Below are 115343 nucleotides of genomic sequence, written 5' to 3'. Positions count from 1 at the left end.
AGCCGGCGCCTTTGTGCGGCGGTCTGCCCGCCGTGACGCCCGGCGCCTGGGGCGGTGGGGGCGCATTAGGGTGGATCGGTGAGCGTTCGGGGCGGGACATCGGCCGACGGGCTGGCGGGGCTGCTGGCCGCGGAGGTGGGGGGACGGCCCGGAGGCGTGGAGACGGCCGTGCTCAAGGACACGCGGGTGACCGTGGTGCGGGTGGGGGACGCCGTCATCAAGGCTCTTCCGCCCGGTACGGATCCGGACGGTCTGGAGGCCCGGCTGGTGGCCGCGGCGTCGCTGCCCGGGGTGCTGCTTCCTCCGCTGTCGGAGCGGGTGCGGCACGTCGCGGGGCGGCTGGTGACGTTGTGGCCCGCCGGGGAGCCCGTCGACCCTGCCGACCCCGAGGGCGCTCCCTGGGAGGAAGGGGCCACCCTCCTCGCCCGCCTGCATGCCGCCCCGGTCCGTCCGGCCTCACTGCCCGCGCACGGGGGGCCGGCGCGGGTGACGCGCGCGGTGGCCGGGCTCGCCGAAGCGGCCGGGGACGCACGGTACGCCGCCGCGGTCCGCACGATCAACGCCGCCTGTGAGCCGCTGGACCTCGGTGACGGCCACGCGGGAACGGCGGCGCTGGTGCACGGGGACTGGCATCTCGGGCAGGTGGTGCGGTACCGCGGTGAGTGGCTGCTCATCGACGTGGACGACCTCGGCGTGGGGAACCCGGCGTGGGACCTGGCGCGGCCCGCGGCGTGGTACGCCTCGGGGCTGCTGGCGCCGGAGCTGTGGGGCCGGTTCCTCGGCGCCTACCTGGCCGCGGGTGGTGCGGCGGTGCGGCCGGAGGATCCGTGGCGGGAACTCGACGAGCCGGCCCGCGCGTTGACCGTGCAGTTGGCGGCCACCGCGGTGGCGGCGGCGTGCGGGGAGGGTCGTCCGCTGGACGAGGTGGAAGACGCCCTGGTTTCCTCCTGCGGGAGGATCGTGCGCGCCGCCTCATCACGGTAAGGTCGCCGCAAGCCCGTCAAAGGAGACCGACTTCGATGCAGTGCCCCAAGTGCCACGGGTCCATGCGGACCTACAACCGCAACGGTGTCCAGATCGAGCAGTGCGAGAACTGCCGCGGCATCTTCCTGGACTACGGAGAGCTGGAGACGCTGTCCCGGGTGGAGAACCAGTGGGCCCAGCAGCAGTACGCCCCGCCGCCGGCCCCGCCCGCCCCGGCCTGGGGCGCCCCGCACGGCGGCGGCTACCACCACGGACACCACCGCAACCGCAGCTGGGTGGGCATGCTCTTCTCGAGCTGACCCACGACTTTCCCCGAGCGGCGCGGCGCCTCACGGCCCGCGCCGCTGTTGTTTCCCGGGCGGCGGCAAGGACCCTGCCCGGAGACGCACCGGTCCCCCGATCAGGCCGGGGCAGCACCGGTCCCCCGGTCACGTGGCGAGGCGCCCGGTCCCCCTTCACGTGGGCAGACTGCCGGTCCCCCGGTCAGGTCAGGAGACGCCAGGGCCCTCGGTCAGGCCGAGAAGTCGTCGGGTCCCCCGTCAGATCGGGAGACGCCCGGCCCCGGTCAGGCCGGGGGACGTCCAGCCCCGGTCAGACGGGAAGTCGTCGGGACGCCTGTCAGGACGGGAAGTCGTCGGGGTCGACGTCGTTGGTGCGGGCGTTGCCGCCCACGACCGAGTTGAGGGTCACGGTCCAGGTGGTGTACTGGGTGGACGTGGTGCGGAAGCGGATGGGCCTCTCGAAACGCCTGAAGGCGCAGTCGCGGGTGAAGGCGCGGCGGCCGCGGTCCCAGTCGGTGCCGACGGTGTAGTACACGTTGTAGGTGCCGTCGGGGATGCTGCGGATGGTGGCCTTGCGGTTCTTGCGGATGTAGAAGCTCGTGCCCTTGGTCTTGCCGCGGACCAGCGTGACCACGGCGTCCTGGGAGTTGCCGTTGTCGACGGTGAAACGGCCGAGGCCGCCGCGGCCGCCTGAGCGCACCAGCGCGCCGTTGGACAACCGCCGCTTCTCCTCCTTGGGGATCTTGACGTCCACGACGTCCGCCGGGTAGTCGCCCTTGGCGGCGAGGTCGCCGCCCGCGGTCCTCACCGCGCCGAGCCCCTCGCCCTTCCCGAGCCGCGCCAGCACGGCCGGGGCGGTGCACAGGGAGCGGCCGCTCACCGAGTCGCGCAGGCCGTCCAGATCGCCCTCAAGGCCGCGCAGGGCCGCGATGAGATCGGAGTGCTCGGCGGTGACGTCGGGCGGCGGGGTGACCGCGGCGAGGCGGTCCACCGCGTCGCCGGTGACGCCGCGGGCGCGCTCCACCCGGCCGCCGAGCGACTTCAGCGACCGCGACTTGGCGATGTCGTCGAGGGAGGAGCCCACCGGCCCGACGGCGGCCTCCAGCGCCGCGCCGTACTCGGCGGGGGTGACGCCGGCGGGGGTCTGGGCGGCCGTGCCGCCGCCCGCGTTGCCCCCGCCCCCCACGCGACCGGTGGCGGGCCCGCCTTCTCCGGTGACCGGCGGGGCACCGCCTCCTGTGCTGCACGCGGCCAGGGCCAGCGTCAGGGCGAGGGCGGTCGACAAGGTCCGGGGGGCATTCACTTGGCCGATGATCGGCGAGTGCACTCCCGCCTGTCAAGGCGGCCGGGGGCCGGCCGGCGTCAGGTCACACAGTTCACACCGCCACGGTCAGCCCGCCGGGTCGTCCCGGTGGCCGAGACGTGGCCAGAAGCGGGCGGTCAGCAGGGCGGCGACGACGCCGAGGGACGCGCCGACGATGACGTCCCCCGGGTAGTGGACGCCGGTGTAGACGCGGGAGAAGCACACCGCGCCCGCGGCGGCGGCCACCGGGACGGCCACGGCGGGCGGGGCCTCCATCGCCACCCCCGCGGCGAACGCCGCCGCGGAGGCCGAGTGGCCGGAGGGGAAGGAATGGGAGGACGGCACCCGGCCGAGTCGCGAGAGCGGGAAGTCGGCGATGGAGGGCCGGTTGCGCGCGAACGCCTGTTTGCCGAGCAGGTTCACCACCGGGCTGGCCAGGCCGATGGCCAGCAGGCCGCGGGTGGCGGCGCGCCGCAGCCGGGTGCGGCCGGTGGACGCCAGCGCCGCGGCGATCCCCGCCCACAACACCGAGTTGTCCGCCGCGCGCGACAGCGGCGGCAGCACCCCTTCAAGACCCGGCAGGTGGGCGTCGGCCACCTGCCGGAACAGCCGTTTGTCCATCGCGTTGAGCCGCCGCTTCACGCGTTTGCGCAGCGAGGGCCGGAACGCCAGCATCCGGTCCGCCAGTTCCCCGCCGAGCGGGCTCCGCCCCGCCGCCACCGGCCCGGCGGCCCCCGCGGCCCGTCCCGCCCGTGTGGCCCGTGCCGTCCGTGCCGTGCGTGCCGTCCCCGGAGCCGTCGTTCCCCGCTCCTCCGCGGCACCCGTGAGCCGCGCCTCGTGTCTCGTGCCCTTCCGCATGACCGGTTCATTGCCCGTCGGCGGCCCCGCCAGTCACTCCGGCCCCCGGTCAGTGCGCCAGGCGGGACAGGTAGACCCGGCGGGCCTCGTCGACGTACGAGAGGTGGTCGTCGAGCTGGGTGAGCATGGGCAGGCGGGCGTGGTCGCGGATGAGCTTCTCCAGGCGGTCCAGCCAGTCCAGGCACCAGCGCACGTCCTCGGTCCGGGCGACGCGGCGGCGCCGCACGTCCACGTAGACAGGGCTGGTGTGGGCGTGGACGCCGGTGAACAGGGACCTCGGGTGGGGGCCGCCGTCGGCCACGGCCACGATGTAGGTGGGGGCGCGCACCACCAGCTCGGCGGTCAGCTCGCCGGGGGGGCCTTCGGCGAGCACCCCGTCGGCGGTGCGCACGACGAGGCGTTCCACCTCGGGGCCGACGGAGTGGACGGTGATCCGCACCCGGTCCCCGGGCTGGGGCTCGATGGTGTCGCCGGGCTCGGCGCCGTCCACGGTGAGCCGCAGGAACGGCCCGGTGGTGGCGAAGGTGCGCCCGCGCCGGACGGCCTCGGCGTACGCGGCGGCGGTGAGCGGGCCGTGGACGCGGGCGTAGGTGCGTTCCCAGCCGAGCGGGCTGGACACCATCTCCATGCGCTGCCGGGTGAACGACAACATGGAGTCGGTGCCCGCGACGGCGGCCAGGCGGTTGCCGCCGCCGAGCAGCCGCCGGTACACGGCCGAGGAGCCCTCCGCGGAGGCGTAGTGGAGCACCTCCATGCCGTCCACCAGCCCGAGCGCGGCGTCCACCACGGCCATGCGGGCGGTGCACTGCCGCGCCCCGTTCCCGATGATCTGCTCGGGGGTCTCGACGGGGGTCTTGAACGCGTGCGCGTACCCGATGACGGCGCCGTGCCGCCGCAGCTCCTCGCAGACCGTGCCGCTCGGCGGCCAGTCCGGCGCCCCGGCGAACCCGCTATGGTACCGGCTCGGCGGCGCGGACGCCCCGAACGCGTGCAGGTGGCCGAGCAGGTCGTTGCGGTACTCGAACCCCATGCGCGCCACGTGCGTGCCGTCCGACCACGGCAGGTCCTCCCCCGCCCAGTGCTCCAGCGCCTCGCGGTCGAACACCCGGTCACCCGCGACGTTGGCCGCGAGCAGGTTGAGCACGTGCAGGTCCTCGCCGTGCTGCATGGCGGCGGCCATCGCGGGCGTCGCCACGACGTCCCCGGCGAAGTTGAGGTGGACGTGCAGGTCGGCGCCGTACCACCCGGCGGACGCCGCGTCGTACAGCCTCTCGGGGGTCAGCTCGACGAGGGTCTCCCCGTCCCCGGCCGGGGTCCCCCCCGGCGCCCACGGGCCGGGTGCCTCCCCGGCCGGGGTCGCCCCCCCGGCCTCGGCGCCGTCGCGGGGGACGGGCGTGACGGTGGTCTCGGCGATGCCGTACTCCATGCCACGGGTCACCCGCACGGTGAGCGGCCGGGCGGGCACGTCGAGGAGCAGGTCGTCGCCGTGGAAGTAGGGGGTGCCGTGGTGGTCGCGGCGCGGCGGGGCGCCGGGCGGGTACCAGCCCTGGCCGTCCTCGCTCCACACGCTCCACCGGCAGGGGAACCCGGCGCGCAGCCGCAGCCGGGCGGACGGCGCGTGGCGGGTGAGCGCGCCGAGGCCGACGCGCACGCCGTCCGCGGTGACCTCGGTGGCGGTGTCCACGTCCAGCAGCCGGGCGCCCCCGGGCCGCAGCCGCACCGTGCGCCCGGCGACGCGCACCTCGGTGTCGCCGGGGCCGGTGTTGTCCAGCAGCAGCGCCAGCGGCACCGGCCACCCGTCGAGCACGGTGACCGGGCTGCCCGTCAGCTCGGGCCCGGACGGCGTGAGGCGCAGCACCGCGAGGCCGCCCGGCGGGTCGCCGCCGAGGGCGTCGCGCAGCACCTCGTCGAAGTCGAGGTCCAGCACGCGCGTGCCGTGCTCGGCCGGCGGGACGTCCGGCAGCTCCGACCGCACCCGGGTGAACGCCGCGCGGAAGAACGCCTCCTCGGTGACGAACCTGGACAGGCTCATCAGCCGGACGTAAGGGATCGGCGGCTCGCCCCAGCTCATGCCGTGCTCGGCCAGCGAGGCGCGGTAACCGCCGAGCGCCTGCGCCACCGGCTCCGGAAGCATCGGATCCTCGCCCATGCGCACCTCCCGTGACCGGACGTGTCGTAATGGTGACACCACCGGGGTGCACGGAGGGTGAGGATGCCTCCGGCGGGAAATGGAATCCTTCTACTCGGGTGGCGCTCTATGCCGATCGGGAGGGATCTTTGACACCGGAGGCGCACTCGCGTCCCCGGCGTGAGTGAAGGCGGCGAGCACGCGGTCGGCCGCGAGTGCGGGGGTCAGCGTGCCCTCCAGCACCTCGCGCTCCACGTCCGCCGCGACGGCCGCGACGGCGGGGTCCTCGGCGAGCCGGGCGAGCAGCCGGTCGCGCACCAGGGTGCGGGTCCAGCCGACCTGCTGGCGGCGGCGCTTGGCGGCCAGCTCGCCGGACGACTCCAGCAGGTCCTGGTGCCTGATGACCTGCCGCCACAGATCGTCCAGCCCGGTGCCCTCCATGCCGCTGCAGGTCAGCACCGGGGTGTCCCAGCCGCCCGCGGCGCCGCGCAGCAGGCGCAGGGCGCCGGCCAGCTCGCGGGCGGCGCGGCGGGCGTCCGTCTCGTGCGGCCCGTCGGCCTTGTTGACCGCGATGACGTCGGCGAGCTCCAGCACGCCCTTCTTGATGCCCTGGAGCTGGTCGCCGGTCCTCGCGAGGGTGAGCAGCAGGAACGTGTCCACCATCTCGGCGACGGCGGTCTCCGACTGCCCGACGCCGACGGTCTCGACCAGCACGACGTCGAACCCGGCGGCCTCGACCACCACCATGGCCTCGCGGGTGGCCTTGGTGACGCCGCCGAGGGTGCCTGAGGTCGGGGACGGCCGGATGAACGCGGCGGGGTCGGCGGCGAGGCGGGCCATGCGGGTCTTGTCGCCGAGGATGCTGCCGCCGGTGCGGGTGGAGGAGGGGTCCACGGCGAGCACCGCGACCCGGTGCCCCTGCCCGGTCAGGTGCACGCCGAGCGCGTCGATGAACGTCGACTTGCCGACGCCGGGCACGCCGGTGACGCCGACCCGCCGCGCCTTGCCCGACAGCGGGGTCAGCTCGACCAGCAGCCGCTGCGCCAGCTCGCGGTGGTCGGCGCGGGTGGACTCCACGAGCGTGACGGCCCGGGCGATCCAGCCGAGCGAGCCGGACCGCACGCCGTGGAGGTACTCCTCAAGACCCGGCATGTCCGAGCCGGGCGGACAGGTCGCGCAGCAGGCCGAGCGCGGCGTCGGCGATGACCGTGCCGGGCCCGAAGACGGCGGCGGCGCCGGCCGCGCGCAGGGCGGGCACGTCGTCCGGCGGGATCACCCCGCCGACGACGATCATGATGTCGTCGCGGCCCAGCTCGGCGAGCCGGTCGCGCAGCTCGGGCACCAGCGCCATGTGCCCGGCCGCGAGGGACGACACCCCGACGATGTGCACGTCGGCCTCGACGGCCTGGCGGGCCACCTCGGCCGGGGTCTGGAACAGCGGGCCCACGTCCACGTCGAACCCGAGGTCGGCGAAGGCCGTCGCGATGACCTTCTGCCCGCGGTCGTGCCCGTCCTGGCCCACCTTGGCGACCAGGATGCGGGGCCGGCGGCCCTCGCCGCGCTCGAACGCGGCGCTCGCCGCCCTGACCTTCTCGATGGCGGCGGAGTCGCCCGCCTCGTCGCGGTACACCCCCGTGATGGTACGGATCTGCCCGGCGTGCCGCCCGAAGACCTTCTCCAGTGCGTCGGAGATCTCGCCGACGGTGGCCTTGGCCCGCGCGGCGTCCACCGCGAGGGCCAGCAGGTTGCCGTCCCCCTCGGCGCCCCGGGTGAGGGCCTCCAGGGCGGCGTCGCAGGCGGCCTGGTCGCGCTCGGCGCGCAGGCGGCGCAGGCCCTCGATCTGCCCGGCGCGCACCGCGGTGTTGTCGACGCGCAGCACCTCGATGGGTTCGTCGGCCGCGGGGCGGTACTTGTTGACCCCGATCACCGGCTGCCTGCCGGAGTCGATGCGGGCCTGGGTGCGGGCGGCGGCCTCCTCGATGCGCAGCTTGGGCAGCCCGGCGTCGATGGCCTTGGCCATGCCGCCGGCCCGCTCCACCTCCTCGATGTGCTCGAGTGCCCGCGCGGCCAGCTCGGCGGTGAGCCGCTCGACGTACGCGCTGCCGCCCCAGGGGTCGATCACGCGGCAGGTGCCGGACTCCTGCTGGAGCAGGAGCTGGGTGTTGCGGGCGATGCGGGCGGAGAAGTCGGTGGGCAGGGCCAGCGCCTCGTCCAGGGCGTTGGTGTGCAGCGACTGGGTGTGGCCCTGCGTGGCGGCCATGGCCTCCACGCAGGTGCGCACGACGTTGTTGAAGACGTCCTGCGCGGTGAGCGACCAGCCGGACGTCTGGCTGTGGGTGCGCAGCGACAACGACTTGGGGTCGGCGGCGCCGAAGCCGCGCACCAGGCGGGCCCACAGCAGGCGGGCGGCGCGGAGCTTGGCGACCTCCATGAAGAAGTTCATGCCGATGCACCAGAAGAACGACAGCCGCGGCGCGAACCTGTCGATGTCGAGGCCCGCGCCGACACCGGCGCGCAGGTACTCCACGCCGTCGGCGAGGGTGTAGGCGAGCTCCAGGTCGCAGGTGGCCCCGGCCTCCTGGATGTGGTAGCCGGAGATCGAGATGGAGTTGAACTTCGGCATCCGCTGGGAGGTGTAGGCGAAGATGTCGGAGATGATGCGCATCGACGGCCCGGGCGGGTAGATGTAGGTGTTGCGGACCATGAACTCCTTGAGGATGTCGTTCTGGATGGTCCCCGCCAGCTTCTCCGGCGGCACCCCCTGCTCCTCGGCGGCCACGATGTACAGCGCCAGCACCGGCAGCACCGCGCCGTTCATGGTCATCGACACGCTCATGCGGTCCAGCGGGATGCCGTCGAACAGCACCCGCATGTCGTAGATCGAGTCGATCGCCACCCCGGCCATGCCGACGTCGCCCCCGACGCGGGGGTGGTCGGAGTCGTAGCCGCGGTGGGTGGCGAGGTCGAACGCCACCGACAGGCCCTTCTGCCCGGAGGCGAGGTTGCGGCGGTAGAAGGCGTTGGAGTCGCGCGCGGTGGAGAACCCGGCGTACTGGCGGATCGTCCACGGCTGGTTGACGTACATCGTGGGGTAGGGGCCGCGCAGGTACGGCGCGACGCCGGGGTAGCCGGGCAGGTGGTCGAGGCCCGCGAGGTCCCCGGCGGTGTAGAGCTGCTTGACGGGGATGCCCTCGGGGGTGTCCCAGACGGCGGGCCCCGCGCCGGTCAGCTCACGGACGGCCGCCTCCCAGCGCTCCGGCGTCGCGTCCGGCGCCCCGCCGTCGAGGGCGACCGCGGTGAAGTCGGGGATCATGGGGCCACTCCCAGGTCGTCGAACGTGGTGCCCAGCACGGCGAGGGCGTCGCATCCGGCGTGCACGGTGGCGTCCACGCCGTCGTGGCGGCCCCGCCCGGCCAGCCAGACGCGTTTGGCCCCGGCGCGGCGCAGCGCGGCGGCCACGGCGGAGGCGTGCTCGCCGTACAGCTCGTCGCTCGAGCACAGGCAGGCGACGGTGGTGCCGCTCGCGCGGAACGCCGCGGCGATCTCCTCGGGGTCGGTGAGGGGGCCGCCGGTGACGGTGGCGAGGCCGCCCGCCTGGAACAGGTTGGCGGCGAACGACGCCCGCGCGGTGTGCGCGGCGACCGGGCCGATGGTGGCGAGGAAGACCACGGGACGGCCGGGTGCGCGGTCGGCGCGGTCCCGCAGGGCCTCGAAGGCTTGGGCGTAGTGCACGCGGGGCAGGCCGCCGCGGGCGGGCTCGGGGGCCGGCTCGCGGACGGGCAGGCGCTCGGCGAGGTCCGGGTACTCGCTGACCCCGGTGAGGGGGGCGGCGCGGTGGGCGATGTCGCGGGACCTGCGCTCCCACGTGGCGGCGAGGCGGGCGGGGATCAACCGCTCCAGGGCCGCCTCGGCGCCGCCCGCGCGCTCGATCTCCTGGAACCACTCCCAGGCCCGCGCGGCGAGGTCGGCGGTGAGCCGCTCGACGTACCAGGACCCGCCGGCCGGGTCGGTCACCCGGGCCACTCCGGCCTCCTCGACCAGCAGGGCGTGGGTGTTGCGGGCGATGCGCCGGGCGAAGGCGTCGGGCAGGCCGAGTCGCGCGTCGAACGGCTGGACGGTGACGGCGTCCGCGCCGCCGACGCCCGCCGCGAAGCAGGCCAGCGTGGTGCGCAGCATGTTCACCCAGGGGTCGCGCGCGGTCATCATGGCCGAGGACGTGACGGCGTGCTGCACCTGGCCCGCCCCCTCGGTCACGCCGCAGACCTCGGCGACGCGGGCCCACAGCCGCCGGGCGGCGCGGAACTTGGCGATGGTGAGGAACTGGTCGGCCGTCGCGGCGTAGCGGAAGTCGATCTGCCCGAACGCCTCCCGCGCGGTCAGGCCGGCGTCGGTGAGGACGCGCAGGTAGGCCACGCCGGTGGCGACGGAGCAGCCGAGCTCCTCGGCGTCGGCGCCGCCGGCGTCGTGGTACGGCGTGGCGTCCACGGTGATCGCGCGCAGGCCGTGGGCGGCGGCGAGCCGGGCCAGCGCGGGCAGGTCCAGCGGCGCCGCGGCGCCCGTCCTCGCCCGCAGGCCGATGGGGTCGGCGCCGAGGCCGCCGCCGGGCGCGGCGCCCTTGGCCTCCGCCAGCCGCAGGTACGTCTCGGCGGCCTCGGCGGTGTGCGGCCCGGCGTCCAGCGCGACGGGCGCGAGGTCGAGGTACACGCCGTCCAGCACCCGGGGCAGGGCGGCCACGTCCAGGGCGCCGTCCCCGAGGACCAGCCACAGGGAGGTGACGCCGTTCTCCAGGTCGGCGAGCACCGCCTCGTGGGAGGTCGCGGGGTCGGGGTGGGCGTGCCGCTGGCGTACGTCCCAGCCCTGCGCCGCGCCTCGCACCGGGCGCCCGCCGCGGACGTAGGGGGCGAAGCCCGGCAGGCCGGGATCGGGGGGCAGGTCGCCGGGGTCGTAGAGCGGCGCGATCGTGACGCCGTCGTAGGTGGTGGAGGCGAGGGCCTCCTCAGGGGAGCCGGCCTCGGCCCCGGACCGGCGGAGCACGGCGGCGGCCAGCCGCCGCCACTCGTCCCGCGTCGCGGCGGGGAAACCGGGATCCGGCCCTGGCCGGTCAGGCTGCACCGTCATGTCCTGGATGCTAAGCGTTGCGCGGCCCTGTGGAGCCGCCGGGGCGCCCGTGACACGAAGATCGCCGCGAACCCGCCGTTCTCTGGCGGAAAGCGCACCGGACGCGCCCGCACACCCACGGTATCGCCTGCCCCGGGCACGCGCCCGCACAGGATCAGCCGGCCGCCCGCCACCACGGGGCCGCCCGCCCGGACACGCCGGGGCCCACGGCCTCCCTCCGGCGCCGGACACGCGGACGCCGCCGTCCCCATGGGCGGGGCGGCGGCGGGCGGGGGGTCTCAGGCGATCAGGTGATGGGGGCCTCGAAGGCGGCGTCCCAGGTGAGGCGGCCGACGATGCCGTCGTCGTCGAGGCCCTGCTGCTGCTGGAAGCCGACGCACACGTCACGGGACTGCTCGCCGTAGGCGCCGTCCACGTCGATGGTCCAGCCGCGCTTGTCCATCTGGGCCTGCCAGGTGCGCACGTCCTCGCCGTGCATCACCGGCGGGTACTTCAGCAGCCGGCCGGGCCACTTCGGGTGCTGCTCGCCCGGGGGCTCGGGGTCGGGGTCGCCGCCGGGCCGCGGGGCGCCCTTCTTCACCCAGGCGTACAGCGCCGCGCCGGGGCACTCGGTGGCGTACCCGTCGCGGTGGCCCTTGATCTCGCGGCCGGCGCCGCCCTCGGCGCGCAGGTACTCGATCGCGTCGACGATGCCGTGCAGCATGGCGTCCGGCGGCTTGACCAGGCCGCTGTTGCCGACCAGGCCGAGCACGGCGTAGTGCCCCGAGTTGAGGCCGGGCCCGTTGGCGGCGGGCAGGCGGCGCGGGCCCCTGCCGACGAACACCTTGCGGTGCGGGCAGGCCACCATCGAGTAGCCGATGTCCATCCAGCCGTTCCCGTTCATGTGCTGGTTCTGGATGGACTTCACCATGGCGACGCACTTGGCGTGGTCGTTCACGATGGCGGGGTCGACCCGGCCGCCGGTGTAATGCACCTTGACGCCCTTGGTGGACGTGAGAGTGGAATAGGAGCCGCGCGGGGCCCGGGCACCCCAGGCGCTGCGCGATACGAGGTCGATGGCCACGAAGGTTCTCCAGGGGGAAACGGATATTTCAGACTTATAACCCACCGTCCCGGGCCGGGACCCGCAGACCGCATATAACGGCAAGCAGTGGGCCGAATCCGAATGACTACCCTAGCCATTGCCACTTACCCCTTTGCACGCCTTGACCGATGTACAGAGGCGATATGCCGATATCGTCGGTGACGGGCGGCGCGGCCGGACGGCCCCCTGGCGCGGCCGGCGGCGGCGCGGGGTCGTGCTCCTCGCCCCAGAACGGGCCGGACAGCCCGAGGCTCCGGAACAGCGCCCGCGCCTCGTCCGGGGTGCGCCTGCGGTACTCGCGGGTCAGCCGCCCGGCGTACCAGCGGGTGGCGAGCAGCCACAGCGTGCGCATGTCCAGCAGCACCCCGCGCGGGTACCGCGTCTCACGCAGCCACCGGCCCACGTGCTCCTCCGAGCAGAACAGCGACTGGTTCGCGCAGGCGAACACCACGTCGTCCCACATGCGCGGGATGGGGACCAGGAAGTGAGCCGCCAGGGGCAGGGCGGGCGGCGTGTCGGGGCACACGTCCAGCGCCAGCGCCCGCCCGCAGCCGGGGCAGTGGGTCGCCACCAGGCACGGCTCGCCCACCAGGGCCGGGATGGCGAACGAGTCCCACGCGCAGCCGCCCCACCACTTGACCCCGCTGCTCGCCACCACGAAGCCGAGCGGGACCGCCGACCACGGGTGCGCCATCACGATCCGCCGCCGCTCGCCGTCCAGCACCAGCAGATGCGCCTCGTGCAGCGCCCGCAGCGCCTCCAGCGCCTCCTCGGGCCCGGTGCCGAACGCGGCGGCCACCTCCTCGGGGGACGGAGGACATCCCCGCTCGGCGAACCGCCGGTAGACGAACATCCGCACGTCTGCCAGATCGAGCATGCGGGGGACGATACCCACTCTGACCTTTGTCGATGCGGCTCCGTACCGGCCGATGGCGGCATAGCCGGGACCGGCCGCCGGATACGTAAACCATCCGATGTGCCACACAGACCCCCAAAGCACAATCGGCCACGTGGTCACCCCGACACCCGCAGCACCGGGACTCGTCACCTACCGCCGCTGGACCGGCGTGGTCCCCGCCGAGACCGGCGTGACCACCTATCGGGACCCGTTCGGCACCGAGGCCGGCACCTGGCCGTACACCCGGTGGACCTCGGGCGAGGTGGAGATCGGCTTCCCCGCCACCCAGCTCGTCCCCTCGTGGACCGCGTCCGCGCCGAAGGGCTCGTGGCTGCGGGTGGAGCTGCGGCTGCGCACCGAAGCCGGCGAGCTCACCAAGTGGTACGACATGGGGCGCTGGGCCGAGGGCGGCGACGACGTGCACCGCACCTCGCTGCCGGGGCAGGGCGACGAGCACGGCGACGTGGCGGTGGACACGTTCGCCGCCACCCGGCCGGTCACCGCCTACGAGCTGCGGCTCACCCTGCACGGCGCCGGGGCGTCGGTGCGCGGCGCCGGGGTGATGGCCTCGGCGGTGCCCAACCGGGCGTCCGTGCCGCCGAGCGAGCCGGGCGAGGCGCGCGGCGTCGAGCTGGCCGTGCCGCCGCGCTCGCAGCGCGTCCACGCCGGGCACCACCCGCAGTGGGGCGGCGGGGGCGAGGCGTGGTGCAGCCCGGCGTCCATGACCATGGTGCTGCAGTACTGGGGCCGCGGCCCTGAGCCCGTCGAGCTGGCGTTCGTGGATCCGGCCGACCCGTGCCCCGCCGTGGACCACGCCGCGCGCGACATGTACGACCACAGCTACCAGGGCACCGGCAACTGGCCCTTCGGCGTCGCCTACGCCGGCCGGTACGGGCTGGACGGGTTCGTCACCCGGCTGCGGTCGCTGCGCGAGCTGGAACGCTTCATCGCGGCGGGTGTGCCGGTCATCACCTCGCAGTCGTTCAAGGAGCACGAGCTGCCCGGCTCGGGGTACTCGACCCGCGGCCATATCATGGTGGTGACCGGGTTCACCGCCGAGGGCGACGTGATCGCCAACGATCCGGCGGGCCCGTCCGACGGCACGGTCAAGAGAATCTATCCGCGGGCAGCGTTCGAGAACGTCTGGTTACGCGGCGCGGGCAGCGCGGGAATCGTCCATGTCGTGCATCCGAGTGACGTTCCGCTCCCACCTTCAGAGGGCAACTGGTGACTTCATCTCCCATCACGGCCGCCGATGTCGCACGCGTGGACGACCGCCCCCAGTGGGTGGAGATCGTGCCCGCTCCCGGCGGCGAGGAGATCTGGTGGGACGAGCCGCGCCCGGCCGAGGGCGGGCGGCGCTGCGTGGTGCGGCGCGACCCGTCCGGCGCGGTGCGCGACGTGCTGCCGCCGGGGTGGAACGCCCGCAACCGCGTGGTCGAGTACGGCGGGCGTTCCTGGCGCCCGCTGCCCGGCGGCGGGCTGGTGTTCACCCACTGGGACGACGGGCGGCTGTACGTCCTGCGCCCCGGCGGCGAGCCGGAGCCGATCACCCCGCCCGGCCCCGCCCGGTACGCCGACCTGGTGGTGCGCGGCGGCGAGGTCTGGTGCGTGCGCGAGACCGGCGACCGGCGCGACATCGTGGCGGTGCCGCTGGACGGCGGCGCGCCCCGGGTCGTGGTGCGGGCGCAGCACTTCGTGATGAACCCGCGGGTGTCCCCCGGCGGCGGGACGGTCGCGTGGATCGGCTGGGACCACCCGGCCATGCCGTGGGACGGCACCGAGCTGTGCGTGGCGCCGCTGCGGGCCGACGGCACCGCCGGGCCGCACCGCGTGGTGGCGGGCGGGCCCGAGGAGGCGGTGGCGCAGGCCGAGTGGCGCGACGACGGCGCCCTGTACGCGGTCACCGACCCGGGCGGGTGGTGGAACCTCCACCTGGTGCCGCTGGACGGCGGCCCGGCGCGCAACCTCGCGGAGATGCCGCTGGAGTTCGGGGACGCCGCGTGGAAGCTCGGCCTCACGTGGTTCGCCCCGGCGGGCGGGCGGGTGGCCGTGACGTACGGCACACCGGGCGGGCGGCGGCTCGGGGTGCTGGACCCCGGCGCCGGCGAGATCGCCGACGTGGGCGACCCGTACACCTACTGGGCCCCGACGCTGTCGGTTTCCCCGGACGGCACGCGGGCCGCGGGGGTGGGCGCCACGCCGTACCGGCCCTACGAGGTGGTGGTGACCGACCTCGTCACCGGGGCGCACGAGGTGGTGTCGCCGCCGAAGGCGCTGCCGCCCGCCGGTGCGCTGCCCCGGCCGCAGGCGCGGATGTTCGGCGGCGTGCACGCCCACGTGTACCCGCCGGCCGGCGACGGCCCCGCGCCGTACGTGATCTTCGTGCACGGCGGGCCGACCGGCGCCAGCCCGCTGGTGCTCGACCTGGAGGTCGCGTACTTCACCAGCAGGGGCATCGGCGTGGCGCAGGTCAACTACGGCGGCTCCACGGGGTACGGCAGGGCGTACCGCGAGCGGCTGCGCCACCAGTGGGGTGTGGTGGACGTGCGCGACAGCGAGACCGTGGCGCGGGGGCTGGCCGAGGCCGGGCTCGCCGACCCGGCGCGGATCGCCGTCCGGGGCGGCAGCGCGGGCGGCTGGACGGCCCTCGCCGCGCTGACCCACAGCGAGGTGTTCCGCGGCGCGGTGGCGCGGTACGCCATCACCGACCCCGAGGCGTGGGCCGGGGAGACGCACGACTTCGAGTCCCGCTACCTGGACGGCCTGATCGGGCCGCTGCCCGAGGCGCGGCGGCGGTACGAGGAACGTTCGCCCCTGCTGCACGCCGCGCGGGCGTCCGGCCCGGCCCTGCTGCTGCACGGGCTGGAGGACGCCATCGTGGACCACGGGCAGGCGGAGCGTTTCCTCGCCGCGCTGGACGCCGCGGGCGGAAGATGGGCCTACCTCACGTTCGCCGGGGAACAGCACGGCTGGAGGAAAAAGGAGACCATCGTCGCGGCACTGGAGGCCGAGCTCGCCTTCTACGGGCTCATCTTCGGCTTCCCCACTCCCGAGGTGCCGCCGCTCACCCTGAGAGGACGAACGTGACAGAGGTGGCGGGCATCTGCTCGGACCTGCTCAGAATCAACACCACCAACGACGGCACGCCGGGAGGGCCTGGAGAGCGCCCGGCGGCCGAGTACGTCGCCGAGTTGCTGGCCGGCGCGGGCGTCGAAGCGGAGATCTTCGAGTCCGCGCCCCGCCGCACCAGCGTCGTCGCGCGCATCCCCGGCGACGACCCGCGCGGCCTGCTGATCCACGGGCACCTGGACGTCGTGCCCGCCGACCCCGGCGAGTGGCGCACGCACCCGTTCTCCGGGGAGGTCGAGGACGGCTGCGTGCACGGCCGGGGCGCGGTGGACATGAAAGGCACGCTGTCCATGACGCTGGCGCTGGTCGGCAAGTGGGCACGCGAGGGACGGCGCCCGCGGCGGGACGTCGTGCTGGCGTTCCTCGCCGACGAGGAGGCGACCGGCGAGTACGGCGCGGGCTACGCGGTCACCCGGCGCCCGGAGCTGTTCGAGGGCTGCACCGAGGCCATCAGCGAGAGCGGCGGCTTCAGCGTCACCGTGCCCCGCGGCGCGCCCGGCGGCCTCGACGGAGCGTCCCCGGACGGCGGGCCGCTGCGGGTGTACCCGGTCGCGGTGGGCGAACGGGGCACGGCGTGGATGAAGGTGACGGCGCACGGCGTGGCCGGGCACGGGTCCAAGCCGCCGGTGGACAACCCGGTGGCCGAGCTGTGCCGGGCGCTCGCCCGCATCGCCGACCACCGGTGGCCGGTGCGGCTCACCCCGGCGGTGGCGACGCTCATCGCCGACCTCGGCAAGGCGCTCGGCACCACCATCGACCTGGACCGGCTGGACGCGGAGGCCGAACGGCTCGGCCGGGCGGGCACCCTGTTCAAGGGCGTCATCCGCAACTCGGCCAACCCCACGATGCTGAACGCCGGCTACAAGGTGAACGTCATCCCCGGCACCGCCGAGGCGCAGGTGGACGGCCGTTTTCTCCCCGGCTTCCGCGACGAGTTCCTCGCGACAATCGACGAGCTGCTCGGCCCGAAGATCACCCGCGAGTTCGTCAGCTTCGACGACGACGTCGCCTCCCCCACCGAGGGCCTTTTCGACGACCTGTGCGCCGCCCTGCTGGCCGAGGACCCCGCGGGCCGCCCCGTGCCCTACGTCATGACCGGCGGCACCGACGCCAAGTCGTTCGCGCGGCTCGGCATCCGCGGCTACGGCTTCGCCCCGCTGCTGCTGGACCCGTCGCTGGACTACTTCGGCATGTTCCACGGCGTGGACGAGCGCGTCCCGGTCGCCGGCCTGGAGTTCGGCGTCCGCGTGCTCGACCGCCTGCTCACCGCCCCCTGACCGTCTCCGGTCGCGCGGAACCGCGCCGGGTCCCCGGCGCGGTTCCGTCATCGGTCACCCGCGCGGCTTGAGCACCGCGTCGATCAGGTAGACGGTGGCGTTCTTGGTCTGGATGTTGCCGCACAGCACCTTGGCGTCGTTCACCTTGAAGTCCTGGCCGGAGCCGCTCGTGGTGATCTTGCCGCCCTGCACGGAGGTGAAGTTGCCGTTGGCGAGGTCGGACGGGCTGAGGCGCTTCTGGACGATGTGGTACTTGAGGAGCTGGTCGAGCACCTGCCTCTCCGCGAGCACCCTGTCGAGCGTCTCCTTGGGGATCTTGTCGAAGGCCTTGTCGACCGGCGCGAAGACGGTGATGTCCTCGGCGGAGTCCAGCGTGTCCTTCAGGTCCGCCTTCTCCACGGCCCTCGCCAGCGTGGACAGCTCGGGGACCTGCGAGAGCGCGGTGCCCGCCGGCTGGCCGGCGAGGTCGGCCGGGCTGCCCGGCCCGGACTGCGGGAGGCTGCCGCAGCCGGGCCCGACGGGGGCGACACCCGGCGAGGTGGTGGGTGACTCGGTGGGCGTGGTGGTCGGCGAATCGGTGGGTGACTCGGTCGGCTGGACGCGCGCCCCGGCCGCCGCCGGCGCGTAGGACGTCCCCGTGCCACCGCCGGTGGTGGCGGCGGCGTACGTGGCGGAGATCGACAGGGTCGCTGCCGCTATCGGAAGGGCGAGAAGACGATATTTCATGGCGTCTGTCCCTTTGTGGTGTGGTGAACGGCCACCATGGTGAGTGACCAGGTCCCCGGACCGGCGGTGGCCGGCTCGCAGGGCGGTGCACATGACCGTCAGCCCCCTGACGGCCGGCGACCTCGATCGCACCGGCGGGTGGACTCCCGCCGCCTCACCCCACCCGTACCCCGCCACCCGCGGCACCCCCCGGCTGCGGTGTCGGCCTTTGACCCACCCCGGGCAAGCGTCCTCCGGACCTCGACACAACGGCCCGCTGATCTGGCACCGCTATACACCCACAGGGGATTTGAAGGGATTTGCGCCTTTCGCCGGGTTCTCTAGTGGCAGCCCGTCCCCGCGTCCTCCCCGTACGTGTCGTGGTAGGGGAACTCGTTGACGTACCTCTGCCGCCCGAGCGGCGTCAGATCGAGGTAGTTGTACGTCGTCAGCACCGTCTCAGGGCCTCGCCCGAAGGTCGAGTAGGTGTGGAAGACCCGCTCCCCGTCCCGCAGGAACACACTGGCCCCGTGCCCGTCCTGGTCGTCCGCCGCCAGGAACAGCAGCCCCTTGCTCTCCAGCGTCGCCTTGTCCATGTAGTTGTACTCGACCGGCGCCACCGCCTCGTCGTTGGTCGCGTGGAAGTCGTAGTTGAAGTCGCTCCCGTGCGAGGAGTACCACGGCACCCCCCACCCCATCCGCCCCTTGAACCGCTCGATCTCGGCGTACGGCGCCCGCGACACCAGCACCAGCGTCGTGTCACACGCGTGCAGATGCCGCAGATCTCCCACGTTGTCCACGAGGAACGAACAACTGCCGCACCCCTGCCCCGTCCCCTTGACCCACATGAAGTGATAGACGATCAACTGCCGCCGTCCCTCGAACAGGTCGGGCAGCCCCACCTTCCCGCCCGCCCCCTCGAACACGTACTCGGTGTCCACCTCCACCATCGGCAACCCCCGCCGCGCCGCGTTGACGGCGTCCCGCGCCCGCGTCACCTCCTTCTCCTTCTCCAGCAACGCCACCCGCTCCGCCCGCCACTCGTCCCGCGACACGACCCTGGGTAACTCCATGACCATCCCCTCATCACCGTCGGCCAGATCCTCATGACACCCCGCAGGTGGCCGGCCGTCCAGGGTCCCCGGTCGATTCTGGGGTCGGTGTCACGTCCCTGGCATGACCGCGCTACCCGGAGGCAGGCGGCGGGAGCCGGTCCCCGCGTTCCTCGCACAGGTGGCCGGTGTAGGAGAGCAGCAGCCCGACGACGGGCAGGGTCACCCGTACCTCGATGTGGAAGCGAGGGGCGGGGGCATGGAGGTCACCGGGCTCGACGCGCGCACGCGCCGACACCTGGGGGGCCACACGAGCGGGGAGCCGGACGCGGAGCGGGCCGGCGCCGAGGACGGTCCGGGTCTGGGTGACGGTGACCTCGCCGGGGCCGGCGGTGGTGCGGGTGTGGAGAACCAGGAGGCCGTGGCGTTCCCTGCCGTGGGGGCCGGTGCGGACCTGGGTGGTGGTCAGGCGGTAGGGGCCGATGTGGCGGACCCAGCGCTCCGTGAGCGGCCGCGGTCCGGTACCGGCGGGGCGGCGGTGGACGACGACACGGGCAGGGCGGCGGTGGACGACGACGCGGGCGGGGACGGGCTCGCCGGTGCGCGGCAGGCGCAGCAGGGCGCAGAGGGCGCCGGCGAGGCGGCTTGTGCCTCGCCGTACGGAGAGCTCGCCCGTGCCGGTCACCGTCTCGGTGCCCAGGTGGAAGCGACGCATCCAGTCTTCCGACTCGCCGGTCATGATCCCGGTATCCCCCGCCGCCGCGACTGCGACGCGGGGCGGGGGCGGCGGGATCCGGCGGGCGTGGTCTCTTCGCCCGCGGACCCCCCGTTCACCGGGTGGGATTCCCTGTCAGAGGTAGGAGCCGGTACGGCCTGAGTAGACGCGTGCGCCGGAGTCCCACTCGCCGTAGGCGTAGGAGGTGACGTTGGCGTCGTTGACCATGAGGGTGTAGCAGCTCGTTCCGCCCTGGGGCACGCTGCAGGTGTAGGTCCGGCCGTCGCTGTTGCGGATGATCCGGGCGAAGGAGACAAACGTGTCGTTCACTCGCCACGGGGCGTTGCTGATCCGGGCCCACGCGGCGCGGCACGCCCTGCTGTAGCGCAGTTCCAGGATCGCCTGGCCCAAGGTGAGGCTGTCCACGGTGCGGGCGTCGCCCGAGCAGTTGCCCTGCGGGTCGCGGCCGTCGCACGCCGACCCCGAGCAGACCAGGGCTCCCGCCGAGGCGGGCGGCGCGGTCAGCGTCGCCCCGGCGAGCAACGTCGCACCGAGGAGCCCCGCGGACACCAGCCTGGAGAGTTTCACGTCATTCATTCCTTCCGTAGTCCGCGGCCGCGACGAGGGCCGCGATCGTCCAAGCGGACCTCCGGTTCCGAGCCGCGAACAAAGGGAGTAACAACGGCCGCGAAAGCGCGCCGATCATTAGCCTCACCCTGTTTTCCGGACTGATGCCCCGGAGGCCAAACCAACGTTTGCAATATGGCGCAATACCTGGCAATAAAACAGCGGCAAATGGGATGATGGGCCACAGACATCCACCTGAGCTGCCGTTTCGCACGCTGCCTGGGATACGGGTGGGACATGTCCTCGGCGAGTGGGCGACGGGTCCGGCTCATGTCGCACGGGGAGGAAACGGATCATGCGTACGGGGGAAACGGAGAGGTTCGCCGCCCGGATGCGGTCGCTCAAGAATCGGGCGGACGTGAGTTTCGAGGAGCTCGCCAAGCGCACGGGAGTGAGCAGTTCCAGCCTTCACCGGTACTGTTCGGGGGCGAAGGTGCCGTCCGGCTACGGGGTGGTGCACGCGTTCGGCAGGGCGTGCGGGGCCAGCGGGGACGAGTTACGGGAGCTGCACCGGTTGTGGGCGGTCGCGGACGCCGGCCGGGACTCGTCCGCCGGGACGGGGCAGGAGGAGGCGCGGGAGGAGGCCGCCGGGGCGCGGTGGCGGCCACGGGTGCCCGTGGTGGTGACGGTCCTGCTCGCCACGGCCGCGGTGACCGCGGTGACCTTGTGGTGGACGGGGCGGGAGCCGCAGGCCCCGCGGGTCATGGGGGGTGTGGTGCCCACGGCGACCTCGGCCACGGTGCGGGTGTTCAACGTCGAGGGGGACTGCGGCACGCGTGCCGAGCGGGTGCCGGCGTGCAGCATGGGGCTGGCCAGGGATCCGCGGCTGGACTACGACGCGGGGAACGTCGTGGCGCACCGGGTGTGGCACGACGATCGGCTGCGGGCGGACTGCGTCCTGTACGACGGGGAGCGGGTGGCGGACGAGACGGGGGTCGGCACCACGCGGTGGTTCCGGGTGCGGGTGGGTGACGCGCCGGGCGGGGTGGCGTGGCTGCCCGCGGTGCGGACCAAGGACCAACCGGCGCTGCCCGCGTGTGAGTGACGCCGGGGCGCCCCGGCCGGTCCCCTCCTTCGGCCGGCCGGGGCGCGATGGCGGTGCGGTCAGGTCACCGGTCAGTGGAGTCGCGGGTCCAGGGCGTCGCGCACGACGTCGCCGAGGAGGAGGAAGCTCAGGACGGTGGCGGTGAGGAACAGGGCGGGGAACAGGAGCAGGTGGGGGTACTCGGCGAAGAACGACTGGGCGACGTTGAGCTGCAGGCCCCACGACACGTCGGGGTACTGCAGGCCGACCCCAAGGTAGTCCAGGACGGCCTCACCGGAGATGACGTTCCCCACATTCAGCATGGCGACCACGAAAACGGGCGCCAGGGAGTTGGGCAGGATGTGCCGCACCATGACGCGGACGTCGCCGGCGCCGAGCGCACGGGCGGCCTGCACGTAGTCGGTGTCCCTGACGGCGATCACCTGGCCGCGCATCAGCCGCGTCATGGTGGTCCACCCGAGCAGCACCAGCACCAGTGTCATGGCCCAGATGCCCTGGCCGGGGAAGGCGACCAGCACCACGGTGGCGCCGAGCACGAACGGGATGCCGAAGAAGACGTCGGTGACCCGGGAGACGACGGCGTCGAGCACCCCGCCGTAGTACCCGGCGAGCAGCCCGAGCACGACCGCGATGAGCAGCGCGAACACGGTGACGGCGAGCCCGATCAGCACCGACGCGCGGGTGCCGTGCACGATCTGGGACCAGTAGTCGCAGCCCTGCAGGTCGTACCCGAACACCGCGCCGGGGCCGGGCCCGCGCTTGGAGTCGCGCAGGTCGCAGCCCTCGTTGGGGCCGAGCGCGGCGAACAGCGACGGGAAGGCCGCCATGGCGAGCGCGACCAGCAGGATGGCGGCCGACACCCAGAACAGCGCGCGGCGCCGCAGCTCCCGCCACGCGTCGTGCCACAGGGAGCCCGGCGGTTCCCCGCCGCCGGGCACGGTGGACTCGGCGGCGGCCTTGACGTCAACCACGGCGGATCCTCGGGTCGAGCACGCCGTACAGCAGGTCGACGAGCAGGTTGGCCACAATGAAGATCATTACCAGGAGGGTGGTGACGCCGACCACCACCGGGCCCTCCTGGAGCTGGATGGACTGGAACACCTGCTGCCCGATGCCCGGCAGGTTGAAGATGCCCTCGGTGACCACGGCACCCGCCATGAGGTTGCCGAAGTCCACGCCGAGGTAGGTGACGACGGGGATCAGCGAGTTGCGCAGCGTGTGCCGGCCGACCACCCGGGACCGGCGCAGGCCCTTGGCGGTGGCGGTGCGCACGTAGTCGGCCCGCAGGTTCTCCACCACGCTGGTGCGGGTGAGCCGCGCCACGTACGCCAGGCCGAACGACCCGAGCACCATGCCGGGCAGCAGGTAGCTCACCGGCCACCCCTCGTCGGTGCCCGCGGTGGGGAACAGCCCGAGGTTCAGCCCGAGCACGATCTGCGCGGTGTACCCGACGACGAACACCGGGACGGCGATGACGAACGTCGTGCCGGCCAGCACGAGGGTGTCGGCGAGCCTGCCGCGGCGCAGCCCGGCGAGCACGCCGAGGCCGACGCCGACGACCAGCTCGAACACCCACGCGGTGAGCGCGAGCTGCGCGGTGACACCCCAGCGGTCCTGGAGCAGCTCGGCGACCGGCTGCCCGGTGAACGTCTCCCCGAGGTCGCCGCGCAGGAACACCCCCGCCATGTACAGGCCGTACTGCACGATGAGCGGCTCGTCCAGGTGGTAGTGCGCGCGCAGCGTGCGCACCACCGACTCCGGCAGCGGCTTGTCCCCGGCCAGCGCCAGGATGGGGTCCCCCGGCAGCGCCCACACCATGGCGTAGATGAGGAACGTCGTGGCCACGAACACCGGGACGGCCTGCAGGAGGCGCTGCGCGGCGTACCTCACCCGGCGCCTCCGGGCAAGGACCCCGGACGGCCGGCCGGGGTCCTCGTCGCGGGCATGCCTACTTGACCGAGATGGTGTCGAGGTTGGGGCTGTAGGCGTCGATCCGCACCCCGGTGACGTTGGACGAGTACCCGGCCTGGTCCTGCCAGTTCCACAGCGGGATCATAGGCATCTCGGCGAGCGCGACGTCCTCGGCGCGCTGGTAGAGCGGGATGCTCGCCTCCATGCTCGGCGCGGCGTTGGCCTGCGCGATCAGGTCGGTGAACTCCTTGTTCTCCCAGCCCATCCGGTTGCCCGCGCCCCACATCGACTCCAGGTAGTTCTGCGGGCTCGGGTAGTCCATCACCCAGTTGTTGCGGTACGGCCCGTCCTCCTTCTTCTCGCGCAGCGTCGAGAGGTAGTCGGAGGCGGGGATCTTGCGGAACCTGATGTCGGCGATGCCGAGGTTCTGCTTGAGCTGGTTGGCGACGGCCGTCATCCACTGCTCGTAGCTCGGGTCGGCGTTGGAGAAGTACAGGTTGAGCGTGCCGGAGAACCCGCCCGACTTGTCGTACAGCGCCTTGGCCTTGGCCGGGTCGTACGTGCACGCCTCGCCGCACGCGCCCTCGCGGTAGCCGGGCACCAGCGGCGCCACCAGCGAGCCCATCGGCTTGAACGCGCCGTTGAACACGGCGTCCACGATGGCCTGCCGGTCGATGGCCATGGACACGGCCTTGCGCAGGTCGGCGCTCTGGAACCGCTTGTCGAACACCGGGAAGCCGAGGTAGTCCATGGTGCCGCTGGCGGTCGGCACGAACCGGTCACCGAGCAGCCGTTTGGCCTCGGGGGCGCTGGCCGGCGGGATGGTCTGCAGCAGGTCCACCTTGCCGGCCCGCAGGTCGGTGTAGGCGGTGTCGCGGCTGGCGTAGATCCTGAACAGCACGCCGTCCGCCTTGGCGGGCCGCGGCCCGGCGTACCCGTCGAACCTCTTCAGGGCGATCTGCCGGTTGTGCTGCCATTCGCCGTCCAGCGCGAACGGCCCGTTGCCGATGGGCTTCTGGTCGTAGGCCTTGAGGTCGGTGAACGCCGCCTTCGGCATCGGCGCGAAGCCGGTGTAGGCCAGCGTGATGGGGAACTGGCTGAACGGCGCGGTGAGCGTCACCTCGAGCGTGGCCGGGTCGACCACCTTCAGGCCGCTCAGCTTGTCGGTCCCCGGTGTGGCACCCTCGGCCTCGGGGTTCAGCTTGTCGTAGCCCTCGACGTTGGCGAAGTAGTAGTTGTTGGTCCAGGCGTTCGGGCCGTACGCGGCGGCGTTCCAGGCGTCGGCGAAGCTCTGCGCCGTGACTTCCTCGCCGTTGTGGAACTTCTGCCCCGGCTTGATCTTGATGGTCCAGGTCTTCTGGTCCTGGCTGGTCACCGACTCGGCGGCGCGCATCTGCGGGCTGCCGTCCGGGCCGATGACGACGAGCGTGTCGAAGACGGCCTGCAGTACGGTGATCGAGTAGCTGCTGGAGGTGTTGCCCGGCGTGAGGTGGTCGGGCTCGGTGAGCGCGACAGAGAACCGCTTGGGACCCTGGTCACCGCCCCCTGAGCCGCCGGAACCACCGGAACCGCCACACGCGCTCAACGCGAGCGCCGCCGCGAGGAGGACGGCGGCACCTCGCGCGTTGCTGACGACCGTCACTTTTCCTCTGCCTCTCCGTCGCTCGGGCGTGATGCCGGAGAGGCTAAATAGCGAGGCAAGGCTCTACATCGGAAGGATTACGTATTCCGGCGGCCCGCCCCGTCGGTCATGATGATCGCGGAGGAGTGATGGATCAGATCACCCTGAGCGCCCGCCACCTCCATGCGTTCACCGAAGTCGGTTTCCAGGTGGCCGGCGGGTCGGGGGCGCACGGCGCCATGACGGCGCTGCGCGTGGTCATCCCGTTCGAGGCGTACGACTTCGTCGCGTTCGACCCCGCCACCGGCCGCCACAGCAGCCTGGTGTCGTCCGGTTACCCGCGGATCCACGCGGAGGCCGCGGAGGAGTACGCCCGGCTCGATCCCTACCGGCGCGCCATGGCGTCCCGGGTGCCGCTGGACATGGGGGCGCCCGGCACCGAGGTCTGGTTCCGCAGGCACCTCGCCCCGTACGGCTGGCGGTCGGGCATGACGGCGCCGCTGTTCGTGGACGGCAGCCGCTACACCGGCCTGTTGCACGTCAACTCCCGCGAGCCGCTCTCCCCGCAGACGCCGGCGGTGCTGAGCGCGGTGTCCGGGGCGCTGGCGCACATCACCGACCTCACCCGCTGCGTCATCGACCCGCTCGGGCTGCCGCCGGGTTTCCACGCGATGGCGTTCGAGCGGTGCGGGCGGCGGCGCGCGGTGGCCGGGTGGCCGCCGTCGGACGCCGTCGGGCGCGAACCGGCGATGGCGGGGCTGGCCAGGGACTTCATCGACTCCCGTGAGCTGTCGCGCCGGGGGCTGTGGCTGGACGGCGCGGGGACGTGGCGCGAGGTGCGGGTACACCGGGCGGGGGTGGGCCCGCGCGGCGCCATCCAGGGCGCGGTGATCGCCGAACGGCCGTGCGTGCTGCCGTACGACCTGACGGCCCGCGAGGTGGACGTGCTCACCCGGGTCGCGCTCGGCGACTCCAACCCGCAGATCGCCGCGGCGCTGGTGCTGAGCGTGCGCACGGTCACCACCCACCTGGAGCACATCTTCGCCAAGCTCGGCTGCGACAGCCGCACCCGCCTCACCACCAAGGTGCTGGCCGAGGGCCTGTGCCACCTGGAGCTCTGAGTCACCGCGCGGCGCGCCGCCCATTGGGGGACGCCGGAGGGCGGGTGGCGAGCTCGATGTGCATCTCGAACCACACGTTGTTCTTGCCCGCCTCACGGATGAAACCCCAGCGGTGCGCGAGCGCCTCCAGCAGTTGCAGCCCCCGGCCGCCGGTGTCGAGCGGCGAGGCGGGACGCCAGCCGAACGGCGGCTCGGCCGACCCGGCGTCCTGCACGGCGACCCGCACCCATTCGGCGGAGTAGGACACCGACAAGGTGAACGTGCCGCCCGCGGAGGCGGAGTGCCGCACCGCGTTGGTGGCGATCTCGCTGGTGAGCAGCACGCAGTCGTCGTGCAGCGGGTGCGCGACCCCGACGGCGGACGAGACGAGCCGCCGGGCGCGTGCCACGGCGTCCGGGTCACCCGCTAAGCGCAGAACCCGGTCGCTGGGCGGTTGCGCCCTGACGTAGCCCGATGAAGTCATGAGACCCCCCGTTCGTGATCTGCCGCACCGTGTTTAGGACGCGGCACTGCCGCTGTGAGATGTCGCCAAAAGGTAGGAACCTGCTCCCCGTGCACCCGGGGGGAGCCACCGGTGGGGCCGCCGGGGCCCGAGTGCCGGTTCAGGACAACAACCGGCTGGCGTCCAGTGCGAGGGCCAGCTCGACGATGTCGCGCGGGCGGGACAGCGAACGGCCGGTGAGCTGTTCCAGCCGCCGCATGCGGTTGAACACGGTGTTGCGGTGGCAGTAGAGCTGCCCGGCCGCGCGGGCGGCGGAGCCCTCGCAGCGCAGCCACGCCGACAGGGTGGCGAGCAGCACCTCGCGGTCGGTGGGGTCCAAGCCCTGCAGCGCCCCGAGCACCTCCGACACCAGGCGCCCCGACAGCTCCGGCTGCGAGATGACCAGCGCGGACGGCAGCCGGCGGTCCAGCCGGGCGATCTCGGGGCCGCAGCCCTCGCAGGTGCGCATGGCCAGCTCGGCGAGGCGCCGCGCCGCCGCCAGCTCGACCAGGCCGCCCACCACCGGGCTGACGCCCGCCGGGCCGTACACCACGGCCGTCATGCCCTCGGCCAGCTCGTCCAGGGTGGCCTCGCCGAGCGCCACGACCGCCACCTCGTACTGGGCGCGCATGCGCCACAGCAGCCGCATGGCGCCGAGCGTCTCCGGGCGCGCGTCCCGGGCGGGGCCGCCGTAACCGCCGTAACCGCTGGGGGCGCCGTTGCCGTTGACACGGGCACCTTCGTGATCATGGCGGACGGGGAGCCTTATTGTGACGACCGCATAACGGCCGCGCTCGGGCAGGTCCAGCGCGGCGGCGGCGGAGCGGGCCACCGCCCCGTCGGCCGCCCCTTCGAGGAGTTCGTCCAGTAGCGCGTTCACCCGCTCGGTGCTGCGGCCGAGCAGTTCCTTCTCGCGCCTGCGGTACACGTCGGCGGCCATCAGCGCCTGCCGGTCGATGGCGTGCCAGACGTGCGTCGCGGTGCGCACCAGCGCGGGCAGCAGCTCGGGGTGCTCGCGCTCGATGAGGTCGACGAACGCGGCCCAGGTGACCTGCGCCGCGAGGCGGTACATGCGCATCAGGGACTCGAGGGGCAGTCCCTGCTCGGCGCGGCGCCCCGCCATGTGCCGCGCGAACTCCAGGTCACGGCGCTCCTCCGGCCGCTGCAGGATCGCCTCGATGCCGGCGCGCAGGCCCTCCTCGGTGCTCTGCCAGTGGTCGTCCGGCGTGACGAACCTGCGGTACGCCTCGTCGCCCTCCCGGACCCGGGCGACCAGCTCCTCGGTGAGCTCGGGCAGTTGGCGGAGCAGCCGCGTGGCGGCGATCCGCAACACCTCGCGCACGTCCTCACCCACGTGCTCACTGCGCTTGACGGCCATCTTCATCAGCGTGCCACCCGCCGCCGTCCGGAACAAGGTTCGGTTCTCGTTTCGTGACGTGTCGTTGTGCTCGTGCACAACGGGGTTTCCGCGCCGGTGGGCACCTGTCCCGACTTCACCTGCGGATCTGGACGGCGGTGCGCGTGCGGCGTTTTGGTGTGCCCACCGACTCTGCTGGAGGGAACGATGGAGGCCACGGCGTCACCGGCCGCGGACGGCGGGCTCGCGGTCACCGGCCTGGTGGTGGGATACGGACCGGTGCGGGCCCTTCGCGGGGTGTCCCTGCGGGTCCCGGCGGGCGCGGTGGTCGCCGTGCTCGGCACCAACGGCGCGGGCAAGTCCACGTTGTTACGGGCCATCTCCGGCACGCTGCGCTTCCACCGCGGCGGCATCGGCGGCGGCGACATCACCTGGCGCGGCACACGGCTGTCCGGGGTGCCGGCGCCCGGGGTGGTGGCGCGGGGCGTCACCCAGGTGCCGGAGGGCCGGCGGGTGTTCGCCCGCATGACCGTGGAGGAGAACCTGCGGGCCGGCTCGCTCGGCGCGCGGGGCGGCGCCAAGGAGGCGGCCCTGGCCCGCGAACGGGTGCACGCGCTGTTCCCCGTGCTGGCCGAACGGGCCCACCAGCGGGCCGGGCTGCTGTCCGGCGGGGAACAGCAGATGCTCGCCATCGGCAGGGCGCTGATGGCCCGGCCGTCGCTGCTCCTGCTGGACGAGCCGACGCTGGGCCTCGCGCCGCTGGTGGCGGCCCGCATCGGCGAGACCGTCCGCGAGATCAACGCCGCGGGCACGTCGGTGCTGCTGGTCGAGCAGAACGTCACGCTGGCGCTGTCGCTGGCCTCGTACGCCTACGTGCTTGAGGTCGGCGAGGTCGCCCTGGAGGGGCCCACCGCGGACCTCGCCGCCGGTGACGAGGTCCGGCGGCGCTACCTCGGCATGGCCGAGCCGGAACCCGCCCGTCGGGCCGCGCCGCGCCGGACGCTGACGAGGTGGTTCGCATGACCGCTTCATACCAACCGGACGGTATGTCGGAGTCCGTCACGCCGGTGCCGCTTCCTCTGGAGGTCAGGGACGTGACGGTGCGGTTCGCCGGGCTCACCGCCCTGGACGGGGTGAGCTTCACCGTGGCACCGGGCACCGTGCACGCGGTCATCGGCCCGAACGGCGCGGGCAAGTCGACGTGCTTCAACGTGCTGTCGGGGGTCTACAAGGCCACCTCGGGCAGCGTGCGGTACGGCGGCGCGGAGCTCACCGGGCTGCCGCCGCACCGCATCGCGGCGCTCGGCGTGGCCCGCACGTTCCAGAACATCGCGTTGTCGCGGCGCATGCCGGTGGCCGACAACCTGATGCTCGGGCGGCACCGGCTGACCCGCGCGGGGTTCGTCTCCGCCGGGCTGCGGCTGCCGTCCGCGCGGGCCGAAGCGGCACGGCACCGTGCGCGGGTCGCGGAGATCGCCGAGTTCGCCGGGATCGGCAGCCTGCTGGCCACCCCGGTAGGGCTGCTGCCGTACGGCGTGCAGAAACGGGTCGAGCTGGCCCGCGCGCTGTGCATGGAGCCGCGGCTGCTGCTGCTCGACGAGCCGGTCGCGGGCATGAACGGCGCCGAGCGTGCCGAGATCGCCGACCTGATCAGGGCGGTGCGCGACAGCCTCGGCATCTCCATCGTGCTGGTCGAGCACGACATGGGGGTGGTGATGCGCCTCGCCGACCGCGTCACCGTGCTCGACTTCGGCCGCCGCATCGCCGACGGCGCGCCCGCGCAGGTGCAGGGCGATCCACAGGTCATCCGCGCCTACCTCGGCGCGAGCGAGGAGAGCGCGTGATCACCTTCCTGGAGCTCCTGGTCAACGGCGTCTCGATCGGCGCCGTGTACGCCCTCATCGCCCTCGGCTTCGTCATCATCTTCAAAGCCACCGAGGTCGTGAACTTCGCCCACGCCTCCCTGCTCCTGGCCGGCGGCTACGTCGTCGCCCGCGCCCAGCCCGTCATCGGTTTCTGGCTCGCCCTGCTGGCCGGCATCGCCACCGCCGCGATCGTCGCCGCCCTGGTCGAGTTCCTCGTCATCCGCCGCGCCAACGTGCTGTCCCACAGCGTCCTCGCCATCGTCACCATCGGCGTCGACATCGTCCTCACCGCCGAGCTGACCCGCCGCATCGGCACCGAGATCCTGGCGCTCGGCGACCCCTGGGGCAGCGCCGTCATCACTCTCGGCGGCGTCACCATCGCCGAGGTCCGCCTCGTCGCCCTGGCCACCGCCGCGGCCCTGATCACCGCCTTCCTCCTGGCCTTCAAGTTCACGGGCTGGGGCGTGGCGATGCGCGCCGCCGCCGAAGACGCCGAGACCGCCGCCCTCATGGGCATCCGTCTGGGCCGCGTCTCCCTGAGCGCCTGGGCCGTGGCCGGCGCCCTGGCCGCCGTGGCCGCGGTGTTCCTCTGCGTCTTCCCCACCCCCGGCCTCGACCGCGGCACCGCGCTGGTCGCCATCAAGGCCTTCCCGGCCGCCATCCTCGGCGGCCTGGACTCCACCACCGGCGCACTGGTCGGCGGCTTGCTCGTCGGCGTCACCGAGGCCCTGATGACCGGCTACCAGAACCAGCTGGCCTTCCTCGGCCGCGGCATCGGCGACGTGGCCCCCTTCCTCGTGATGATCCTCATCCTGCTCTGGCGCCCCTCCGGCCTCTTCGGCACAAGGGAGACGGCCCGTGTCTGACACCCCCAGAACGACAACGGGCCACACCGGCGAGACCACCCCCGCACCGGACCACACCGGCGGAACCACCCCCGCACCGGGCCACACCGACGGGACCACCCCCGCGTCCGCGCCTCGTGACCCCGCTCCGCCTCCTCCTGCCCCCGGCGCCTCCACCTCGCCCGACATATCCGAAATTTCAGCATCGGCGGACGTACGGGCGGAGGCGCCGGCGCGGCCGGGCACCCTCACCCGGGCCCGGACGGTACGCGTCGTGGTGTGGGCCGCCGTCACAGTGGTGGCGGTCGCGATCCCGTTCTACCTGGAGGGGTTCTGGCTGCAGACCGGGCTGTTCGCGATGTCGGCGGCGGTGGGCGCCATCGGCATCAACCTGCTCACCGGCTCCACCGGCCAGCTCTCCATGGGGCACGCCTTCTTCCTGGCCGTCGGCGCGTACGGCTACGTGTACTTCGCCGACCCCGGGCAGGACGGACTGCTCGGCCTCGGGCTGCCCGCGCCGCTCGCCGCCGTGCTGGCGGTGCTCACCGCGGGCCTCGCGGGCGGCCTGTTCAGCCCGATCGCGGGACGGCTCAAGGGCGCCTACCTCGGCATCGCGACCATCGCGCTGATCTTCCTCGGCCAGCACCTGCTGTTCAACGCCGAGCCCGTCACCGGCGGCTACAACGGCCGCGCGGTGCCGCCCATGGAACTGTTCGGCCTGACCTTCGCCGACACCCCGGAGCTGGTGCTGCTGAACGTGCCGTTCGGCGCGCTGGAACGCCTCTGGTTCCTCGGTCTGGTCCTGCTGCTCGGCGCCGCCGTCTTCGCCCGCGGCGTGCTGCGCGGCCGTCCCGGTCGCGCCATGAACACCATCAGGGACCACGAGATCGCCGCCGGGGTGATGGGCGTGCCGGTGGCCCGGTACCGCGCCGGCGTCTTCGTGCTGTCCTCGATGTACGCGGGCCTCGCCGGCGTGATGCTCGCCCTGGTGTTCCAGCGCACCGTGCCCGAGTACTTCGGCGTGCTGCTGTCCCTGGACTACCTCGCCATGATCGTCATCGGCGGGCTCGGCTCCGTCGGCGGCGCGATCCTCGGCGCCGTGTTCGTCTCGATGCTCCCCCAGTTGCTCACCCGCTACAGCGACGCCCTCCCCATGATCGCCGAACCCGGTTCTGGCGGGGTGTCCCCCGCAGAGGCGGCCCGCATCCTGTACGGCGCCGCCGTCGTCACCGTGGTGCTGTTCCTGCCCGGCGGCCTGATGGGCCTCGCGGCACGCCTGCGCGCGAGACGCCCGCCCTCCTCTTCCACCGATCCCTCCTCCCCCGACCCCAGGAGCTGACATGGGCAAGTTCGGCATCCGCACCGGAGCGGCGACCGTGGCCACATTGGCGGCGCTCGCGCTGGCAGTCTCCGGCTGCGCCAGCGGCAAGGCCACCGGCGGTGACAGCGCGACCGCCCCCGCGGGCGACGGCGTGAAGACCGGCCCCGGCGTCACCGCCGACAAGATCACCATTGGGGTCCTCACCGACCTGACCGGCCCGTACGCGTCCCTCGGCAAGAGCCTGACCCAGGCGCAGCAGCTCTACTTCGAGCAGCTCAACACCCAGGGCGGGATCTGCGGCCGCACCGTGGAGCCCCTCGTGCGCGACCACGGCTACGACGCGCAGAAGGCGGTGGCCGCGTACACCGAGATCGCCCCCAAGTCGGCCGCGATCAGCCAGTTCGTCGGCTCCCCCATGGTCGCGGCCCTCAAGCAGCGCATCGAGGGCGACAAGCTCCTCACCCTGCCCATGGCCTGGGCCACCGGGCTGCTCGGCACCCAGGCCATCCAGGTCACCGGCACCACCTACGACATCGACATGATCAACGGCGTGGACTTCCTGGTGAAGGAGAAGGGCATCAAGTCCGGCGACAAGATCGGCCACCTGTACTTCGAAGGCGACTACGGCGAGAGCGCCCTCAACGGCTCCAAGTACGCCGCGGGCAAACTGGGCCTCACCGTGGTCGAGCAGAAGATCAAGGCCACCGACCAGGACATGACCGGCCAGGTCTCCGCGTTCAAGGCCGCCGGCGTCAAAGCCGTCCTGGTCTCGGTCGGCCCCCGCCAGGCCGCGTCCCTGGTAGGCGTCTCCCTGGCCCGGGGCATGGACGTCCCCTTCGTCGGCAGCAACTCCGCGTACAGCCCTCAGTTGCTCGCCACCCCCGCGGCCCCCGCGCTGCTCAAGGACTACTACATCATGACCGCCGGCACCCCCCTCAGCGCCGACCTGCCCGCCATCAAGAAACTGGTGGCCGACTACCAGGCCAAGTACCCCGGCCAGCAACTCGACAGCGGCGTGACCTCCGGCTACTGGGCCGCCAACATCGTCGGCGACGCCCTCAAGAAGGCCTGCGGAGCCAAGGACCTGACCCGCGAAGGCATCGTCAAGGCCCACCGCTCCACCCCGTCCTGGGACGCCGGCTTCGGCTCCCCCATGGACTTCTCCCACCCCGACCAGCCCGCGTCCCGCAACTCCTACATCGTCAAGCCCGACAAGGACGCCATCGGCGGCTCCGTCATCTTCAAGCAGGCCGCGGCCTCCGACCTCGCCAGGGAGTACCAGGTCCCCGTCGGCTGACCCCCCGCACCGGACACCCACCACCGCACCGGCACATCCGGCGCCCTGACCACGCCCCTTCGCCGGGTCGCCTGACCGCCCACCCACCTTCGCCGGGCGACCCGGGTCTCCCGGCCGCCCACCCACCTTCGCCGGGTGGCCCGGGTCTCCCGGCCACCCGGCACCTCTCTTCCGGCGCCGGCGCGGCGAGAAGGGGTACGGCGCCCGGCCCGGTGAACGTCAGCGGAACACTCCGGTGTGCCCCAGGGAGTACCGTCCCGGCTGCGGGTACACCGCGAGCCCGTGCGGCCCGGCGCCAACCGGAATGGTACGGATCAGCCGCCCCTTGACGGTGTCGAAGACGTACACGACCCCGTGGTACCGCCCGGCCAGCCACAGACGCCGGCCGTCCGCCGACACACCCCCCATGTCGGGCGACCCGCCACCGGGGATGCGCCAGGTGTCCACCGGCTTGCGCTTGGCGAACGACACCACCGACACCGACCCGGCGCCCCGGTTGGAGACATACAGCTCACGCGAGTCGCGGCTGACGTACAACCCGTGGGCACCGGCCCCGGTCGGCACGAACTTGTCGACCGCGAACCGGCCGGCGTCCACCAGCCAGACCCCGCCCTTGGCCATGTCCGCGACATAGAAGGTGGTCCCGTCCGGCGACAGCTTCACGTCCTGCGGCATGCTGTGCCCCGGCAGAGCGATGCGCTTGCGTACCTTGCGGTCCTTGAGGTCGATGGCCACCAGATGCCCGGAGAACTCGCAACTGGCCAGCATGGTGCCGCCGTCCACGGTGAAGTCGGCGTGATTGACCCCCCGGCACGGCATGTCCATCGAGTGCCGGAGCTTGAAGCTGCGTGGATCCCGGAAGTCCAGCCGGTTGAGCCGCTCCGCCATCACCAGCGCCGTCGTCCCGTCCGGGCTGAAGTACAGGTTGTACGGGTCCTCCACCACGATCGGCGCCCCCGGCTTCCCCGTGGCCGGGTCGATCGGCGTGAGCGTGTTCCCCTCGTTGTTGTTCACCCACAGGGTCTTCAGGTCCCACGACGGCACCACATGCTGCGGCCTCTTCCCCACCCTGAAGTGCCGCACGATCCGGTACGTCCTCGGATCGATCACACTGACCGTCCCGCTGTCACTGTTGGGCACGTAAACCAGCGACGGGAACCCCGCCACCACCGGACTCAGCATCCCGGCCCGATCGTGCCGGTAGACGTCCACCTTCTCCCGCCCCATGCGCGCCGCCGCCGCGTCCCCGGCCCTCTGCTCCCCCTCCTCCCCCGGCGAGGCCGGCGCCGTGGCGGACGCGGACGCCGTGACGGCAGCCCGCGGCACCTCCCCTCTCGAACACCCCACCACCGCGACCACCACCACGACGACCGGCCACACGCCGTACGCCCTCCGCCGCCGTACCGATGTCAGCCCCCGCATACCCCGCCCCTTCGTCGCCCGCCACCGGCTCGGCACCGGCTACGGTCACGCTAGGAGGACCAAGGTCAGGGGACGGCCAACCCCACGTCAGCCCCCGCCCCGCGTTCCCCTGCCCGGGGGCGCCTGCGGCCCGGCAGGCGCCCCCGATCGTCTCATCGAACCGAGAAGGTCACTGGGGACCTTGGTTGATGTATTGCAGGGACGCGTTCAGGTTCATCCTCGCCTCCGCAGAAAGCTCTCCATGGACGGTGGAGACATAAGCTCTTCCAGCCGTCAGATCGCGATTGATTCTTTGCCCGATCTCGACGACACTCGCGTGTCCATGGGCAACCATGGGGTTTCGCCATGCACCTTTGCCGACTTCGACGATCTCGCCGGTGGTGTTGTTGACCACGATGGGTGTGTACCGCTTGCCATTGAACTGAACGCGATTGTTGCTCGCCGCGTTGTAGAACTCGTTCTGCAGGGTCTCCCTGTTCACATCGAGTACGGGATTGCCCGACTTCCCGGCGGGCGGGTTCGCCGGCCTGGGCTTCGCCTGATCCTTGGGGGCGGCAGCGCCGGGGAAGGGGATGACATTACCTGATCTGCCGCCGCCCGAATTGCCGGTTTGGATGCGGAATCCGCCTCCTCCAGGCCTGGGTCCGCGGAGCCTGAGTCCACGACCATCTTCGAGGCCGTCCTTCACGGCGGTGATCGCGGCGTCGATCACGTAATCCCGGTAGAGGCCTTCCAGCCAGCAGTCGCAGGAGTGGCTGAACCATTTCTGCGGCACGGTGTCCCAGGCGTCGTAGCGCTCTCTGTAGTCGGCCATGGCGTCCTCGTAGAGGGACACCTCGCCGGACTTGTCGATCTCCTCCTCGGCGGGGTCGTCGCTGATGCCGGTGGCGTCAGGTCCGACCGAGACGCAGCCCGGCACCTCGTCGGGGCCGCATTCGGCCGTGCCGGGGTCGGCGGCGGGGGCTTCGGGCTCGGCGGGCGATTCAGGATAGATCACCTCGGGCGGGGCGGGGGCGCAGCTCATGTCGGGTGGGCACAGGCTCTCGCCGCCGCCGACGGGCTCGTCGGACAAACCGGTGGGGTCGACGCGGCCGATCGGGTTGTTGCCGGTGAAGGTGTAGAGGTTGGCCGAGACGGGGTTGGCCGGGTCGAGGTCCGGCGCCGCCAGGAACAGCGGATCGGCGGACGTCCACTGCATGGCCAGCGCGTCGTAGGAGCGGGCGCCATAGGCGAGCAGGTCGCCGACCGGGTCGTAGTCCTTTCCGTTGAACTCCTGCGGGTACTTCCCTGCGGCGGCGGGCTGACCGTTCGCCTCGGCGGTGAAGCTGGACAGGACCTCGCCGAACGCGCCGTAGCGGGTGACGCGCCGGGTGGCGGCGTCCTCGGCGGCCAGGGCGAGCACGTGGTGACCCTGCGGGCCGGTGGTGTAGTGCTCCAGGGTGCCCGACCCGGCGTCGCCGTCGACACGGCCGATGGTGTCACCGGCCAGGCTGAGGTTCTGCCGGTACTCGGGCTGCCCGCCGGGGGTGTACACGATCTCCTGGGCGCCGAAGTAGCGCCGTACCCGGGTGACCGTGTCCTGCGCGTTCCTGCTGACGGCGGCGATCCGGCTGCCGCCGTCGTAGAAGTAGGTCTCGCTTTCTCCGCTGCTTTCGTTCGTGACCTCGCGCAGGCCGGACGGGCCGTCCCAGCGCTGGGTGTAGGTGGTGCCGGGCGCGCCGGTCACGGGGTCGGCCAGGGTGCGCCTGGTGGTGTTGCCCGCCTCGTCGTAGAGGTAGGCGGCCAGGTCGTAGCCGTCCTGCGTGCCGTCGTCGACGTGCAGCCCGGCCAGCCGCAGCGGGTCGGCCCCCGTGGCGGGGTCGCCGGGATCCTGGTAGCGGTAGGTGACGTTGCGGGAGATCAGGCGCTTGCCCGGCACGGGCTGGGCGGGGTCCCCGAGGTCGGCGACGCTGACGAAGTCCAGGCGGCCGGAGGCGCGCACGCCGAGGAGTGCGTAGTAGTCGGGAGCCATCGCGCTCTCCAGCTCCCCGCGGTGGTTGTAGGCGTAGGTGGTGGTGACGGGATCGGTGGTCTCGCCGAGGTAATCGTCGGTCTGCCCGACCTGGCCGTTGTCGAGGTAGGCCACGGTCTGCTTGTAACGCTGCAGTTCGGCGCCGTTCTGGCCGAAGGCGACGGTCTGCAGCCCGGTCAGGCGGCCGTAGCGGTCATGGCTGTAGCGGGTGAGCGGCGCGGCGAAGCCGGGGAGCTCGCCGGTGTTGACGCGCCGTGCGGTGACCAGGCCGCCGGCGTTGCGGTCGTGGGCGATGGTCATGGTGCCGCGTGTGCCGAGGTCGACGCCGACGGCGACGGGAGCGCCGTCGCGGTCGAAGCCGGCGGCGTGCACGGCCGGACCGGTGAAGGTGGCCTGCCCGGCGCCGTCGCGTGCGGTGTGCTGGACGGCCTTGGCCTGCAACCCGTCCTCGTCGTAGGTCAGGGTCGCGGCCAGCGTGTCGCCGATGCCGGGCAGGCCGGTCAGCTGGCCGGTCAGGCCCGGTGACAGCCTCTGGCTGCTCGCGGTGGGCAGGCCGAAGGCGTTGTAGGTGGTGATGCTCGTCGCCGCCGGTGAGCTGGTGAAGGTCACACGGCCGATGGTGTGGTTCGCCTCTCCGGCGGCCGCGTCCAGCGACTCGTGCGGGGTGTCGTAGGTGTAAGTGGTCGAGTGATCGGGCCCGGCCTGGAACCGGGCCTGTTCGGCCGCGTCCAGGTCCCGCACCGCCGGGGTGAACCGGACCGTGCGGCCGAGGTCGTCGTAGGCGGTGTGGTGGGTGTAGTCGGCGGCGTCGGCGTCGCCGGGCACGGGTTCGGTCATCGTGACCCGCTGCCCGTTGCGGTCGTAGCCGAAGCTCCAGACACGGCCGCCGTCCGGGCCGGGCCGACGCACCTTGCGCCGATCGCCGAAGTAGTCATGGCTGAGCGTGGTGGTCACACCGTCGGCGTCGATGACCGACGCGGTGCCGAAGGCGTCGTAGGTGTAGCGGGTGACGGCGTCGTCCTGCGGGGGCCGCCACTTCTCGGCGACCGCGACGAGCCGGCCGATCGAGTCGGTGGTGATCGTCTTGCGGGAGGCGGGCGAGCCGTCGCCGTCCTCGTCGATGTCGCCGGTCGGGGTCAGCACGGCGGTGTGCTGGGTGGCGGTCACCGTCAGCCCGTCGTAGCTGTAGGACTGACGAGCGAGGACCCGCAGGTCGGTGGCGCCGGCCTGCTCGCCCACCGTCAGCGGACGGCCGAGGCCGTCGTAGCCGTACACCGCGGTGACGGTGCCCTGGCCGTCGCCGGCCGGACCTGTGGCCTTGGCCGGCAGCCCCTGGTAGTTGTAGGCCACCGTGGTGACCCGGGTCACGCTGTCGTTCTGCACCACCGCGCCGCGCAGCGTCCGCCCGAACCCGTCGACCTCCACGGTGTTGTGGGAGAACTGCCGCCGGCCGTCGAGGTGGTCGCCGACCAGGGACTCGGTGACCACCGAGACCCGCTTACTGGTGTCGGACTCGAAGGCCAGGTCGTTGTAGGTGGCCCGGAAGAGCTCCACCCCACTGCCGGGGTCCCCGATGCGGTAGGCGGTGTTCTTGACCGGGCGGCCGAGGCCGTCCACGTCCGTGTGGAAACGTTCGACCAGGCCGGCGCCGCGCGCGGTGGCGAAGGTGCAGCCGGTGGCCGGGTCCGGCGTGGTGCCGACGTCGGTGCCGTCCGGGCAGGAGTAGTTGGGGCCGAAGGTGTCCAGCACCTGACCGGTGGCCGGGTCGGCCACGGTCTCGACGGTGTGCCCGACCGGGTTGACCACCTTGGTCAAGTGCACACCGGTGGCGTCGTAGTCGTACGCGGTGAACGCGCCACTGACCCCTGGGTCGAACCCCGCAGGGCTTTCCACATGTCGGGCGTACTGCTCGGGTGCCCACGTCTTGGCCGGCAGATGCCGCTTGGTACCGGCCGAGGCGTCGTGGTAGGCGATGTAGGCGGTGCGTTCCGCCACCGCCGGGTCGGCGGGGTCGGCGGTGACGGTCTTGACCCGGCGGAACGCCGTGTCGTGGTAGGTGTAGCGCGTCTCCCCCAGCACGGTGTGCTCGCCGTCGCGCAGGATCGAGTCGACGGTCTTGTCGGGCGCCACGTTGAAGGTGCCACCGTCCCAGGCCAGGTTGAAGGCCGGCACGGCCCGCCGGACCTCGGTCCTCCCCTCGGCGTCGGTGAAGCGCGTCTCCTGGACCGACGGCACGAACGCCGCGAAGGCACCGTCGGAGGTCAGTTGCGTCCACGCGGTCTCGGTGCGCACCTGCGACCCGCTGCCGCGGCAGGCCACCGGGGTCTGGCCCGTGGTCCCGGTACAGGTGTAGGCGGTGTCACGCTCGGGCAGCGCCACGTAGATCGGGTAGTCGGCGCGCATGCCCGGTGCCCGGGATCCGACCGGCCGCATCTGGTGGGCGTGGTCGACCAGGCTCATGACGCCCGGTTGGTCGTCGGTCAGGCCGGTGGCGTTCACCTGCCGGCCCAGCACGGTCGCCGACAGGGTCGGCACACCGGACGGCAGGAACTGGTAGTCGTAGCGCGTCACGCGCGTCACGTCGTCGGCGGCCGAGGTGTCGTTGGCGTTGCCGAGGGTGTGCACCTCGGTGTACCCGCGTAGCGCGTCCCGCCCGTAGGGCCCCTGCGTGAAGACCGGCTTGATGTAACGGAAGCTGGTGAACACGGCGGGCTGGCCGTGCCCCGGGTCGTTGTTCACGCTCCTGGCCACCCACTTGCGGGCCGCCGTGTCGTGCAGGTAGTCGACCGTGGTCGTGGCCCCCTTGCCGTTGGACATCGTGCGGAGCAGCCGCGCCGGCGCCGCCGTGACACCACTGCCGACGATCTTCTTGGCGTAGCGGACCTCCGCCTTGCCGTCGTTGTCGTCGTCGCTCAGCAGGTCCAGCAGGCCGTCGCCGTTCAGGTCGGCCGCCTTGGCGTAGGTGTGCCGGTAGTCGCCCCGGTCCGCCCACTCGTTGAGCGCCGCGCCGCCGCCGTCCTGGCGCAGCGTCCCGGCCGGGTGCACCTTGGCCACCCCGGCCAGCGCCCGCGCCACCGGCACGTCGGCCACGTGGCCGGTCACCCACTGCCGGCCGCCGCCCGCGTACAGCATGCCCCGGCCGCCGCCTGTGCGGTCGTAGAACAGCAGGTCGGGCAGCCTGTCGCCGTCCACGTCGGTGAACCTGGCGCGGCCGGTGCGATCCGCCGCGTACGGGTAGCCCTGCCAGTCGTAGGCGTCCTCCCTGGTGTGGAAGGACCGCAGGTCCTGGGTGTCGGGCGAGTTCTGCGAGAACATCACCTGCCCGTCGTCGGCGGCGGACGCGAACCCGTAGCCGGTGTTGAAGATCACCTTCGTGCCGGCCGACGGGTCCTGGCCCGCCTGGCACTTGTCGCCGCCGTCCGGGTCCACCTTGACGACCCGGTCCACCAGGCCGTCGGCGTTGACGTCGAGCGCCGCCCCGCCGGCCAGGTAGCCGACGAAGTCCTCGAAATCGACGTCGCAGTCGTCGCTGTGCTTGTCCATGCGGGGCGCCAGGTCGTAGTTGTCGTCACCCGGCTGCCCCGTGCCGGGCAGCGTGATCCGGTCCCCGATGCCGGTGAACCCGCCCTTCTCGCCCAGCACCACGTGCCCGCCGTCGTGCGCCAGGTCGGTGAACCCGTCCCCGTTGACGTCCTGCAGCGAAGCCACGGTCTGCTTGATCGGCGCCTGGCTGTCGGGCCGCGCCGCGAACTCCCCGAGGAAGCCCATCTCGGGCACCCGGGCCAGCGCGTCGGTCATGGCCTGCGGCGCGGCACCGCCGCGCGCCCAGCCCGCCCGGACCCGTGTCGGGGCCGCCGCGAAGCCGGACCCGGTGTTCTCGTAGACCCACCACCACAGCGACCGCTTGGTGACCGGCACGATCTGGCCGGTGTTCTCGGAGTCGCGGAAATGGAACTCCAGCTTCCAGTCCGTGTCGTCGTCCTCGGAACGGGTCGGCGGCGCCAGCCCGTCGGTGCTGGCGTACGGGCACGTCACCGACGCGATCGTCTGCGCGACCAGCTCCGGCTTGCCGTCACCGGTCACGTCCACCAGCCCGTGGCGCACTTGCTGCCACGACTTCCAGCTCGCCGGCGCGCCCCAGTCCTCCACCGAGGAACACGGCCGGGAGGCGTCGCCGTGCCAGCCGGAGGCCGCCGGTGAGAACGACCGGTTCAGCCCGGCGCACAGCAGCTCGCCCGCCCCGCTGTCCGGCACGCCCGTGCCCACCGGGATGTCGGCGAACGCCCGCCGCAGGCTGAACGCCCGGAACTTGCTCTTGTCGGCGTTGCTGCCGTCCTGCTTGACGAACTGGCCGTTCTGGTTCAGGTACACGTCCACCATGCAGCCGCCGGTGGCCGGGGCGTTCGCCGGGGCCGACAGGTCGAAAGCGGGGCCGTTGCGCTTGAGCATGTCCAGTTGGCCGTCACCGTTGACGTCCACCAGTGTCTGCTGCACGCTCTCCCCCGAGGCCTGCGCGGCGGAAAGCTGCCAGGCCGAGGTGTAGAACGGCCGCCCGTTCTCGTTCGGCAGTTGCGCCGAGCCGTCACCCGGGATCGCGCCGAACGGCACCGTGCTGGTCGTCGGCGGCCCCGGCGGGGCGAACAGGTCCGGGTGCGACATCCGCGACAGCACGTTGGTGTCGACGGACTCCGGCAGGCCGAGGTTCGTCACCTCGTTGGCCGGCCCGTAATGCGCGTCCTTCACGTACGAGGCGGCCTGCCCGTAGGTGAACGTCGTCTTCGGCAACGTGACGAACTGTGCGGCCGACTGACCGGGCACCGCGGGCCGGTGCGTCACCGGCCGCACCCCGGCCAGTTGCCGGAACGGGGACACCTCCCCGTCACACTGATCGGTGCCGGCGTACTCCAGCGCGTACTCGTGCCGCACGTCGAACCCCGGCCCGGAGACCTTCTTCGTGTACGTCGTCACCGCGTTGAGCTTGCGCGTGCCCGACAGCCGTGGGAAGCCCGACCGGTAGTCCAGCCGCGACCCCACCGCCGGCATCGTGGCCGGGCTCCCGCAGTACGCCGGGTCCCCCCACGACAACTCGACCTTCGCGTACGGGTCGGCCGATCCCGGCGCCTCGTACTCGATCCTGCTGAGCAGGAACTCCCGGGGCTGTCCCGCGGCCGGCGCCGCCGTCGTCCGTCCCACCGTGGTGTAGACGTACCGCAGTTCCGCCGGGTCGTTCTCCCCGTCGGGCGCGGCCACCCGCACCAGCGGCGCCGCCGACCACGGGTGTTGCGTCTTCAGTCCGAAGTTGGACACCCGCCCGTCGGCGCCGTAGGCCTGCCACCAGTACGGCGAGTCCGTGCCCGCCAGGTACTCGAACCGGGTGAAGCTCGCGTCGTGCAGCGCGCGGTAGCCCACGGCCTGCGGCGAGCTCTTCGGCAGGGAGTCGTCGCGCACCAGCGGCCCGTTCGGCCCGGTGAAGTTGCGCGGCGCCTCCGTCGTCCCGCCCTGCGGCCACTCCGGCCGCACCGTCCCCGCCGCCACGTCCACCGTGATCGTGGCACTGCCGGTGAGCGACCACCCGGCCGCCACCGTGCCGTGCACCGGCCCGTCGGACGAGTACGACAACCCCAGTCTCGGCGTCAGCCCGCCATGCCCCACCGGCACCTGGAACGGATATCCCGTGGTGTAGGCCCCGGTGGCACTGGCCCGGCCGACTCCCCCCGAGCTCCCTCCGGAGACCCCCGCGGCTTCCAGCAGCCCCGCCGCGTTCCCCGCCCGGTCCGCCTCCGCCGCCGCCGGAGCGGCAGGCACCCCCACCAGTAAGGCTCCCCCCACGGCCACCGCCACGACCGCCGATAACCCGCGAAACACCGAGCGACGCATACGAACGCACCATTCCTGACCGAAGCGAAGGAGATCCGATTGACCCGATCCGCCGACCAGTACGGGTCACGCCCCGCCCCCGGTTCCCCGTCCGCGAGCGCCACCACGCCCCGACCTCACTCGCATCGCGTTCAAGCCGGAGGAGATCGCCACCAGGATCTGTGGAAGCCGCTCGCTTCAGGGGAGCGGAGGCCATGATGGGAGAGGTGCAACCTGAAGACCGCGTGGAGCTTCGCTTCCACGCAGGCGCCCGGAGCGCCCGCACCCATGAGAACCTTTCCGCGATCCGTCAGGACGGGGCGTACCTGTGGATCGCGGGTGACGAGACCGCGACGATCGAGCGGCTGACGTCACGCGACGGCGTCTTCGACGACCAGCGCACCTTCCACCTGGCGGACTTCGTGGACATGCCGGCCGGGCGGGAGGCGGAGGCGGACATCGAGGGGCTGGCCAGGAGCGGCGACTGGCTCTGGGCGGTCGGCTCGCACAGTCTCAAGCGCAGGCGGGTGAAGACCGGCCAGTCCCCCGACAAAGCCCGCAGGCGGCTGGCCACGGTGGTCCGCGAGGAGAACCGGTTCGTGCTGGTACGCCTGCCGCTTCGCCACGGCGAACCGGTCCGCGAGGACGGGCCGCGCAGGGCCGCCGTGCTCTCCGGCCACGACAACCTCGCCGGCATGCTCTCCGTCGATCCCCACCTGGCGCCGTTCCTGCACCTGCCCGGCAAGGACAACGGCCTGGACGTCGAAGGCATCGCCGTCCACACCGACGAACACGGCGACCGCCTCTACGTCGGCCTCCGCGGACCGGTACTGCGCGGCTGGGCCGTCCTGCTGGAGATCAGCCCCGTCCCCCGTCCGCGCGACCCGTCCAGACTCCACCTCGCCGAGCCGTACCGAAAGCATTTCCTCGACCTGGACGGCCTGGGCATCCGCGATCTCTGCCCGTACGGCGACGACCTCCTCATCCTCACCGGCCCCAGCATGTCCCTCGACGGCCCGGTCCGGGTGGTCCGCTGGCGACCGTCCTCCACCGGCGACGTCGTCACCGCCGGCGACCTGGAACTCGTCACGGAGCTCCCCCACGGCCGGGGCGACGACCACCCGGAGGGCCTCGCCGTCCTGGCCGACGGACGCCTGATCGTGGTCTACGACAGCCCTTCCCCAGCCAGACGCACGACCGAGGGCGTCTACGCCGACCTCATTCGCCTCGACTGAAGCGAACTTTATTGCACTTTTACCTAAGCGTTATAATTTAGAGCGATGGAGCACGTGCCGCAGGAGGCTGGTGCGGCCGGGGGTCAGAGAGCCGTGGCCGGTAAGGCGCGGTGGTTCATCGCAGCAGGCGGCGTGCTCGTCGTCGTGGCGGTGCTGGCGTACTGGCTCGGGAGCGGCGGCGGGAACGGCGGGAAGGCCGCGCCCACGCCGAGCCCGACGCCGACGCCGAGTGCGGTGCTCACGACGGCCGAGGTCTTCACCAGGGTCAGTCCGTCGGTGGTGGTCGTCAGGGCCGGGCGGTCGCTCGGAACCGGGGTGGTCGCGGCAGAGGACGGGACGATCCTGACGGCGCTTCACGTCGTCAAAGACACTGAGGACGTCACCGTGACGTTCTCCGACGGCACCAAGGCGAAGGCTGTCGTCGCGGCGTCGGACCCCCGGCACGACATCGCGACGCTCATGCCGGCGAAGTTGCCGGAGATCCTCGTCCCGGCGACGCTCGGCGGCGGGGCGGCCGTCGGCGCGCCCGTCGTGGCGATCGGCAATCCGCTCGGCCTGACCTACAGCGTCTCCACCGGCGTCGTGTCGGGCCTGCACCGGGCCGTCGAGGACAGCGACCTGAGCGGGCTCATCCAGTTCGACGCCTCCGTCAACCCGGGCAGCTCCGGCGGTCCTCTGCTGAACGCCCGCGGCCTGGTCATCGGGATCGTCGTCGCGATCGCCGACCCCGGAGGCGACGAGGCGTTCGCCGGCATCGCGTTCGCGGTGCCGATCGGCGTGGCCCTGGGCGGCGGCGACGGCGACGGCCCACCGGGCGAGGGGCCCCAGATCTGACCGGAGCGGCACGTGAGGAACAGCATGACGTCGACCAAGTCTCCCGACCCGGCCCACCCGCTCGAACACGTGCTGTTCGAGGTCAAACGCACCATCGTCGGGCAGGACATCCTGCTGGAACGCATGGCGGTCGCGCTGATCGCCGACGGCCACCTGCTCGTCGAGGGCGTGCCGGGCCTGGCCAAGACGCTCGCGGTGCGGTCCCTGGCCGCCGCGATCGCCGGGAGTTTCCAGCGTGTCCAGTTCACCCCCGACCTGGTGCCCGCCGACCTCGTGGGCACGCGGGTCTACCACCAGCACTCCGGGGAGTTCCGCACCGAGCTCGGCCCGGTGTTCGCGAACCTGCTGCTCGCCGACGAGATCAACCGCGCCCCGGCCAAGGTGCAGAGCGCCCTGCTGGAGGTGATGCAGGAGCACCAGGTGACGATCGGCCGTGAGACGTTCCGGGTGCCCGAGCCGTTCCTGGTCATGGCGACGGAGAACCCGATCGAGTCGGAGGGCACCTACCCGTTGCCGGAGGCGCAGGTCGACCGCTTCATGATGAAGGTCGTCGTCGACTACCCGACACAGGCCGAGGAGCACGCGATCGTCGGCCGGGCACTGCGCCCGCCGGAGCCGCCGCAGCCGATGGTGACGGCCGAGGAGCTGATCGCGATGCGGGCCCGTGCCCACGAGGTGTACGTCGATCCGGCGATCGTCGACTACGCGGTACGGCTGGTCGGCGTGACGCGCTCCCCGGCGACGGCCGGCCTCGGCGACCTGGAACGGTACGTCACGTACGGGGCGAGCCCGCGGGCGTCGATCGCGCTCGTGACGGGCGCCCGGGCGCTGGCCTTCCTGCGCGGCCGCGACTACGTCCTGCCGCACGACCTGGCCGAGCTGGCGCTCGACGTGCTGCGCCACCGCCTCGTGCTGTCCTACGAGGCCCTCGCGGACGACGTCGACGCGGACACGATCATCACCAGGGTGCTGCGGGCCGTCCGGGCACCCGACGTCGTCCTGCAGAACCGCTGAGCCCATGGCCACCGCCACAGAGAAGCTTCTGATCCGCCTGGAGTGGAAGGTCGTCCGCAGGCTCGACGGCAGGCTCCAGGGCGGCCACCGCACCGCGCACCGCGGCGCCGGCATCGACTTCACCGGGCTGCGCCCCTACACCGACGGCGACGACGCCCGCCACATCGACTGGAACGTGACCGCACGGCTGGACGAACCGCACCTGCGGCTGTTCACCGAGGACCGCGAACTGACGGTGTGGCTCGTGCTCGACCGTTCGGCGTCGATGGCGGCGGGCCGCCCCGGACGCGGCAAGCACGACGTGCTCGCCGAGCTCGCGCTCGTCCTCGCCCGCATGTTCGGCCGCGGCGGCAACCGCGTCGGCGCCCTGCTGTTCGACACCGGCACGCTACGCGTCGTCCCGCCCGGCACCACCCGGCGGCACGCCCTGCGGATCGGCGCAGAACTGGACCGCACTTCCGAGGCCCGCGGCGGCGCCACCACCGACCTGGCGGAGATGCTCGACGCGGCCGGCCGTCTCGCCCGCCGCCGCGCGCTCATCGTCGTCCTGTCGGACTTCATCGGCGACGGCGACTGGGAACGCTCACTCCAGCGCCTGACCCGGCGCCACGAGGTCGTCGCCCTGCGCATCGTGGACACCGCCGACGACGTGCTCCCCGAAGCCGGCCTGATCGTCGTCGAGGACGCCGAGACCGGCGAGCAGCTCGTCGTCGACTCCACCGACCCGCTGCTCCGTGTCCGCTTCCGCGCCGCCGTGGACGCCCGCGACGCCCGCCTCGCGGCAGGCATGCGCCGCGCCGGAGTACCCGTCCACCACATCGACACCGACCGCGACCTGGCCGAGGCACTCGTCGAGGTCGTCGCCCGGACCCGGAACCGGCCGGCATGACCGGGCGTGCCGGGGTCGTCCTGGTCGTGAGCCCCGCGAAGGAGGCCGCATGACCCTGTCCTCCCCGCTGCTGCTGGCCGCCGGACTGCTCCTCACGGCGGCGCTCGCCTGGGCGGCCGTCGCGTCGGCACGCCGCCGTACGGCCGCGCTCGCCGCGGCCGGCGTCGTCGTGCCGGGCGCCCGCCGGGCACAGCTCGGCACCGGCCTGACCATCGCCGGCGTGGCGGTGCTCGCGATCGCCACCGCCGGACCGGCCGCCATGGTGCCCGTACCGCGGACCGCGGGCACCGTCGTCCTCGCCATCGACGTCTCCAACAGCATGGGCGCCGACGACGTCGCGCCCACCCGCCTGGCCGCCGCACAACGAGCGGCCCGCGCGTTCGTGGCGGCGCAGCCCGACAGCGTCGACATCGGAGTCGTCGCGTTCGAACGGGGCGCGCTCACCACCGCACGCCCCGACGCCGACCACTCCGTCGCCCTCGCGGCCATCAACCGCCTGAAGCTCACCGGCGGCACCTCGCTGAGGACGGCCATCATGGCCTCACTGTCGGCGATCACCGGCAAGCCGGTGGCCCTCGGCCGCGACGACACCGCACCCGACATCGGCTACTGGCCCTCAGCGACGATCGTCATGTTCTCCGACGGCCAGAACCAGGGCGGTGACGTCGAACCGGCCGCCACGGCGGCCCAGCGTGCAGGCGTCCACATCCACACCGTAGGCGTCGGCACCGAAGCCGGCGCGACGGTGAAGGTCGACGGCTACCACCTGCAGACCTCCCTCGAGAAAGACACCCTCACCTTGATCGCGCGCACCACCGGCGGCGCCTACCACCCCGCCTCGGACGCCGCGCGCCTCGACGGCATCGCCGACACCATCGACCTGCGGCTCACCGTCTCCGACAAGCCACTCCCCCTCGCCGGCGCCCTGATCGGCCTCGCCTTGGCACTGTTCACCGCAGGAGCCGCGCTCACCGTGCTCCGGTCCGGACGGGTGATCTGAATGTCCTTCTCATGGCCGTGGGCCCTGCTGTCGATCCTGGTCATCCCCCTGATCTTCGCCATCCGCGAATGGTCACGCCGCCGCCGCAAGCGAGCCGCCGTCCGCGTCACCTCGATCGCCCTCGTACGCACCGCCCTCCCCGCCCGCACGCACTGGACCCGCAAGATCCCCGCCGCCCTGCTCGTCACCGCCCTGGCCCTGCTGGCGATCGGCGCCGCCCGCCCCCAAGCCTCGGTACCCGTCCCGAGAACGTCGTCGACCATCCTGCTCGCCCTGGACACCTCCGGCTCCATGTGCTCCACAGACGTCGACCCCAACCGCATCACCGCCGCCAAGAAAGCCGCCGCCGACTTCATAGAGTCCCAACGAGGCGGCCCCCGCATCGGCCTCGTCACCTTCGCCGGCACCGCGGGCCTCCTCGTCCCCCCCACCGACGACACCGACTCCCTGATCAAGGCCCTGGAGAACCTCACCGTCTCCCGCGGCACCGCCATCGGCCAGGCGATGCTCACCTCGCTCGACGCCATCGCCGAAGTCGACCCGACGGTGCCCCCCACCGGCGCGACCCCCGCCCCCGGCGACAGCGGCTACGCCGGCGCCGCCATCATCGTCCTCACCGACGGCGCCAACACCCAAGGCGTGGAACCCCAGACCGCCGCGCGCGAGGCCGCTCTCCGCCGGGTCCGCGTCTTCCCCATCGGCTTCGGCACCACGAACCCCGCCCCCATGGTCTGCGACAACTCCCAGTTCGACGGCTACGGCGGCTTCGGCGGCTACGGCCGCGGCGGCTTCGACCGAGGCCGCAACGTCCGCCTGATCGACGAACCCACCCTGCGGCAGATAGCCAAGACCACCGGCGGCTCCTACCACCGCGCCGAGAACGCCGCCCAACTCCACACCGCCCTCAACGCCCTCCCCAGCACCTTCACCGTCATCCACACCAAGGTCGACACAGCCCCCGCCTTCGCCGCCACCGCCGCCCTCCTGATCACCACAGCCCTGTCCCTCACCCTCTGGTGGAACCGCCCCCGCGCCCCGGCCCGCCGGCAGCACCCGTAGCCGCCCGCACGGACCGGCACGGAAAAGCCTGCCGAAGGGATAAGTAAAAGGCGACCCCGGTTCTCTGTTCATGAAGTGCGATTGACATCGCCGGCTCCTCTCGACAAAGCTGTGCGGGAAGCGGAACAGATCGGCACGGATTAGGCAGGTGCGTGCATGACGTCATTCTCGCGGTCATTCAATCCCTTGGTTCTGGCCAGACGGCTTCAGGCGAAGTTCCGATGGTGGAAGAAGAAACGCAGGCTCATCCGGCGCGATCCGTTTCTGTACAAGTAGTGGGACGCGGGAGCAGCCGAACGATGATTGTCTGGGGTGTCTCCGCTCTCTCTCACGATGCCGCCGTAGCCGTGATATCCGGCGATCGTGTCGTTTTCGCCTCCCATTCGGAACGCTATTCCCGGCGCAAGAACGACGCCGAGCTGCATCCGGGCCTCATCGCGGACGCGCTTCGGTACGGCGAGCCGTCCACCGTCGTCTGGTACGAACGTCCGCTCGCCAAGAAGCTCCGCCACCTCCGCGCCGGCCAGTACAACTTCTTGCTGGACACGTCCGACCTCCCGCGGCGGTATCTGCGGCGCGCAGGACTTCCACCGACCTACCAGTTCAAAATCGTCGGCCACCACATGTCGCACGCGGCGGCCGGTTACTTCACCAGTGGCTTCGACGAGGCGTGTGTCATAACGGTCGACGCGATCGGTGAATGGGACTGCATGACGGTCGGGACATTCGGGCCCGGCGGTTATCGCCACCACCGCAGAACCCGGTACCCGCACAGTCTCGGACTGCTGTACAGCGCGTTCACACGCCGCTGCGGCTTCAAGCCGAACGAGGAGGAGTTCATCCTCATGGGCCTGGCCGGGTTCGGGAAACCTCGGCACGTCGACTCGATCTACGACGAGCTCGTCGAGCGCACGGACGGTGGTTACCGGCTGAAGCGGAACGTGCACCGCGGTATCGACGACTGGCTGCCGGGTGCGGCTCCGGAAGACCTGGCCGCGAGCATCCAGGCGGTGACCGAGGACATCCTCATCGACATCGCTCGCTGGGGACGGCAGGTGTCGGGAAGCGGCAACCTGGTCCTGATGGGAGGTGTGGCCCTCAACTGCGTGGCCAACTCCCGCGTCGCGCGAGAATCCGGGTTCGAGCGTGTATCGATCTTCCCGAATCCCGGTGACGCGGGATCGAGCCTCGGTGCCGCGGCCGCCTTCGTCGGCAGGCCCCTCCGCTGGGACGGGCCGTATCTCGGCGCCTCGATCGACCGGCCGTACGACCGTCAAGGGATTCTCCGATGCCTGCTCGCCGGGGAGGTGGTGGGTGTCGCCAACGGGCGGGCGGAGTTCGGCCCCCGCGCGCTGGGCAACAGGTCCGTGCTGTGCGATCCCCGAGGGGCGGACGTGAAGGACAAGGTCAACGGGGTCAAGGGCAGAGAGCCGTTCCGTCCGTTCGCCCCTGCCGTGCTGGAGGAACACGCGGATCGATACTTCGACATGCCCGTGCGCCGGTCACCGTACATGCAGTTCGTGGCGCCGTGCCGCCGGCCGGACCTGTTCCCTGCCATCACGCACGTGGACGGCACGAGCCGGGTGCAGACCGTGGCGCGCTCGGACCATCCCGAGTTCTACGACCTGATCCATGAGTTCTATCGGAGGACGGGGTGCCCGATGCTTCTGAACACGAGCCTGAACAAGAAGGGCGAGCCGCTGGTCAATTCCTGGGAGGACGCTCTCAACTTCGGCGCGGCCACGGGGGTGAAGGTCTTCTGATGGCGACGGGGCCTTCCATCAAACTCCTGGTGGTCAACGGCTGCAGCATGACCTACGGCGATGAACTCCCCGATCGGATGGAAAGCGTCTGGGGCGCGCTGCTCGCACGCCGGCTCGGTGCCGGATTCGTCAACATGGGAGCCTGCGCGGGAAGCAACCACCGCATGATGCGGCTCACCGTCGAGCGCCTCGGTCACTACGCGGCCGAGTACGGCGCGCGTCCCGACGAGGTCCTCTTCCTGGGGATGTGGACGAGCATCAATCGTTTCGAGGTGTTCACCGACAAGCCGGATCCCCGGGGCGGGCTCCCGGACATCCCCGACTCGGGGTGGCGCCGGATCCATCCGACATACATCGACCGGCGCGACTCCAGGTCGATCGCCTGGTATCGGGAGCTGCAGCACGACGGCGGAGACCGGTCGGAGTTCCTGCTCCAATGGGTTCTGCTGGACGCCTGGCTCTCCCGGAGTGGATACCGGTACGGCCTCTTGTGGGCCTACGAGCCGGATCCGACGATATTCGAGGAACTGCGCCAGTACAGCGATCAGATCGATCTGTCACGGGTGATCGGATCGAACCGGTTCCCTTGCGGAGGCCCGTCGCTCTATTCCATCGGGAAGGCGCTCGAAGACCTCGGTCCCGACGGCCACCCGCTGGCGCGATCACAGAAGGTTTATGTGGATGAACACCTCCACGACTGGGTGCGCGGCCTCCTGGAGCGGACATCCTCCTGACTGCCGCCCGGCCGTTCAACCGGGCATATGTCCCCAGTTGAACGCGGTACGGCGTCCCGTGGTCAGAGCGCCGGCACGCCGAGATCGAGCTGCCATCCCTCGCACCGCTCCACCGGCCGGAACCCGAGGCGCTCGTTGATCGCGATCATCGGCCGGTTGTCCTCGGCGTTGCAGGTGTCCACACGGGAGACGTGGGGGCATGCCGCTCGGAGCGCGCGGAGGTTCGCCACCTTGAGGGCGAGCCCTATCCGGCGACCGCGGTGCGTGGGGAGTACGAGCGTGTCCCATTGGGAGGCCCAACCGCTCTCCCGGGACGCGACGATCACGGTGTGCCCGGCCAGGCGGCCGTCCGGGGCGATCGCGACCGTCACGCACGACGTGCGTCCCTGCTCGGCGAAGCGGGCTTCCTCGTCACGCAGCCGGTCGACGCCCCAGCGCTCCTGCTCGTAGTCGAGGTCGCCTGTGGGCGCCTCCGTCATGAGCCTGCCGCGCAGGGCGGCGTACTGCCCGGCGAACTCCTCCGGACAGGGACCCACCCAGCCGGTGATCGTGTAGCCGGGCACGGCAGCCCGCTCGGCGCCGGCACCCTCGTGCAGAGGCAGGCGGAGGACCCGGCGTGTCTCGGTGTTGCGCCGGGTGAACCCGTGCCGCGACGCGAATCCGGTACCGGGGGTCGCGTTCCCGGTCAGCGGCAGGTCGATCTCGGTCAGCAGGCTCGTACGACGCTCGGCCTCGGCGATCTCCCGCAGCCGGCGGTACAGGGCGCTCCCCGCGCCGCGGCCCCGGAACTCGGGGCGTACGGCGATGGTGAACGTCAGCAACCGGGGATTGTCGTGGGCGGGCAGCGACACCCGTGCCGCGCCGATCGGACCGTCCGGATGCGAAGCCAGAAAAGCCCGATGTTCGGCATATGGAGTGGGCCGCCGGAGCTCGACCCGTGATTCTTCATAGGAGTACAGCGGCGGGTCGGGCCGGCCCGCCGCCAGCCCCGCGGTGAACGTGTCGTACCAGGCGGGGAATTTCTCGTCGTCGCTCGGATCGACGGTGATGACGTTTATGTTCATACCTTATGCCGTCTTATGAGAACTGATATTCCTAGCGTAATTCTGCGGTCGCGCGAGTTTCAACCGGATGGAGAGCCAAGTGGAAGGTTCACGGAAAATCAGAACGGTGACGGCGGAGTTCGCCGCCGGACCGGACAAAGAGGGGCCGGTCACGTTCGGGCAGCTCAACATGCTGGAGTGGATCACCGCGAACAGCGATCATCCGGACACGGTCCTGCGCTGGACGTTCCCCCTTCCGGCAGGAGTCACGGCCGCCGATGTCGCCCGCGCGTTCGCGCTGCTGGCCCGGCGGCATGAGATCCTGCGCACCACGTATCCGGCCGGCTCTCCCCCGCGGCAGCGAGTCCGGGGCAGCGGCGAGGTGCCCGTCGAGGTCCACACCGTCGATGGGCCGGTGGACGCCGAGGCCGCCGCCGGCATGTTGCGTACGCGGATCAGCGGGCACGCCTTCGACCTGGAGAAAGAGCCGCCGCTGCGCGTCACGGTCGCCGAGCACGACGGCCAGGCGGTCGCCTGCGTGGCCGCCTTCTCCCACGTGGCCGTCGACCTGAGGGCGATGCTGATCCTGGACGCGGAGTTCCGATCGGCGCTCGCCGGAGCGCCGGCCGGGCGAACCCCGCATCAACCACTTGACCAAGTGGCTGACGAGCAGCATGGAGAGGGCCGGCGCAAGGCACTGGCGAGTCTGGAACGCTGGGAGCGGCTCCTGCGCGCGATGCCGTCGGGCGTCTACGCGGGGACGGGCCGGCCGGTGTCCGCGGAGTTGCGTTCGCCCGCCGCCGCGGCGGCGCTGCGCGCCGCCGCCGAGCGCGCCAAGGCCGGCAGGACGAGCGTCGTCCTGGCCGCTCTGTGTGCCTGCCACTCCCGGTACGCCGGCCGGCCCCGCTGCGTGCTCACCACGCTCGCCGGCAACCGGGTCGACCTGCGCACGTCCGGCTACGTCGGCCCGCTCGTACAGACCGGCGCGATCGCGGTGGACACCCGCGGGGCGACCTTCGACGAGTTGTGTCACCGTGCGTGGCACGCCTTGCTGGAGGCCGAAGCCCATGGCCTCTACGATCCGCTCCGGCTGCGGGAGATCGCGGACAGGATCGAGCACGAACGCGGCATGCTGCTGAACTTCGAGCCGTTCTTCAACGGCATGCTCGACGAGACCTCGCCGCCGGGCGGGCACCGGCCGCCCGGCGCCGGTGCTCCGCCGGAGAGCCGCTTGGTCTGGACCGGGATGGGGGAAGGCACCGCGCCGGTCAGGTTCGACCTCACCGAGGCGGACGCCGAGTTGCGGCTGCACCTGTGGAGCGCCGGCCCCGCGCCGCTGTCCCGCGACCAGGTGGCGGCCTTCCTGCACGCCGTCGAGGCCCTCATCGTCGCGGCCGGGCGAGAGGACCTGACTCCGGAGCGCATGGCCGAGATCGCGGGCCCGCCTCTGGTACGGCGTGACGCGGGCTGGACGCGGATCGGCCCGTCCTGGGTGGACACCGTGCGCGTTCAGGCGATGCTCGACGCCGCGCTGCCCGGCCTCGGGCAGGTCTTCACCCGCGCGCGGGGCCGTGAGCTGGTGGCGTATCTGAAGGCGACGGAGGACATCCGCGGTCCCGAGGCCGCCCACACCCGGTGCATGGCCGAGCTCCCCGGCCGGGCGGCCACGATGACGCCGTCCTATTACGTGCTTTTCGACCGGCTCCCCGCTGATCCTCGCGATCTTCATGAATGGGAGAAGGGCGAGGTCCGCGCCGAAGGAACAGGCCGCTAGCGACACCGCCTGTCCACGCACGTCAGCCGCGTGTCCGGCGCTCGATGTCGGCCGACAACTCCGCCAGAGGCCAGCTCATCGACAGCGCGCCGATGTCCAGCCGTGTGCCGAGCGCGTCGGAAAGTTCATGGTGCAGCCGGATCAATTGCAAGGAGGACATGCCGAGGTCGAACAGGCAGGCGTCCGCGGGGATCCGTGCGTGGCCCAGCACCCGCTCCACGGCACGGCGCACCACCGTGACGACGTCGTCGTGCTGCTCGCCGGTCGCGGCGAGGGAGCCGGCGAGCAGTGCGGCGACGTCGCTCTTCCTGACCTTGCCGTTGCGCGTCCGCGGCAGCTCGTCCACCACCGCGATCTTGCCGGGCACCTTGAAGGACGGCAGCCGCTCCGCCGCGTAAGCGCGCAGGTCATCGGCACGCACCTGCTGTCCCGCCTGCACCACCAGGGCCAGTTCCTCGCCGAGAACCGCGTCGTCCACCGGGAAGGCGGCCGCCTCCACCACGCCCGGGTAGTCCTCGAAGATCCGCTCGACCTCGGAGCAGGCGACCTTACGCCCGCTCAGATTGACGAAGTCGCGGGTCCTGCCCACGAGGTGCAGGAACCCCTCCTCGTCCACGTAGCCCACGTCGGGCATCCTCACCCAACGCCCCCTGAACGTCGACATGGTGGCCGAGGGATCGCCGACGTAGGAACGTACGGCGGCGCCGGGCGGCACACGCAGTTCCACGACGCCGATGCCGTTCGGCGCCAGAGGCATGCCCTGCTCGTCGACGACGCGCACCTGCTCGCCGTCCCCCGCGCGGCCCACGACGTCGGGCGGCATGCCGGGGACGTACTCGATCGCCGTGCCCGCCGCGCCGGACTCGGTGCTGGAGTACTCGATCCAGATCTCGGCGCCGGGAAAAAGCTTCCGGACGCGCTCCAGGACCGGCGCCGGGCAGCGTGCCGTTCCCATGGTGACCCGACGCACCGACCCCGCCGCCGTCTCGTGGGGCAGAGTCAGCAGCAGTCCGGCCATGGCCGGCACCAGGGCCAGCTCGGTGACCTGGTGGTCCTCGATGAGGTCGGCGGTCAGCCGCGGGTCCAGCCGGGGAGCCGTGACGACCCGCATCCCGCACAGCAGCGGGGCGAGCGCCGCCCACTGCCCCGCGGCCGTCGAAAGCTGATAAGCGTGCAACACCGTCTCACAGGCCTCGGCCGAGGTGTCGGCGGTCAGTTCCGCCCAGCGCGCCGCCGCCACCCCCGCCAGGTCCTCATGGGTGATCGCCACCGCTTTCGGCGTCCCGGTGGTGCCGGAGGTGAACACCACCGACGCCACGTCGCCGGGCACGGCCACCGACGGCGAGGGCACGGCGTCGCCCGGCTCCGCGAGGCGGTCCACCGGCACGATCGGCCACGGAAGGCGACCCCCGGCCTCCACCGTGACGGCGGGCTCCACTGGACTTTCCGCTTCCGCCGTGACGACGAGGCCGGGTGGACAGGCCGCCGTGAGCTCGCTCAACCCGTCCGCCGTCTCGTCCGCGGGGAGCAGGACGGTGGTCGCGCCGAGCCGGTGCGCGGCCGTCAGGCACACCGCGAAGTCGGACATCGCCTCCCGGGGGAAGGAGAGGCCGACGGGGAAGCCCCGGCCGACGCCGCGCCGCCGCAAGCCCTCGGCGACGGCCTGGCTCATGTCCCACCACTGCCGGTAGGTCAGCACCCTCCCCCTGGCGCTCACATGGGCCACCCTGTCGGGGTGGCGGTCCGCCCACCAGCGCAGCAGCCCGTCGGTCGAACCCGGACAGCGCACTCCGATGCCCACGTCCCTCAGCCCCCTGCCGGTTCGCGGATCGTGACACTGCCGCCCGCGGTGAGGTCGTGTTCCCGCCCTCCGGCGCGCACGCGCAGATCGGGGCCGTTCAGGAGGGTGACGGTCGTCTCCGCCCCGCGCACGCCGATCCTGAGTTCACGGTCGCGGAACCGCAGAGGCACGGTGACGCCGTGCCAGGCGCGCGGCAACCGGGGCCTCAGTTCCAGTGACTCCTGGTCGAGCACGCGCACCCCGAGGAGGCCCTCGACCAGGATCTGCCAGGCGCCGGCGTAGGCGGACAGGTGCAGGCCGTTGCGGTAGTCCGCCCGCGGCAGGAAGTCCAGGTTGTAGCGGGCCGAGCGAAGGAAGAACGCGTGCGCCGTCTCCGTCCGTCCGAGCCGGGCCGCCACCACCCCGTGGGAGGCACCGCTGAGGGAGGACTCGTGCGCCGTCCGCGGCTCGTAGTAATCGAACAGGAGCCGTGTGGTCTCCTCGTCGAACAGCTCGGGCAGCAGATGCGCGAGGAGCACGAGGTCCGACTGCTTGATCAGTTTGGTCGGGAAGTCCGCGAGCCGCCCGGCCCGCTCCGCCTCATCCGCGCCGAGCCGCGCCGCCGGCCCGTCCACGGCCGGCCGGGGCGGGCAGTCGGGCAGCAGGTCGTAGCCCTCGTGCTGCGAGGGCACCCCACCCGGCAGGGGCGGGGGCAGGTGGACCGAGGCGGCGATCCGGGCCCAGTGCTCGGTCTCGGCGTCGTCCACGCCCGTGCGGCGGCGTACCTCCGCGACGACGTCCGGTGCCACGCCGGCGTCGCCGGAGACCAGCGCCAGCGCGTAACGCAGGTTCCATCGCAGCATCGCGTTGGTGAAGTGGTTGTTGTCGACGTGATAGTGGTACTCGTCAGGGCCCATCACCGACCGGGTGACGTAGCCGCCCCGCCGCTCGCACCACGTGAAGGTCGCGGCGGCGAAACGGGCGGTCTCCAGCACCAGTTCGACGCCCTTGGCGGCCATGAACGCCGCGTCCCCGGTGAGCAGGTGATACCTGTGGGTCGCGTAGGCCACGTCGGCCGAGATGTGCACGACCTCGCGGACACTCCACTCCGTGACGTCCTCCTGCGGGTAGGCGAGCACCTTGTGCGGCCCGTTCTCCCGTCCCCTGTCGTTGGCCGCTTCCGGGAACCTGGCCCCCGCGGCGCCGGTGCGCCTGGCGTACGCCCGTGCCTCGGGCAGCGTGGCGTGACGGAACTCCAGATGGGACCGGGCGACCTGAGGCGCGTTCCAGGCCCAGTAGGCGTCCTTGTGCAGCTCGGTGTCGAAGAAGGTGGCTCCCGAGTGGTAGCTGCTGGACAGTCCGCGGGCCGGAGTGATCTTCCCGGGGCGGGCGGGCAGCTCATGCTGCAGCAGGTGGAACAGGGCGAAACGCATGGCCTGCTGAGCGCGGTGGTCTCCGTCGATGTCGATGCCGTGCTCGGCCCAGCGCCGATCCCACTCGGCACGGTGCTCCTCCAGCAGCGTCCACGCGCCGGGCACCTCCGGCCCGGGCACCGGACCACACCGCCACACCAGCTCGAACGACGCCGTCCCCCCGGGTTCCGGTGCGAGCACGATCGTCTCCCCGTAGCGGTCGCGTTCCCGCAGCGGGAAGCGCCGCACCTCCGCGGGGCACCTCAAGCGGGAGCCCAGCAGGATCGATGCCCCGGTCCCGGCCAGGCGGCAGGCCAGCTCCAGTCCCCCGCCCGTCTCGCGTGCCCGCTCGACCACCACGTGCGCCATCCGCAGCCAGGGGACGGTGCCCCCGAGATAGGGGTTGCCGGTCGTGTTGTCCCAGAACAGGTCCACGGCGACGGAGGACATGCCCGGGGGCAGCTCGACCGTGCCGACCGTCACGCCGAGACCGGGTCTGGTCGCGAGCGCCGCGGTGATCGTGGCGACACGTATCCGCTCGCCGTCCGCGGTGGACAGGCTGCGGCTGACGTACGCCCATCCCTGACGCATGTCGAGCACTCGTCGCGGGCTCGGGTCGCGTCGCGGCGTCTCGTAGTCGTGCCGGACCCGCAGCCCGAGCGGATTCGGCAGATTGACGATCTCCCTGTTGACGCCGACGCCGGCGTCGTACAGGCCGGTGACGAAGAATCCCGGGTCGGCGTGCGGATCGTCCAGGTCGGCGGTGACGCGCAGACCTTGGTACCCGTCGCTCACGTGAAGCAGCGCCTCGGCGAAGGCGCTTTCTTCCGGCGCGGTCGTCTCGACGGCCAGCAGCCACCCCGGATCGGAGAGTGCGCCGGCGAGGTCGCGCACACGCGCGGGAGCAACCGCGGCGTCAGCCATCCAGATCGACCCCCATGCGGCTCATCCAGCGGACGTTGTAGTACCGGGGATCGTCGAGCGGGTCCTTCAGCCTGCCGTCGATGATCGCCGCCGCGACCTCGTCACTCGCCTGTGCCACGTCACGGGACGGGACGATCCCGAGCGTCTGCGCCAGCCTCGTCGAGGTCAGCCGGTAGGAGCGCTTGTCGTCGCTGTCCTCGGTGACGACGCTCACACCGGCGCCGAGCCGTTCCCTGACCCGTGCGGCCACCAGGCGTGCGATCTCGGCGACCGTGAGGTTCTGCCTGCCCACGTTGAGCGGCTGCCCGGACAGGCCGCCGAGGGCCGGATCGAGCACAAGCCGCTGGTAGACGTCCACAAGATCCTCGATGTGCACGTTCGGCCGGTACTGGTCGCCGCCGAACACGGTGATCGACCGGGCATGGGTGGCCTGGGCGGTGAGCAGGTTGACGGTGAGGTCCAGCCGCTGGCGGGGAGAGAGCCCGCACACGGTCGCCGCGCGGACCGCCACGGTCTCGAAGTCGTTGCCGGTGAGCGGGAACAGCAGATCCTCGCCCATGGCCTTGTACCGGTTGTAGTCGGTCAGCGGCACGAGGGGATGCCCCTCGTGCACCTCGGGTGCGTCGCTGACCCCGTAGACACTGGCTGAGGAGGCGTAGACGAACCGGCGCGCCCCGGACTCCTTGGACAGCCGCATGATGTGGTCGAGGCATTCGTAGTTGACGGAACGGCCGAGTGCGGGGTCCAGGTCGAAACTCGGGTCGTTCGCCACGGCGGCGAGGTGGACCACCACGTCGGCACCTCGCACGCAGGCACGGAAGACATCCGGGTCCCTCATGTCGCCGTGCACGACCTCCAGCCGGTCGTCCCGCAGATCCGCCAGCCCGTCGCCGAACACCTGGAGGTCCAGCACCCGGACACGGGCTCCCCGGGCGAGCAGACGCCGGGTGAGCACGGAGCCGATGTAGCCCGACCCTCCGGTGATCAGCGTCAGCGCCGGACGTAAGTGATCAGTCATCTTTCCTCCAAGCCATGAGCGTGTGCGGCACCGAGAGCGATCTCGTCCAGAGACGTGACCCGCCAGGTGAAGTCGTGGCCGCCGTCGCCGTCCTCCGAGCGGTCCACCAGGACCGAGCGCATCCCGCACCGCGCGCCGGCCAGCACACCGTGCGGGGAGTCGTCGAGCAGCAGGCAGTCGAGCGGGGAGGTGTTCCAGGCCCGCGCCACCCGCACAAGTGCCTCCGACCGCGTCGCCCCGGGATGCCGGCCGGCGGAGGCCAAGCTGTGATCCAGGCGTCCGCTCAGCCACTCGGCGCGCGGCCCGGGCAGGTGGGTGCGCAGCAGGGCTCCGGCGTTACGGGAGGCGGTGCAGAACGCCAGCGGCACGGCACGTTCCGCGGCTTCGGCGAGGAAGCGCCGGGCGTCGGGGAACAGCACGGTGCTCTCGGCCATGCTCTGGAAGATGTCCTGCTTGACGGCCGCGAGCCGATCGACCAGTTCGTCCGTCGGCGGAACGCCGGCCACTTCCAGCGCGGCCCGCGCACCGGCCGATCGGCTGCGGCCCGCGATCAATCGCTGGTAGCCGGCGGCGGTGAGCCGCTCCACACCCGCTCCGGTCACCTCCGCCAGCGCCTTCCGCCACGCGGCGAGGTGAGGCGTGTCGAGGAGGGTGCCGTCTATGTCGAGGACGACGAGGCGATGATCCGCCACCGACAGCGCAGTCACCATGGGCCCGCCGCGGCGCCGAGTGCGTGCGCGGCCCTGGTGGAGGAGTCGAAGACGTGCCCGCTCGTCGTCAGGAACGTCCCGCCCACCTCACGCAGCGCGTCGCGCTCCTCGTGCAGGCGCTTGTCGAAGCTGCCGTCGTAGTCCGCGCCCTTGATGTAGAAGTCGGGACGCAGGCGGCGGATCAGCGGTGCCGCCGTGGGCGCGTCGGTGAGCACGGCGTAGTCCACCATCTCCAGCGCCGTCACCAGGGACAGACGTGCCCGGTCCCCGAACACGGGCCTGCCCTCACCTTTGTCGATGTGCCGGGCGGCGGTGACCGACACGACGAGGACGTCGGCGCTCGCGGCGGCCTCACGCAGGTGGTGCACGTGGCCCTCGTGCAGGATGTCGAAGCAACCGTGGCACAGACCGACCGTCGCACCGATACGGCCCAGCTCCTCCCGCAGGCCGGCGAGCAGCGGAACCGGCGGATTCTTGACCTTGGCCATCTCAGAGCCCCCGCTCGCCGCGGTCCTGCCCGTTGTACGGCAGTTCGCCGAGCGCGTCGTCGAGCCGGTTCAGTGCCTCGTCCACCAGTTCGGTGGTGTGGACCGCGGAGACCGTGACCGGCTCGGGGCAGAAGGCGAGGGGAAGCAGGAAACCGTAGAGGTCGTATTTCTCCGACAGGAGAGTGAACAGCCGGGTGGCGTACTCCTTGTCGTACAACCGGCACACCTCCGCCATGTCACGCGGACGCTCGCGGGAGCCGATGTGCACCCCGACCCTGCCCCCGTAACCCTCGACGTAGGCGGGGACGTCGCGGGCGGTCAGGACTCTCCTGATGCCGTCGGCCAGGTGGTCGTTGAGCTTGTTGATCTGGTCGTGGAACCCAGGCCGGCTGACCTCGCGCAAGGCTGCGAGCGCACCCACCACCGACAGGTAGCGGCCGTTGTTGGTGCCGCTGATCTGCACGTCGCCCACGGGTGCGACGGCATCCATGTGCTCGGCCCTGCCGGCGATCCCCGCGATGGGCATCCCGCAGCCGAACGCCTTGCCGTAGCAGGCCAGATCGGGCAGCACGCCGAACCGCTCCTGCGCTCCGCCCAGTGCGACGCGGAACCCGGTGAGCACCTCATCGAAGATCAGCAGCGTGCCGTGCCGAGACGTGAGGGCCCGCAGGTGTTCCAGGAAGCCGGGCTCGGCGGCGACGCAGCCGATGTTGAGGCACACCGGCTCCAGGATGACCGCCGCGATGTCCTCACCACGCGCCGCGAACACCTGCTCGACGAGCTCAGGTGCGTTCCAGGGCAGGGGAAGTAGCAGTTCGCCCGTCTCCTCGGGCAGGCCGGGAGCTCCTGGAAGCCGTTCCAGCAGGCCGTCTCCCCCCAGCTCGGCGGGCCGGCTGGAGGTGTCCACGTTCCACAGCAACTGGTCGCCCAGTCCGTGGAAGTGCCCTTCGAACTTCACCACGAGCCGGCGCCCGGTGACGGCGCGGGCGACCCGGACGGCGTACATCGTCGCTTCGAGGCCCGAGTTGACCAGTCGCAGCCGTTCGGCGCAGGGCACCACGGCGCAGAACTCCTCCGCGAGCCGCTCATGGAGGTCGGTCTCGTACTGGTACAGGAATCCGCCCCGGAGCGCCTCCTCCAGCGCCGAGCGGATCGCCGGTGCGTCGTGCCCCAGGAAGCACGACCCCCAGCCCATGATGAAGTCAATGAGCTTGCGTCCCCGCTGGTCGTAGATGTACGGCCCCTCGGCGTTCGTCACCCGTACCGGCCCGATGCCGGTCAGCGCATTCCAGCCGGACGCCACCCCGCCGACCAGGGACGTGGTCGTGCCGTTTCGCGCACTCATCTATGTCCTCCCGTTTCGTGCCTCATTCCGGCGACCGTGGAAAGCCGGTCGTAGTACTCGTGAATCTGCTCGGCGACGTACGTGATCTGGCGCGACGTCAGGGCCGGATGCAGCGGCAGCGAGAGAATCTCCCGGCTCTGCCGCTCCGTCACGGGCAACCCGCCGTCCGCGACGAGGACACCGCCGCCCGCCGCGGCCGGCTGCTGATGGATGGGGACGGGGTAGTGCACCGCGGTCTCCACCCCCGCCGCGGCGAGGTGCGCGCGCAATCCGTCCCGGCCGGGCGTGCGGACGCAGAAACGGTGATACACGTGGGTGCGGTCGTCGCCGGACGGAGGCGGCGCGATCGGCAGCCCGGCCAGCCTTTCCCGGTAGATCGCGGCGAGTTCGCCGCGGCGCTCGTTCCAAGCGGGCAGGTGGCGCAGCTTGACGTTGAGCATGGCCGCCTGCACGGCGTCCAGCCGGGAGTTCTCGCCCCAGCGGACCACGGTGTCACGGTCGGCCAGTCCGTGGTTGCGCAGCAGCCGGAGCTCGGCCGCCAGCCCCCCGTCCTCGGTGACGACGACACCGCCGTCGCCGCAGGCGCCGAGGTTCTTCAGCGGGTGCAGGCTGAAACAGCCCGCGACGCCGAATCCGCCGACCGGCCGGCCGCCGGCGGTGGCACCGACCGCCTGGGCGCAGTCCTCCACCAGCGGCACGCCATGCTCGTCGCAGATCCGGCGCACGACGTCCACCCGGGCGGGCCAGCCGCGCAGGTGGACGGCGATCACCACGCCGGTGTCCGGGGTGATGGCCCGCCGCAGCGCCTCGGGATCGATGTTCTCGTCGTCCCCCACGTCCACCAGCAACGGCCGCAGCCCTTCGGAGACCACGGCCCCGACCGTGGCCACGAAGGTGTTGGCGACCGTGATCGCCACACTGCCGCGCGGGAGTCCGAGCCCGCGAAGGACCAGCCGGAGCGCGTCGGTCCCCGAATTCACCGCCACGGCGTGCCCGACGCGGTGAAGTCGCGCGAACCGCCGCTCGAACGTGTCCACCTCCACGCCACCGATGAACGTCCCGCTCTCCATGACAGAGGCGAGAACCGGTAGTAAGTCGGAAAGCAGGCGGCGGCCCTCGGCGTTCACATTGGCAAATGGAACTCGCACGTCATCCTCTCAACACGCAGTCGAATACGGTCGCCGCGCGAGAAAACCCCGTACGACGACGTGCCCATTCAGCGATTCCCGGCATGGCGTTTGCCGCGCTGATTACCACGTCATACGCTTGCTGTCATGGTGAACGATCCTCTTCACCCGGCCGGCCGTGCGCAGTCGTGGGACGATTGCGACACCGACATCCGGGAATATGTGAACGGCACGCTCACGGCCGCCGGCATTCCACTCGCCGGCGCCTATCTCCACGGCTCCTTGGCAATGGGGTGTTTTTACCGCGCCAAAAGCGACCTGGATCTGCTGCTGCTCGTGAGCGATCCGCTGGACGCCGGGCAGCGTGAGCGCGCCTCCCGCGCCTTCGCCGGCCGGAGCGAGCACCGGCCGATCACCGGGGATCTGGAGCTGTCGATCCTGACCCGGCGCCAGGCCGCGACGCACGAGCATCCCCGGCCGTACGAGGTGCACTACTCCGCCGCGTGGACGGAGCGGATCCTGAGCGGGCTGGTCGACTACGCGGAGCAGCGGCACGATCCGGACCTGACCGCGCACATCGCCGTGACCCGCGGCCGCGGTGTGACGCTGCTCGGCGCACCGCCACAGGAGGTTTTCGCGCCCGTGCCGGATCACGACTACCTCGCGGCCGCCCTGGAGGATCTGGAGTGGGCGCTGAAGGACGACCGCCTGCTGAGCTCTCCCTACTACGGCGTGCTCAACGCCTGCCGCGTGCTCGCCATGCTGGAAGGCGCCTCGGGACTCGTGCTCAGCAAGGAGGAAGGAGCCGCGTGGGCGCTCGAGCGGCTGCCGGAACGCCATCGGCCGCTCGTGAAGCAGGCATTGGCCTGTTACCGCAGCGGCCGTACGGTCTCCCTGGCCGAACGAGAGACCGACGGCCACGCGTGGGACGACAAGGAGCTGCGTGCGTTCGCCTCCTACGCGCTGCGGGGCGCGGGCGTGGCCGGCTAGGGGCGCCGCGTGAGAGACCGCCATCGCGTTCATCCGTGCGCGGCGACCTGCATGCCGTACAGGTCGGAGTAGGTGCCTTTTCTCATGAGCAGTTCGTCGTGCGTGCCCATCTCCACCAGTCGTCCCCCGGCCATCACCAGGATGAGGTCGGCGTCGGCCACGGTGGAGAACCGGTGGGAGACGAGGACGGTGATCGCACCGGTCGCGGCGGCGATGGCGCGCGAGCGTTCGCCGTACCGGGTGAAGACGGCATGTTCGCTCGGCGCGTCCAAGGAGGCGGTGGGCTCGTCCAGGATGAACAGCAACGGCTCCGGGCGTACGCAGGCGCGCGTGAGCGCGACCTTCTGCCATTGTCCCTCCGACAGTTCGACGCCGCCGAAGCGGCGGCCGAGCATGGTGGCGGCGCCGTCGGGCAGGCGGGACAGCAGGGAGCCCGCGTCGGCGACGTGCACGGCCGGCTCCAGGTCGCCGGCGCGGCCCATCAGCGCGGAGTCCTCGAACGTGGTGCAGTAGCGGCCGAAATCCTGGAAGGCGGCGCTCATCGACGCCCGCCAGGCGCCGGTGTCCAGGGTGCGCAGGTCGGCGCCGTCGACCTGGACGGACCCCGTGTCCGGCTCGTACATCTTGGCCAGCAGCTTGACGAGCGTGGTCTTGCCTGAGCCGTATTCGCCGACCACGGCCACGACCGCCCCGGCGGGCAGGTGCGCCGACAGGCCGCACACCGCCGGACGGCTCATCCCGGGATAGGTGAAGGTGACGTCACGCAGGTCGATACCGTGGACCAGCCGATCGGGCGGAGGCGTCTCGCCGACGTCGCGCTGAGCGCGGGCGTAGGCCATCAGCCAGAGGTAGGGCCGCAACAACCGGCGGTACCCACCGACCTGCATGGACCGGTTCAGCACCTGCGCGACCACGCCACGGAACTGGATGCCCATGGTGACCGCCAGGATGATCGCACCCGCGCCGCCCGCCGCGGTGACCAGCGCGATCGCGACGGCGAAGCCCAGCGCGAACACCAGCCATCCGGCCGAGGACCAGCAGGCCGCCACCAGAGCGGCCGCGGCCCGCGCACGCGTCACCCTCCCCCACGCCTCGGCCTGCAGCCTCAGCACCTCGGGGCCCGACCCGCTGACGCGCACCTCCTTCAGCGCGGCCGGGTTCACGCACACGTCCTCGTACAGTTGCCGGTGCAGGCGCAGGTCCTCGGCCACTTCGAGGTCCGCCGCCTCGACCTTCCGCCTGCCGTGCCGCTCCATGGCGAGTTGCAGGGCGGCGCACGGCAGGAGCAGCAGCAGCCAGGGATCGACGCTGCCGAGCACGGCCAGGGAGACCAGCAGCCCGATCGTGGCGGTGACAGCTTGCAGCGCGGCCCAGGCCGAGTCCACGATCCCGCCCGACTGGCCGCGCAACGCGGTGACCCGGTCCAGGAACGCGGGCTGCTCCAGATGGCCCACCTGCGGGACGCGCAGGCAGGCGCCGAGGATCGCGGGCTCGACCTCGGCCAGGCTGACCCGCTCGACCAGGTGAACGGTCTTGAGGTAGGCGATGTGCTCGACGCCGAGGTTGAGCGTGAGCACCAGTGCCGCACCCGCCGCCGTGAGGACGATCCCCGTGGCGGTGCCCGCCTCGGTGGCCTCGATCAAGGCCCGCAGCAGCAGACCGGCCGCCGCGAAGGTGACCGTCGTGGCCAGGCGCCAGCAGATCAGGAACGCCGTCGTCCCGGGGTGACGCCGCCGGCAAAGCGTGATCATCTGTCGCCAGAGGCGTAAGTACTCCCTCATCCCACGCCCCCTCCGTCCAGCCGGTCGTCGAACCCCTGGACGAATCGCTGAGCCTGGAGGCGGTACATGGCCGCGTAATGACCGCCGGCGGCCATCAGCTCGTCGTGGCTCCCCAGCTCGGCGATCCGGCCGCCGCTGAGCAGCGCTATGCGGTCGGCCTGCCGCACCGTGAAAAGGCGATGGGAGATCAGCACCACGCTGATCCCTTCGGTGATCCCCGACAGGCGCCGGAACAGCTCGTGCTCGGTGCGCACGTCGAGATGCGCCGTCGGCTCGTCGAGCACCAGGATGCGGGCTCCGGCCCTGGAGGCATGGAGCGCGCGGGCCAGCGCGACCTGTTGCCACTGCCCGCCCGACAGGTCCACCCCGCCACGACGCCCTGGGGAGAGCGGGGTGTCGTAGCCGCGGGGCAGTCGTGACGCCACACCGTCCAATCCCGCGTCCCTGGCGGCGGCGACCACGAGCTCGGGGTCTTCCGCGCCGACCGCGATGTTGTCGCGCAACGAGAGGGGGTACTTGACGAAGTCCTGGAAGACCACGCCGAGCCCAGACTGCCAGCCGGCTGTGTTCGCGATGTCCCTGCCGTCCGCGGTGATCGTCCCCGCTTGTGGCCGGTAGAGCCCGGCGAGCAGCTTGGTCAGTGTCGACTTCCCCGCTCCGTTGAGCCCGACCAGGGCCAGCAGCTCACCGGGCATGATGTCGAGGTCGAGCCCGTCCACCACCGGCGTGGAAGCGCCCTCGTAAGCGAAACGCACCTGCGTGAAGCGCACGAGCGGAGGTCTTGTACGCGAAGTCGCCCGAGAGGGACTCGCGGTCGCAGGAGCGCACGGCCTGATCAGGTGGTCCAGCCGCGTGGCCGCCCGGATGACGGGCCGGGCGCCCTCCAGTGCGATCACGTCGTCGGTCTGGATCGCGAGGCCGAAAACCGACCAGCCCGCCGTGAGCACGGCCGTCAGCAGCGCGACGGTCCCGTCCCCGGCCGCCGTGCCGAGCGCCACCCAGGTGAAGACCGCGGTGGTGGCGGCCAGCGGCAACACCAGCGCCAGCCAGAGCCGGCGCAGCACCACGCGATCGTCACTCCACACAGGGATCAGATGCCGGTGCACGTCATCGATGTGATGCCTCAGCAGCCACTCAGCCGCGCCGAAGACCCGCAGCTCCCGCCCCGCCGCGGGTGAGGTGGCGACCTCGCCCCAGTACCGCCACCGCCGGTGGTACAAGACCCCTGCCATCCAGATCCGGAAATGCCGGACCCACTGGCGGCTGTGCACATACCGAAGCAGCACCGCCGGGACCACCGTCGCCGGCACCAGCCACCATGACCACGCGGCGAGCACCGCGGCGGAGGCGATCAGCCCGAAGGCGCGAGCCACCGACTCGAGCAGGCTCACCGCTCCGTCGCCTGAGGTCTTGTCCACCCATTCGCGCGGTTCGACGGTCGCCGTCTTGACGAGGTTCTGTACGTCCTGTCGTTCGGCGACGTCCAAGGTCGGGACCGCCATGACCAAGGCCGCCACCCGCGTACGGAAAGCCCCGTCGATCCGGTCCGCCGCGAGCCGCTGCACCGGCCACCGGAACGTCTGCGCGACCTGCCCGGCCAGCATGACGCCGCTCATCAGCAGCACCGGCCCCAGCGCTGTCAGGCCGCTCGACCTGACCAGCTCCGCGACGGCCACCGCGATCCCCGCGGGGACCACCGCGTCGATGAGGACGACGAGCACGAGAGCGGCGGTCAGTGCGGGTCCGGCATCGCGAAAGAGCCTCAGCAGAGCCAGCCGATCCCGCATTCTCCACCTCATTTCAGGGCCGCGATTTCCGCTATGAATCCAAAACGTTGCGCACTTTATGTCCGTCCCTGAGAACGTGTCAAGGACGTCGATCATCCGGAATTACTGAATGCGAACAATACGAAAGTCATCGCGGTGCGGAGTATGGTGGCGGCGATGTCTGCCCAGCCGGCGGCCGGGGCCGGGAAAATGGCCGTCCGGGCGGAGCGAGGGTAGCCGAATCACGCTCCGCCCGGCAGAGGGCCTCGTATTCGCCGGACGGAAATCATCGACAGACGCCGCGGCGGACCGGCCGGCGAGGCCCTGTCCGTCATGGCGTCAGCGGGCGGGGCGTCCGACTGCGCATTCCGGCACAGTTGAACGCCGTACCGTCACCGCGGCCTATCTTTGAGTGGCATGCAGCCGCTGCTCCAGCTCCTCGGCGAACGCCGTCCACTCGTCCGCGCACCCACGTGCCATCTCAGCGACGATGTAAGCCGAGTGCGCCGGAATCTCGTGCACGAGATCCTGCCAGTCCTTCGGCCCTCCTATGTGCTCGAAGAGCCACTGCAACATCTTGCGCCCGTTCGAGTTGAGCCGCAGCGACGGATCCTTGCTGAGGCTCTGCAGCAGCGAGGTCCGGTCACGGATCGGCCGATGGTCGCCGTTCCGATCGAGGGCATTCAGTCGCCCTTTCCCCGTGGCCTGGTGCCGCTCGTGCGGTTCCCGCAGCTTGGCCGGTACCGGGTCGTCTCCACGCGCTATCCGCCTGCGCACATCTTGCACAGTGGCGGGCGATACGCCCGCCATCTTCGCGATCTCCCGCAAGGAAGCGCCGGGCATCTGCGCGATCATCTCCCCGGCCCTGCGCCGCCCGTCGGCACTGTTCAAGGGCCGGACCCGCCCGTCACGCCCGATGCGGACCACCGTCTGCGCACCGCCGGCACCCATACGCTTGCGGATGGCCCCGACCGTGCGGGCCCCGAGCCCGGTGATCGCGGCGATCGAACGGTCCGACGCATGCGGTTCGATCTCGATGATCTGGGTCGCCGCCGCCTCCCGGTCGGCCAAGGTCAGCGGCAGACCGTGCGTCACGTTGGCCTTGACCGCCGCGATGAACGCCTCCCGCTCGTCGCCGTCGAAGAACCTGACCTTGATTGTCCGTTCCTGCTTGAGTTGGGCCGCGAGCAGTCGATGCATACCGTCGATCACCCGCATACTGGGCCGATGGACGAGAATCGGCGGCAGATCTGCCTGGGTTTCGGCGAGGAGGTGCACATGCTGCGAATCCTCACCGTCAAGCCGGGGAGAATAACCAGGCCGCAGCGCGTCCACAGACACCCACTGCACCTCCGGCGAATTATCGGGATGGTCTTCCGGTAGCGGTAGCGAATGGATTTCAGCACCCGCGCCCCGGTTCTCAGGAAAACAACGATCGGCTTGTCGACTCACTCTGCCCCCCTACAGGTCGAGGTCCCCACACTGGCCCATCGGTCTGCTCCGCACCCGTAAGTCAGGGCGCCCCCGCCGTTCTCCGCCGAGCGGAACACGATGCATCGCGTCTATCCGGCCCCACCTAAAACTTTCTTCAGGTCGACGAAACTTTGCGAAGGATACGAAGCCAAAACCGGCACTGTCAAGAGAGGCCGCAATTCACCGCGATTGACGCACCACCGGCCGGAGGACCTATCCGGGGATTTAGGTTGCGCGGATGAAATTTCCCGGCCGACAACCAACCCGATGGGTTCAGGAATCGGCGAGGGAGCCCGCTCGCGTCACAAATCTCAATAATGTGCCGCCTGGGGAATATCCCTGCGGCAAGCGACCGCCGGTTCATCGGCTGCGAATTCGTCGTCGAGGGTTCGCGCAGGTGGGGCGGCCGGTGACCGTCTCCCCGGACCGCCTTCGGCGGCTACGGCCGCGGCGGCTTCGACCGAGGCCGCAACGTCCGCCTGATCGGCGAACCCACCTTGCGGCCAAATCTCCGCCAACGCCTGGGAAAGAAACTCCGGGACCCCATGGATTTCACATCCGGTCCAGTAATTGTCAAGTAGGCACAACCTACTGTTCGGACGTGAGCCACGAGGTGGCCGGCCCTGCCGACGTCCGGCGCACCGGACCGCACGAACGGTCGCCGCGGTCCACGAACAAGCCGAGGAGCGGGACCATGAAGGTGTTGATCGTGCTGACCTCACATGACCGGCTGGGCGACACCGGACGCAAGACCGGCTTCTGGCTGGAGGAACTCGCCGCACCGTACTACCACTTCAAGGAAGCCGGGTGGGAGATCACCCTGGCCTCACCGGCGGGCGGACGCGCCCCCTTGGACCCCAAGAGCAACGAGGAGCGGTTCAGGACCGGCCAGACCCGCCGGTTCGAAGCCGACCCCGAGGCCGAGGCCCGGCTGGACAGCACGGTGCGGCTGGACTCGGTCTCCCCCGACGACTACGACACGGTCTTCTACCCCGGTGGCCACGGCCCGTTGTGGGACCTCGCCGAGGACACGGCCTCCATCAGACTGATCGAACGGATCGTCGCGTCAGGAAAGCCCCTCGCGATGGTGTGCCACGCGCCGGGCGCGCTGCGTCACGCCGTCAACCCGGACGGCACCGCGCTGGTGGCGGGCCGCAGAGTCACCGGCTTCACCGACAGCGAAGAAGAAGCCATGGGCCTGACCGAAGTCGTGCCCTTCCTGGTCGAGGACGAACTCATCGCCAAGGGCGCCGACTTCTCCAAGACCGCCGACTTCGAGCCGTACGTGGTCACCGACGGGCTGCTCGTCACCGGGCAGAACCCGGCCTCCTCGGCACCGGCCGCGATCGAACTGATCGCACTGACCAGCAAGACCACGGCATGACGGTTGTCGCACCAGGACAGATGCGGGCGTGGGTCACACCGCGGTGATGGTCCACTGGAGGTTGGTGCTGGAGTCGGGGGCCCACAGTTTCACGTTCGAGCCGGTCGTGGTGATGCCGCCGCTGTCCAGGGCGGTGCCGGTGCCGCGGTTGATGATCTGGTAGCGGCCGTTGCCCATGCTGTTGAGTCGCCACTGCTGGTTGTCGCCGCCGTTCCACGCGGCCTGCATGCACAGGGCGCCGTTGCCGGTGTTGCCCCAGCTGTCGGCGACCATGGTGTTGGTGCGGTTGACGATGCGGTACCAGCCGCTGCCGAGGTCGACGAGTTGCCATTGCAGGTTGGTGCTGCCGTCGTAGTTCCACTGTTTGAGTGGTGAGCCGGAGGCGACGTTGCCGCCGCTGTCGAGCACGAGAGTGGTGGCGACGTTGGTGATCCTGGCCCAGCCGGTGGGGGTGGGGCCCGAGCCCAGGGGCGGGACGGTGCCGGAGAAGGTCAGCTTGACCACGTACGCCGGGGCGCTGAACGGGGGGTTGGTGGAGGGCAGGGTGATGTGCAGGGCCGAGCCGTCCTGGGTGCGGGTGGGCAGGTCGGTGTACTGGCCGGCGGTGGAGCCCAGTAGTTGGGCCGAGGTCAGGGTGGTCAGGTTGATGCGGTTGGCGCCCAGGGTGGTGATGTGGAGGGTGGCGCCGGGCCAGCCCAGCACGGTGGCGTACAGCACCCGGTTGTCCTTGCTGCGGGTGAAGCGGATGTCCTGGCTGGTGCCCGCCCGCGGGGTGACGAAGCTGCCGCCGCCCATCTGGGTGGGGCCCTCGCCGAAGGTGGTCCACGCGCGGGTGGCGTAGATGGACTCGCCGAAGCGGCGCAGGTAGTCGCCGATGCCGAGCAGGATCGACCGCTGGCCGGTGGGGATGGTGCCGTCGGCCATCGGGGCGATGTTCAGCAGCATGTTGCCGTTCTTGCTGACCCGGTCGATCAGCGAGTGCAGCATGGCGTTGAGGGAGTAGTACCCGATGCCGTTGGTGTAGCACCAGCTCGAGCTGGAGATGCTGTCGTCGGTCAGCCAGTAGGGGGTCTGGATGGCGGCCGGGCCGCCGCGTTCGTAGTCGAACACCTCGCCGCGGGTGTTGAAGCCGTCCTTGTAGGTCGCGACGACGTCCTTGTTCCAGGCCACCGCCCGGTTGTAGTAGTAGGCCAGGAAGTTCAGCCGGTGGCTCTCGGGGATGCGGCTGAGGTCGAAGTCCTGCCAGATGATGTCGGGCTGGTAGCCGTCGATGACTTCTTTGAGCTTGTCGTACCAGAGCTGGTACTCGGTGTTCGCGTCGAGCTGGCCGTAGAGCTTCCTGAGAGTGGTGGTGGACTGTGCCGGGGCCCACTGGTAGAAGCCGGTGAAGTTGTACGCGTGGTGCAGGGCCGTCAGCAGTTTGAGGCCTTTGGCGCGGATGGCGTCGGCGTGCAGCCGCAGCAGGTCCAGCCGCGGGCCGGTGGCGACCGAGTTCCACTCGTTGACCCGGCTGTTCCACATCGAGTAGCCGTCGTGGTGCTCGGCCACGGGCCCGGCGAACCTGGCGCCGGCGTCGAGGAAGAGCTGCGCCCACTCGCCCGGGTCGAAGTTGCCGCCGGCGGACCTCAGTTTGGGGGCGAACTGCACGAAGTTGCCTGCCCGGTCCCGGGCGCCGTTGATGAAGTTGTGGTACGGCCACTGTGCCGGGTCGCCGTAGACGCTGCGGTGGTGGTTGTTCTCGCTGGAACCGTTGTTGTACATGTTGCGCGGGTACCACTCGTTGGCGAACGCGGGCACGCTGAAGACACCCCAGTGGAAGTAGATCCCGAACTTCGCGTCCTGGAACCACTCGTGCGCCGGCGGATGCTGGTCCACCGAAGCCCACGACGGGCTGTAGCTCTGCGGGCCGTCGGTGGCCCACGCGCCGCGGATCCCCATCAGACCGGTGGCCGCGAGACCACCGGCCCCGGCGAGAAGCGCACGGCGGCTGAACCGGTAGGACGACGAAGACATGGGGATGCCTTTCGGGGACGGGTCGGGCTCTCTTTCCGGCTCACTGACAAGAGCCCTTACGTTGAGACATTGGATGTGTTTGTAAGCCGGAACGAGCGGCAAGTCCAGGCTTCCCGGCAGCTCGGCGGAAAAGACCCTCTTCCTCTAGTGGCGACATGGGATGTCGATGGAACTTTCACGCGCTCACCCGCCGGGAGGGAGCGAGGCGCCGGGACCGTGGGGAATGCGTCCCTGATCCGGCACTTGTGACGCTCATCGCGATCGCCCGCATCATCCGTTGTTCGCGTTAACAATTCCCCCCGGCGTCTCGCGTTGGTCGTCTGCTGCCGGCGCCGCCCCGTGCCGCTTCTCGGGTGCGACGAGGAAGCCGCGACGACGGTGAAAGTTGCACAGAAACGGCGTGGGGCCACTCCGTCTTCACCTCTGGTCAGACGTGGAGACGAGGAGTGACGCGGCGGAGTGGGCCGCCAGGGGGATCACCGGATCCTTGACATGCCATGCCGGATCCTATTGGCTCCTGCCTCGCCGGACTCCAGGCCGCTCCACGAAAAAGTCATCTGGATTTCCCCCGAACTGTGAGCGCTAACAGCGGGATTCCGCTCGCCAGAAGGAGTTGTGATGTCAAGGCAGAGATCCCTGTTCGGAGCCGTCGCGGTCGCGGTGCTCCTCGTGCTGGGCACCGGTCACGCGGCCCTGAGCAACGGGGCGTCGTCGCCCGTGAATGCCAGGACGGCCGTCGCCGCCGCGACGGCGGGGTGCGGCAAGACCCCGACTCTCACGAACGGCACGCACACCATCCAAAGTGGTGGCAAGAGCCGCAGCTTCATCCTGCGGCTCCCCGACGGCTACGACAACCGCCGTCCCTACCGCCTGGTCTTCGGGTTCCACTGGTGGGGCGGCACCGCCACCGACGTCGCCACCGGCCAGACCGTGCAACGGGACGTCTGGTCCTATTACGGCCTGCTGCGCCTGGCGAACAACAGCACGATCTTCGTCGCGCCCCAGGGCATCAGCAACGGCTGGGCCAACTCCGGCGGCGAGGACGTCACGTTCGTCGACGACATGCTGCGGCGGATCGAAGCCGATCTGTGCGTCGAGACGACCCAGCGCTTCGCCGTGGGCTTCAGCTACGGCGGCGCCATGAGCTTCGCCCTCGCGTGCGCACGTCCGGACGTCTTCCGCGCGGTCGCCGTCCAGTCCGCCCCCCGGGAACTCAGCGGCTGCAGCGGCGGCACCCAGCCCGTCGCCTACCTCGGCGTCCACGGCATCAGGGACAACCCCGCCGCAGCCCGCGGCATGCGCGACCGGTTCCTCCGCAACAACGGCTGCACCGCCCAGAACCCCCCCGAGCCGGCCCAGGGCAGCCTGACCCACCGCATCACCGCCTACTCCGGCTGCCGCGCCGGCTACCCCGTCGTCTGGGCCGCCTTCGACGAAGGCCACATCGCCGCACCCCAGGACGGCGCCACCGGCGACAGCGGCACCCGCACCTGGGTCCCCGCCGAAGTCTGGCGCTTCTTCACCCAGTTCGACTCCACCACCCCCACGCCGACCCCCACCCCCAGCGTCACCCCGACGCCGACCCCCACTCCGAGCGTCACCCCGACGCCGGGAACCGGCCGCTGCCGCGTCACCGACACCGTCAACGCGTGGAACAACGGCCTCACCTCGGACATCACCATCACGAACACCGGCACCACGGCGATCAACGGCTGGTCACTCGTCTTCACCCTGCCCGCCGGCCAGACCATCACCTCCGGCTGGAACGCCACGTACTCCCCCACGTCCGGCCAGGTGACGGCGAGGAACGTCTCCTACAACGGCACCATCGCCCCCGGCGCCTCGATCGGCATCGGCTTCCAGGCCGGCCACACCGGCGACACCGGCAAGCCCGCCTCGTTCACCCTCAACGGCGCCGCCTGCACCGTCGCCTGACCGGCCAGATGCCAGGGGGTGGAATCCCGCCGGTTCCACCCCCTGTCCGGCGTCCACGGGGGCAGCAACGACGTGGACCTCGAACGCGGCGGTCTTCGTCACGCCGGCCACCGTGGACGGCACGGTCACCTTCCGCGTCCCGGGAGTGTCCCAGGTGTGCCCCGACACCGGCTATCCGCCGTGTCCTTCGGCCAGGACCTCGTCTTTCACGCCGCGGTGTAGCCGGCCGCGACCACGAGGCCCGTGAGATCGAGGGGGCCGTCCACGGCGTAGGGGGCCTTGGCCGGAGGCGTTACCCCAACGCCATACCCGCCTCGTCCGGGGCCACCCGCACGTGCCGCTGCTCCGACCAGGTCCGCAGGTCGGTTGTCTCCCAGACCTCGATGCAGCGGCTGGCGTCACTCTGCGCCCAGTCCCAATCCCGCCATCCATACGCCCGGCCCCCGACGTTCAGGTCGGTGGCGATTCGGTGGCGATGAGGAAGAACCTGTCCCCCTCGGGTGACCGGACGACAGACGTGTCCCGCACGGCGTGCATGCCCTTGCTGGACCGGAGGACCGCCTGCCCGTCGTCGACCGCCACCCAGCGGGTGGGGTCGTCGCCGACGCTCGCGGCCATGGAGATCTGCTGCCCTTCCTTGCAGTTCGACCGGGCGAACTTCACCATGCCGTACCGCGAGAACGGCGCCTGCCGCACCGCGGGCCGCACCGTCAGGACGAAGTCACGGCACGCCTCGACGCCGCGGGCGCCGGCGCACGCCGTCAGGTCACCGTCGCCGGCTCGGCCCCGGCCGGCGGCCGTGTCACCACACCCGCCGCGATGTCAGCCGGTGCCCGCACCAGATCGGCCGCCATGGTCCTCCTCGAGCTTCATCGGCCGGCGCGTGCAGAGCCCGGCCGCGAAAGCGCCTGATCGGCTAGCTTGGCCGGACTTCGTCGCCGACTCTCAGCTCGCCGAGGTTCCTGGGGGCCAGGCGGATGCCGAACCAGGTCATCCCATTCCAGCGGCGGTGCCTGGCCAGGGTTCTCAGGGGTTCCTTGCCGCGGTCCTGAGTGGCCGGGTCCCAGGTGGTGGCGGCGCAGCGGTCGCACAGTTCCAAGACGCGGAAGTCGATGTCGCCGATGCGGACCGATGTCCAGGTGTCCTCAGCGAAGGGTTCCGCGCCGTCGATGACGGCGTTGGGCCGGAAGCGGGCCATGTCGAGGGGGGCCGGGGGGTGCTCCTGGCGTTCCATGGCGCCTTCGGCGATCCAGTCGTCCAGGCGCTTGAGGGAACTCCTGGAGACGAGCAGGAGGGGGGCGTCCCAGACGAAACTGCCGGGGAGGCCGCCGTGTTCCTCGGTGGCGGTCCGGCCGGTGGGCTCGGCCAGCCAGATGAGGCGGGCCGGCTTGCCGAGCAGGCGGGTGAACCATTCATGGGCGTCGGCGTGGGCGAGCACGGCTCGGTCGACGTTGGGGAAACCTATCGGGATCGCCTCGCCGGCGGCCGGGGGGACCTTGAGCTCGCCCATGCCCTCCGCCGACAGCAGGAGGCCGCCTTCGGGGGTCTCGGCGGCCGAGACGGAGAGGAGCTGGGGGTGTTCGCCCACCCAGATCACTTCTCCCAGCGGGTCCATCACGGCCCAGCGGCGGTCGCCTTCCAGACCCCAGGGAAGCACTTGGGCGGATGGCCGGAGAACGCCTTTGGCGGACTTGACGGGGTAGGTGCGGATCTCCGCTAGCTCCATTGGACAAGGATAGGATCGGGGCCGAAGAGAGCGCTCTCTCAGACTCCAGGGCCGTGTCCACGTGGCTTCCGGAGCGGGGAGTGCGGCCCTTCGAGGGTGGTCCCGCGTGCTCATCGATGAGGCGGCACATCCTCTCCGAGCGGACCCGCGGCCGAGGACCGGCATGACCCCCCGAAGGCTCGCGCCGGCGATGGGACACCCTCCTCCGCGCGCACGGCTCCTCGGCTCCACGCCGCCGTAGTGCACCGGGGACGACCATGCACGTCATGGCGGGGCTTCGCCTTCCGGGCTGTCCGGATAAAATGTGATATCGCACACAATGTCCACCGAAAACTCCAGTCGGGCGAATGTCCGCTGGGAGTCGTTGACGTCACGGGCTGGGCACTCCCGCCCCACAAGTAGACGATCGTCACTACGATTCCAGCCTGTGAGTGATGCCCAGTCCCCCATGGACACCGCTGTGTTCGTCGATCAGAGCGGCCGCCGCGCCAGAGTGCTGATGGTCGTCGGCGTGCTCTCCGGCACGCTGTTGATGGCCTGCATGGCGGTGCTGATCGCGGGGGTGTTCACGGGCACCCCGCTCACGGTGACCGGCTGGCCCGGCGGTGATCCCAAGCCGCCGGCTCCGGCCGCGACCTCTTCGTCGCCGACGGCGGACCGTCCGCGCAAGCCGTCCGCCCGCCCGGTCACGGCACGCCACACCCCGAGTGCGACCGTCACCCCCACGCCTACGCGTAAGCCCACGGCCACCCGCACTCCGCGGGCCACTCCGAGCAGCACGGCCAGTCCGTCCACGTCGCCGCCCGCCGACGAGCCGACCGGCACGTCTCCGACGCCGGACGGCACCGAGCCCCCGGGCAGGACCAAGCAGCCCCCGGGACACGACCCCGAGCGAACGCAGGGCCCCAAGAAGTGAGCCGGCCGACGACCCCTACCCTGGTGTTGCCGCCACCGCCTCCGGTGGCGGAGAGCACGCGGCGAGGGCGGCGTACCGATCCCCGGGGCCACTGGTTCCTGGTCGCCGTGATGATGGTGCTGGTGTCCGGCGCCCTGGTGTTCGACGGGTACGTCACCGGCGTGCAGGGCGAGACCCACGCCGCCCCACCCGTGGCCGCGCCCCCTTCGGCGGAGCTCCGCCAGATCTGGCGGAGCGGCCCGGTGCTCAACCTGACCGGGTCCCGGCCCACCAGTGCCCGGCTCCCGGCCCGTACGGTCGCGCTCACCTTCGACGACGGCCCCGACCCGCGCTGGACGCCCCTGCTTCTGGACGTGCTGAAGCGGCACGGGGCCAAGGCGACGTTCTTCGCGGTGGGAGCGAGGATCGCGGAGAACCCCGAGCTCACCCGGAGGATCGTCGCCGAGGGACACGAGATCGGCAACCACACCTACGCGCACGCCGACCTGTCGGCGGTGCCGCTGTGGCGGCTCCGGCTGGAGGCCTCGCTCACCCAGAAGGTCCTGGCCGGTGCCACGGGCCTGCACACCCGTCTGATCCGCCCGCCCTACTCCTCGACGCCTGATTCGGTCACGGCCCCGCAACTGGCGGCGCTGCGGGCCCTCGGCGGCGAGGGCTACCTGGTGGTGCTGACGGACGCCGACACCAAGGACTGGTCCAGACCCGGCACCGAGCGCATCCTCCAAGCGGCGCTGCCGCGGCGGGGCAGAGGTTCGGTGATCATGATGCATGACTCGGGCGGCGATCGCGTCCAGACGGTCGCCGCCGTCGACCGCCTGCTCACCTCATTGTCCGAACGGAAGTACCGGGTCACCACGCTGACGTCGGCGCTCGGCATGCCCTCGGCGCACGCTCCGGCCGGCCCGGCGGACCGCGTGATCGGCGCCGGGCTCGGCCTGGCGCAGCGCGCCTCGGCCGCGTTCACCGGGGCGATGGCCTGGGTGCTCGCCGCGGCCGGGGTGCTCACGCTGGCCCGGCTGCTGTTCTTCCTCGTCCTGGCCTGGGTGCACGCGCAACGCGCGCGCGGCGGCAAACGCCGCTTGGGAAGGGCTCCGGCGTGGCCCTCACCCCCACCGGTGAGCGTGATCGTCCCGGCCTACAACGAGGCGGCGGGGATCGAGGCGACCATACGCTCGCTGGTGACCACCGACTACGCGGGCGTCGTCGAGGTGATCGTCGTGGACGACGGCTCGGCGGACGGCACCGCCGCGATCGCGGGCGGCCTCGGACTGCCCGGGGTGCGAGTGATCAGGCGGCCGAACGGCGGGAAGCCCGCCGCGTTGAACACCGGCATCCTGCACGCCTCCCACGACATCCTGATCATGGTGGACGGCGACACGGTGTTCGAGCCGGCGACCATCGGCCACCTGGTCCGGCCGCTGGCCGATCCCCAGGTGGGCGCGGTGAGCGGCAACACCAAGGTCGGCAACCGGCGGGGCATGATCGGCCGCTGGCAGCACATCGAGTACGTCATCGGCTTCAACCTCGACCGCAGGGCCTTCGACCTGCTCGGCTGCATGCCAACGGTGCCGGGGGCGATCGGCGCCTTCCGCCGCTCTGCGCTGGCCTCGGTGTCGGGCCTCAGCCTCGACACCCTCGCCGAGGACACCGACCTCACCATGGCGATGTGCCGGGCCGGGTGGCGCATCGTCTACGAGGAGAACGCGCTGGCGTGGACCGAGGCGCCGACGTCGCTGCGGCAGCTCTGGCGGCAGCGCTACCGGTGGTGCTACGGCACCCTCCAGGCGATGTGGAAGCACCGGCACGCCATCGTCGAGCAGGGGACGTTCGGCCGTCGCTGCCTGGGTTACCTGACCCTGTTCCAGGTGGTGTTGCCGCTGGTCGCACCGGTCGTGGACATCATGGCGATCTACAGCCTGGCCGTCGACGACCCGCTCCCCGTGGTCGCGGTGTGGGCGGGCTTCGTCCTGGTCCAGGCGTTCACCGGCTGGTACGCCCTGCGCCTGGACCGCGAGCGCGCCTCGGTCCTGTGGGTGCTCCCCCTCCAACAGTTCGTCTACCGCCAGCTCATGTACCTGGTCGTCATCCAGTCCGTCGCCACCGCCGTACTCGGCGTCCGCCTCCGCTGGCAGACCATCCGCAGAGAAGGGACCTTCGCCACCCCCGCCTCCCACCACCGCTGACCTCCGGCCCGCGGGCCGGGCACCGGCCGCAGCGAAGATCATGCCCCTCACGTTCCGGCTGCCCCTGCGGGGAGCTTGGTCTCGTCGTCGGTCCTGGCCGCGCCCGGGTTCGCCTCGGTGAGGTCCGCGCCGGTCAGGTCCGCGCCTTTGAGGTTCGTTCCCTTCAGGTCCGCTCCGCGGAGGACCGCGTCCCGCAGGTCCGCGCCGCGCAGGTCCGCGCCGCGCAGGCTCGCCCCGGTCAGGTTCACGCGGCGCAGGTCCGCGCCGCGCAGGTCCGCGCCGAACAGGTCCACCCCGCTCAGGTCGGCCCAGTGCAGGTCCGCCTTCCTGAGGTCCGCCTCGAACAGGTCCACCCCGCGCAGATCCGCGCCGTCGAGGTCCGCCTCGCTCAGGTCCGCCCTGAACAGGACGGCGTGCGGCAGGTCCGCGCCGTCCAGCGATGCCTTGCGCAGGTCGGTGCCCGTCAGGTCGGTGTACGCCAGATTGGCCCCGCTCAGGCGGGCCCCGCGGAGGTCCGCCCGGGTCAGCAGGGCGGTGCCGAGGTTCAGGCCGCTCAGATCCGCTCCCGGTACACGGATCCGCGTCAGGTCGCAGCCGCAGGCCCAGTCGTGCCCGAGTTCGGTGCGCGGCGCGTCGTAGACGCTGCCGAGCACGGTCAGGGCCGTCTGCACGTCGGTGGCCGGCCGTCCGAGCGGCCCGCCCCTGGCCATCGAACGGTGCTCGCGCACGTACGCGGCCATGACATCGGCGATGGTCACACGATCGCGCCGGGACTCCCGCGCCAGGTCGCGCAGCGTGTGGATCGCGCCCAGCCGGACGTCGATCCTCGCGGACCCGAGCCGCTCCACGGCTCGGGTGTAGGTGCCGGCGCTCTGTCCTTGCCGCGGAGTCCTCATGGACCCGGCGTCGATGTGGACCAGGACGCCCGCGGCGAGCACCAGCCCGAGGACCAGACCCCAGGTGCCCACCCGCTGGAGAAGGGGCCCCCGCTCGGCGATGACCTCGCTGAGGGCCACCCGGATCGGCACCCGCCGCCGGCATGCTCGCCGTGATGTCACAGCACCCATTCGAACTGACGACGAGGACCCGATGTAAGCCGTTCGAGGGAATTGTCACTTCGGTGACTCATCGCCGGACGCCGAGCCCGTGAACGGGGGTCAGAGGCGGGGCCGGGGGGTGGAGAGGGCGTAGTCGGTGTAGCCCTGGGGGCCGCCGCCGTAGTACGTGGTGGGGTCCGGCTGGTTCAGGGGGGTGCCGGTGCGGAGGCGGGTCACGAAGTCGGGGTTGGCCAGGAAGGCGCGGCCGAAGGCGACCAGGTCGGCGCCGTGGGTCAGCCAGTGTTCGGCGGCGGACCGGCCACCGTCCTCGGGGAGGGTACCGCCGGTGCTGGGGGCGGCGATCAGGGTGGTGGGCCAGGTGGCGCGGATCTTGGCAGCCAGCGGGGTGGTGGGAGGGACGCCGGCCAGGTGGAGGTAGGCCAGGTTCAGGGGCGACAGGGCGGCGGCCAGGGCGGGGTAGGTCTGGTCCGTGTCGTCCTCGGTCATGTCGTTCAGGGTGTTGCCGGGGGTCACCCGGAGGCCCACCCGGTCGGGGCCTATCGCCTCGGCGCAGGCGGTGGTGAGGTCCACCGCGAAGCGTAAGGGGTCGTGGCCGTACACGTCGGCGCGGTGGTTGGTGCGAGGCGAGAGGAACTGGTGGATCAGGTAGCCGTTGCCGCCGTGGAGTTCCACTCCGTCGAAGCCCGCGTCCATGGCGCGGCGGGCGGCCCGGGTGAAGTCCTGGATGGTGGACCTCACTTCGGCGGTGGTGAGTTCCCGTGGGGTGGGGAGGTCGCGGCGGCCGTCCCTTGTGTAGATCTGGCCGGAGGCGGGGATCGCGGAGGGGGCGACGGGGGTCAGGCCGTTCAGGCTCGGGTGGCCTATGCGGCCGCTGTGCATGAGCTGGACGTAGACGCGGCCGCCGGCGGCGTGGACGGCGTCGGTCACCTCGCGCCAGGCCCTCACCTGGGCGCCGGTGTGGAGGCCGGGGGTGCCGGGGTAGCCCTGGCCCTCCAGGCTGGGCTGGGTGCCTTCGGTGATGATGAGGCCGGCGGTGGCACGCTGGGCGTAGTACACGGCGGCGCCGGCTGGGGGGACGCCCCGGTCGTCGGCGCGGCTGCGGGTCATGGGCGACATCACCAGGCGGTTGGGCAGCGTCAGGCGGCCAAGCCGGACTCGGTCGAACAGGTCGGGCATCGTCGCACCTTCCCTCCAGATGTCGCGAGAACCTCCTGTCCCCGCTGCGTGTCCCACGGCTCCACCTTCCGCCTGTCCCCTAGCGGCCCGTCCGCCCGGCGGTCACCGCTCGCCCGCGTTCCCCGCCGGCCGGCCGGGAAACCACACGCTCCCGGCGCGACCCCGCGTGGTCCCGGTGGCGGGCCGCCACCGGGAAACCGTCAGGCCGAGGTGGATTCCAGGGCTCGGTGGCAGGACTCCAGGTACTCCCTGGCCTCCTCGTCGCCGGTGGCGGCGAGGACCTTGCCGAAGTCGGTGGCGGCCTCGGCGTGGTTACCGGTGTCGTGGTGGACGACGGCGCGGTTGAAGCGGATGGCGGGTGAGTCGCTGAGGTCCACGGCGCGGTCCAGGTCCTCCAGGGCGGCGGCGAGGTCACCGGCCTGGTAGGCCAGTTCGCCACGCAGGGCCCAGGCCTCGGCGAGGCGGGGGTTGACGGCCAGGGCGGCGGTCAGGGCCTCGCTGGCGGCGCCGGGCTCGCCGCGCTCGGCCAGCAGGCGGCCCTTCAGGCACAGCAGGTGCGCATGACGAGGGGACATCTCCAGGCCGGTGGTGACGTCGCGCCAGGCGGCGGCGGTGTCGCCCAGGTCGAGCAGGAGGCCGGCGCGGTTGGCGCGGGCGTCGACGTGGGCCGGGTCGAGCTCGACGGTGTACGCGAAGTCGGCGAGCGCCCCCTCCACGTCGCCGAGTTCGAGACGGGCGTCCCCGCGGTTGTAGTACGCCTCGGGGAACGGCGGTGACAGCCGCAGCGCGCGTTCGTAGGAGGCGATGGCCTCCTCCTCGCGGTTCAGGCGCCGCAGGATGTTGCCGATGTTGAAGTGGTGCTCGGGGAAGTCGGGATCGGTCTCCAGCACCTTGGCGTAGTCCGCCAGCGCCTCCTCCAGCTTGCCCATCATGCCGAGGACCTGCGCCCGGTTGTACCGGAGCACGGTGCGGTGCAGCAGGTGCTCGTCCATCTCGAGTTCCCGGTCCAGCCTGGCCATGCCCTCGTTGAGCAGCCGCAGCGCCTCCTCCGGGTCGTTCTGCCTGACCTCCACCAGGGCGAGGCCGTTGCGGCCGAACACCGAGTGGAACGCCCGCTGCTTGGGCTCCTCCAGCAGGGAGGCGATGGCGATGGACACGTTGATCCAGGCCCTGGCCTGCTGGTAGTCCCGCTGCGGCTCGGGGTAGTGCCGGGAGTACAGCATGGAGGTGCCGTAGGCCAGCTCCATGTGCATGGCGGGGTCGTGGGTCGCGGCGCGCGACTCGTCATAGATGGCCTTGGCCTCGTCGGCGCGGCCGAGGGTGGCGAGCGTGATGCTGGTGGCGTCCGCGAAGTACCACCACATCTCCTCCTGGGTCTCCCGGTCCACGATGGCCCGGCCGCGCAGCCCGAGCTCGGCCGCCGCCTGGTACAGGCCGACACCCCGGCAGTACGACACGGCGCCGCGCAGCGCCGCCAGCCCGGCGCCGGCGGGGTCGCTGCCGTGCTCGGCGTGGAAGGGGATCGCGCCGAGCGTCAGGGAGTACTCGTCGCGTGCGGCGAGCTCGGCGGCCCGCTCGTCGTGCAGCCGGGCACGCTCCTCGGGGGGCAGCGCCTCGTAGGCGGCGATCACCCGCGGGTCGTCGTCCACGCAGTCGTCCCGGACGTAGGCGCGGGGGTCCGGCGCCGGGCCGTCCGCTTCGGGAGCGGGCGGGGCGTCGACCGGCACGGCGTGGCGGTCGAGCAGCGGGCCGAGGGAGATCGCGATCTCGCCGAGCGGGTCGGTGACCTCGCCCGCGGTGCAGGCCACCACGGTCAGCGCGCCGAGGTCGCCGCGCCGCAGCAGCACCCCCACCAGTTCCTGGTCGGTGACGTCGGCCTCGTGCAGGTTCTCCACGACCAGGGTCCGCGGCCCGCCGCCGAGGGCCGCCAGGTAGTCGCGCAGCAGTTCGGCGAGGCCGTTGGCGATGTTGAGCGTGTGCAGCCGCGAGTAGAACCGGGTGCGCTCGCCCTTGCGGGCGGACCACTCCAGCGACGTCCAGGCGCGCGGCACGGCGTGGGCCAGCTCCGGGGTGCTCGTCATGATCTCGATGTTGTGCTCGACGCCGAGCTCGGGGGTGCGCGTCAGCAGGTCGGGGGCGATGGCCCGCAGCAGTGTGCCGGCGGCGGTGTAGGGGCCCCGCAGGCGCCGGTGCGCGTCGACGACCGCCAGCTCAGGCGGCAGGGCGAGCCGGCCTCTGACCAGGTCGCGGTCGCGGCGTCTGGCGCCCCGGATCCAGTAGTGGTCACGGTCACCCATGGTGCGTCCCTTTCAGGCGATGACGTGGCGGAGCTCGCCCTGCCGCCGGCGGAGCCGGTCGCGCAGCGCGAGCACGCCGAGAACGGCGAGCTGTATCAGGATGAAACCGGCGAAGATCGTGGAGTCCAGCAGTTCCGCCCAGGTGGCGTGGTCGTCCACGAAGCGGGACAGCACGGCGACCCCCATGGTGTACAGCAGGGGCACCACGGCCCACACGAAGGTGGCCAGGCTCACCGTGTAGCCGGCGACGATCAGCCAGGAGTACCACCGGGCGGCCCGCCGGTCGGCCGGGTGCCACCGGGACTCGTCCACCAGCCGGTCGTGGCGGCGCAGCAGCCGGTTGACCCGGTTGCGCAGCAGGCGCTTGGCGGTGGTGTCGAGGTCGACGCAGCGCAGCACGGTGGACACCAGCACGTACAGGTCGGTGCGCAGGTAGAACGAGAACTGCCACAGCACGCGCAGCAGGATCGCGAACGCGAACGCCAGGCAGAACCGCCCGGCCAGGGTGAACTCCCCGCCGGGGGTGCGGCTGAGGTCGGCCGCGATGGTGCAGGCGGCGATCACCACGACGTCCGCGAGCATCCCGGCGACGATCGGCAGGTACCGCTTGCGGCGCGGCACGGCGACCAGGCCGTCCAGGGAGGTCTCCAGCACGATGAAGTAGAGCCTGCGCCCGATCGACAGGCTGGAGCGCAGGCCGAGCCGGCGCCCTGCCAGGGCGTGGAACGCCTCGTGCAGCAGCAGCTGGGGCACCGCCGCGATGAAGAGCGTCACCTGGATGACGGTGTAGTAATCGGTGAAGAAGACGTTCTGGTAGTTCGGCACCAGGTCGGGACGGCGGACCATCGCGACCAGGGCCCAGCCGATCGTCACCGCGTAGACGACCCAGGCGAAGGGCGAGAACAGCGCCACGCCGAGACGCCGCCAGCGCACGGGGGCGTCGGCGGCGGGGCCGGAGGCGGGGGGCGGGTCCTCGGGCGCGCGGAGGAAGCCGAGTTCGGCGAGCGCCCCGATGACGTCGTCGATGTCGACGTTCTCGTGGTAGGTGTCCGCGTACCACGCGGCGGCCTCGCGGGGCGTGGCGCCCTCTTCCAGTCTGCGCACGAGGGCTGCGCCGTCGGGCGGGAAGATCGCGTAGGAGTCGGTGTCCCGCCGGCCGACGGTCACCTCGTCGCCGTCCACCAGGTGGACCAGGGGGTGCAGCAGGAGTGGCCGATCGGGGTCGTACTCGATCGCCGCGGGTTCGTCCAATGCCTCGGTTTCGGTCAACGGACTACCCTCCGTGCTATTCACTGCCCTTTTCGGGTGCGGTATTCGCTAGCTTTTCGGGTTCTTTCGGACGGGAGGCGCCGGACGCGGGGACCGCGTCCGGCGCGCCCGCCGGTGCCGTACTACTGGGTCTTCTTGTAAACCCCGCAGGCGGCGGCGGTCAGGCGAACCGGACCGGCCTTGCGAATCTGAATCTTCTTCATGGAGCACCTCCTCCCGAAAGATCCGATGCAGTGCAACGATGACCCGCGGCACTGGATCGATGCGACCACCTGGCTGGACGGCGCGGCACGTGGCGGGCGGGACGGGTCCAGCGGATCGTCAGCGAGAGTCCAGAAGGGTGGTGTCGTCCCACATAAACGGCATTTGCGGTCTTCATGGAATTTGACATCCGGTCCAGCGGTGACCACAAGAGGACACCGAACATCCTCGCTTTACACATAGTCAAAACGTATGATTCTTCAAATTTCCGGCATGCGTCCGCACACTCGCTCCGGGGAGTTCTATGACCGAGATACGGTTCCACCTGCTGGGCCCGTTAAGGGTCTGGCGCCGGGAAACCGAGATCAAGATCAGCTCTGACAAGCAGCGGGCCGTGCTCGCGCTCCTGCTGCTGAAGGCCGGAGCACCCGTCCGGCGTCAGGAGATCATCGACGCCGTCTGGGGCGACGACGCGCCGGACTCGGTCGTCAACCTCGTGCAGACCTACGTCGGGCGCCTGCGCCGCCGCATCGACCCCGGCGACGCCGCCCGTTCCGGCTCCTCCTGGCTCGCGGGGCTCGGCGCGGCGTACGCCATCCGGCCCGAGCGCTGCGACGCCGACCTGACCGCCTTCCGCTCGGCCGTGGCCTCGGCCCGCCATGCCGCCTCCCCCCACGAGTCCCTCCACCTGATGCTGGACGGCCTCAAGCTGTGGCAGGGGCCCTGCCTGTCCGACCTGGACCACGTGCTGAAGGGGCACCCCTGGGTGCGCGCCGTGGACCAGGAGCGCATCAACGTGCTGCTTGAGGCGGCCCGCACGGCGCTGCGGCTCGGGCTGGCCGCCGAGATGCTGCCGCAGTTGCGCGCGGTCGCCGAGGCCGAGCCGCTGAACGAGGCGGTGCAGTCGTGGCTGGTGCTGGCGCTCGCGGCGTCCGGCGCGCAGGCCGAGGCGCTGGCCGAGTACGACGCCGCGCGGGCGCGGCTCGCCGACGAGCTCGGCATCGACCCCGGGCCGCAGTTGCGGGCCGCGCACCTGCAGGTGCTGCGGCAGGAGGCCGCGCCGCCGTACGAGACCACACCCGCGCCGGGCACGCTGCGACCCTCGCTGCTGCCGGCCGGGATCGGTGACTTCACCGGCAGGGAGAAGCTGGTCGAGCACCTGTGCGCCGTCATGGCCAAGCGGACGACCGGGCCGCTCCCGGTGACGCTGATCACCGGGCAGGCCGGGGTGGGCAAGACGACGCTGGCCGTGCACGTGGCGCACCGCATGAGCGAGGCGTTCCCCGACGGCCAGCTCTACGCCGACCTGCGGGCCACCGAGACCTGCCCCGCCGACCCCGGCAAGGTGCTCACGCGGTTCCTGCGAGCGCTCGGCGTGCACGCCTCGGCGATTCCCGAGGACATCGACGAGCGCGTCGACCTGTACCGCAGCCAGCTCGCCGGTCGCCGCATCCTGGTGGTGCTGGACGACGCGGCGGGGCAGGCGCACGTGCGGCGGCTGCTGCCCGGGTCGCCGCCCTGCTCGGTGATCGTGACCAGCCGCTACCGGCTGTCGGGGTGGCCGGGTGCCCGCACGGTGGACCTGGACGTGCTGGAGCCGGTGGACGCCGAGAACATGCTCGCCGCGATCGTCGGCGAGAAGCGGTGGCGCGCCGAACCCGGTGCGGCGGCGGAGCTGGTGTGGCTGTGCGGAGGGCTGCCGCTCGGCATCCGCGCCGCGGGCACCCGCCTCACCGCCCGCCCCCACTGGACGATCGCCCACTTCAGCGCCAGGTTCGCCGCCGGCGGCCTGGACGAGCTCACCCTCAAGGACCTGGACGTGCGTGCCACCCTGGCGGTCGGCTACCACCGGGTCGGCGACGCGGCACGGCGGGCGTTCCGGCTGCTCGGCGTGCTGGACCTGCCGTCGTTCTCGGTGTGCACGGCCGCCTCCACGCTGGAGACCTCCCCCGACCTGGCCGAGGAGCTCATCGACGCCCTGACCGACGAGCGGCTGCTGGAGGTGGCGGGGACCGACGCGACCGGCCGTACCCGCTACCGGTTCCACGAGCTGGTGCGCCTGTACGCGCGGGAACGGGCCGCCGAGGAGGAGACCGGGACCAGCGTGCGTACCGTGATCACGCGGACGCTGGCCACGCTGCTCGCGCTGGCGCAGGAGGCGGACGGCCGCCTGCCGGGCGCGTCGTACACGCCGATCCGTGGCCGGGCGCCCCGGTGGCCGCCGCCAGGGCCGGAACACGAGTGGCTCGTCGCCGACCCGGTGGCGTGGTTCGAGAGCGAGCGGGCGGCGCTGGTCGCGGCGGTGCGGCAGGCGGCCGCCACCGGGCAGGACGAGCTGGCGTGGGAGCTGGCGGCGTCCCTGCTGAACGTCGCGGTGCTGCGGGAGTACTGGAACGAGCTGGAGGAGACGCACCGGGTGGCGCTGGTGGCGTGCCGGTACGCGGGCAACCGGCTCGGCGAGGCGGTGATGATGCGAGGGCTCGCCGAGCTGGAGCACACCCTCGGCCACCACACGGCCTGCGCGGGCGACCTGCGCGCCGCCCACGCCATCTTCGCCGATCTCGGTGTCCCGGCCGGCGCCACCGAGGCCCTGGCCCGGCTGCGGGCCCTGCGGCAGGGCACCGCCCCTCCCCCGGCGCACCTCCCGGCACCCGCGCCGGTGCTGCGCCGGTCGGGGGTGGAGGCGGCGTCGCCGCGGCCGGGGGTGTAGGCAGGCCGCCGGCTCAAGGGGCCCGCTCGGGGGTGGCGCGCCCGTCGGTCAGGGGTGGAGCCGGCGGGCCATCTCGTCCGCGGTGGCGTGCCAGATGGGTGCGGCGGGGTCGATGACGGCGAAGTGGTCGCCCGGGCGTTCGAGGTGGACGGCGTCGTCGCCCGCGGCACGGGCGGCGGCGGCGTAGCGGCGGGCGATGTCGACGAGGTCGAGGTCGTCGTCGCGGCCCTGCACGACGAGCTGCGGCACGCCGAGCGGCAGCCGGGTGAGGGGGTCGGCCGCCGCGTACACCCAGGGCACCTCGTCGCGCGAACCGCCGAGCGCCGCGGCCACCGCCCCGGCCCCCATGCGGCGGCGGTCGCCCTCGGTGAGATCCGCCACCCCGGCCAGCGACACCGCGAGCGCCACCCGGGCCGTGCCCTCGGCGTCGCTGGACCTCGCGGACGTGTCCGCCGCGAGCCGCAGCGCGAGCTGGCCTCCTGCCGAGTGCCCGAGTACGGCGATCCGGCCCGGGTCGATCCGGGGTCCGGCGCGGGTGAGGGCGGTGAGGCCGGCGGCGACGTCGGCGGTGGTGGACTGCCAGCCGTGCCGGTCCGGGCGGCGGTACTCCAGGTTCCAGGTGGCGTAGCCGCGGGCGGTGAGGTCCACGGCCAGGGCGTCCATCAGGTCGGCACCCCAGACGGACCGCCAGAAGCCGCCGTGCACCAGCATCACGGCCGGGACGGAGCCGCCACCGGGCGTGGCGGCGGAGGCGGAAGTGGAGGCGGAACCGGAACCGGAACCGGGCCCGGAGGCGGAACCGGAGACGGAGGCGGAACCGGAGGCGGAGGCGGAACCGGAGGCGGAGGCGGAACCGGAGGCGGAGGCGGAACCGGAGGCGGAGGGCAGGCGCAGGTCGGCCCACTGGTCCTCGGCGGGGCCGTAGGGGACGCGGTGGGCCGGGTGGCGCAGGCGGTGGACGGCGTGGCGTACGGCCCAGGTGACGCCCCAGAGGCCGCGGCCGGCCATGCGGGCCGAGCCTGGGGCGACCTCGGTGGCGCCGGGGACGCCGGTGTCGTACCAGACGGTGCGGGCGGCGTGCGGGCCGGGGCGGGACTGGACGGGGCGGACGGCGGGGTCGGGGCCGTGCAGGGCGACCAGCGCGCAGTGTTCGTCCTTGCCCGCGGTCGAGAGCACGTCCCAGAGGGCGGCGGCGCCGGGTGCCACGACGAGGCGTCCCTCCACGCCGAGGGACCGCCACTCCGTCTCGGCGACCTGCCGCAGCAGTCCGCGGTCGGCGGTCGTCCCCGGCCCGGCGACGACCACCACGTGCACCGCCGCTGCTTCTGGCTCTCGCATGTTCACCGCATACCCCCGGGACCCGCGCTCACATCCGGAGGTTCACAGGACGGCCCAGCCGGACGCGTCGTCGCGCACGACGCGCCCGCCGCTCATCACCCAGCGCACGCCGCGGAACGCGGACGCGGAGGCCGACGGGTCGGCGTCCACGGCGACGAGGTCGGCGTACTTGCCGGGCTCGACGGTGCCGAGATCGGCGTCGGCGCCGAGCCAGCGCGCCGGTCCGAGGGTGGCGGCGTACAGGGCGCGGGCGGGGCCGAGGCCGCCGTCCGCCATGTGTTCCAGCTCGCGGACGGTGGCGTTGGTGCCCTCGAACGGCCAGAACGGCGGCATGTCGCTGCCGAGCAGCACCTCGACCCCGGCGGCCAGCGCCAGCGCGTAGCTCTCCAGGTGGCGGGGGCCGGCGTCCAGGGAGCGGCGGCGCATCCACTCGGGCACGCCGAGCTCGGCGAAGAACTCCTCGCACCGGGTGACGAGCAGTGTCGGCACCAGGGCCGTGCCGCGCGACGCCATCAGTGCGGCCACCGGCGCGGTGATCTGGTAGCCGTGCTCCACGCAGTCCAGGCCGAGCTCCACCGCTTCGGCGATCGCCTCGGCCGGGCCGGCGTGCGCGGTGACCTTGCGGCCCCAGGAGTGCGCCGTCTCGATGACGGCGCGTGTCTCGTCGGCGAAGAGCTGCCGGGTGCCGATCTGCTCGTGCTCGCCCGCGATGCCCCCGGAGATCATCACCTTGATCAGGTCGGCGCCGGCCTTGACCTGGCTGCGGACCCCGCGGCGCAGGCCGTCGGCGCCGTCGCACTCCAGGGTGTCCGACCCCTCGTGCCCGTGGCCGCCGGTGCACACCAGCGCGCGGCCCGCCGTGTAGACGCGCGGCCCCGGCACACGGCCCGCTTCGATGGCGCGGCGCAGGGCGAAGTCGGCGTGGTCCTTCTCCGCGACGCAGCGCACGGTGGTGACGCCGCACAGCAGGGTGCGGCGGGCGCCGTCCGCCATGTAGAGGGCCAGCTCGTGCGGCCCCATGTCCTTGACCGCGTCGCCGCCCTGGCCGGGCAGCGACAACGACAGGTGGGTGTGCATGTTCACCAGCCCGGGGGTGACGTACGCCCCGCCGAGGTCGATCTCCCGCACGTCCCCGGCGGCCCGCGCCGCGGCCGCGACGTCGGCGGCGGGCCCGACGGCGGCGATGCGGTCGCCGCGCACCCACACGGCGGCGCCGGTCAGGGGCCCGGTGCCGTCCAGAACCCGGGCGTCCACGACGGTGCAGCCGGTGAGCAAGGAATCCATGCGCCAGTTCTACCAGGGCTCAATACCGTGAACAAATGTTCACGGCGGTGAACTTCATCGGCCGAGGAACCGCAGGGCGTTGCCGGACAGCAGCTTGCCGCGCTGGTCCTCGGTGAGGAAGCCCGCCTCGTGCACCACCCGGCCGGCCGGGCGTTCACCGAGAGGGTAGGGGTAGTCGCTGCCGAGGATGACCTGGTCCTCCCCCATGGTGTCCACGAGCAGGCGCAGGGCCGCCGGGTCGAACACCACGGTGTCCACGGAGAAGCGGCGGGTGTAGTGGCTCGGCGGGTGGGCGGAGCGGCCGCGTACCACGTCGCCGCGGCGGTGCCAGGCGTTGTCGGCGCGGCCCAGCCAGAACGGGAAGCTGCCGCCGCCGTGCGCGAAGCACAGCCGCAGCGACTCGGGGACCCGGTCGAGCACGCCGCCGAGGATGAGCGCGAGGATCGACAGGTGGGTCTCGGCGGGCATGCCGGTGAGCCAGCGGGCCATCCACCGGTCCAGCCGCGGGCCGCCGGGCATGTCCCACGGATGCACGAACACCGGCGCCCCGACGGAGGCGCAGTGCTGGAGGAACGTCACGACGCCCGCGTCGTCGAGGTCGCGGTCGCCCACGTGGTTGCCGATCTCGACACCCGCGTGCCCGGCGGCGAGACAGCGGTCCAGCTCGGCGCAGGCCGCGTCGGGGTCCTGCAGCGGCACCTGGCAGAACGGCACCAGCCGGTCGCCGCCGGCGGCGGTGACCTTCAGCGTCAGGTCGTTGAGTATCCGGGCCGCCTTGACCGCCTGCCCGGCCGGGCGTTCGTAGCCGAAGAACACCGGGGTGGGCGAGACCACCTGCACGTCCACGCCGTCGGCGTCCATGTCGGCCAGCCGGACACCGGCGTCCCAGCACCGCGGGCCGACGGGCCGGAACTCGGTCTCCCCCACCATGATCATCGCGTCCCGCTCGGAGTCGACGCGCAGCCAGGGCCAGCCGGTGCCGCCGCAGCGCGCGGCGAGGTCCGGCCAGCCCTTCGGCACGACGTGCGTGTGCACGTCGATCACGCGCATCAGCCTTTGCCCGGGTGCAGGGCGCCGCACCGCTCGCAGGTGCGGGCCGTCTCGTCGTCGTAGAACGCCTGGAAGACCGGCGGCAGGTCCTTCACGATGTCGCGGACCTGCAGCTCGACCTCGTGCACCAGCGCGCCGCACGAGGGGCAGTACCACTGGAACCGCTCCAGCGTGCCCTCCTCGCGCACCCGCTCCACCACCATGCCGATGGAGCCAGGCTCGGGACGCTGCGGCGAGTGGGGCACACCACCGGGCAGCATCCACATCTCGCCCTCGCCGATGCGGACGGTCTCCGGCCCGTCCGGGGTCATGAGGTTGACGTGCATGGTGCCCTTGATCTGGTAGAAGAACTCCTCGTAGGGGTCCACGTGGTAGTCGGTGCGCTGGTTGGGGCCGCCGACCATCATGACGATGAAGTCCGACCCGCCGGGGAACATCTCCTTGTTGCCCACGGGGGGCTTGAGCAGGTGCCGGTTCTCCTCGATCCAGCCGGGGAAGCTCACCGGGCCGGCGATGTCACTCATGCCTCGTTCCCTTCCGGTAGTACGGCCACGGCCTGCATCTCGATGAGCAGGTGCGGGTGGGGCAACTGGTGCACGGCGACGGTGGTCCGCGTGGGGCCGCCCTCGTCGAAGTACTCGGCGTAGACCTCGTTGTAGCCGCCGAAGTCGTTCATGTTCACCAGGTAGGTGGTGATCTGCACCAGGTCGCCGAGGTCGGCCCCTGCGGCGCGGAGGATGTCGCGGACGTTCCCGATCACCGCGCGGGTCTGCTCCCTGATGTCCAGCGTGGTGGTGCCCATCGCGTCCGCCGCCGCCCCCGCGACGGTGCCGTCGGGGCGCCGCGCGGAGGTGCCGGACACGAACACGAAGCCGCGGGCCACCTTGACGTGCGGGAACCGGCCGCGGGGCACCGCCTTGCCGGGCACGATCTGTCCCCGCCCGCTCATGACATGTCCACGCAGACGTTGGTGAGCTCGGAGTAGAAGTCCAGCGAGTGCACGCCGCCCTCGCGGCCGACGCCGGACGCCTTGACCCCGCCGAACGGCGTGCGCAGGTCACGCAGGAACCACGTGTTCACCCAGACCAGGCCGGCGTCCAGCCGGGCGCCCGCCCGGTGCGCGCGGCCGACGTCGCGGGTCCACACCGTGGCGGCGAGGCCGTACTCGCTGTCGTTGGCCAGCGCGTACGCCTCGTCCTCGTCGTCGAACGGCGCGATGTGGCACACCGGGCCGAAGATCTCCTCGCGGTTGGTGCGGGCGTCCTGCCCGAGGCCGGTGAGCACGGTGGGCCGCACGTACGCCCCGCCGTCCCTGGCGTCGCCGAACTCCGGCACGTCCCCGCCGGTGCGCACCTCGGCGCCCTCCTCGCGGGCCAGGTCGTAGTACCCGAGCACCTTGCGGCGGTGCTCCCGGGAGATGAGCGGCATGGTGGCGGTCGTCTCGCAGGACGGCCAGCCGAACTCCAGCGCCGCGGCCCGCGCGGCGAGGCGCTCGGCGAACTCCTCGAACACCGGCCGCTGGACGTACAGGCGCTCGGTGCACAGGCACACCTGGCCGCCGTTGGTGAAGGTGGAGCGCACCGAGCCGGCCACCGCGGCGTCGAGGTCGGCGTCGGCGAACACCAGGCCCGCGTTCTTGCCGCCGAGCTCGAACGACACGGCCTTCACGCCGTCCGCGGCGGCCCGCATGATCGCGGCGCCGGTGGCGGACTCCCCGGTGAAGGTGATGGCGTCCACCCCGGGGTGGCGGGTCAGCAGCTCGCCCGCGGCGCCGGGGCCGTGGCCGTGCACCAGGTTGAACACGCCGTCCGGCACGCCCGCGTCGGCCATCACCTCGGCGAGCACGGTGGCCGAGGACGGCGTCTCCTCCGACGGCTTGACGACGACCGCGTTGCCGCAGGCCAGGGCTGGGGCGACCTTCCAGGTGAGCAGCAGCAGCGGCAGGTTCCACGGCACGACGACCGCGACCACGCCGACCGGCTTGCGTATGGCGTAGTTCAGCGCCCGGCCGCCGCCCGCGGTGGCGGTGACGAACGACGCGCCGGGCGCGGTGACGGCGATCTCGGCGAACGCCCGGAAGTTGGCCGCGCCGCGCGGCACGTCCAGCGTGCGGGCCTGCGCGACCGGTTTGCCGGTGTCGGCGACCTCGGCGGCGACCAGGTCGTCGAAGCGGCGTTCCAGCCCGTCGGCGATCCCGCGCAGCACGGCCGCCCGTTCCCGCTCGCAGGTACGGCCCCACGGCCCGCGCAGCGCGCGGCGGGCGGCCTCCACCGCGGCGTCCACGGTGGCCGGGCCCGACTCGGCGACCTCGAACAGGGTCTCGCCGGTGACCGGGCTGACCTTGGGGAACGTGGACTCGCCCGCGGTGAACGCGCCGCCGACGAAGTTGAGCAGAGGGGCGGGGACGGCGGCCGGCCGTCCCGCCATCAGTTCCGGGCCCCACACCGTCGCGGTCATGTCATGCGCTCCTCCCGCTCCTCGCTCTCTTCCCCGGGGACGCGGCCCGGACGGCGAGCGCGCCGAGGGCCAGCGTGGCCGCCGCGGCCAGCGCGGCGACCGCCTGGTGCTGCCGGCGCACCCGGCGCCGCACCCGGGCGTACGGCACGGTCGAGAACGACACCAGCTCGTACCGGGAAACGTACCGGCCGGGCAGGGCGCGTTCCAGGGCGTGCTCGGCGCGCCTGCCGAGCAGGAACAGCGGCGAGGCGACCTTGTCGCGCATCTCGATGAAGTTGGCCAGGGCCATCTGGGCGATGGCCTCGGTGTCCTCGCGGCGCCGCGCCTCGAACAGCGGAAGGGCCGCGGACCAGTCGCCGCCGGTGTCGTCCAGGCAGCGGTCCAGCACCACGACGTCCTCGAACGCGCAGTTGGCGCCCTGGCCGTAGAACGGCACGATGGCGTGCGCGGCGTCGCCGACCAGGCCCACCCGGCCCGCGGCGTGCCAGGAGGCGCAGCGCACCGTGCCGAGGACCCCGACCGGGTTGCGCAGGTAGTCGGCGGCGAGGTCCGGGACCAGCGGCACCAGGTCGGGGTACTCGGCGCGGAAGTGGCGCTCCACGGCGCCGGGGTCGTCCAGGGACGCGAAGCCGCCGGGGCCCTCGCCGGGCCAGAAGAGGGTGCAGGTGAAGGAGCGGTCGGGGTTGGGCAGCGCGATGACCATGGAGGTGCCGCGCGGCCAGATGTGCAGCGCGCCGGGGTCGAGGGCGAAGTCGCCGTCGCGCGGCGGGACGGTGAGCTCCTTGTAGCCGTGCTCCAGGAAGTCGACGTCCTCGGTGAGCGTGCCGTACCGCTTGAGCTCGGCGCGCACGGCCGAGCCGGCGCCGTCCGCGCCGAGCACCACCGGGGCCGACGCCTTCACCTCGCCGTCCCCGGTCTGGAAGACCATCTCGCCGGTCTCGGGGTCCAGGCCGGTGAGGCGGTGGCCGAACACGGCCCGCACCCCGGGCTGGGCGGTCGCGGCCTCCAGCAGGGCGTCGTTGAGGGCTCCCCTGCCGATCGAGTTGATGGCGCGGTCGCCGCGCACGCTGTACGGCTGGAAGTCCGGCGTGCCGTGCACCGGGTGGACCATGCGGCCGCGCATCGGCAGCGCGCCCGCGAGCACCACGCCGTCCAGGCCGATGCGGCGCAGCGCGTCCAGGCCGCGTTCCGACAGGGCCAGGTTGATCGAGCGGCCCCGCTCGGGCGTGCGGCCGCGCGGGTCGTCGCGCCGCTCGTACAGGGTGACCTGGTGGCCGCGCCGCGCGAGGAAGCATGCCAGCAGGCATCCGGTGAGCCCGGCGCCGACGATCGCGACCTCACCCTTCATCGGGTCTCCTCCACCAGCTCGGCCAGCGCGTCCGCGAAGCGCCAGCAGTCATGGTAGGCGCAGTACAGCGGCACCGGGGCGGCGCGCAGGACGTCCGGCTCGCGCGCGTCGGCGATCACGCCGTGCTCGTGCCGCAGGCGTTTGGCCAGCTCGCCCGCGCCGCGGCCCACCCGCAGGGAGAGCTGGGCGCCGCGCCGCGCCGGGTCGCGCGGGGTGATCACGGTGATCGGGCGGGTGGCGGTGACCTCGTCGAGCAGCCGCTCCAGGTAGCCGGTGAGCCGCACGCTGCGGGCCCGCAGGGCCGCCATGCCGGTCCGGTCGAAGATCTCCAGCGAGGTGCGCACCGGGCCCATCGCGAGGATCGGCGGGTTGGAGACCTGCCAGGCGTCCGCCCGGGCGGGGGGCCGGGACACCGGCGCCATCTCGAAGCGGGTGGCGGCGTCGGTGCTCCACCAGCCCTCGAACCGCTGGAGCGCCGGGTCGCCGAGGTGCCTGCGGTGCACGAACACGCCGGCGAGGCCCCCGGGGCCGGAGTTGAGGTACTTGTAGGAGCACCAGGCGGCGAAGTCCACGTCCCAGTCGTGCAGCTCCAGGGGCACGTTGCCCGCCGCGTGCGCCAGGTCCCAGCCGACCACGGCCCCGGCGGCGCGGCCGGCCCGGGTGATCGCCGGGATGTCCATCAGCTCGCCGGTCAGGTAGTTGACGCCGCCGAGCAGCACCAACGCCACCCGCTCGCCCTCCCGCTCCAGGTAGGCGAGCACGTCCTCGGTGCGCAGGGTGTCCTCGCCGGGGCGGGGGCGCAGGCGCACCACGGCCTCGTCGGGGTCCAGGCCGTGGAAGCGGGCCTGGCTGCGCACGGCGTAGCCGTCGGACGGGAAGGCGGTGTCCTCGATGACGATGCGGTGCCGCGCCCCCCGGGGGCGGTAGAACGACACCATCAGCAGGTGCAGGTCGACCGTCAGCGAGTTCATCACCACGGTCTCCTCGGGGAGGGCGCCGACGAGCCGGGCCGCGGGTGCGGTGAGGTACTCGTGGTAGGGCAGCCACGGCCGGGGGCCCTCCAGGTGGCCCTCCACGCCGAGCCGCGCCCAGGCGTCCAGGTCGGCCAGCAGCTCGCCGCGGGTGGCCAGGGGCTGCAGTCCGAGGGAGTTGCCGGCCAGGTACGCGGTCTCGGGGTACCGGCCGCCCGTGGCGGGCGGGACGTGGAACAGCTCCCGCTGCCCGGGGTCCCCGGCGTCCAGCCGCCGCGCCTCGTCCTCGCCGTACGTCATCGCGCCTCCCGTCGCGTCTCGCTCCGGCGTCCGGCTCACATGAGGGTCCGGGCGGACAGCAGCTCGGGGAACACCACCTGGTCCAGGCCGCGGCGCAGCCACGCCACCCCGGCCGAGCCGCCGCTGCCCGCCTTGCCGCCCATGGCCCGCTGGGCCGCCTTCAGGTGCTCGTAGCGCCAGTCGGAGAACCGCTCGGCGACCTCCGACAGGGCCTCGCCGAGCATGCGGAGGTGGTTGCCGGGGGTGTCGTCGCGGTAGATCTCCACCCAGGCGGCCTCGACGGCCGGGTGCACCTCGTGCGCCTGGGTGAGGTCGCGGTCCAGCAGCTCGGCGGGGACGGCGAAGCCGCGGCGGGCGAGCAGCGCGATCACCTCGTCCCACAGGCTGGGCACCCGCAGGTCGCGGACCAGTTCGGCGTGCACGGACGGCTGCCCGCGGAACGGCCGGGCCAGCGCGGCGTTGCGCAGGCCGAGTGCGAACTCCAGCCGCCGGTACATCGCGGACTGGAAGCCCGAGCCCTCGCCGAGCAGATCGCGGAAGCTGTTGAAGTCGGACGGCGTCATCCAGCGCAGCCCGCGCCACGCCGCGTTGAGGCCCTCCAGGTCGAGCGCGGCCCGGCGCAGCGGGCGCAGGGCGCCCCACACGTCGTCCGCGCGCAGCGCCTTGGCGGCCTCGGCCACCTCGAAGCGGGTGAGGCCGAAGTAGAGCTCCATGATCTGGCTGATCATGAGGAAGGACATCTCGCCGGGGTCCTCGCCCAGCGGCTGCTGCAGGGTGTGCAGCGTGGCCGCCCGCACGTAGGCGTCGTACGGGAGCGCCTCGGCGAACTCCAGGGTCGGCTCTCCGGCGTTGGCGGTCGCCCGCACGTCGCGCTCCTCGGCGCTGACGGGGCGTACGCGGGTCGCGACGTCCGCCCGGATCTTCATCTCGGTGCCGTCCACGTGCCACTCGCCTCCTCTGTCGGCCGTGGTGTGCTCTGTCCTTTTCGATCCTCCCGCAGGTCCTTAGATCGTCTGAATAACCATCAAAAGGTATATGTGCCCATCAACCGGTACATGCCCCGCTCGTGGCGGTTCTGACTTAACGAACGCAAACTCAGCTTGTTCCTTGTCCACCAGACCGTTGCGCGCGTCTGGACTGACGAACAACGCCTTTGGGGGTGGCCGACCTGCTCAACTCCCCGTTGCGAGGTCTTGTGGTTCGACTCGTTCGAGCGACGCGCTCATCCGCACGAGCCCACCCTCACGCATAGTCACCGAGAACTACACCAAGCGGTACGATGCGAACACCGATCCGGGCAGCTGGCCGTACCAGCAGCACCAGCGGGCAGGACTTCTCCGTCAGGGGGCGTGGCCGTACCGCGCCCACCAGCGGTTTTCCACGCACCTCACGTTGATGGAGAACCCGTCATGACTTCTGCCGTCCCTCGCGCCTTCCACTGCGAGCACACCCGCGCCAAGAGCAGGGTGCACGCCCTCGTCGAGCGCTCCGGCCGGCCCGCGACCCTGCATGCCGTCCTGACCTGCACCGATCCCGCCCTCGCTCAGCACGCCGCCTACCTGCTCTCCTCGGTGCTGGAGAACGGCCTGGGCCCCGCCGCCCGCGCCGAGTCGGAGCGGATCGCCGCGGCTCTGCCCGACGCGCCCGCCGCCTCCTTCCGCCGTGCGCTGGCCGATGTCGTGAACGGGACCTGGGCCGACGCCCCCGAGCTCGCCGCCACGTGGGAGTCCCTGCGGCGGGGCCGCGGCGACTCGGCCGGCCTCGGTGGCGACCTCGAGAGCCGCACGCCGGGCGACGCCCGCCTCGACGGCTTCCCAGGGCCGGTCGTACGCACGATCAGCCTGCTGGAGGTGCACGTCCACGACCCTGCGCGCCTTCTCGCGGCGGCCACCGCGACGGGCTGGAGGCCGTTCGACGCCGAGGACCTCGACGAGGACGACAGACAGGACGTCGTCGGGGCCGTCATGCACTTCGTCAACGGCCCGGAGTTCCTGCCCGGCGCCGACCAGCTCATGGACGTCGTGCAGGCGCGGCTGCTGCGCGCCGCCAGGGGTGATGAGGTGAGCGACTGGAGCACCGCGCCCGTGACGGCGACGTTCGACACGGGAACGAGGTCCGACCCCGACGGCCGGGCCGGCTGATCGCTACCTCATAGGCACGTCGGCGCGGCCGAGCACGAGATCGCCTCGGCTGCGCCGGGATGTTCACACGCCTGACTTGTTCTTCATCGTCCGGGTTGTTGTAGGGCTGCACGGGTGCGGCCGCGTTCGACGGTCCTGCCGACGTCGTAGCGGGTGGCGGATCGGCGGTTGGGGATCGTCGATCCAGCCGTGGTTGAGCCCGCCGTACAAGGCGCCGTGCCCGCGCCGGTACTCCGGTGACAAGGTCAGATCCACCGGAGAGTGCACCGGCCCCGGCGCGCACAACAGCGCGTCGGTCAGTTCGAACAACGCATCGGCCCGCGCGCGAAGGCAGGCGTAGACGTCGTTCCGGAACCGGGACAACACCCTGGAGGACTCGACACAGGCGGCATCGTTCAGCAGCCGCACCCTCACGGCCATGGAGCGATCGGCAGCGACACCGCACATGATCACTCAAGGCCGCCCTGCTGTCCGCGAAACGATCAACCCGCCGCTCGACACAACGATGCGGACGACGAGGAACAAGCTCAGGCGGGCTCGCGGCGCAGGGACGGCAGGACGGCGGTGCCGAGCAGGTCCACCCCGGCGTCGTCGGTGAGGCCGTGCGGGGTGCCGAACTCGACGCGGCGCGCCCCGGCGTCGATCAGCGCCTGCGCCTGGGCGGCCACCTGGTCCGGGGTGCCGGAGAACGCGAACAGGTCGAGCACGTCGTCCGGCACCAGCCGGCCGGCCTCCTCGTGCCTGCCCTCGTCCACCAGCGCCGACACGCGGGCCACCAGGTCCCGCGGCAGGTCCGCGGTCGGGTCCAACCCGGCGACCACGGCCAGGTACATGGCGACCTCGGTCCTCGCCCGCGCCCGGGCCGCCCCGCCGTCGGCGTCCACGACCGTCACGGCGCCGAGCACCACCCCGACGTCCCCGGCGGCCCGCCCCGCGGCCAGCTCACCCGGCCGCACCCGGTCCCCGATGACCTTCACCATGGCCGGGTTGGCGCTGCCGCCGACCTTGATCTCCGAGGCGATCCGCCCGGCGAGCGCCGCCCCCTTCGGCCCCCAGGCCCCGAGCAGCAACGGCGGGTCGGGCCGCCGCACGGCGTACCGGAGCGCGGTGCCCGGCGCGAGCCGGAACACCGTGCCCTCGTAACCGGAGTCGTCGCCGCGCAACAGCCGGTAGACGACCTCGGCGGCCTCCTCCAGGGTGGCCAGGGGACGCGGCCGGGCGATGCCGACCGCGTCCAGCCAGGTGCCGCGGGCCAGCCCCAGGTAGGCGCGGCCGCCGGAGGCCAGGTCGAGGGCGGCGACCTGCCCGGCGATCTCGTACGGCGCCATCGAGTAGGGGTTCAGGCAGGCCGCGCCGAGACGCACACGGCTCGTGGCGGCGGCCATCTCCAGCAGCGGGAAGATCGGCGGCTGGTACATCAGGTCGCCGAACACACTAAGCACATCGAACCCATGCTCCGCGGCCCGCCGAGCCAGCCGCGCGTAGTCCCCGGCCCGCTTGTCACTCTGCAGCCCCAGCCCAACCTCGGCCCCCCTCCGGAAATGCCCCCCGGACACCCCGGCACCCTGCGACCCCAGCCCGACCCCAGCCTCGCGCCCCGGCCAGACGCCGCCACCGGACACCTCGGCACCCTGCGACCCCAGCCCGACCCCGGCCTCGCGCCCCGGCCAGACGCCGCCACCGGACACCTCGGCGCCTTGCGGCCAGGGCTCACTCGCGGTCGCGGTCACGTCAGGTCCGCCGAGTTCATGCGTCGCCGGGCGGTGCGCTCCACGCGCATGATCAGGCGTTCCTCCGGGTCGGGGCAGGCGAACAACGCGTCCCGTGCCAGCCAGTCCCCTGCCGCGAGGTCACGCTGCTTGGCCGCGAGGAACGGCAGCACCGCCGCCAGCGCGTACACGCAGAAGTGCCGCCCCTCCGGCAGCGTCAGATGGGCGCTCTCGGTCAGCTCGAAGAAGTCCCCGACCCGCATCCCGCAGACCGACCGCCCCTCGATCCGGTCCACCCGGACACGCAGGTCGTAGAGCTCCATGTCCCCACCGGCACCATCAACCTCCTGAGCCCCATCAGACCTATCGGTCTCATCGGCCCCAATGACCCCAGCGACCCCGGCCACTCCAATGGCATCGGCCCCAACGACCCCAGCCGTCCCAGCACCCTCATCGGCGCCAGCGGCACTGCTCTCATGAGTCCCATCCGTCCCACTGGACCCATTAGCCCCTCGGACCCCAACGGCCCTGACCCCAACGGCCCTGACCCCAACGGCCCCGGCCTCAACGGCCCCGGCCCCAGCGGCCCCGGCCCCAGCGGCCCCGGCCCCAGCGGCCCCGGCCTCAACGGCCCCAGCCTCAACGGCCCCAGCCCCAACGGCCCCAGCCCCAACGGCCCCAGCCCCAACGGCCCCAGCCCCAACGACTCCGGCCCCTTTAGCCCCAGCAGCCCCTGAGGCCACGGCGTCCCCGGCGCCCGCGGTCTCGCCCGGGTCGCCGTGCCTGTGTCCGGTCGCCATCCCGGACCTCCTTCCACCGTCCACGGCCGCGCGTGGGCGGGCCGCCCCCGCACAGTAACCGGCTTCCGCCGGTGGTCCGCGTGCGGCTCCGGTGGTGTCACCGTGTGCGCACGGGTGGTGGAGCAGAGTGACCGAAACCGAGGACAGCACCGGCGATCGTGGCGCAGACTCGCTGGTGCCGGACCACGCGATCCCGCGCACGGAAGGAGAACCCGCGTTGACGGGGACGAGGACCGCACGATCTCTGGTACGAACGGCCGCGGCGGCCTGCGCGGCCCTTGCCTGCCTGGGAGCCGCTGGCACCCTCGGCACCGCCCCGCCGTCACTCTCCCCCACGCAGGGCCCGCCCGGTACCTCGATCGAGGTCCGCCACCCCACCCTCCACTGCCCCACCCCGGACGAGCCGACCGACGAGCCGACCGCGGGGCCGACGGACGGGCCCACCGACGGCCCGACGGCAGAACCCACGGAGGGACCGTCCGCGGGCCCGACCGGCGACGGCGGCGCAGGCGACGGCGGGCCGGCGGCGGCGCCCGGGGGTGGCTCCGGCGGCGGGGGCCGGGGAGCGGCCGCGCGGCCGGTGAGCACGGAGGGCGGCACCGCCGGCGGGGTGGGGCGGGGAGGGGCCGTCAGGCCGGTGGGCATGCGGTGGATGGACGGCACCGGCGGGCCGTGGACGGGTGCGGGGGTGCGGCGGGCGGCGGAGGACGGGCCGGCCGAGGTGCTGTGGGACGGGAAGTTCCTCAAAGAAGGGGTGACCACCGCGGAGGCGGGGCTGGTCATGCGGGTCGAGGTGCCGGAGGGCGCACGGCCGGGCGTGCATCTCGTCGCCACGCGGTGTGTGCACTCGGGGGGGACCACCTCGCCGGGCGCGCGGTTCCAGGTGGTCGCGCGAGGACAGGGCGGGCCGGGGTCGCCGGGGCCGTCCGCGGCGGGGAGGGCCGGGGGGCGTAGCTCGCCGGACGCGTCCAGGGATCCGGCGGCGGGGGGCACGCCCGAGCCGTCGGCGACGCCGGGGAAACCCCCGCCGGGGGCGGTCGCCCGGTTCGAGATCCCCTTGACGCTCGCGTCCGCGCACGACTTCCGGCTGGACCCGGTGAAAGGGCTGCTGGCGCTGGCGGCGGCGCTGCTGCTGGCGCTGCTGGTGACGGCGCCGTTCTTCCTGCTGCCGCTGGTCGGGTTCCCCTCCGACATCTTCAACAAGTCGGTCGAGGAGAACACCGGGCAGCGCGACCCACTCCTCAAAGGGCTCACCCCGCGGGCCAAGCTGATGCTGTTCACCGCCGTGTCCGCCGCCCTGCTGACCGTGGCCTCGGCCGACCTGTTCCCGGAAGGCCGGTTCTCCCCGGCGAACATGGTCGCGCTGGCGGCCGCGTTCTTCCTCGCCGTCCTCGTGACCACGATCACCTACGGCTGGGTGCCCCGGGCGCTCACGGTGCGGGGCGTGCGGGCCACGGTCATGCGGGTGCTGCCCGCCGCGCTGGCCGTCGCCGTCGTCTGCGCCGTGTTGTCACGGGTGGCGGCCTTCAAGCCGGGCTACGTCTACGGCCTGATCGCGGTGTTCGAGGTCACCGGTGCCGCCGTCGCGGCGCGGGCCGCGACGGCGCGGGCGATCCTGTGGGCGTCGGTGCTCACCTTGGCGGCGGGCGCAGCGTCGTGGGCCGCGTGGGCGCGGGTCGACCGGCTCATGAGCGGCGCCGTCCCCGGCGTGCAGGCCGAGGTGGCGCGGGTGGCGGATCTGTTCCTCGGCACCGCCACGCTCACCGTGCTGAGCACAGTGGTGTTCGGCCTGCTTCCCCTGCGGTTCCTGGACGGTCACCATCTCTTCACGTGGAACCGTGCCGCATGGTTCGCGGTGTTCGTCCCCTCCGCGGCGTGCTTCGTGTACCTCACGCTGATCGACACCACCGAGGCTCCCACCGCCGCCGAGGTCGTGGCGATGCTCCTGCTGTTCCTGGGCTTCGGCGCGCTCTCCATGATCACCTGGCTGTACGTGGTGCTGAGGGCGAGGCGTGCGGAACGGCTCGCTCGCTGACCTCCGTGAGCGCCCCTGGCGAGGGGAGGGTCGCCCTAGAATCCCGGCATGGGCGGTGGGTGGCCGTTCGTCGGCCGGGAGCGGGAGACCGGTGCCGTGCTGGCGGCGCTGCGCGGGCGGGACGAGGCCGGGGTGGCGCTGGCGGGCCAGGCGGGGACCGGGAAGACCGAGCTGATGCGGCACGTCCTCAACCGGCTCGCGCGGTCCGGGCGCGACGTCAAGGTGCTGCGCACGGTGGCCTACGCGGCGGGGACGCCGATCCCGTTCGGCGCGATGTACCGCGTGCTGCCGCGTCCGCCGGCCGAGACGCCGCCGATGTGGAACCCGGTGCAACACGCCGCCGACACCCTGCGGGCCGCGGCGGGCGGTCGCACACTGGTGATCGGCGTGGACGACGCCCACCTGCTGGACGACCTGTCGGTGCTGCTGCTCGCCGACCTGGCCAGGTCCCGCACCGCCCGGGTCGTGGTGTCGGTGCGGGACGGCGAGCCGGCGCCGCGCACGCTGACCGCGTTGTGGAAGGAACGGGTGCTGCGGCGCGTCGACGTCGCCCCGCTGCCGGATGCCGACGTGGAGGCGGCGCTCACCGCCGCGCTGGGCGGCCAGATCGAGCACGCCACCCTGGCCCGGCTCCGGGAGGCCGCCCGCGGCAACCCCCTGCTGCTGCGCGAGCTGGTGGAGTCCGGCCAGAGCACCGGGGCGCTGACCGAACGCGACGGCGTGTGGTGGTGGCACGGCCGCTGGACGGCCTCGCCGCGGCTGCGCGAGCTGATCCACGCCCGGGTCGGCACGCTGGACGGCGACCGCCGCCGTGCCGTCGAGCTGCTGTCGTTCGCCGACTCCCTCGGGCTCGCCCTGCTCACCGGCCTCACCTCCCCCGAGGCCGTGGAGGAGCTGGAGCGCTCGGCCCTGGTGCGGGTGGACCGCGACGGCGAGCGGCTGCACGCCCGCCTGGCCCACCCGCTGCACGGCGACGTGATCAGGTCGGCGCTGCCGGTCACCCGCGCCCGGGCCTGCCAGGCCGAGCTCGCCGAGGCCATCGCCCGGCACGGCGCCCGGCGGCGGGAGGACCCGCTGCGGGTCGCGCTCTGGCGCCTGGACAGCGGCACCCCGGCGCCGCCGGAGTCGCTGGTCGCCGCGGCCCGGCAGGCGTGGGCGGGGCACGATCTGCCGCTCACCAAGCGCCTGGTCACGGCCGCCGTCACCGCGGGCAGCACCGAGGCCGTGCCGCTGCTCGGCGACCTGCTGCTGTTCAGCGGGCGGCCCGAGCAGGCCGAGGAGTTCTACGCCGCGCCGCCGCCGTGCGCCGACCGCCTCGGCCTGGTGCGGCTGCGTTTCCTGCGCGGGGTCAACATGGTGTGGGGCCTCGGCCGGGTGCCGGAAGGCGTCACGCGCATGGAGGAGGCCGCGCCCGCGGTGCTCGACTCCCCCTGGCGGGACGACCTCGGTCCCACGTACGTGGCGTGGCTGACGTACGTCGGCCGGTGCGAGGCCGCGCTGCGGCTCGCCGGCGAGCTGGCCGCGCTGCCGCCGCTGAGCGCGCCGGGCGAGACGGTGCTGCTGGCGGCGCGCGGCACGATCAACGCGTTCACCGGGCGCACCGCCGAGGCCCGCGACACCGGGCGGGAGGCGCTGGCGCGGATGGAGGCGCACGCCGCGGTCTACCCCTGGCTGCGGGGCATCCCGGCGTTCGGCGCCATCTACGCCCTGCAGTTCGCCGGGGAGCTGCGCGAGGCGGAGACGGCCGCGCGCGACTGGCACGGCACCATGGTGGGCAACCCGACGGCCTGGTCGTACGCGACCGCGTTGTCGGCGGTGGCCCTCGGCCGTTCGGCGCGGCTGCGCGGGCGGCTGCGCTCGGCGGTGCGCCACCTGAAGGACGCCAGGCGGCTGTTCCGCGAGAGCGACGCCCAGCCGCTCGGGCACATCGGCATGGCCGAGCTCGCGCACGCCCTGGTGCTGCTGGGCGACCTCACCGCCGCACGCCGCCTGCTGGCGGAGGCGCGCTCGCTGGACGGCGGCGCCTTCGCGGTGTTCGCCTTCACCCTGGACGCCGCGGACGCGGCCGTCGCGGCGGCCGAGGGCGACATCGCCACCGCGGCGGCCATCGGCGAGGCGGCGGCCGGACGGGCCCGCAGCATGGGGGCGCACTCGTGGGAGCCGCCGCTGCTGCACGACCTGGTACGGGCCGGCGAGCCGGGCCGGGCGCTGCCCCGCCTGACCGAGCTGGCCGCCACACTGGAGGGCCCGCTGCCCCCGCTGTACGCGCGGCACGCCGCGGCCCTGGCCGCGCGGGACGGGCGGGCGCTGGACGCGGTGGCGGCGGACTTCGCCGCCCTCGGCGCCGCACTGCTCGCCGCCGAGGCCGCCGCGCAGGCCGGCGGGGTGCACCGGGACCGGGGGGCGAGCGGCGCGGCGAGCCGTTCCGCGTGGCACGCGGCGCGCTGGGCGTCCGCCTGTGAGGGCGCCCGCACCCCGGCGCTCGACCTGACCCGCGCGCCGGTGCTGACCCGCCGGGAGTACCAGATCGCGCTGCGCGCCGCGCAGGGCGAGACCAACGTGCAGATCGCCGCGGCCCTCGGCATCGCGGCCCGCACCGTGGGCAACCACCTGTACAACAGCTACGACAAGCTCGGGGTGAGCGGCCGCGCCGAGCTCGCGGGGATGTTCCCCGAGGCCCGGCGCGACCTGCGGTAGTCAGGAGACGGTGACCGAGTACGCCGTGGTGTCCAGGCGGCCCTGGCCGACGAACACCTCGGTGCCCGCCTGCACGCTGGTCAGGTACTTGGACGAGGAGAGCCAGCCGCGCGAGACCAGCACGCTGAGGAAGTCGCGCAGGTTGAGCTGCACGCTGGTGGCGTTGCCGGTGCGGACGAACGAGAAGACCTCCCAGCCGACGTTGCCGCGCCACAGCTCCCACGTGGTGCCGGCGATGGTGACGGTGGCCTGGCGGCTGCCCACGGGCGACGCGCCGCCGCCGCGGTAGGTCCAGATCATGACCTCGTCGGAGGGGTTCTCGGTGTTGGGGGTGGAGTTCGGGTGCAGCCACAGGTCGTAGGCGACGTTGAAGGTGTTGGTGCCGCCCTGCAGGGTCAGGGCGTAGTTCCAGGTGGTGTTCACGTTGCGGTTGGCCGACACCTGGACGGGCAGGCCGCTGCCCGGCACCTTCCAGCCCCAGTGCCAGCCGAGCACCGAGCTGACGTACGACTTGACCTGGCTGGGTGAGTTGCTCCACGTCCAGCTCGTGCCCCACGAGATCGTGTTGCCGCTCGTGGACCCGGCCCACATGCACTGCCGGCCCGTGCCGCTGCTCTGGCCCCAGAGGTTGTTGTTGATCCAGTACTTGCCCATGGTCACCGAGTCGCCGGAGTTGCAGAGCTGGTTCCCCGGGCCGGACGGCGTGGGGGTGGGGTTCGGGGTCGGGGACGTGGTGGCGCCCGTGCAGGCGACGCCGTTCAGCGTGAACTCGGTGGGTACCGAGTTCGTCGTGCCGCTCATCGAGGCGTTGAACCCGAACGTCGTGGACGCGCCCGTGCCGAGGTTCCCGTTGTAGCTCGCGTTGGCCGCGGTGACCTGCGCGCCGCTCTGGGTCACCGTGGCGCTCCACGCCTGGGTGATCCGCTGGTCTCCGGAGAACGACCAGCGGAGCGTCCAGGCGGTGACGGGGTCGCCGACGTTGCGGACGGTGACCTCGCCGTTGAAGCCGCCGGGCCACTGGGACGCGACCCGGTAGGTGATCTGGCACCCGGCGGCGGCCAGGGCGCTCGTGGTGACCGACACCGCTCCCGCCACGGCGACGAGCAGGGCGGCCAGTACGGCGGCCGTTCGTCGGATGGGCATCGCCGACTCCTTCCACCCGCCGCTCGCCGCGCGCGGGGATCGCGAAGAACCGTCGTCGCCCGCGCCCTGTGCCACGGCACCCGCGCTGGTCCTGACGCCGGGGCGCCCGGCGACCGTGGCGAATATGTTAGGCGTCCGTCCAAACTATTTTCAGAACCAGCCGCTCGTCCGCCGCTTCCCCGACGGAAGCCACAGGTGACGCCGGGGCGGTCCGTCCCGCACTCCGGAAACTTTCACCTCCCGGCGGCGAGGGCCCCGTGGAGGAACATGTCGACGATCTCGGCGGAGGTGAGGGACGGCACGCCCTGGCCGGCGAGGCGGCCCGCCGAGGAGGCCGCGAACATGAAGACCTGGGCCGAGCGCTCCGGGGAGAGGCGCAGGGTGTCCTGATCGGGCTCGAACAGCTCGGCCAGGGCGTCGCGTACGGTGGCCAGCGACGTCTCGCGGTCCAGACCGGGCCGCGCCTCGCCGGACGCCAGCGGGTCCCGCCGTGGCCGCCTGCCCGAGGCCATCAGCGCCCCCGCCACGGCCCCCATGCGGCCGAGGTGGGCGTGCAGCGCCTCGATGGCCTCGACCAGGCGGTCCGCGAGCGGCTGGTCCAGCGAGATGGACACCAGCTCCCGCAGCACCCGGTCGGGGGACATCGCCTCGGCCAGGCAGGCGTCCAGCACCTCGTCCTTGTCCGCGAACACCCGGAAGATCGTCCCCTCCCCGATCCCGGCGGCACGGGCGATCTGCTGGGTGGTCACCGCCGCCCCGTACTCCGCCACCAGCGGCAGCGCCGCCTGAACGATCATGTCCCTGCGTTGCCTCGGACTCATCGCGGGTGCTCGCCGCCGCTTGTCCCCACTCCGGTCCGCGGCCCTGTCCGCGGACGTACCCGCGGCCCTGTCCGCGGACGTACCGGCGGGCCCGTCCGCGGACGTACCGGCGGCCCTGCCCATGGTCGTATCCGGGGTCGTGTCCGTGGCCATGTCCGCGTCCGGGGTCCTGCCCCTGCTGTCGCCTGTGCTCATCATGGGGAAACCGTACGGAGTGAGCACTCACTCTGTCAATGAGTGAGCACTCACTCCCAGTCATGCCGACCTTCGAGGAACAGGGTCACCGCGTCGGATAAAACGGCATACTGCGAGACATGAGCATGCGGGACGATTCCGGCCACGAGGCGGGGGACGTACGGTTCACCGAGTCCGGCGATCTCGAGGTTTTCGACGGACGCCGCTGGAACCGCTATCTCGGACTGCCCGCGGACGGCGCGTCCGGCAACCGTGACGACCCTGACGCCGGCCTGGACCGTTCCTCTCCCAGCGGCGCGTGACCGATGACGCCCGTCCTCCTCGGCCGCCGGTGAGCGGGCCGGTGGACGAGCCTGAGGACGCGCGGCCGATCCTCGACCTCATCGACGAGCCGCACCGATCCGCGTTGCGTGCGTGGATGGAGTTCACCAACACCGAGCTGCGGCCGGTGTCCTGGTCGGGGCGCGGGAACACCAAGGCGAGCCTGCTGGCCGCGTACGCCGCCCGGCGGGGGGCCAAGCCGATCAAGGTCATCGTCAAGCTGCACCCGCCCGGAACCGGCATCCCTCCCGAGCCGGGACGGCACGCGGACGCGCTCGTCGCATCGCCGCCGGCGTTCCGGGACAAGCATCTGGTCAAGCAGCCCTTCGATCCCATACCGGTCGACGGGGACGGCTACATCCTCTTCCAGGAGATCGCGGGAGGGCGGTTCCGCGGCCTGGAGCCGTTGTCCCGGCCCCTGGAGGAGGGCCTCGCCGCGTTCGGCGACGTCGCGCCGGTCTGCGCGGACGTCATGGCGCTCGTCCTCGGCGGGTGGAACCCCGGCGGGCCGCGTCTGGCCGAGCGCACCGTCCCGGCGTTCCTGACCTCGGTACTCGGGGACCGGGTGGCCCCCGGCGGCAAGATCCGTGAGTGGGTGCGCGACCCGGCGCACCACGCGCGGCCCCGGCCCGGCGGCGGCCCGGTCGTGCCCGACCCGCTGGTGCTGCTGGACGGCGACGGGCCCGCCGCCGACGTCCTGCTGCAGGTGCTCACCGGCAACGCGCACGGCGACCTGCACCCCGGAAACGTCATCGTCTCGGCGGACCGGAAAGCACGCCCGCCGGTGCGGCGCCTCATCGACCTGTCGCGGTTCGGCACGGACGCGCCGCTGTCCCACGACCCCCTGCACTTCGTCATGGCGATGATCGCGCCGTGCCTGCCCGGCCTGCCCGAGCCGCAGCGGGTCGCGCTCGGCGAGTTCCTCGTCGACCCGGCGCGCGGCCACCGGGCGCTGGTGCCGAACGGCCTCAGCGAGGTCATCACGCGCACCAGCCTGGCCACGTCCGCCTGGGCGCTGTCGACGGGCATGGCCGACGAGTGGGAGGACCTCCACCTGCCGTCGGTGGTGGCCTGCGCCCTGCTGTACGCCGGCCGCGCCTTCTTCCCCCGGGAGGACCGCCTCTGGTTCACCTGGGTCGCCGCCCGCGCCGCCGCCGACTTCCTCACCGCCCACGACCTCCCCGTCCCCGTCGCCCCCGGCGCCGGATCCGCGGCCCCCGGGGACGGTGCCCGGAGCGTCGCGCCGCCCGCCACCTCCGGACCCGCGGCCTCCGCCGTCCCCGGCACGGCTTCGCCCGGAGAGTCCGTGGCTGCTGCCTTCCACAGTCGTGACCAGTACGGCGAGGCGTTCTACCAAGGGCACACGATCCACGTCCACCTGCCGGGGCATCCCGGCGCCGCCGTCCCGGACGAGCCGGGAGCGGCGTGGCCGGACCCGCGGGCGCCGGGCTCCGGCGTGCCGCAGCGCGTGCCGTACTTCGTGGGGCGGGAACGCGAGCTGGCGGAGCTGCACGCCCTGATGCGGGCGGGGCGGCCCCCGGTGGTGGCGGTGCACGGCATACCGGGCACGGGGAAGACGCAGTTCGCGCTGGAGTACGCGCACCGGTTCTCCGCCGAGTACCCCCGCATGTGGTGGATCTCGGCGGCGCAGCCGGAGCTGCTCGGCGAGCAGTTCGGCGGCATGGCGAGAGCGCTCGGGCTGAACGTCCAGGGCGATGTGCGCTCGGTGCGCGGCATGCTGTTCGACGCGCTGCGCGCCCACGGCCGCTGGCTGCTGGTCTTCGACGACGCGCCGGACGCCGAAGCCATCCAGGCGTACGTCCCGGCCAGCGACGCCGCCGACGTGCTGATCACCTCACGCAACCCCGAGTGGTCCGCCCTCGCCGCCCCGTTCCCCCTCGGCCCCCTGGAGCCGGAGGAGTCACGCTCCCTGCTGACCGCCCTCCTGGACGACCCCCTCACCGGACGCCCCGCTTCGGACGGCGAGCGCGACGGCTCCACGGCCCCACGGGACAGTTCCACGGCCGCACGGGACAGCCCCTCGAACGCACAGGACAGTTCCATGGCCGCGCGGGACAGCCCTCCGAGCGCGCGGGACAGCCCTCCGAGCGCACGGGGCAGTTCCATGGCCGTACGGACCGGCTCCCCGGGCGCACGAGACGGGTCCACGGCCAGGCGGGCCGGCTCCGAGGCCATGCCGCCAGGCTCCGAGGCCGTGCCGGACGGCCCCGGGGCCGGGCGGCCCGTCTCGCCGGCCGAGCAGGCCGTTCCGATCGCCGAGACGCTGGGGCATCTGCCGCTGGCGGTCGCGCAGGCGGCGCTGTTCCTGCGGGACGCGCCGCTGGACCCCGAGGACTACGCCGAGGAGCTCGCGTCCCGGACGGCCGACGCCCTGGACACCGACCCGGTGCCCGGGTACGGCCGCACGCTGGCGGACGTCTGGTCGCTGAGCCTGGGCTCCCTGGCGGAGGTCCGGCCGGAGGCGGTGGACCTGCTGCGGGCCTGCGCGTTCCTCGCCGACGCGCCGGTGCCGCTCGACCTGCTGGCGGCCGGCGCGGCCGGCCTGCCCGGCGACCTGCCCGCGGTCGCGGGCGACCGCCTGCGGCTCACCGCCGCCGCGAAGGCCGCGGCCCGGCTCGGACTGCTGCGCATCGAGGGCACGGCGCTGCGCGTGCACGGCCTGCTCCAGGCGTTCCTGCGTGACACCGCCCCGGGGCCCGTGCCGGACCTGCGTCCGGCGCTGGCCCGCGCCCACCCCGGCGACCCCCGCGACCCGTGCTCGTGGCCCGGTCACGGCCGCCTGCTGCCCCACGCGCTGGCGCTGGACCTGCCGGGGTCCGCCGAACCCGCCTGCCACCGGCTGTACCTGGACGCGCTGCACTACCTCGCGGTGCGCGGCGACACCCGTACCGTGCTGGACCTGACCACGGCCGTGTACGTCCGCTGGCTGCGGGTCCTCGGGCCGGACGCCGCGCCGGTGCTCGACGCGATGAGCCTGCTGTCCCGGGCGCACCACGACCTCGGCGCGCACCGCAGGGCCCTCGAACTGGACGAGGAGGTCCACGACCGGCGCGGGCGGCTGCTCGGCCCGGACGACCCGGCGACGCTGGCCGCCGGGCACAACGTGGCGGGCGGCCTGTCGGCCCTCGCGCGCGGCGGCGACCTGCCTCCCGAGGTCAGCGCGCGTGCCGTCACCCTGCTGGAGACGGTGGTGGACGCGCGCCGCCGGGTGCTCGGCGCCACCCACCCCGAGACGCTGCGGTCGGTGCACAACCTCGCCACCGAGTTGCACACCCAGGGCCTGCGCGGCCGGGCCAGGGAGCTGTGCGAGGCGGCACTGGCCGGGCTCACCGCGGCGCTGGAGGCCGATCACCCGGACATCCTGCGCTCGGCGCACCTGCTCGCCCTGCTGCTCGCGGACGAGGAACCGGAGCGGGCCCGGCGTCTCAACGAGGACACGCTGCGCCGCCGTACCCGGGTGCTCGGCCCCGGCCACCCGGACACCCTGGGCTCGGCGCACAGCCACGCCCGGGACCTCTGGACGGCGGGCTTCCCCCTGCTGGCGGCCGAGCGGGCGCGGGACACCTGGCTGCGGCTCTGCGCGACGTCCGGCGAGGACCACCCCGAGGCGCTGCGCGCCGCCGACCTGCTGACCCGCGTGCTGCGCGACCTCGGGGACCGGGACGGGGCGCGCCGCCTCAGCGAGGACACCTACCACCGCCGCGCCCGCCTGCTCGGCGCGGACCACATCGACACCCTCCGTTCCGCCGACCAGTACGCCACCGACCTGCGCGCCGCCGGCGAGACCACCAGGGCCGCCGAGCTCGCCCGCCGCACCGCCGACGCGCTGACCCGGCTCATGGCACGCCGCGCTCGTGGTGATCGTCCCGGTGGGTGAACCGGCGATGTGATCACTTTCGCTGCTGAAAATTACATCAGTGAAGGTGATTCACCACTGCCGATGTACGTGGTGTGCTCCCCCGGCCCGCCCGGAACGCGGGCCGATCCAGCAACGGTCCGGTGCTTCGCGGGCACCGTGTGGAGCCTTGCGCCGGGCCGCCGGCGCCCGGCGCCGCGACGGAGACACCGGCCGTTGACCTGGGAGATCGGGCCCACGAGCTGCCAGGTCGCACCGTGCGCGGTGACCGGCGGCGACCAACGCGCCTCGCGGGAGGTCCACCATGGCGCGGACGGTCACCCGGCGTCGCGGCGCTGAGGGGGACGAGGGTGTGCCTCCCCCCGGCTCCGTCGACTGTTGCGAGACACCCCTGTTAATGCGACATTACACCCAGACATCAGTCGGCATACGTCATACGTTACGAAACGGTAACGCCACGTCTGCCACGGAACCTCAGGGCGTGACACGAGGAGACCTCTCGCGCCCCGGCGGCAGTGACTGACCGCGTGGCGAACACTCTGCTCGGAACCAGCGAAAGGAACAGAGCGTGAAGTCAGCCCTGTCCACCACTGGGAAGGCGTTAGCAGCGCTTGCGGTGTTCGTCGCCGCTGTGTTGCTGCCGGCCTTCGCAGGTACCACTCCGGCCTCGGCAGCGGCCCAGGCAACCTACTACGTCGCCCCCGACGGCAACGACGCCAACTCCGGAACGATCACGTCGCCGTTCCGGACCCTGCAGCGTGCGAGGGACGTCGTCCGCACGGTGAACGCCAACATGACAGACGACATCTACGTATATCTCCGCGGGGGCAACTACCCGGTCACCAGCACGATCGACTTCACGCCGGCCGACTCCGGCACGAACGGCTACCGGGTCATATACGCCGCGTACCAGAACGAGACGCCGATCCTCAGCGGAGGCGTTCAGGTCACCGGGTGGACGCAGCACAGCGGCAACATCTGGAAAGCCCCGCTGAATCGCAGCAACAAGCTCCGTGCGCTCTATGTCAACGACAAGCGGGCGTACATGGCGTCGAAGACAATAAGCTCCGGTGGGTGCTCAGGGACCTACAACATCACGGCGGGGCAGGCGCCCTGGGCGTGGGAGTCGGGCTCGCAGTGCGCGGGAGCGAAGTACAGCCTGGGTGATTTCCCCGCCATCGCCGGCAATCAGGACGACATCGAAATCGAGACGGGGACGACCTGGACCACGGCCATCGTGGGAGTCCGGCAGGTCACCTCTGACAGCTCGAACCGTATAGCTCTGTTCCAGCAGCCGGGAGCGGCCATCGCCCAGGGCGCCTTCAACGGGAACGCCCAGATCGGCGGCAGCCACAAGGTCATGAACGCCTACGAGTTCCTGGACACGCCGGGCGAGTTCTTCTTCGACAAGACGAGCCGGACGTTGTACTACTACAAATCAGGCTCCGAGAACATGACGACCGCGACGGTTTACGCACCGAACAACGTGTCCACCCTTCTCCGGGTCGCCGGCACCTCCACGAGCAGTCGCGCCCGGAACATCACCTTCACCGGCCTCACGGTCCAGCACTCCGACTGGAACCTGTTCAACGTGGCCGGCTCGGTGCTCAAGCAGGCTCAGCAGGGTAATCTCGGCGCACACGCGTATGCCAGGCAGAACTTCCACGTCTATTACTACCGCAACGTCGACATGGCCCCCGGCATCATCCAGATCGAGAACGCCGACGGGCTCCTCCTGCAGAACAACCGGGTACAGCACACCGGCGTCGACGGAATCACCATGGCCAACGACGTGGTGAACTCGCAGTTGATCGGGAACTTCACGAACGACATCGCCGGATCCGCCATCGTCGTGGGCCATCCCCAGCACGTCTACATCGGGGACCACACCGCGACGAACCGCGAGAAGTACACCGCCCAGGTCGAAGGGGCGCCCAAGAACATCGAGATAAAGAACAACTACATCTACGACAGTGCTGTGTTGTTCAACGGGCACAGCCCCATCTCGGCGTACTTCGCGGACGGCCTGTCCATCCAGCGCAATCGCATCGAGAAAACCCCGTGGTCCGGCATCACGCTCGGTTGGGGATGGTGGAACTTCGACGGATCGTCCGGCTCGATCGCGCCCAACCGGCCGACCACCACGGCGAAGAACAACACCATCAGCCACAACCACATCATCGACACGGTGCAGCGCCTGAGCGACACGGCTCCCATCTACACGCTGGGCAGCCAGCCGGGAACCACGATCACCAACAACTATCTGCAGGGCGTCCCGTCCGGTCACAAGTACGGGCTGCACCCGGACGAAGGCTCGGCGTTCATCACCTTCCGCGACAACGTCCTGAGCGTGGACAAGAACGTCACGTGGCTCATCAACTCCGACGACTTCGGGCGTAAGCACGACCTGAGCATCACGCAGACGTACGGCCCCATCAACAAGGTCTCCAACAAGAACCTGCCGAACAGCACGGTCCAGGACATCATCGTGTCCTCCGACTACGTCTGGCCGTCGCAGGCTTATGGCATCGCCGTGAACTCCGGACTCGAGGACGCCTACAGGAACATCATCCCCCAGAGCAATCTTTCTCTGCCGGATTACGTCCTGCCCGCCAGCACGTTCGTCGCCGCCGGTGTGACATCGATCCCCATCCGCAGCACCGGCGACGCGAGCAAGACGGTCTGGCTGGCCCCCTTGGGCACGACTTCCTTCGCCGTCGGCAACACGATGACCAGGGCAACCGGAACCGCGACCACCATCGCCGTCCCGACGACGGTCGGCGAGTACCGGCTCTACGTCGTGGACGCCCAGGGGAATCGATCGGCTGAGTCGAAGTCTCTCGTCAGGCAAGGAAACGGCGGCGGCAACCAGCAGAACGGCACGATCGTGGGTGGCCAGTCGGGCCGATGCGTGGACATCGCCGGCGGCTCGGCGACCAACGGCGCTCAGGCGCAACTGTGGGACTGCAACGGCGCCACCAACCAGCGGTTCACCTACACATCGGGCAAGCAGCTCCAGGTGTTCGGCAACAAGTGCCTGGACGCCTACAACCGGGGCACCACGAACGGCACCCAGGTGATCATCTGGGACTGCAACGGGCAGACCAACCAGCAGTGGAACGTCAACTCCAACGGCACCATCACCGGCGTGCAGTCCGGGTTGTGCCTGGACGCCAACGGCGGCGGCACCGCCAACGGCACGCGGCTCATCCTGTGGGCCTGCAACGGCGGCTCGAACCAGCAGTGGAGCCTGCGCAGCTGACGTGAGCTCCCACCGGGCCGCGGACGGTCATGCACACACCGTCCGCGGCCCGCTCTGCCGACGGCCGGGATCCCAGCGGTGATCTGCCGGCGTTCTGGCGTGGAGCCCGCTGTACCTGCCCGAGCGCCGCCGGACCGGTGGGCGGCCGGCACTCTTGCGGGCCTAGAGGCCAGTGTGGGTGTACGGGACCCAGGCGCTGGGGCGGGTGGCGTGGCCGGCGCTCAGGGGGCGGATCGCGCGGTGCAGGGCACG

The 115343-nt window shown here is 72.2% G+C and carries 85 protein-coding genes (1 of these 85 only partly in view); 33 read left to right on the top strand and 52 right to left on the bottom strand.

The window, feature by feature from the left end; genetic code table 11:
• Positions 1-78: 78 nt before the first annotated feature.
• Positions 79-984, top strand: coding sequence for an aminoglycoside phosphotransferase family protein (locus tag ABGB17_RS00675; protein WP_347625681.1), 906 nt, complete (start codon positions 79-81; stop codon positions 982-984).
• 35 nt (positions 985-1019) lie between these two features.
• Positions 1020-1283, top strand: a complete 264-nt coding sequence (locus ABGB17_RS00670) for a zf-TFIIB domain-containing protein (protein ID WP_347625680.1) — start codon at positions 1020-1022, stop codon at positions 1281-1283.
• Positions 1284-1602: 319 nt separating this feature from the next.
• Here the strand turns inward: ABGB17_RS00670 and ABGB17_RS00665 are convergent, their stop codons facing one another.
• The 8 genes from ABGB17_RS00665 to merB form a co-directional block, all read right to left on the bottom strand.
• Positions 1603-2568, bottom strand: a complete 966-nt coding sequence (locus tag ABGB17_RS00665) for a hypothetical protein (protein ID WP_347625679.1) — start codon at positions 2566-2568, stop codon at positions 1603-1605.
• Between the two features lie 87 nt (positions 2569-2655).
• The gene (locus ABGB17_RS00660; protein ID WP_347625678.1) at positions 2656-3426 is read right to left on the bottom strand and encodes a phosphatase PAP2 family protein; all 771 of its coding nucleotides are present in this window, start codon (positions 3424-3426) and stop codon (positions 2656-2658) included.
• Between the two features lie 49 nt (positions 3427-3475).
• Positions 3476-5575 carry a CehA/McbA family metallohydrolase gene (locus ABGB17_RS00655; RefSeq protein WP_347625677.1) on the bottom strand — a complete coding sequence of 700 codons (2100 nt, stop codon included), beginning with the start codon at positions 5573-5575 and terminating at the stop codon, positions 3476-3478.
• 90 nt (positions 5576-5665) lie between these two features.
• Positions 5666-6706 (bottom strand): methylmalonyl Co-A mutase-associated GTPase MeaB, encoded by a 1041-nt coding sequence (meaB, locus tag ABGB17_RS00650; protein ID WP_347625676.1) that lies wholly within the window; start codon positions 6704-6706, stop codon positions 5666-5668.
• Positions 6693-8867, bottom strand: coding sequence for a methylmalonyl-CoA mutase (gene scpA, locus ABGB17_RS00645; RefSeq protein ID WP_347625675.1), 2175 nt, complete (start codon positions 8865-8867; stop codon positions 6693-6695). Before scpA ends, meaB begins: the two co-directional genes overlap by 14 nt.
• On the bottom strand, positions 8864-10672 hold the full coding sequence (locus tag ABGB17_RS00640; RefSeq protein WP_347625674.1) for a methylmalonyl-CoA mutase family protein: 1809 nt from the start codon (positions 10670-10672) through the stop codon (positions 8864-8866). Before ABGB17_RS00640 ends, scpA begins: the two co-directional genes overlap by 4 nt.
• A 286-nt stretch (positions 10673-10958) precedes the next feature.
• Positions 10959-11735: an N-acetylmuramoyl-L-alanine amidase gene (locus ABGB17_RS00635; protein WP_347625673.1), complete on the bottom strand. Its 777-nt coding sequence runs from the start codon at positions 11733-11735 to the stop codon at positions 10959-10961.
• A 106-nt stretch (positions 11736-11841) separates the two neighbouring features.
• Positions 11842-12633, bottom strand: a complete 792-nt coding sequence (gene merB, locus ABGB17_RS00630) for an organomercurial lyase (RefSeq protein WP_347625672.1) — start codon at positions 12631-12633, stop codon at positions 11842-11844.
• 133 nt (positions 12634-12766) lie between these two features.
• Here merB and ABGB17_RS00625 point away from each other — a divergent pair, with 133 nt between their 5' ends.
• The 3 genes from ABGB17_RS00625 to ABGB17_RS00615 are packed head-to-tail and all read left to right on the top strand — an operon-like array spanning position 12767 to position 17063.
• Entirely contained in the window at positions 12767-13885 is a 1119-nt protein-coding gene (locus ABGB17_RS00625; RefSeq protein ID WP_347625671.1) for a C39 family peptidase, read from the top strand.
• Positions 13882-15744, top strand: coding sequence for a prolyl oligopeptidase family serine peptidase (locus ABGB17_RS00620; protein WP_347625670.1), 1863 nt, complete (start codon positions 13882-13884; stop codon positions 15742-15744). The genes ABGB17_RS00625 and ABGB17_RS00620 overlap by 4 nt, the downstream gene beginning before the upstream one ends.
• On the top strand, positions 15741-17063 hold the full coding sequence (locus ABGB17_RS00615; RefSeq protein ID WP_347625669.1) for a M20/M25/M40 family metallo-hydrolase: 1323 nt from the start codon (positions 15741-15743) through the stop codon (positions 17061-17063). The genes ABGB17_RS00620 and ABGB17_RS00615 overlap by 4 nt, the downstream gene beginning before the upstream one ends.
• A 54-nt stretch (positions 17064-17117) precedes the next feature.
• Here ABGB17_RS00615 and ABGB17_RS00610 read toward each other — a convergent pair whose 3' ends face one another.
• The 4 genes from ABGB17_RS00610 to ABGB17_RS00595 all read right to left on the bottom strand — a co-directional run bounded on the left by ABGB17_RS00610 (position 17118) and on the right by ABGB17_RS00595 (position 20123).
• On the bottom strand, positions 17118-17789 hold the full coding sequence (locus ABGB17_RS00610) for a fasciclin domain-containing protein (RefSeq protein ID WP_347625668.1): 672 nt from the start codon (positions 17787-17789) through the stop codon (positions 17118-17120).
• A 320-nt stretch (positions 17790-18109) separates the two neighbouring features.
• Positions 18110-18841: a DUF899 domain-containing protein gene (locus ABGB17_RS00605; protein WP_347625667.1), complete on the bottom strand. Its 732-nt coding sequence runs from the start codon at positions 18839-18841 to the stop codon at positions 18110-18112.
• A gap of 112 nt (positions 18842-18953) precedes the next feature.
• The gene (locus ABGB17_RS00600) at positions 18954-19559 is read right to left on the bottom strand and encodes a DUF4166 domain-containing protein (RefSeq protein WP_347625666.1); all 606 of its coding nucleotides are present in this window, start codon (positions 19557-19559) and stop codon (positions 18954-18956) included.
• 111 nt (positions 19560-19670) lie between these two features.
• Positions 19671-20123, bottom strand: coding sequence for a DUF2690 domain-containing protein (locus ABGB17_RS00595; protein WP_347625665.1), 453 nt, complete (start codon positions 20121-20123; stop codon positions 19671-19673).
• A gap of 334 nt (positions 20124-20457) precedes the next feature.
• Here ABGB17_RS00595 and ABGB17_RS00590 point away from each other — a divergent pair, with 334 nt between their 5' ends.
• Positions 20458-21207, top strand: coding sequence for a helix-turn-helix transcriptional regulator (locus tag ABGB17_RS00590; RefSeq protein ID WP_347625664.1), 750 nt, complete (start codon positions 20458-20460; stop codon positions 21205-21207).
• 71 nt (positions 21208-21278) lie between these two features.
• Here ABGB17_RS00590 and ABGB17_RS00585 read toward each other — a convergent pair whose 3' ends face one another.
• The 3 genes from ABGB17_RS00585 to ABGB17_RS00575 are packed head-to-tail and all read right to left on the bottom strand — an operon-like array spanning position 21279 to position 24760.
• On the bottom strand, positions 21279-22178 hold the full coding sequence (locus ABGB17_RS00585) for an ABC transporter permease (protein WP_347625663.1): 900 nt from the start codon (positions 22176-22178) through the stop codon (positions 21279-21281).
• A complete protein-coding gene (locus ABGB17_RS00580) occupies positions 22171-23097 on the bottom strand; it encodes an ABC transporter permease (RefSeq protein ID WP_347625662.1) in 927 nt (308 codons plus the stop codon). Before ABGB17_RS00580 ends, ABGB17_RS00585 begins: the two co-directional genes overlap by 8 nt.
• A 58-nt stretch (positions 23098-23155) precedes the next feature.
• Positions 23156-24760 (bottom strand): ABC transporter substrate-binding protein, encoded by a 1605-nt coding sequence (locus ABGB17_RS00575; RefSeq protein WP_347625661.1) that lies wholly within the window; start codon positions 24758-24760, stop codon positions 23156-23158.
• A gap of 128 nt (positions 24761-24888) precedes the next feature.
• Between ABGB17_RS00575 and ABGB17_RS00570 the strand changes: the two genes are divergently transcribed.
• Positions 24889-25860, top strand: coding sequence for a LuxR C-terminal-related transcriptional regulator (locus ABGB17_RS00570; protein ID WP_347625660.1), 972 nt, complete (start codon positions 24889-24891; stop codon positions 25858-25860).
• Between the two features lies 1 nt (position 25861).
• On the opposite strand, the gene ABGB17_RS00565 is transcribed toward ABGB17_RS00570, so the two are convergent.
• Both ABGB17_RS00565 and ABGB17_RS00560 read right to left on the bottom strand, forming a co-directional pair.
• Positions 25862-26323 carry an ATP-binding protein gene (locus ABGB17_RS00565; RefSeq protein WP_347625659.1) on the bottom strand — a complete coding sequence of 154 codons (462 nt, stop codon included), beginning with the start codon at positions 26321-26323 and terminating at the stop codon, positions 25862-25864.
• 139 nt (positions 26324-26462) lie between these two features.
• Positions 26463-27719: a helix-turn-helix domain-containing protein gene (locus ABGB17_RS00560; RefSeq protein WP_347625658.1), complete on the bottom strand. Its 1257-nt coding sequence runs from the start codon at positions 27717-27719 to the stop codon at positions 26463-26465.
• A gap of 186 nt (positions 27720-27905) precedes the next feature.
• Here ABGB17_RS00560 and ABGB17_RS00555 point away from each other — a divergent pair, with 186 nt between their 5' ends.
• From ABGB17_RS00555 to ABGB17_RS00535, 5 genes are all read left to right on the top strand, one after another.
• Positions 27906-28721, top strand: a complete 816-nt coding sequence (locus ABGB17_RS00555) for an ABC transporter ATP-binding protein (RefSeq protein ID WP_347625657.1) — start codon at positions 27906-27908, stop codon at positions 28719-28721.
• The gene (locus ABGB17_RS00550; protein WP_347625656.1) at positions 28718-29542 is read left to right on the top strand and encodes an ABC transporter ATP-binding protein; all 825 of its coding nucleotides are present in this window, start codon (positions 28718-28720) and stop codon (positions 29540-29542) included. Before ABGB17_RS00555 ends, ABGB17_RS00550 begins: the two co-directional genes overlap by 4 nt.
• Positions 29539-30429 (top strand): branched-chain amino acid ABC transporter permease, encoded by an 891-nt coding sequence (locus ABGB17_RS00545; RefSeq protein WP_347625655.1) that lies wholly within the window; start codon positions 29539-29541, stop codon positions 30427-30429. The genes ABGB17_RS00550 and ABGB17_RS00545 overlap by 4 nt, the downstream gene beginning before the upstream one ends.
• A gap of 253 nt (positions 30430-30682) precedes the next feature.
• Entirely contained in the window at positions 30683-31747 is a 1065-nt protein-coding gene (locus ABGB17_RS00540) for a branched-chain amino acid ABC transporter permease (RefSeq protein ID WP_347625960.1), read from the top strand.
• 1 nt (position 31748) lies between these two features.
• Positions 31749-33026: an ABC transporter substrate-binding protein gene (locus ABGB17_RS00535; RefSeq protein ID WP_347625654.1), complete on the top strand. Its 1278-nt coding sequence runs from the start codon at positions 31749-31751 to the stop codon at positions 33024-33026.
• A gap of 219 nt (positions 33027-33245) precedes the next feature.
• On the opposite strand, the gene ABGB17_RS00530 is transcribed toward ABGB17_RS00535, so the two are convergent.
• Both ABGB17_RS00530 and ABGB17_RS00525 read right to left on the bottom strand, forming a co-directional pair.
• Positions 33246-34448 carry a hypothetical protein gene (locus ABGB17_RS00530; protein WP_347625653.1) on the bottom strand — a complete coding sequence of 401 codons (1203 nt, stop codon included), beginning with the start codon at positions 34446-34448 and terminating at the stop codon, positions 33246-33248.
• Between the two features lie 169 nt (positions 34449-34617).
• Positions 34618-42270 carry an RHS repeat-associated core domain-containing protein gene (locus tag ABGB17_RS00525; RefSeq protein WP_347625652.1) on the bottom strand — a complete coding sequence of 2551 codons (7653 nt, stop codon included), beginning with the start codon at positions 42268-42270 and terminating at the stop codon, positions 34618-34620.
• Between the two features lie 272 nt (positions 42271-42542).
• On the opposite strand from ABGB17_RS00525, the gene ABGB17_RS00520 reads away from it, so the two are divergent.
• The 8 genes from ABGB17_RS00520 to ABGB17_RS00485 all read left to right on the top strand — a co-directional run bounded on the left by ABGB17_RS00520 (position 42543) and on the right by ABGB17_RS00485 (position 50843).
• Entirely contained in the window at positions 42543-43550 is a 1008-nt protein-coding gene (locus ABGB17_RS00520; RefSeq protein WP_347625651.1) for a DUF3616 domain-containing protein, read from the top strand.
• Positions 43551-43595: 45 nt separating this feature from the next.
• Positions 43596-44384, top strand: coding sequence for a trypsin-like peptidase domain-containing protein (locus ABGB17_RS00515; protein WP_347625650.1), 789 nt, complete (start codon positions 43596-43598; stop codon positions 44382-44384).
• Between the two features lie 24 nt (positions 44385-44408).
• Entirely contained in the window at positions 44409-45398 is a 990-nt protein-coding gene (locus ABGB17_RS00510; RefSeq protein WP_347625649.1) for a MoxR family ATPase, read from the top strand.
• Between the two features lie 4 nt (positions 45399-45402).
• Entirely contained in the window at positions 45403-46287 is an 885-nt protein-coding gene (locus ABGB17_RS00505; RefSeq protein ID WP_347625648.1) for a DUF58 domain-containing protein, read from the top strand.
• 49 nt (positions 46288-46336) lie between these two features.
• On the top strand, positions 46337-47287 hold the full coding sequence (locus ABGB17_RS00500) for a VWA domain-containing protein (RefSeq protein ID WP_347625647.1): 951 nt from the start codon (positions 46337-46339) through the stop codon (positions 47285-47287).
• Positions 47288-48346: a VWA domain-containing protein gene (locus tag ABGB17_RS00495; RefSeq protein ID WP_347625646.1), complete on the top strand. Its 1059-nt coding sequence runs from the start codon at positions 47288-47290 to the stop codon at positions 48344-48346.
• Between the two features lie 152 nt (positions 48347-48498).
• Positions 48499-50109: a carbamoyltransferase C-terminal domain-containing protein gene (locus ABGB17_RS00490; RefSeq protein ID WP_347625645.1), complete on the top strand. Its 1611-nt coding sequence runs from the start codon at positions 48499-48501 to the stop codon at positions 50107-50109.
• Positions 50109-50843, top strand: coding sequence for a DUF6071 family protein (locus ABGB17_RS00485; RefSeq protein ID WP_347625644.1), 735 nt, complete (start codon positions 50109-50111; stop codon positions 50841-50843). Before ABGB17_RS00490 ends, ABGB17_RS00485 begins: the two co-directional genes overlap by 1 nt.
• A 62-nt stretch (positions 50844-50905) precedes the next feature.
• Here ABGB17_RS00485 and ABGB17_RS00480 read toward each other — a convergent pair whose 3' ends face one another.
• Complete coding sequence (locus ABGB17_RS00480) at positions 50906-51907, bottom strand: GNAT family N-acetyltransferase (RefSeq protein ID WP_347625643.1); 1002 nt, start codon at positions 51905-51907, stop codon at positions 50906-50908.
• Between the two features lie 106 nt (positions 51908-52013).
• Here ABGB17_RS00480 and ABGB17_RS00475 point away from each other — a divergent pair, with 106 nt between their 5' ends.
• Positions 52014-53660, top strand: coding sequence for a condensation domain-containing protein (locus tag ABGB17_RS00475; RefSeq protein ID WP_347625642.1), 1647 nt, complete (start codon positions 52014-52016; stop codon positions 53658-53660).
• Positions 53661-53682: 22 nt separating this feature from the next.
• Here ABGB17_RS00475 and ABGB17_RS00470 read toward each other — a convergent pair whose 3' ends face one another.
• From ABGB17_RS00470 to ABGB17_RS00440, 7 genes are read right to left on the bottom strand one after another with little or no spacing between them, the layout of a single operon-like run.
• Positions 53683-55461 carry an AMP-binding protein gene (locus ABGB17_RS00470; protein ID WP_347625641.1) on the bottom strand — a complete coding sequence of 593 codons (1779 nt, stop codon included), beginning with the start codon at positions 55459-55461 and terminating at the stop codon, positions 53683-53685.
• Positions 55462-55466: 5 nt separating this feature from the next.
• Positions 55467-57776, bottom strand: a complete 2310-nt coding sequence (locus tag ABGB17_RS00465; RefSeq protein WP_347625640.1) for a glycosyl hydrolase family 65 protein — start codon at positions 57774-57776, stop codon at positions 55467-55469.
• Positions 57769-58794 carry an SDR family oxidoreductase gene (locus ABGB17_RS00460; RefSeq protein ID WP_347625639.1) on the bottom strand — a complete coding sequence of 342 codons (1026 nt, stop codon included), beginning with the start codon at positions 58792-58794 and terminating at the stop codon, positions 57769-57771. The genes ABGB17_RS00465 and ABGB17_RS00460 overlap by 8 nt, the downstream gene beginning before the upstream one ends.
• Positions 58791-59504 (bottom strand): HAD family phosphatase, encoded by a 714-nt coding sequence (locus tag ABGB17_RS00455; RefSeq protein ID WP_347625638.1) that lies wholly within the window; start codon positions 59502-59504, stop codon positions 58791-58793. Before ABGB17_RS00455 ends, ABGB17_RS00460 begins: the two co-directional genes overlap by 4 nt.
• A complete protein-coding gene (locus ABGB17_RS00450) occupies positions 59498-59992 on the bottom strand; it encodes an adenylyltransferase/cytidyltransferase family protein (protein WP_347625637.1) in 495 nt (164 codons plus the stop codon). The genes ABGB17_RS00455 and ABGB17_RS00450 overlap by 7 nt, the downstream gene beginning before the upstream one ends.
• A gap of 1 nt (position 59993) precedes the next feature.
• The gene (locus tag ABGB17_RS00445; RefSeq protein WP_347625636.1) at positions 59994-61337 is read right to left on the bottom strand and encodes an aminotransferase class III-fold pyridoxal phosphate-dependent enzyme; all 1344 of its coding nucleotides are present in this window, start codon (positions 61335-61337) and stop codon (positions 59994-59996) included.
• Complete coding sequence (locus ABGB17_RS00440; protein WP_347625635.1) at positions 61334-62464, bottom strand: DegT/DnrJ/EryC1/StrS family aminotransferase; 1131 nt, start codon at positions 62462-62464, stop codon at positions 61334-61336. Before ABGB17_RS00440 ends, ABGB17_RS00445 begins: the two co-directional genes overlap by 4 nt.
• 147 nt (positions 62465-62611) lie before the next feature.
• Here ABGB17_RS00440 and ABGB17_RS00435 point away from each other — a divergent pair, with 147 nt between their 5' ends.
• Complete coding sequence (locus tag ABGB17_RS00435) at positions 62612-63454, top strand: DUF4111 domain-containing protein (RefSeq protein WP_347625634.1); 843 nt, start codon at positions 62612-62614, stop codon at positions 63452-63454.
• A 29-nt stretch (positions 63455-63483) separates the two neighbouring features.
• Here ABGB17_RS00435 and ABGB17_RS00430 read toward each other — a convergent pair whose 3' ends face one another.
• The 3 genes from ABGB17_RS00430 to ABGB17_RS00420 form a co-directional block, all read right to left on the bottom strand.
• On the bottom strand, positions 63484-65205 hold the full coding sequence (locus ABGB17_RS00430) for an ABC transporter ATP-binding protein (protein WP_347625633.1): 1722 nt from the start codon (positions 65203-65205) through the stop codon (positions 63484-63486).
• Positions 65206-65231: 26 nt separating this feature from the next.
• Positions 65232-67022, bottom strand: coding sequence for an ABC transporter ATP-binding protein (locus ABGB17_RS00425; RefSeq protein ID WP_347625632.1), 1791 nt, complete (start codon positions 67020-67022; stop codon positions 65232-65234).
• Positions 67023-67403: 381 nt separating this feature from the next.
• Positions 67404-68342 carry a streptomycin biosynthesis regulator gene (locus tag ABGB17_RS00420; protein WP_347625631.1) on the bottom strand — a complete coding sequence of 313 codons (939 nt, stop codon included), beginning with the start codon at positions 68340-68342 and terminating at the stop codon, positions 67404-67406.
• An 826-nt stretch (positions 68343-69168) separates the two neighbouring features.
• Between ABGB17_RS00420 and ABGB17_RS00415 the strand changes: the two genes are divergently transcribed.
• Positions 69169-69858: a type 1 glutamine amidotransferase domain-containing protein gene (locus ABGB17_RS00415; protein WP_347625630.1), complete on the top strand. Its 690-nt coding sequence runs from the start codon at positions 69169-69171 to the stop codon at positions 69856-69858.
• Positions 69859-69891: 33 nt separating this feature from the next.
• Here the strand turns inward: ABGB17_RS00415 and ABGB17_RS00410 are convergent, their stop codons facing one another.
• Entirely contained in the window at positions 69892-71871 is a 1980-nt protein-coding gene (locus ABGB17_RS00410) for an alpha-L-fucosidase (protein WP_347625629.1), read from the bottom strand.
• A gap of 618 nt (positions 71872-72489) precedes the next feature.
• On the opposite strand from ABGB17_RS00410, the gene ABGB17_RS00405 reads away from it, so the two are divergent.
• Positions 72490-73806 (top strand): cellulose binding domain-containing protein, encoded by a 1317-nt coding sequence (locus ABGB17_RS00405; protein ID WP_347625628.1) that lies wholly within the window; start codon positions 72490-72492, stop codon positions 73804-73806.
• A 450-nt stretch (positions 73807-74256) separates the two neighbouring features.
• Here the strand turns inward: ABGB17_RS00405 and ABGB17_RS00400 are convergent, their stop codons facing one another.
• On the bottom strand, positions 74257-74514 hold the full coding sequence (locus ABGB17_RS00400; RefSeq protein ID WP_347625627.1) for a hypothetical protein: 258 nt from the start codon (positions 74512-74514) through the stop codon (positions 74257-74259).
• A gap of 208 nt (positions 74515-74722) precedes the next feature.
• Positions 74723-75532: an MOSC domain-containing protein gene (locus ABGB17_RS00395; RefSeq protein WP_347625626.1), complete on the bottom strand. Its 810-nt coding sequence runs from the start codon at positions 75530-75532 to the stop codon at positions 74723-74725.
• A gap of 427 nt (positions 75533-75959) precedes the next feature.
• Here ABGB17_RS00395 and ABGB17_RS00390 point away from each other — a divergent pair, with 427 nt between their 5' ends.
• Both ABGB17_RS00390 and ABGB17_RS00385 read left to right on the top strand, forming a co-directional pair.
• Positions 75960-76448: a hypothetical protein gene (locus ABGB17_RS00390; protein WP_347625625.1), complete on the top strand. Its 489-nt coding sequence runs from the start codon at positions 75960-75962 to the stop codon at positions 76446-76448.
• A 44-nt stretch (positions 76449-76492) separates the two neighbouring features.
• The gene (locus tag ABGB17_RS00385; RefSeq protein WP_347625624.1) at positions 76493-78631 is read left to right on the top strand and encodes a bifunctional polysaccharide deacetylase/glycosyltransferase family 2 protein; all 2139 of its coding nucleotides are present in this window, start codon (positions 76493-76495) and stop codon (positions 78629-78631) included.
• 47 nt (positions 78632-78678) lie between these two features.
• On the opposite strand, the gene ABGB17_RS00380 is transcribed toward ABGB17_RS00385, so the two are convergent.
• The 4 genes from ABGB17_RS00380 to ABGB17_RS00365 all read right to left on the bottom strand — a co-directional run bounded on the left by ABGB17_RS00380 (position 78679) and on the right by ABGB17_RS00365 (position 84431).
• Complete coding sequence (locus ABGB17_RS00380) at positions 78679-79689, bottom strand: pentapeptide repeat-containing protein (protein ID WP_347625623.1); 1011 nt, start codon at positions 79687-79689, stop codon at positions 78679-78681.
• A 99-nt stretch (positions 79690-79788) separates the two neighbouring features.
• Positions 79789-80865, bottom strand: coding sequence for an alkene reductase (locus ABGB17_RS00375; RefSeq protein WP_347625622.1), 1077 nt, complete (start codon positions 80863-80865; stop codon positions 79789-79791).
• Between the two features lie 200 nt (positions 80866-81065).
• Positions 81066-83162, bottom strand: a complete 2097-nt coding sequence (locus tag ABGB17_RS00370) for a tetratricopeptide repeat protein (protein ID WP_347625621.1) — start codon at positions 83160-83162, stop codon at positions 81066-81068.
• A gap of 12 nt (positions 83163-83174) precedes the next feature.
• Positions 83175-84431 (bottom strand): hypothetical protein, encoded by a 1257-nt coding sequence (locus ABGB17_RS00365; protein WP_347625620.1) that lies wholly within the window; start codon positions 84429-84431, stop codon positions 83175-83177.
• A gap of 505 nt (positions 84432-84936) precedes the next feature.
• Here ABGB17_RS00365 and ABGB17_RS00360 point away from each other — a divergent pair.
• Positions 84937-87342, top strand: a complete 2406-nt coding sequence (locus ABGB17_RS00360) for a BTAD domain-containing putative transcriptional regulator (protein WP_347625619.1) — start codon at positions 84937-84939, stop codon at positions 87340-87342.
• Between the two features lie 48 nt (positions 87343-87390).
• Here the strand turns inward: ABGB17_RS00360 and ABGB17_RS00355 are convergent, their stop codons facing one another.
• The 9 genes from ABGB17_RS00355 to ABGB17_RS00315 are packed head-to-tail and all read right to left on the bottom strand — an operon-like array spanning position 87391 to position 97031.
• Positions 87391-88680, bottom strand: a complete 1290-nt coding sequence (locus ABGB17_RS00355; RefSeq protein ID WP_347625618.1) for an alpha/beta hydrolase — start codon at positions 88678-88680, stop codon at positions 87391-87393.
• A gap of 42 nt (positions 88681-88722) precedes the next feature.
• Positions 88723-89964: an amidohydrolase family protein gene (locus ABGB17_RS00350; protein ID WP_347625617.1), complete on the bottom strand. Its 1242-nt coding sequence runs from the start codon at positions 89962-89964 to the stop codon at positions 88723-88725.
• 54 nt (positions 89965-90018) lie between these two features.
• On the bottom strand, positions 90019-91014 hold the full coding sequence (locus tag ABGB17_RS00345; protein ID WP_347625616.1) for an amidohydrolase family protein: 996 nt from the start codon (positions 91012-91014) through the stop codon (positions 90019-90021).
• Complete coding sequence (locus ABGB17_RS00340) at positions 91014-91538, bottom strand: 3-hydroxyanthranilate 3,4-dioxygenase (protein WP_347625615.1); 525 nt, start codon at positions 91536-91538, stop codon at positions 91014-91016. Before ABGB17_RS00340 ends, ABGB17_RS00345 begins: the two co-directional genes overlap by 1 nt.
• A complete protein-coding gene (locus ABGB17_RS00335; RefSeq protein WP_347625614.1) occupies positions 91535-91963 on the bottom strand; it encodes a RidA family protein in 429 nt (142 codons plus the stop codon). Before ABGB17_RS00335 ends, ABGB17_RS00340 begins: the two co-directional genes overlap by 4 nt.
• The gene (locus tag ABGB17_RS00330) at positions 91960-93471 is read right to left on the bottom strand and encodes a 2-hydroxymuconic semialdehyde dehydrogenase (protein ID WP_347625613.1); all 1512 of its coding nucleotides are present in this window, start codon (positions 93469-93471) and stop codon (positions 91960-91962) included. The genes ABGB17_RS00335 and ABGB17_RS00330 overlap by 4 nt, the downstream gene beginning before the upstream one ends.
• A gap of 1 nt (position 93472) precedes the next feature.
• The gene (locus ABGB17_RS00325; RefSeq protein ID WP_347625612.1) at positions 93473-94819 is read right to left on the bottom strand and encodes an NAD(P)/FAD-dependent oxidoreductase; all 1347 of its coding nucleotides are present in this window, start codon (positions 94817-94819) and stop codon (positions 93473-93475) included.
• Positions 94816-96090 (bottom strand): kynureninase, encoded by a 1275-nt coding sequence (gene kynU / locus ABGB17_RS00320; RefSeq protein WP_347625611.1) that lies wholly within the window; start codon positions 96088-96090, stop codon positions 94816-94818. The genes ABGB17_RS00325 and kynU overlap by 4 nt, the downstream gene beginning before the upstream one ends.
• A 35-nt stretch (positions 96091-96125) precedes the next feature.
• On the bottom strand, positions 96126-97031 hold the full coding sequence (locus ABGB17_RS00315; protein WP_347625610.1) for a tryptophan 2,3-dioxygenase family protein: 906 nt from the start codon (positions 97029-97031) through the stop codon (positions 96126-96128).
• A gap of 468 nt (positions 97032-97499) precedes the next feature.
• On the opposite strand from ABGB17_RS00315, the gene ABGB17_RS00310 reads away from it, so the two are divergent.
• Positions 97500-98231 carry a hypothetical protein gene (locus ABGB17_RS00310; protein WP_347625609.1) on the top strand — a complete coding sequence of 244 codons (732 nt, stop codon included), beginning with the start codon at positions 97500-97502 and terminating at the stop codon, positions 98229-98231.
• A 63-nt stretch (positions 98232-98294) separates the two neighbouring features.
• On the opposite strand, the gene ABGB17_RS00305 is transcribed toward ABGB17_RS00310, so the two are convergent.
• The 3 genes from ABGB17_RS00305 to ABGB17_RS00295 form a co-directional block, all read right to left on the bottom strand.
• A complete protein-coding gene (locus ABGB17_RS00305; protein WP_347625608.1) occupies positions 98295-98639 on the bottom strand; it encodes a transposase in 345 nt (114 codons plus the stop codon).
• 119 nt (positions 98640-98758) lie between these two features.
• The gene (locus tag ABGB17_RS00300) at positions 98759-99961 is read right to left on the bottom strand and encodes an LLM class flavin-dependent oxidoreductase (protein ID WP_347625607.1); all 1203 of its coding nucleotides are present in this window, start codon (positions 99959-99961) and stop codon (positions 98759-98761) included.
• The gene (locus tag ABGB17_RS00295; protein WP_347625606.1) at positions 99958-100263 is read right to left on the bottom strand and encodes a TIGR04076 family protein; all 306 of its coding nucleotides are present in this window, start codon (positions 100261-100263) and stop codon (positions 99958-99960) included. The genes ABGB17_RS00300 and ABGB17_RS00295 overlap by 4 nt, the downstream gene beginning before the upstream one ends.
• Before the next feature lie 694 nt (positions 100264-100957).
• Here ABGB17_RS00295 and ABGB17_RS00290 point away from each other — a divergent pair.
• Both ABGB17_RS00290 and ABGB17_RS00285 read left to right on the top strand, forming a co-directional pair.
• The gene (locus tag ABGB17_RS00290; protein WP_347625605.1) at positions 100958-102775 is read left to right on the top strand and encodes a PT domain-containing protein; all 1818 of its coding nucleotides are present in this window, start codon (positions 100958-100960) and stop codon (positions 102773-102775) included.
• A 48-nt stretch (positions 102776-102823) separates the two neighbouring features.
• Complete coding sequence (locus ABGB17_RS00285) at positions 102824-105472, top strand: LuxR C-terminal-related transcriptional regulator (RefSeq protein ID WP_347625604.1); 2649 nt, start codon at positions 102824-102826, stop codon at positions 105470-105472.
• Here the strand turns inward: ABGB17_RS00285 and ABGB17_RS00280 are convergent, their stop codons facing one another.
• Complete coding sequence (locus ABGB17_RS00280) at positions 105473-106615, bottom strand: cellulose binding domain-containing protein (RefSeq protein WP_347625603.1); 1143 nt, start codon at positions 106613-106615, stop codon at positions 105473-105475.
• A 233-nt stretch (positions 106616-106848) separates the two neighbouring features.
• Positions 106849-107412: a TetR/AcrR family transcriptional regulator gene (locus tag ABGB17_RS00275; RefSeq protein ID WP_347625602.1), complete on the bottom strand. Its 564-nt coding sequence runs from the start codon at positions 107410-107412 to the stop codon at positions 106849-106851.
• Between the two features lie 338 nt (positions 107413-107750).
• Here ABGB17_RS00275 and ABGB17_RS00270 point away from each other — a divergent pair, with 338 nt between their 5' ends.
• The 3 genes from ABGB17_RS00270 to ABGB17_RS00260 all read left to right on the top strand — a co-directional run bounded on the left by ABGB17_RS00270 (position 107751) and on the right by ABGB17_RS00260 (position 115091).
• Positions 107751-107933 carry a hypothetical protein gene (locus tag ABGB17_RS00270; protein WP_347625601.1) on the top strand — a complete coding sequence of 61 codons (183 nt, stop codon included), beginning with the start codon at positions 107751-107753 and terminating at the stop codon, positions 107931-107933.
• 41 nt (positions 107934-107974) lie between these two features.
• Positions 107975-111850, top strand: coding sequence for a tetratricopeptide repeat protein (locus ABGB17_RS00265; RefSeq protein WP_347625600.1), 3876 nt, complete (start codon positions 107975-107977; stop codon positions 111848-111850).
• Positions 111851-112397: 547 nt separating this feature from the next.
• A complete protein-coding gene (locus ABGB17_RS00260; RefSeq protein WP_347625599.1) occupies positions 112398-115091 on the top strand; it encodes a lectin in 2694 nt (897 codons plus the stop codon).
• 162 nt (positions 115092-115253) lie between these two features.
• Here ABGB17_RS00260 and ABGB17_RS00255 read toward each other — a convergent pair whose 3' ends face one another.
• On the bottom strand, positions 115254-115343 hold the final stretch of the coding sequence (locus ABGB17_RS00255) for a CHAT domain-containing protein (protein ID WP_347625598.1). Its footprint extends 585 nt past the window's final position; 90 of the gene's 675 nt are visible here — the last part of the coding sequence; its start codon lies beyond the right edge, outside the window — the gene reads right to left on this strand; it ends in the stop codon at positions 115254-115256.

The organism is Sphaerisporangium sp. B11E5, assembly GCF_039871875.1.
Lineage (GTDB): Bacteria > Actinomycetota > Actinomycetes > Streptosporangiales > Streptosporangiaceae > Sphaerisporangium.
The sequence above is the reverse complement of the archived record's forward strand: the minus strand, read 5'-3'. Positions and strand labels throughout refer to the sequence as shown.

Bases quoted from the DNA above. Each gene is read 5' to 3' on its own strand.
- meaB (WP_347625676.1), bottom strand. From the start codon at position 6,706: ATGCCGGGTCTTGAGGAGTACCTCCACGGCGTGCGGTCCGGCTCGCTC.
- ABGB17_RS00405 (WP_347625628.1), top strand. From the start codon at position 72,490: ATGTCAAGGCAGAGATCCCTGTTCGGAGCCGTCGCGGTCGCGGTGCTC.
- scpA (WP_347625675.1), bottom strand. From the start codon at position 8,867: ATGATCCCCGACTTCACCGCGGTCGCCCTCGACGGCGGGGCGCCGGAC.
- ABGB17_RS00325 (WP_347625612.1), bottom strand. From the start codon at position 94,819: ATGAAGGGTGAGGTCGCGATCGTCGGCGCCGGGCTCACCGGATGCCTG.
- ABGB17_RS00610 (WP_347625668.1), bottom strand. From the start codon at position 17,789: ATGAAATATCGTCTTCTCGCCCTTCCGATAGCGGCAGCGACCCTGTCG.
- ABGB17_RS00360 (WP_347625619.1), top strand. From the start codon at position 84,937: ATGACCGAGATACGGTTCCACCTGCTGGGCCCGTTAAGGGTCTGGCGC.
- ABGB17_RS00310 (WP_347625609.1), top strand. From the start codon at position 97,500: ATGACTTCTGCCGTCCCTCGCGCCTTCCACTGCGAGCACACCCGCGCC.
- ABGB17_RS00505 (WP_347625648.1), top strand. From the start codon at position 45,403: ATGGCCACCGCCACAGAGAAGCTTCTGATCCGCCTGGAGTGGAAGGTC.
- ABGB17_RS00480 (WP_347625643.1), bottom strand. From the start codon at position 51,907: ATGAACATAAACGTCATCACCGTCGATCCGAGCGACGACGAGAAATTC.
- ABGB17_RS00395 (WP_347625626.1), bottom strand. From the start codon at position 75,532: ATGGAGCTAGCGGAGATCCGCACCTACCCCGTCAAGTCCGCCAAAGGC.
- ABGB17_RS00335 (WP_347625614.1), bottom strand. From the start codon at position 91,963: ATGAGCGGGCGGGGACAGATCGTGCCCGGCAAGGCGGTGCCCCGCGGC.
- ABGB17_RS00345 (WP_347625616.1), bottom strand. From the start codon at position 91,014: ATGCGCGTGATCGACGTGCACACGCACGTCGTGCCGAAGGGCTGGCCG.
- ABGB17_RS00605 (WP_347625667.1), bottom strand. From the start codon at position 18,841: ATGGAGTTACCCAGGGTCGTGTCGCGGGACGAGTGGCGGGCGGAGCGG.
- ABGB17_RS00435 (WP_347625634.1), top strand. From the start codon at position 62,612: ATGGTGAACGATCCTCTTCACCCGGCCGGCCGTGCGCAGTCGTGGGAC.
- ABGB17_RS00660 (WP_347625678.1), bottom strand. From the start codon at position 3,426: ATGCGGAAGGGCACGAGACACGAGGCGCGGCTCACGGGTGCCGCGGAG.
- ABGB17_RS00510 (WP_347625649.1), top strand. From the start codon at position 44,409: ATGACGTCGACCAAGTCTCCCGACCCGGCCCACCCGCTCGAACACGTG.
- ABGB17_RS00515 (WP_347625650.1), top strand. From the start codon at position 43,596: ATGGAGCACGTGCCGCAGGAGGCTGGTGCGGCCGGGGGTCAGAGAGCC.
- ABGB17_RS00330 (WP_347625613.1), bottom strand. From the start codon at position 93,471: ATGACCGCGACGGTGTGGGGCCCGGAACTGATGGCGGGACGGCCGGCC.
- ABGB17_RS00670 (WP_347625680.1), top strand. From the start codon at position 1,020: ATGCAGTGCCCCAAGTGCCACGGGTCCATGCGGACCTACAACCGCAAC.
- ABGB17_RS00535 (WP_347625654.1), top strand. From the start codon at position 31,749: ATGGGCAAGTTCGGCATCCGCACCGGAGCGGCGACCGTGGCCACATTG.
- ABGB17_RS00410 (WP_347625629.1), bottom strand. From the start codon at position 71,871: ATGTCTTCGTCGTCCTACCGGTTCAGCCGCCGTGCGCTTCTCGCCGGG.
- ABGB17_RS00370 (WP_347625621.1), bottom strand. From the start codon at position 83,162: ATGGGTGACCGTGACCACTACTGGATCCGGGGCGCCAGACGCCGCGAC.
- ABGB17_RS00415 (WP_347625630.1), top strand. From the start codon at position 69,169: ATGAAGGTGTTGATCGTGCTGACCTCACATGACCGGCTGGGCGACACC.
- ABGB17_RS00270 (WP_347625601.1), top strand. From the start codon at position 107,751: ATGAGCATGCGGGACGATTCCGGCCACGAGGCGGGGGACGTACGGTTC.
- ABGB17_RS00275 (WP_347625602.1), bottom strand. From the start codon at position 107,412: ATGATCGTTCAGGCGGCGCTGCCGCTGGTGGCGGAGTACGGGGCGGCG.
- ABGB17_RS00550 (WP_347625656.1), top strand. From the start codon at position 28,718: ATGACCGCTTCATACCAACCGGACGGTATGTCGGAGTCCGTCACGCCG.
- ABGB17_RS00565 (WP_347625659.1), bottom strand. From the start codon at position 26,323: ATGACTTCATCGGGCTACGTCAGGGCGCAACCGCCCAGCGACCGGGTT.
- ABGB17_RS00555 (WP_347625657.1), top strand. From the start codon at position 27,906: ATGGAGGCCACGGCGTCACCGGCCGCGGACGGCGGGCTCGCGGTCACC.
- ABGB17_RS00445 (WP_347625636.1), bottom strand. From the start codon at position 61,337: ATGAGTGCGCGAAACGGCACGACCACGTCCCTGGTCGGCGGGGTGGCG.
- ABGB17_RS00430 (WP_347625633.1), bottom strand. From the start codon at position 65,205: ATGATCACGCTTTGCCGGCGGCGTCACCCCGGGACGACGGCGTTCCTG.
- ABGB17_RS00350 (WP_347625617.1), bottom strand. From the start codon at position 89,964: ATGGATTCCTTGCTCACCGGCTGCACCGTCGTGGACGCCCGGGTTCTG.
- ABGB17_RS00355 (WP_347625618.1), bottom strand. From the start codon at position 88,680: ATGCGAGAGCCAGAAGCAGCGGCGGTGCACGTGGTGGTCGTCGCCGGG.
- ABGB17_RS00280 (WP_347625603.1), bottom strand. From the start codon at position 106,615: ATGCCCATCCGACGAACGGCCGCCGTACTGGCCGCCCTGCTCGTCGCC.
- ABGB17_RS00465 (WP_347625640.1), bottom strand. From the start codon at position 57,776: ATGGCTGACGCCGCGGTTGCTCCCGCGCGTGTGCGCGACCTCGCCGGC.
- merB (WP_347625672.1), bottom strand. From the start codon at position 12,633: ATGCTCGATCTGGCAGACGTGCGGATGTTCGTCTACCGGCGGTTCGCC.
- ABGB17_RS00560 (WP_347625658.1), bottom strand. From the start codon at position 27,719: ATGGCCGTCAAGCGCAGTGAGCACGTGGGTGAGGACGTGCGCGAGGTG.
- ABGB17_RS00655 (WP_347625677.1), bottom strand. From the start codon at position 5,575: ATGGGCGAGGATCCGATGCTTCCGGAGCCGGTGGCGCAGGCGCTCGGC.
- kynU (WP_347625611.1), bottom strand. From the start codon at position 96,090: ATGACGTACGGCGAGGACGAGGCGCGGCGGCTGGACGCCGGGGACCCC.
- ABGB17_RS00570 (WP_347625660.1), top strand. From the start codon at position 24,889: ATGGATCAGATCACCCTGAGCGCCCGCCACCTCCATGCGTTCACCGAA.
- ABGB17_RS00285 (WP_347625604.1), top strand. From the start codon at position 102,824: ATGGGCGGTGGGTGGCCGTTCGTCGGCCGGGAGCGGGAGACCGGTGCC.
- ABGB17_RS00425 (WP_347625632.1), bottom strand. From the start codon at position 67,022: ATGCGGGATCGGCTGGCTCTGCTGAGGCTCTTTCGCGATGCCGGACCC.
- ABGB17_RS00460 (WP_347625639.1), bottom strand. From the start codon at position 58,794: ATGACTGATCACTTACGTCCGGCGCTGACGCTGATCACCGGAGGGTCG.
- ABGB17_RS00295 (WP_347625606.1), bottom strand. From the start codon at position 100,263: ATGGAGCTCTACGACCTGCGTGTCCGGGTGGACCGGATCGAGGGGCGG.
- ABGB17_RS00600 (WP_347625666.1), bottom strand. From the start codon at position 19,559: ATGACCGGCGAGTCGGAAGACTGGATGCGTCGCTTCCACCTGGGCACC.
- ABGB17_RS00495 (WP_347625646.1), top strand. From the start codon at position 47,288: ATGTCCTTCTCATGGCCGTGGGCCCTGCTGTCGATCCTGGTCATCCCC.
- ABGB17_RS00485 (WP_347625644.1), top strand. From the start codon at position 50,109: ATGGCGACGGGGCCTTCCATCAAACTCCTGGTGGTCAACGGCTGCAGC.
- ABGB17_RS00590 (WP_347625664.1), top strand. From the start codon at position 20,458: ATGCGTACGGGGGAAACGGAGAGGTTCGCCGCCCGGATGCGGTCGCTC.
- ABGB17_RS00375 (WP_347625622.1), bottom strand. From the start codon at position 80,865: ATGCCCGACCTGTTCGACCGAGTCCGGCTTGGCCGCCTGACGCTGCCC.
- ABGB17_RS00455 (WP_347625638.1), bottom strand. From the start codon at position 59,504: ATGGTGACTGCGCTGTCGGTGGCGGATCATCGCCTCGTCGTCCTCGAC.
- ABGB17_RS00450 (WP_347625637.1), bottom strand. From the start codon at position 59,992: ATGGCCAAGGTCAAGAATCCGCCGGTTCCGCTGCTCGCCGGCCTGCGG.
- ABGB17_RS00530 (WP_347625653.1), bottom strand. From the start codon at position 34,448: ATGCGGGGGCTGACATCGGTACGGCGGCGGAGGGCGTACGGCGTGTGG.
- ABGB17_RS00500 (WP_347625647.1), top strand. From the start codon at position 46,337: ATGACCCTGTCCTCCCCGCTGCTGCTGGCCGCCGGACTGCTCCTCACG.
- ABGB17_RS00340 (WP_347625615.1), bottom strand. From the start codon at position 91,538: ATGAGTGACATCGCCGGCCCGGTGAGCTTCCCCGGCTGGATCGAGGAG.
- ABGB17_RS00640 (WP_347625674.1), bottom strand. From the start codon at position 10,672: ATGACGGTGCAGCCTGACCGGCCAGGGCCGGATCCCGGTTTCCCCGCC.